A 115,343-nucleotide genomic window follows, 5' to 3' on the forward strand; every position below is an offset into this window, starting at 1 on the left:
GAAAATCACCATTTTGGTTTTTCTCCAAAATGGATGAGATACTATATCGCTATGCATTTGGGCTTAATTTTTATTTCAAATGCATAGATTGGGTTTAAGGCAAGATTGGATGACAATTAAGCACTCTTGTCGTTGACAAAAAGAGGGCTTCTTTTTCTTTATTAAAAATCTTTTGTCATCTTTACGCTTCGTAATAAAAATATGAATCAACGATCAGCCATAGAAACGCATTATTTGAAATTATTAGGGGTAACCTTAGTATTTTCAGCTGCGTGTATTGGTAATAGTTCACAAAAGGATAATTCATCGTTTGCCATTAACGAGGTAAGGGAGATTATTCTAGATCAGATTCAGCATTTGGGGGTTAGTAATTATTCCGATGTCATTGATTGGGAGCTAGCGCTCGGTGATGTGCCATCGGTTGATGTTAACTGCCAAAGTTTTGGCTTGACTACCTCAGTTATAGATGTTGTTCAAGTTTCAAACGCTAAAATAAAGCAGCTCTATAGCTTATTAGAAGAACCGATTCATTTGCATCATTCCTTGAAAGAAAATGCGTCGGGTATTCAGTTTAATAGTGTCTGTTATTTAGATAGTTATTCTTCATTATCTAATCCTTCACGTGCAGGTCCTTCTGCTTGTTTTATTTAAAACAATAAGTAATTACTTATTGTACATTTTTCGATTAAAGCTCTCATCGCGGAGCAAAGTTTACACAGTATATAAAAAGACTACATATTATGGCATTAGCTAAGTTTTTCTCTAAAATTATAGGGAATAAATCTGACAGGGATATGAAGGAGGTACAACCTTTGGTAAATAAAATCAAAGAGGCTTATCCATCTATCGAGAAATTAAGTAACGATGAATTACGTCAGAAAACACTTGATCTTAAGGATCAAATAAAGGGATCTATTAAGTCTGATGAAGAGCGAATCGCATCTTTAAAGGCACAGATTGAAGAAGGCAAAGTTGCAGTTGCGGATCGCGAAAAGATATATGACGAGATTGATAAAATTGAAAAGGACATTGTTGGTAAACTTGAAGCGGCTTTAACCAAAGCATTACCAGAAGCTTTCTCGATTGTAAAAGATACGGCTCGACGATTCACTGAGAATGACACCATTGAAGTGCTGGCATCCGAAAGTGATAGAGATTTATCTGCCTCGAAAGATTTTGTTGCTATTGAGGGTGATAAAGCGATTTATCAAACATCATGGTTGGCTGGCGGTACTGAGGTTTCGTGGGATATGATTCACTACGATGTTCAGCTATTTGGTGGTGTTGTACTGCATAACGGTAAAATTGCTGAGATGGCAACTGGTGAGGGTAAAACACTTGTTGCAACCTTGCCTGTATTCCTAAATGCTCTTGCAGGCAAAGGAGTTCATGTGGTTACCGTTAATGATTACCTGGCCAAGCGTGACTCGGAGTGGATGGGGCCAATCTACCAATTCCATGGTCTGTCAGTAGACTGTATTGATAAGCATCAGCCAAACTCTACGGAAAGACGAGCCGCATATCAGGCAGACATTACATTTGGTACCAATAACGAATTTGGTTTTGATTATCTGCGCGATAACATGGCCATCTCACCAGACGACTTGGTGCAACGTGTACATAACTATGCCATCGTCGATGAAGTCGATTCGGTTTTAATTGATGATGCTCGTACGCCTTTAATTATTTCTGGTCCGGTACCTAAGGGTGATGATCAGTTATTCTCGGAGTTGAAGCCGAAAATTGAAAAGGTAGTTGATGCTCAAAAGAGTTTGGTTACAAAAGTATTGGCCGAGGCCAAGCAAAAGCTGAAGTCAAGTGATAAAAAGGAGCAAGAAGAAGGTTCTTTGTTATTGTTACGTGCTTTTAAAGGTTTGCCTAAGAATAAAGCGATCATTAAGTTTTTGAGTGAGGTTGGTGTTAAAGCCGGCATGCTTAAAACGGAGAATTTCTACATGCAGGAGAATAGTAAGAATATGCATGTGGTGACTGATCCTTTGTTTTTTGTGATCGATGAAAAAAACAATTCCATTGAATTAACCGAAAAAGGTTTGGATTTAATTACTGGTTCAGGTGATGATCCAGAATTCTTTATTTTACCTGATGTTGGTTCAGATATTGCAATCCTTGAGAAATCAGACTTACCTGAGGCAGAAAAGCTGAAGAAAAAGGATGAGTTTTTACAGAATTTCTCCATTAAGTCGGAACGTGTTCATACCATTAACCAGTTATTGAAGGCATATACCTTGTTCGAAAAGGATGTGGAGTATGTGTTGATGGATAACAAGGTTAAGATTGTAGATGAGCAGACTGGTCGTATCATGGAAGGTCGTCGTTATTCGGATGGCTTACACCAGGCGATTGAGGCTAAGGAGAAAGTGACCGTTGAAGCGGCTACTCAAACATACGCTACCATTACCTTGCAGAATTATTTCCGTATGTACCACAAGTTATCTGGAATGACTGGTACTGCCGAAACAGAAGCAGGTGAATTATGGGATATCTACGAATTGGATGTGGTGGTTATTCCTACCAATCGTCCGATTGTTCGTAAGGACATGGAAGATATCGTGTATAAAACCAAGCGTGAAAAATACAATGCCGTAGGCGAGGAGATCATCCGTTTGGTTGAGGCAGGTCGTCCGGTGTTGGTAGGTACTACTTCGGTTGAAGTGTCGGAGTTGCTAAGTCGTACACTAAAGATACGTGGTATTAAACACAATGTACTGAATGCGAAGTTGCACCAGCGTGAAGCTGATATTGTAGCTGACGCAGGTACAGCTGGTGTTGTTACTATTGCAACCAATATGGCTGGTCGTGGTACCGATATTAAATTATCGAAAGAAGTAAAAGATGCAGGTGGTTTAGCCATTGTAGGTACCGAGCGTCACGAGTCACGTCGTGTTGATAGACAGTTACGTGGTCGTGCAGGTCGTCAGGGAGATCCGGGTTCGTCTCAGTTCTTCGTGTCCTTGGAAGATGATTTAATGCGTTTGTTTGGATCTGATCGTATTGTGAAATACATGGATCGTCTTGGATTAGAAGATGGCGAGATGATTCAGCACAGCATGATTACCAAATCCATTGAGCGTGCTCAGAAGAAAGTGGAAGAGAATAACTTCGGTATTCGTAAGCGTTTGCTTGAATATGATGATGTTATGAACTCGCAACGAGAGGTGATTTATACCAAACGTCGCCATGCCTTATACGGTGAGCGTATTCAGCTTGATATTTCGAACATGGTGGCTGATACCTGTGCTGACATTGTTGGAGAGTATCAAGAAAGCGGAGATTACGAAGGCTTTAAGTTAGAATTGATTCGTGTATTCTCATCTGAATCACCATTTGAAGAGGAAGAATTCTTGAAAGGCCGTGCTGATGATCTTTCAGAGCAGTTATTTGCGAAAATGTGGGATGCCTACCTGCGTAAAGGTGAGATAATTGCCAAACAAGCCAATCCTGTTATTAAGGATGTATACGAAACAAAAGCTGAGCTTTATAAGAACATTGTGGTGCCTATTAGTGATGGACAAAAGGTTTATCAGATTACTACAAATCTTAAAAAAGCTTACGATAGTGAATCAGTTGAATTGGTTCGTTCATTTGAGAAGAGTGCGATGTTGATTACCATTGATGATGCCTGGAAGGAGCATTTACGTGAATTGGATGATTTGCGTCAAGCGGTTCAGAATGCTTCGTACGAGCAAAAAGATCCATTATTGATTTATAAATTTGAGTCATTTGGCTTGTTTAAAACAATGATTGGCTTAAATAATAAATCGGTGGTTTCATTGCTGGCCAAAGGCCATATTCCTATTCAGAATGCGGATGGTGTGCAAGAGGCGCAGGAGCGTAAACGACAAGATTATAGTCGTATGAAAGCTCGTAAGGATGAATTCTCGCGTGGTGGAGCTCCGGGAGCACCTGGTGAAGGGCCTAAAAAGCCAGAACGTATCGAGCCAGTTCGTGTAGAGAAGAAAGTTGGTAGAAACGAACCTTGTCCATGTGGTAGTGGTAAGAAATACAAACAATGCCACGGTAAAGAACTTTAATTTTAGATATAAGACATAAGTATCAAGACAAAAGATCGACTAGATGATTGTCTTGATACTTGATACTAAATTCTTGATACTATATTACTATGTTATTAAACTATATCAATTGGAATGTCGATCCTGAAATATTTAGTTTTGGATTTATATCAGTACGCTATTACGGCTTATTTTTTGCCATTGGTTTTATGTTGGGATATTACATCCTAGAAAAGATGTTTAAATCGGAAAACCTGCAGCAAGAGTGGTTGGATAAATTATTCATGTATGTGGTTATTTCTACAGTGGTTGGTGCTCGACTAGGGCATGTTATCTTTTATGGATGGGATTACTATTCGAAAAACCTAGGTGATATCATTAAGATTTGGGAAGGCGGTTTGGCTAGTCATGGAGGAGCCATTGGAATTATAACGGCCATCTATTTCTATTCGAAGTATGTTACTCGTAAAAACATGTTATGGACGCTTGATCGCTTAGCAGTTCCAGTTGCTTTAGCAGCTATGTTCATTCGCTTGGGTAATCTTATGAACTCGGAGATATACGGTCATGTAACAGATTTACCATGGGGTTTTATCTTTGAGCGTATGGGTGAGACAGAAGCCAAGCATCCAACACAGATATACGAAGCACTTTGTTACTTGCTTACCTTTGTTGTATTGTTTTTTAGTTATTGGAGAACCAAGGCTAAGGATATGCAAGGTTTGTTATTTGGAATTTACCTAATTGGTATTTTTGTGTCGCGCTTCTTCATTGAATTTGTTAAAGAAGATCAGGAAGCATGGGAAGCAACTATGACGCTTAATATGGGTCAGTGGTTGAGCATTCCATTTATTCTGGTGGGGGTATATTTGATTTTTAATGCGTTAAGGAAAAAAATATAACAAGACCTATTTGTAGTTTAAAGGCCGAAATCGTTATGACTTCGGCCTTTTGTTTATGGATTATTCTTCAGCCTTTTCGTTATAATAACCAATAGGCAGAATATAGAGAGGCTCTTCTTCTGTTGGAAGGTTTATGATGTTGCTAACTTCTTCATCATTAAAAGCCCCAATTGCGCAAGTCCCAAGTCCTAAACTTTGTACCTGCAAGTATACATTTTCGGCTGAGTGTCCCAGATCCATGCATACGTATCGTTCTCGGCCACGATCACCATATTTGGAGGTACACCTTTCAAAGATGGCTGAATATAAAAGAACTGCTGGTGCTTCTTGAATCATTAGTTGATCATATGAAGCAATACATAATTCGTGCCTTAAATCTGCTGAATTTAGTTTTAATAGTTTGTGTCCATTTGGAAGAAATTTATACAACCCCTTTTTTAATCCATCTACATTGCCAATTAGAACATATATATCTAACGGATATCTTGCACCAGCTGAAGGTGCTGTTTTTAAGCCGCCTCTAAGAAATTCAGGCTCTTCTATAGCTTGAGTTATGCCATATGCCGACCAAAGTACTTGAGATAATTGTTGGGCTGTTATGGCCTGAGAGCGATAATCGCGTTGAGATCTTCTGTTTAACATGCTTTCTTCCACTGAAATATTGCTTGTAAACTCTGGAGTTGGTAATTGATAAGTTTTATCATCGAGTTTTTCAAGCTTTTTGCTTGCTTGTGTATTCGTATTTGCACTAGCCTTGCTTTCGGCAATAACTTCAACCTGATTACTCGGAATGCGAAAAATTAGGATTATAATAACCGAAATTAAAAGTAGGTTCATTAATTCACTAAATCGAAGTTTCTTCATGATTGTATTATTTTTTACGTAATAGTTCTAGAGTAAATCCTGTTGGGCATAGATATTTGCACCATGGTTTATTTATGATTGTTGAAAATAAGAGAATGCAAACAAAGAAGAAGAGCATGATGGTTGAGGCAATGTTGAACCTAAAAGCAATAAAGGGTTCCGTTTTTGATAGATCAAGACTCCATCCTGTGAGTAGTGTACCCATTATTATTAGAAAATAAACCTTCCTTATTAATTTTAGAGTATTGCTACTTCGATTTCCAATATTCACTTTCTTATTCGGTAATTTGTAACACAATTCTTGTATGGAGCCCATAGGGCATATATGCTGACAATAAATGTTCTTATTAGTAATAATTGGAATTAAGATGCTTATAGCCAAAATGATAAGCCAAATTAACTGATTTTCAGTGTTTATTCCATTAATAAGTCCATTATACAAGGAGGTTTGGGTCAACATTGTACTTGACCAGAAACCAAAAACTATTACGTTTAATCCTAGTAATAATAACCTATATTTCCTGAATTTAAGAGGTGAAAAAAAGCTAAGCAAAGCGAGCACTAAAAGGCAAATCTGAATAATATATTGAAATAGATTCTTGCTTCGCCATTGATTACTTTGATGTGGTAAATCTAATTCTAACAATCTATTCATACCTTCAATCGTGTTGTGTAAGTTCTTTGATATGGCATCGGAGGTTTGTGTAGCACCGCTTATTGCATCAATATTGAACTTTGTAATCTCTAGAATTGAGATGTTGTTCCATGAGTCGAAAAAATTTCGTTTTCTTAATATTTCTACAAAATCACCCGTTTCTTTATTTGGTAGAACAATAATACCCTTGATAACAAATGAAGTATCCATTGCAACAATAATCGGAACTTTGCCATTGTAACCTCTTACGTAAGGCGAATAATAGGCAGAGTGCCCTAAGTAACCCAATGTCTGATCTTTATGGTTAGCAACATGAAATGCGCCATATGATTGAATGGAAGTAGTCTTGGGGAATACTTTTTTCGCTTGATCAATTGTAATATCGTAGCTTTCTTTTTGCTCAAAATCAAAAAATGTATTGCCAAATATTCGATTTTGGATTAAGGCAATTGCAAATAAGAACAAAAGAGGGAATAATAGAATATAGATTGTTTTAATGGGATGATACTTCATAGTAGTACTGTATCAGAATATTACATTGGCGCATACAAGATACTTAATTAAAAGGCTTTATGCAATTGCCTAATTAAAGTATACCGACCTATGGATTGGACGAGAACATCGTTTCTTCCTTAAATTAATTACTTTTGCAAGCTTAAATTACTTCATGCGAATATTCGATAACTTAAATAAAGCAGAGGCAAAAACCTTTCGTTTGCACCTTTTCTATAGTTTGATGGAAGGCATTGCTAATGGTGCTTTAATACTTAATGAGTTTATTTTCATTAAGTCATTGAAAGGTTCCAATGTGCAATTGGCTTTTCTATTTCAGTTTAGCATGGTGGTGTTTTTGTTTGCTATGCTGGCCAATGAAGTCATGCGTCGTTATACGAATCGAAAGCTCTTATTGCGTATTACAAGTATTGTTACGCGTTTGCCTTTGCTAGGATTTGCTTTCTTTCCAAATGTAACTGGAGAAGGAATAGAGCCCATTTATCATTACTTATTCCTTGGGGTCTTTCTTTTGTTCTATACCTCTAAAATTGCGGTCATACCTTCCATCAATCAATATTTAAAGGGAAATTATCGTCACGAGAATTTTGGACGCTTATTTGGGTACGCCACCACAGTGAATAAGATATGTATAATGACTTCCACTTTTGTTGTAGGCTTGTTATTAGATTTTAACCCAAATTCTTATAAATGGTTTTATCCATTAGTTGGTGTCTTGGGGATTATCTCGGTATTTCAGCTTACCAAAATGGATTTTGTTCAGAAAGCAGAACTTGTGACAACACCAATTTGGCATACACTAAGTTCTTCATTTAAAAGGATATTTGCTATCCTAAAAGAGAATAAACCCTTTCGTCATCTCGAGTATGGTTTTATGTTGTATGGTTTCGCCTGGATGAGTACGCATGCGGTGATTACCATTTTTTATAAGGAAGCATTGGATTTAAACTATTCTTCGGTAGCCTTTTATAACAATGCCTTTAACCTCGTTGCCATTGCCTTTCTGCCTCTTTTTGGTAAGTTAATTGGTAATCGCGACCCGCGCCGTTTTGGCATCATTACTTTTGGTGCCTTGTTGTTGTTTATCTTCTTTACTGGCGCTACGGAGTATTATCCTTATTTTACCGAAATATTGGGTATTAAGGTCTACTATGTATTGTTAATTGCTATTTTCTTCAACGGTATTTTTATGGGCAGTATGCCTATTTTATGGGGCATTGGTAGTAGTTATTTCTGTAAGTCAAACGAGGCTGCCGATTACCAATCAGTCCATATGTTTTTAACGGGTGTTAGAGCTATGTTTGCCCCAATTATTGGTATTCAACTTTACGAGATGTATGGCTTTAGTATGACTTATCTAATTGGCATTGCATTGTTGGTAATAGCCATTGCGCTAATGATTTATTCAGAGAAGTTCTTTCCAAAGAAGTGAGCTTATTTGAATGTTGGTAATGGGGAATTGATGATAGAAAATACCTCTGCAATAAGCATACTGATTCGCTGAGTTTTATAATCAAACGCAGAATGACTTTGTGCTCTTTGTGAAAAAGCTCTTTGTGTCCCTTTGTGGTAAAAATAACCACTAAGAACACAAAGGTTCTCACTAAGGCGCACAAAGAAAAGCATTATTTTAAGTATGATTGTAAAAGCTTATATTTAAACGTTCATTGTTAAACCATAAATATTCGATTGATGAGATTTTTAACTATAGCACTTGTACTCTTTCTGTTTGTAGCTTGTCAGGTGGAAAAGAAAACAGAAAACAAACCGTCTTACCAATTCTATTTGGGTACCTACACCGATGGTGATGCACAGGGTATTTATAAGTGCAGTATGACATCGGATGGTGTGATTAAGGAGATTAGAGTAGTAGCCAAAAGTAATAACCCTTCATTTTTGGCCTTTGATGCGGATAAGAAACATCTGCTTGCTGTCAACGAAGTTAGTCAGAATGGTGTGGGTACGGTGGAAGCTTATCGGATAAAGAAAGATACGCTGGAGTATATAAGTAAATCGAGTAGTGGAGGAGCTCACCCTTGTCATATATCGCTTAGTAAAGATGGAATAGTAGCTGTTTCGAATTACAGCGGCGGAAATATTGGCTGGTTGCGCATTGGACAAGATGGCAAATTGTCTGAATTATTACATCTTAGCCAGCATAATAATGCGGATGATACAAGTGTGTTATCACATGCGCATTCAGCCTGGTTTTTGGAAGGAAGTCAAGAGGTGATGGCCGTAGATTTGGGAACGGATGAGCTTTGGCAATACAGTTTTGCATTAAATGACGATTCGTTAAATGTTACCTTGCTAAATAAACATAGTTTGGCGAAAGGAGCAGGGCCACGCCATATGGCAGAGCACCCTAATGGAAAATATTTGTATGTGATAAATGAATTGAGCAATTCGATAACAACACTTAATAAGAATGAACGGGGAGAATGGCAAATAGGTGCTTCTATATCAACCTTACCTGCCGATTTTGACGGAGAGAGTTATTGTGCCGATGTTCGCATTAGTGCTGATGGGCGCTTTCTTTACGGCTCAAATCGTGGACATAATAGTATAGTGATATTTAGCATCGCTAATGATGGTAGCTTGAAGTTGCTTGCACATGAATCTGTTCGCGGCGATCACCCTCGTAATTTTTCACTCACACCCGATGGAGAGCTCTTGTTAGTTGCCAATAAAAACACGAATAATATCGTGTCATTTAAGCGAGATAAAACATCCGGTTTGCTTGAACTTGCTAGTGAAATCAAAACACCATCTCCGGTATGTATACTGTTTGAGTAATTTTTACTCGTGAATGAAAAGTACCTACTCGGGAGTCGTAAGTACATGCTCTTGTATCGTAAGTACGCACTCGAAAGCCTCAAGTACATGCTTTTGGGTGTTGAGTACGCAGTCTGGAGTTAAAAGTGCGTACTCGAGAGTTGTAAGTACTTACTTCGGTGCCATAAGTACAGACTTGCTAGGGTAAGTACCCCGGGGCGCGACTTTTAGCAAGCTGCCAGTAGTCGCACTCCGGGTATAGAATATAGAGTCGTTTCATTAAAAATTACTTAACCTAAACCTTATAAATAGAATGTTACAGTTATTTAAGCATCAATTAAGAGAACAGATGCGTTCTGCTTTATGGCAGAAAAGCTTGGTGATAAATATATTCCTTGCCATACTTGCAGTCTACTTTTGTTTAAACTTTATTGCTATTGGCTTATTTGCCGATAAATATATTCTTGAGTTTTACCCCAAAGGTGATGTTGTCGAGGTTTTTACCCGCATGTTATTTTATTATTTCACGTTAGATTTGATATTCAGATTCCTGTTTCAGCCAATTCCAAAATTAGCGATTCAGCCCTACCTAACATTACCCATTAAGAAAGCTAAGCTCTTGCGATATCCCATATTAAAGAGCAGTTTTAGTTTTTTTAATATAATGGCGCTGTTAATGTTTTTGCCATTTTACTTTAAAACGGTACTGAGTGCCAATAGTCCTGGTTTTAGTTTCATTTGGATAGTTACTGTATTGGTGTTGGTAGCTACCAATAATTACCTTAATTTTTCGCTCAAAAAGTATTTTTCAAAGAAACCTCTGCTAATATTTCTTTTTCTCTTATTAATTGTAGTATTACTTTATCTCGATTATTTGAAAGTGCTTTCCTTGTCCGATTACTTTTTATACGCGTTTTACTTTGTGTGCAATTCACCAATTCTTGTTGTTATACCACTTGCCATTATGTTGCTAAGTTATTTTGGGGCGTATCTGATGCTGAAAAAAAATGCATACATCGAGGATGTTGGAGTTAATAAATCAAGAGCGACAAATAGCTTTTCTTTCTTAGATAAATATGGAGAAATAGGGCAGTTATTGCGATTAGAGATTAAATTAATCTTCCGTAATAAGCGACCAAAATCACTTTTTTATACAAGTTGTTTCTTTTTATTGTATGGTTTTATGTTTTATGCTAACGATACCTGGGAAGGCTCATTTATGTACAGTCTCTGTGCTATTTTCCTAACTTCAAATTTGGCGCTATTTCATGGTCAATATATGTATATGTGGGACAGTTCTTTTTTTGATGTGTATTTGGCAAATAATGTGTCCACATACAATTATATTAAGGCAAAGTATCTTTTGCTGAGCATCGGATGTGTAATATGTTTTGTACTGACCTTGCCTTACATATTCTTCGATTACCAAATTGCCTACTTACACCTTGCATTTGTTTTGTACAATGTGGGTGTGTCAACTGTTCTGATGTTGTATATAGGTACTTATAATAAGTCATTTATCGATTTAGGTAAAGGACAGTTTATGAATTACGAAGGAACTGGTGCAGCTCAATTCTTGTTAATGCTGCCTATAATGGGCTTTCCCTTTGTTATATATCAGTTTCTTAAGTTGATTGATCTACTCGATTTTTATTACCTGATAATAGGAGCAATTGGGGTTCTAGCAATTGTATTTCATAATCAGCTCTTGCAATTGGTGCTTAATCAATTTGAAAAAAGAAAGAGTATAATGGCAGTTGAATTTAGAAAAAAATAAAACCATGATAGAATTATTTGATCTACAAAAAGTATATGGCGAAAAGATTGCCTTGTCGGTTGATGCTTTAAAAATTAATAGTAATGAGTGCGTTGGTTTGGTGGGTAATAACGGAGCCGGAAAAACAACGATGCTGAGTTTGGTACTTGATTTAATAAAGGCCGACAAGGGATATGTCACATCAAAGTCGGTGAAAGTGTCGGGTAGTGATACATGGAAGACTTATACTGGTTCATTTTTAGATGAGCGATTTTTGATTCCATTTTTATCGCCCCAGGAGTATTTAGAATTTATAGCCAGCTTGCATGGCAGAAATAAGTCGGATGTAGAAGTCTTTTTGCAGGAAAATGAACGCTTCTTTAATCATGAAGATTTCACGGGGAAGTATATTCGTGAATTATCTGCAGGAAATAAAAACAAAGTTGGGATTTTAGCAGCCATTTTATTTAAACCGGAAATCCTGATTCTTGATGAGCCATTTTCAAACCTGGATCCAAGTTCCCAAGCCTGGTTAAAAATAAAACTTAAAGGATTGCAGGAGGCGGGAACTACTTTGTTAATTTCAAGCCATGACTTAAACCATGTAACAGAAGTTTGTAATCGAATTATTCTTTTGGAAGAGGGAGGCGTTAAAAAAGATATTTATACAAAAGCCGAAACACTTCCTGAGCTAGAGGCTTATTTTAACGTGTAAGTTATGGAGCGGCTCTATTACCTTCCGGGGTGCGATTTTTTACAAGCTGTGAGTAGTCGCACTCCGGGTAATGCACTATGGAGTGGCTCTCTTTTATAAACTGCCAATTAAAAGCCGCCCCTTTCGGACTCCGGACTTCCAGTAAGATACATTAAGGTAAGACTCTGCGTTGCGCCCGGAATTACCAGTATTCTTGTTGCTTTTCCCTAAAGGCTTTCGTAACTTCTTGGATTTAATGATCCAAATCCCTAATGATGCACTTCGAAACAGGCCATTTATATCATGTTTACAACCAAGGTAATAATAGACAGGCTATTTTCTATAAAGCTGACAATTATCTGTATTTTCTAAATAAAATACGCTCTCACATTATACCGTATTGTGATATTCTGGCCTGGTGTTTAATGCCAAATCATTTTCATTTGATGGTAAGGGTGAATAAGTTGGAAGCAGAGATTCAAAGTCCGAGTACGACACGTAGTCGCACCCGGACTGAAAACGCAAGAATTGATTTGCTGCAAAAATCAAACTCATCGGATGACTTTTTGCAAGATGTAAATAGTCATCCGATGAGTAAGGGAAGAGCCATAAATCAATCCATTGCCATATTACTACGTTCTTACACCCGAGCTATAAACAAACAGGAAGGATTAAGTGGTTCGTTGTTTCGCCAAAAAACTAAGGCTGAATGTTTAACTTATGCCGATGGTATTCAACCGTCATTTTATGATAGCCATGCAGGAACAATTATTAATGTTGAACAAGCCGAAAAACAGTACCCTCAACTTTGCTATTCGTATATATTGAATAATCCTGTAAAAGCTGGTTTGGTAGCTAAAACTGAAGATTGGGAATATTCATCGGCTAAGGATGTAAAGAGTGTGCGTAATGGTAGTTTAATTAATAGGGAGGTGATTATGGAGTTTGGGCTGACTTTTTGACTAGTCCGAGCGGGACTAAAAGTCGCATCGGGAATGACTGAAACTCATCCGATGACTTTTACAAGCTGCCAATAGTCATCGGATGAGTATACTTTGCCGAGCAGCTCTTTCAGTCTCCGGACTTTCTCCTTCGGACTTATATTTAACTTCTTCCTTAAAAAACTATCTTTGCCCTCTTAAATTTTATAGCAATGAGTGCAGAACAAATGTTTTATCTGATTATAGGAATTATTAGTGTGCAGTTTGTTTTTGAGCAATGGCTCGATTATTTGAATAAAGGCCGCTGGCAAAGTCCTATTCCATCGGAATTAGAAGGTGTTTACGATGACGATAAATATAAAAAGCAACAAGCCTATCAAAAGGCCAATTTTGGCTTTGGTATGCTTAGCGAGTTTTTCAGTTTCGCTCTGATGATGGCGGTATTATTCGGCGGTGGTTTCGCCATTGTTAATGGCTGGGTAATGCAATGGAGCGATTCTGTAATTGTACAGTCCATCTTGTTTTTTGCCGTTATCGGAGGTATTTCAACCGTTCTTAATTTGCCCTTTAGTATTTATGGTACTTTTGTTATCGAAGAGCGTTTTGGTTTTAATAAAACCACGGTTAAAACATTTGTTTTAGATGCCATTAAGTCCATGCTACTAACAGCTCTTATTGGTGGACCCTTATTGGCTTTAATAATTTGGCTTTATGCCTCGGCAGGTTCATTGTTTTGGTTCTATGCCTGGTTGGTGAGCAGTGCTTTTATGATTTTTATGACCATGTTTTACACAACTCTCATTCTTCCACTTTTTAACAAGCAAACGCCTTTGGAGGCTGGAGAATTACGTGAAGCGATTGAGTCTTTTTCAGCGAAAGCAGGTTTTAAGCTTGATAATGTGTTTGTGATGGATGGTTCAAAGCGCAGCACCAAGGCCAATGCTTTTTTTAGTGGTTTGGGAAGCCGCAAGCGCATTGTGTTGTATGATACTTTGATCAATGATCTATCGACTGAAGAGATTGTGGCTGTATTGGCGCATGAAGTAGGGCATTATAAGTTGAAACATACCCTGTGGGGCACAATAAATGGCGTGTTGCAAACGGGTGTCATGTTGTTTCTTTTTGGTTTAGTGGTTAATTCACCATTGTTGTCGCAGGCTTTGGGTGTGAACCAACCAAATTTCCACATTGGTCTATTAGTTTTTGGCATTTTGTATTCGCCAGTATCCTTTCTTACTGGTATGTTCATGTCGCTTTTCTCACGAAAAAATGAATATGCTGCCGATGCTTATGCGGCCAGTTTTGGTTTAGGCGATGCATTAATTAGTGGTTTAAAAACCATTTCAGGTAATGCCTTGAGTAATTTAACGCCGCATCCAACATACGTATTTTTTCATTATTCACACCCGCCGCTTTTACAGCGAATTAAAGCGATAAAGGCTAAATAGCTTAAAGGAACGGTTCTTTATAACCATATTACCAATAGAGAACCGTTCCCTAGAACTAACCACTCTGGACTTCGGACAGCGGACTTATCTCAATCGGACTTCAGACTAATTGCAAAAAAAATGAAACTCGAAATAATAACCATAGGTAACGAATTACTGATTGGTCAGGTGGTTGATACCAACTCGGCTTGGATGGGGCAGACCCTCAATAATGAGGGCTTTGAAGTGGGGCGCATAACCTCCATTGAAGATGCCGCAAATGATATAAAATCTAGTTTAGATGAAGCTTTTTCAAGAGTAGATGTGGTTTTGATGACGGGCGGTTTAGGGCCAACTAAAGATGATATAACCAAACAAACCCTGGCTGATTATTTTGGTTCTAAATTGGTTTTTAATCAAACTGTTTACGACGATGTTTGTCGTTTTCTAAAGGGGCGTGTTGATTCAATTAATGACTTAAATAGGGGGCAGGCATTTGTTCCTGTAAATTGTGAAGCTATAAGTAATCCGGTGGGTACCGCGCCAATCATGTGGTTCAATCATAATGGCAAGGTGTTGGTTAGTATGCCTGGTGTGCCTGGTGAGATGAAGCAGGCCATGACCAGTGCAATTATACCAAGATTAAAGCAGCGTTATGAGACGGGCCATATCATTCATCGCACGGTTTTAGTTTTTAACGTACCAGAGGCTGTTTTGGCTGAGCAATTGGCAGATTGGGAAGAATCTATCCCCAATTATATTTCATTGGCTTATTTGCCTTCTCCGGGGCGTATTCGCTTGCGTTTAACGGCTAAAAGCACAAATGAAATACAAGCTAACGCCGATTTGGATAATTTAATGAGTAATCTAAGATCCATTATTGGAGATAGTATTTATGGTGAGGAAGATGTGGCTGTCGAAAATCTATTAGGAACTAAGCTTTTGCAAGTAAATAAAAGCCTAGCTGTGGCCGAAAGCTGTACAGGTGGGCACATGGGCCACCTGATAACCAGTATTTCTGGTAGTTCGGCTTACTTCAAGGGAGGTGTAATTGCCTACGAAAATTCAGTGAAAGAAAGCTTGTTGGGTGTTAGTATTCAAGATTTGGAAAAGTTTGGGGCTGTGAGTCGAGAGGTTGTTGAGCAAATGGCAATAGGGGTAAAAAAGGCCTTAAAGTCTGATTTTTCGCTAGCTACTTCAGGAATTGCAGGGCCAGGTGGTGGAACAGAGGATAAACCAGTTGGTACAGTGTGGGTTGCAGTGGCTGGAGACTTTGGTGTCATAAGTAAATGTTTCCGTTTTGGAAAAGTACGAGAACGTAACATTCAGCGAGCTGCGGAAACAGCAATGGTTATGTTGCTTAAGAAAATAGAAAAGAAGTAAGTGTAATTATATAATAAATTGTAATTTAGGTATTTTATGGAGATTATTGTATGTTTTAGTTTAATGATGAAATTAAATTTTAGGCAATCAATAATCTTAAATTTTATAAAAAATAAAACATTTGTAGTTGTACTATTTGTGTAATTGAATAAAAATGCCTTATTTTGCGCTCTGTTTGAAAAATGTATCCGAAAAACTGTTGAGAGATGTCAAGAGTATGTCAAATAACTGGTAAATCATTCATGGTGGGAAATAATGTTTCTCACTCGAAAAGAAGAACCAAGAGAAGATTCGATATTAATCTTTTCAAGAAAAAGTTTTTTTTACCTGAGGAAGATCGTTGGGTAAACCTTAGAGTATCCGCAGCTGGTTTGCGTATGATCAACAAAGTTGGTTTGTCAGCAGCCCTTAAAGGAGCTAAGGATAAAGGTTTTATTGCTAACTATTAATAAGGCGTAAAAAATGGCTAAAAAATCAAAAGGTAACCGCGTTCAGGTTATTTTGGAGTGCACAGAGCACAAAGAAAGCGGACAGCCGGGAACAAGCCGGTATATCACCGTAAAGAACAGGAAGAATACTCCTGATCGTATGGAAATTAAGAAGTATAATCCGATATTGAAGCGTGTTACTGTACACCGCGAAATCAAATAAAACTGATTAATCATGGCTAAGAAAGCAGTTGCATCGTTACAAAAAGGCGAAGGTAAAGGTCACACAAAAGTGATCAAGATGGTTAAATCTCCAAAAACTGGCGCGTATACGTTCCGTGAAGAGATTGTACCTAATGAAATGACAAAAGAGTATTTCAAGAAATAAGGTTCATTGAACCGCTCAACTTAAAAGCTTCCTTATATGAGGGAGCTTTTTTGTATTAATACTTTATTGATGGCAAATCAATGCTTATATTCGTCCATTAAATAATTGATTTATGGGTATTTTCGGAAGTTTCTCCAAGGCTAAGAAAGAAAGCCTGGATAAAGGACTCGCCAAAACAAAGGAAAGTGTACTTAAAAAGCTAACCCGTGCTGTGGTTGGTAAAACCAAGGTTGATGATTCAGTATTGGATGATCTGGAAGAGATTTTGATTACTTCCGATGTTGGTGTGGATACTACTTTAAAAATTATTGAACGCATCGAAAGTCGCGTTGCTCAAGATAAATTCTTAAGTACTTCAGAGTTGAACAATATTCTTCGCGAGGAGATTGTTGAATTATTATCCGAAAATACCAGCGAAAGGGCGATTGATTTTGAATTGCCAGAGAGTGACGATCCTTATGTGATTATGGTAGTTGGTGTTAATGGTGTTGGTAAAACCACTACCATTGGTAAATTGGCTAGTAAGTTCAAAAAAGCTGGTAAAAAAGTAGTGCTTGGAGCTGCTGATACCTTTCGAGCTGCTGCCATTGATCAATTGGTGGTGTGGGCCGAACGAGTTGATGTGCCAATTATAAAACAAAAAATGGGGTCCGATCCAGCTTCTGTTGCTTTCGATTCTTTATCTGCAGCTAAGAGTCAGGGGGCTGATGTAGTTATAATTGATACCGCTGGGCGTTTGCACAATAAGATTAATCTTATGAGTGAGCTAACTAAGGTAAAGCGTGTGATGCAAAAGGTAGTAACTGATGCGCCTCATGAAGTACTATTGGTATTAGATGGTTCAACAGGACAGAATGCTTTTGAACAAGCTAAGCAGTTTACTAAAGCTACTGAAGTATCTGCACTAGCTATTACTAAGCTTGATGGGACAGCTAAAGGTGGTGTTGTAATTGGTGTATCTGATCAATTCAGCATCCCGGTGAAGTACATTGGTATTGGCGAAGGCATTGATGATTTGCAGGTCTTCGATCGAAACGAATTTGTTGATTCCTTATTTAAATAAGAATATTAGCTGTTTTTGTATGAACAATTTGTAATACAAAAGCTTATAGTTAAAATATTACGGATGCCATCTTTATATGCATTATGCTGATAAAGATGGCATCCTTATAAAATTAAAGCGATGGCGAAAAGTAAAAAGGTGGATGTGGTAACGATGGGCTGCTCCAAAAATTTGGTAGATAGTGAGTTTTTGATTCGTCAGTTTAAAGCCAATAACATTCAAGTGGCACACGATCCAGAAACACCGGATAGTGAGGTGGCCATTGTTAATACCTGTGGATTTATTGGCGATGCCAAGGAAGAATCCATTGATACCATATTGGAATTTGTTGAAGCTAAGAAGCGTGGAGATATCAAACAACTCTATGTTATGGGTTGTTTGTCGGAGCGCTATCCAGGGCAGTTAAAGAAGGAATTGCCCGAGGTGGATAAGTTCTTTGGTAAATTCGATTGGAAAAACATTATTTCTGAGGTGGGTGCCACTTATCGTCGTGATTTGATGAACGAACGCTCGTTGACAACACCTGCTCATTATGCCTATTTAAAGGTTTCTGAGGGATGTAACCGAACTTGTAGTTATTGTGCCATTCCATTGATTACTGGTAAGCATCAGAGCCGTAAAATGGAGGATTTGCTGGATGAAGCAAAGCGCTTGAGAGATACTGGTGTAAAAGAATTGCAAGTGATTGCTCAGGATTTATCGTTTTACGGTTACGATTTATATAAAGATTACAAGCTGCCTCAGTTGGTTGATGGTTTAGCAAAGATTGATGGCATTGAATGGATTCGTTTGCATTATGCTTACCCAGCTGGTTTTCCTTTGGATGTACTAAAGGTGATGCACGATAAACCTAAGGTGTGTAATTATCTGGATATTGCTTTACAGCATATCAGTGATAACATGTTGGAGCTAATGCGTCGTAATGTGCGTAAGAGCCAGACCTATCGTTTGATTGAAGAAATGCGTAAGCAAGTGCCGAATATTCACCTTCGTACCACATTTATCACAGGACATCCTGGTGAGACAGTGCAGGATTTTGCTGAGATGGAGCAATTCGTTAAAGATGTTCGTTTTGAGCGCTTGGGTGTTTTTCCATATTCTCATGAGGATGATACCTATGCTTTTAAGAAATATCAGGATGATGTGCCGGAAGAAGTGAAGCAAGAACGTGCCGATCGCATTATGGAGATTCAAAATGGAATTGCGGCGGAGCAAAACAGAGAGAAGATTGGAAAATCTTTAAAAGTGATTATTGACCGTGAGGAAGGCGATTACTACATTGGTCGTACCGAGTATGATTCGCCTGAGGTTGATCAGGAAGTTTTATTGCATAAAGAAGATAATAAGGAGCTAGTACCAGGCGAGTTTTACGATGTGGAGATTACCGACTCGGAAGACTATGATCTATTTGGTATCGCGAAATAAATAATATAAGGATCGCATCTTAGTATGTCATACACACATAAAGATGCGATCCTTATATTGACTTATTTCTCTTTCAATTGAAATTCCATAAATACCTTTCCTTCTTTCGATAAAAGCAGTTTATTGCCAATTATGCGATAGTCTACATCTCCTTCGAGTAATTTAAAAAACTCAGTTTCAGGTACGCCATCACAGTACATTTTAGTGCTCATAAACATGCCAAATGTGATGCTTGATTCGCCTACCTTGGCGTTGCCACCAAAGGAATTACACCCACTGTTTCCGCCTATGCTGCCCTTTTCTTTGTTAATTGTAATATGCGGTGTTGTATTAACGAAACCAGCTTCTTTGGCTGCTTTGCCATTAAAAGTAAGTAGCTCCCATTGATTATTTTCAATCAGCATTATAGAAGCTTTTTCCACTTGCGTATTTGCTTTTTTCTGTGAGTTGGTTTCTTTTGTTGAAGCACAACTAATTAGAAGGCTGATGCTCAATATGGCGAAAAAATAATTCTTCATGTTCTTCATTTTTATTATTGTTTAAGTAAATTAGTCATAAAAATCATGCCAAACTATTTCACAAGTTAAACAATACTTACTATGGATACAATAGATATTAAAATAGGTACAAGAGTTGAGCATCCAAGATACGGAGAAGGGATAATTGCGCATATTAATTTGGGTGCTTATGTGGTGTTTTTTGAGGATGGAGGTAAAATGGAGATTGCCAAGACAAGCACAAACTTAACAATTCTTGAAAGTCCGGATGAAGGAAGGATAGAGGCTGTGACAGCTCGTGAGTTGCGCCAGGCAGTAGCATCTGTGTTGGATGAATATGGAAGTTTACCAGCCGAAGTTGAGTTGGGCGAGAAATGGATTGGTGGTAAGGTGATGTTGCATCCTTCCAATGATTCGCTTCAGCCTAAAGAAATACCAATGGATGTGTTTTTTAAGAAAATAGTAATGGTTCGTGATCGCTTACGTGTATTGGAGCAGAATATCAACTCTTCTGCGTCGCTTAACGATGAGGAAAAAGTGCACATTCAGCAATACATAACTCGTGCCTATGGTAGCTTAACTACTTTTAATGTCTTGTTTTCCGAAAAGGAAGATTACTTTAAGGGAAGTGGTAAAAAATAAAGCTAAAAGCTATTAGCCGATAGCTATTAGCTTTTTTCCATTTGTTAATAACTTCTTATTAGCGTCATTGCTCAAAGTTTTCAGAAATGATATATTTGTGCTGCTATAAGAATCAATTGTTTTAATAGTTTTTAAGGCTGTAAATCACTACTGCCTTCTGGCTAACGACTAACAAGCTATAGAATGGAATATATTGTTTCGGCGAGGAAATACAGACCTGCAACATTCAAATCAGTTGTAGGACAAGGTAATATTACCACTACACTTAAAAATGCCATTAAGAGTGATCATTTGGCGCACGCCTACCTCTTTTGTGGTTCGCGTGGTGTTGGTAAAACGACCTGTGCTCGTATTTTCGCTAAAACCATTAACTGTTCTAATGTAAGCGAAGATTTTGAGGCTTGTAATGAATGTGAGTCGTGCTTGTCGTTTAATGATAATCGCTCGTATAACATTCATGAGTTAGATGCAGCCAGTAATAACTCGGTCGATGATATTCGTAGTCTGATTGATAAGGTACGTGTTCCTCCTCAATTGGGATCTTATTCGGTGTATATTATCGACGAGGTTCATATGTTATCTCAAGCGGCATTTAATGCATTTCTTAAGACATTAGAGGAACCGCCTAGGCATGCCATTTTTGTTTTGGCAACCACCGAAAAGCACAAGATTCTTCCGACCATCTTATCGCGTTGTCAAATTTTTGATTTCAACCGAATTACCATTGGTGATGCTGTTGGTCATCTTAAATATGTGGCTGAAAGTGAAGGTGTAAAAGTGGAAGAGGAAGGTTTGGCTGTGGTGGCTCAAAAAGCTGATGGTGCCATGCGCGATGCCTTGTCAATCTTCGATCAGATTGTTGCTTTCTCAGGAAAAGATATTTCATATAAGCAAGTGATTGAGAATCTTAATGTTCTCGATTACGACTATTACTTTAAGTTGACTGATGCCTTCTTAAAGGAGGATTACAAGCAAGCTTTGTTAGTACTTAACGATGTGTTGTTAAAGGGTTTCGATGCCCAACATTTCATGGCTGGCTTAAATAGTCATATGCGCGATTTGTTAATGTGTCGTGATGTATCCACAGCAGGTTTGCTGGAAGTGGGACAGAGTACCAAAGAAAAATACTTGGCTCAGGCACAGAATTGTTCGGTCGATTTTCTCTATGAAGCCTTAAAGATTATCAACGATAGCGAACAGCAGTATCGCGCAGCTAAGAATAAGCGTTTACACATCGAATTTGCACTAATTCGCTTGTCACGTATTGTGACTCAAAAAAAAAACTAGAGTCGTCTGATGAGCTTATTCCGATCATAACTGTTGGAAAAGCAAAACCAAAGGCAAAGGTTTCAAAGCCGGCAAAGCCAAGTGCTGAATCACAAATTAAGATCCCGGCTTCTCCGCAGGCAAATAAGTCAGTTAATACCAGACCAGGATTAAAATCTTTCTCGCTTAAAAGTTTATCTCAAAAGGTGCAAGCACCTGCTACTTCAACTAAAAGTGTAAAAGAAGAAGTAAAAGAGGAGATACCTGTTGACATGTCGTGGAACGATGTGGTTACACAGGAAAAGCTCGATGATTCGTGGCGCAAGTACAGTAAGAATTATCAGAATACTAACCCCCGACTATATAGTATTTTAGATAATCATACACCAACTCTGGTTGGTGAAAAGCAACTAAAAATTCTTTTAAGGAACAAGACGCAAGAAAATGAACTGTTGAAAGAGAAATCGGTAATAACTGGTTTTTTAAAGCGAAGTTTGAAAAATGCGCACCTTACTTTGGATTTTGAGATTGCAAGCAGTGATAATGCTGGACCTAAGAAAGCCTTTACTGTTGCTGATAAATTTAAATTAATGGCTGAAAAAAATCCGGCATTAATGGGTTTTAAAAAGGAATTTGGTCTGGATTTGGAATAAGGAATAATAACTAACCAGTTACAATTTTAACAAATAAATTACTTTTATTGCATTTTATCTATAAGTAAATAAGGAACTTGTGCTTATTAGAGAAAAAAATACGTAATAAAAACAAATGTCATGTTGTAAATTCAATTATTCGTTTAGATTTGATCCGTCATATTTAAATGGCAAAATTTAAACAATAATTCTAATTGCTCTAAACACATGGTGCTGATTAAATGTTTATTAAGTCATGCATTCATAATTGAAAAGTTGAACTAAAATGGGAACACAAAATTCGAAAATCATTTACACCAAAACGGACGAAGCGCCGGCTTTGGCAACGTATTCTTTACTGCCTATAGTTGAGGCTTTTACCAAGTCAGCAGGTGTTGTGGTTGAAACCCGAGATATTTCTTTAGCGGGTCGTATCATTGCTCATTTTCCGGAGTATTTGAAAAAAGAACAGCAAATTGCGGATGCTTTAGCTGAGCTAGGAGAATTGGCAAAAACACCAGAAGCTAATATTATTAAACTACCTAACATTAGTGCATCAATTCCACAGTTGCAAGCTGCCATTAAGGAATTACAGGCAAAGGGTTACAACCTTCCTGAGTATCCTGAAGAGCCTAAAACAGATGAAGAGAAGGCTGTACGCGCACAATACGATAAGATTAAAGGTAGTGCTGTAAATCCAGTATTGCGCGAAGGTAATTCGGATCGTCGTGCTCCAAAGGCTGTTAAGAACTATGCCAAGAAAAATCCACATTCGATGGGAGCTTGGTCGGCCGACTCAAAATCGCACATTGCAAGCATGAGTGAGGGTGATTTCTTTGGAAGCGAGAAGTCGCTAACTATGAAAGAAGCCGATAAAGTTAGCATTGAATTTGTTGCAGCTGATGGTGCTAAAAAAGTATTGAAACCTGAGGTAGCTCTTCAGGCGGGTGAAATCATTGATGCTGCTGTTTTGAGTAAAAATGCTTTACGTGCTTTCTTAAGCAAAGAGATAGAAGCTGCTAAGCAGGAGGATGTTTTGCTCTCAGTGCATCTTAAAGCAACCATGATGAAGGTTTCTGACCCAATTATTTTTGGTCTGGTGGTTGAAGTATTCTTCGAAGATGTATTTGCTAAATACGGTCAGTTGTTCGAAGAATTAGGTATAACTGCTAACAATGGTTTGGGTGATGTTTATACTAAAATCGTTAACCTTCCTGAAGCACAGCGCACAGAAATAGAAACCGCCATTCAAGATGTTTATAAAAAACGTCCTGAGTTGGCCATGGTAAATTCTGATAAGGGAATTACTAACTTGCACGTTCCAAGTGATGTTATCATCGATGCTTCGATGCCAGCAGCTATTCGTACTTCAGGTCAGATGTGGGGGCCTGATGGGCAATTAAAAGATACAAAGGCCATTATTCCGGATCGTTCGTACGCTGCCGTTTATCAGGCTACCATTGATTTCTGTAAGAAGAATGGTGCGTTTGATCCTTCTACAATGGGAAGTGTGTCCAATGTTGGTTTGATGGCTAAAAAAGCCGAGGAATATGGTTCGCACGATAAGACTTTCCAAATGTCGGCTGCCGGTACGGTAAATGTTGTTAACTCAAAAGGTGAGGTGCTAATTTCACAATCGGTTGACGAAGGTGATATTTTCAGAATGTGTCAGGTGAAAGATGCTCCAATTCAGGATTGGGTTAAGTTGGCTGTGAACCGTGCTAAGGCAACAGGTGTACCTGCTGTTTTCTGGTTGAATAGTGAACGAGCACACGATGCACAATTAATTGAAAAGGTGAATGCTTATTTGCCAAATCATGATACTACTGGTCTGGAAATCTTAATTATGTCACCTGAGAAAGCGACTAACTTCTCATTGGATCGTATTAAAGAAGGACTTGATACAATTTCGGTAACTGGTAATGTGTTAAGAGATTACCTAACTGATTTGTTCCCAATATTAGAGGTTGGCACAAGTGCTAAAATGCTGTCTATTGTTCCGTTGATGAATGGCGGTGGTTTATTCGAAACTGGCGCAGGTGGTTCCGCTCCTAAGCATGTTCAACAATTTGAGCAAGAAGGTCATTTACGTTGGGACTCATTGGGTGAATTCCTGGCATTGGCTGTTTCATTGGAGCATTTAAGTAATGCGAACGGAAATGCTAAGGCCCAGATTATTGCTGAAACTTTAGATGAAGCTACTGGTAAGGTGTTGGACGAGAGAAAGTCGCCATCACGTAAGGTGAATGAGTTGGATAATAGAGGTAGTCATTTTTACCTGGCGCTTTATTGGGCTGAGGCTTTGGCTAAGCAAACCAAAGATGTTGATTTGAAAGCTGTATTCGCTAACGTTTACAACGAGCTTGCTGCTAACGAAGCAACGATTGTTGATGAGTTGAACGCTGCTCAAGGTAAGGCTGTGGATGTTGGTGGTTACTTCCAACCAGTAAACGAACTGGCATCGAAAGCTATGCGCCCAAGTGCAACTTTTAATGCAATACTTGATAAATTAGCTTAATAATTATTGAGCTTAAACTAACATAGAAAGGCCTGCTTAAGATTTATTAAGCAGGCCTTTTGTTTTAAATTTTTTCTTAAGGTTTAATTTAAACCTTAATTTCCAGGATAATAACCAATGAGGTTATTTTCGGCATATAATTCAATTTGGTTTTTAGTTCCTTCTTGAACTTGAAATTTGAAACCAGGATTTCTTTTAGCTATAAATTGATGTAAGCGCTTTATTAATTGCGATGTTTTATACTGTTTACGGCTCGACAAATAGTTGTCAAGCGCTAACAAAAAGGAAATCTGGCTCTTCTTCGCTACTGGTGTTATGTATAAATTCATAAGCTTCCTTTTAAGTGATTACTGTTAATATATTTCCTTATACTGACTTATTTTAAATAAGTTATAAATTTTATAAACAATTTTCATTCCAAACTAAGAAAAAGCATAAAATAAATGTTAAATAATATCAATAATGTATTTAAACATATCCTTCTAATTATTAATAATCAAATGTTTGTACTCTTAAATGTATTTTTGTAATATTGATAGAGTAAGTTCAATAAAAAATATTTCTATGCGTTCTTTTTCATTTAAAATGCTGGTTTTGGTGCTAATAAGTATGGCATTTCTTTCTGCAGTGGCCCAAGAAAGAGAGATACAAATAGCAAGGTTGTTTAAAGGTGTAGATGGCTGTTTTTTGATTACTAAAGTAGATAATACGGAGCAATACTATTACAATAAGCCGCAGTGCCTACAAGTGTATTCGCCTTGTTCTACATTTAAAATTGCAAACTCCCTAATTGCCTTACAAACGGGTGTTGCCACAGGTGCTGATTTTGTTATAAAATGGGATAGTATCCGTAATCCCAAAGAACCTTGGATGGCAGAAAAGCTTCCATTTAAATATTGGATGCAGGATCATACGCTCGAAACAGCCTTTAAAAACTCGGTGGTGTGGTACTATCAGGAATTGGCCCGTCGTATTGGTGAAACGAAAATGGAGGAGCTAATTAATAGAATTGCCTATGGAAATAATGATATATCCAGTGGCATTGACAAGTTTTGGTTATGTGGTTCTATGAAAGTATCTGCAAAAGAGCAGGTGCGGTTTTTACGTCAGTTCTATAATAATAAAATAACAGGTATCGAAGAGAAGCATATTCAGACGGTTAAGGGCATCATGCTTTATGAAACGGGAGATAATTATAAATTATATGGAAAAACTGGAGGAGGCCGTTGTTCTGAAGAAGGTGTTATTGGCTGGTATATAGGGTTTATCGAATGCGAAAAAGGAGCCTATGCGTTTGCTATGAATATGAAAGCTAAAAGTTTTGCTGCTTTCGATAATAATAGGAGGATTGAAGTAACAAAGGAAATACTAAAAGAGCTAGGTTGTATAAAACTTGAAGAAACACTCAACTAAAGCAAGCTTATTTTGTTGTTAATTAGGAGTATTCGTTAAAAAAATTAATGATATGAAGAAAATAGCCGTAGAGATTAAATGGGGAATAGTATTTTTTGCTGTAATAATATTGTGGACAGTTTTTGAAAAACTAATGGGCTGGCACGATGTCAATATAGAACAGCATCGTATTTACTCGAGTTTCTTTGCATTGCCTGCAATTGCTATCTACGTATTGGCCTTGATCGATAAAAGAAAGCGTGATTATGGCAACAAAATGACATGGGTACAAGGGTTTATGACTGGTTTAATTATTGCTGTAATTGTAGCAATCTTAAGTCCACTAGGGCAATTACTTACGCACGAGTACCTTTCTCCTGAATACTTTTCAAATGTAATTGCCTATGTTGTTAAAACTGGTGAAATGAACCAAGTTGATGCCGAGGCCTATTTCAATCTGAAGAGTTACATTATAATGAGTATTAAAGGAGCTATAATGATGGGTGTTTTAACATCAGCAGTAGTAGCCTTATTTGTTCGTAAGAAATAGGTTTACTTTTTATCAATAAAAACAAAATTCTCTTCATCAATGGCTTGATTAAACTCGTGGCGATAAGCTGCGAGTTTACCACCATTGGCAACACAGGCATCAACACAACATATGTTTTTTGCCGGGATTAGTTTTTCCATTCCTGCGCAATAATGACCAATAAATACTGTTTTGGCATTCTCCGGATATACCTTATAATTAGAGATGATTTCGGAAGGAATGGTGTAATTAGGCAATGAAAACTTATTGCCATAACTTAAACTTCTGAATGTTTGTCCATGGGGCGCTAACCACCATTTTACCCGGAAGTTACGGCGCGTTATATTATTGGAATCCTTAATTATTAAATCATCAGGCAGATTAAATTCAATGCCTTTAATGGTTTCCATAAAAGGGCGATACAATAAAGTGTCTTTTTTAACAGCTTCCTTCAAATGTTTTTTTCGTAATCGGCCACCCTCATACAATTGATGTAACTGAGTTATGTGCTGATCATTCCAATAGGCATGCACAACACGTATGTCGTCCAGATTTAAATAGAGGGGAAGTGTTCTCATCCATTTAATATCATGCATGAGACTTTCCAAATCCTTACCATATTCAAATGCAAATCTATCAAGTAACTTACGATTGCCGTTGCTTGGCATTTTAATAGGTCTGCCATCACTTCTTTTCGTGAAATAAGTAATGGCATTTATTTCATGGTTACCCAATATGGCACGTGCAGCACCATTTTCGACCATTTCGCGAATGCAACTGATAACTTCTCTACTATTGGAGCCGCGATTGATGAAATCACCAATAAATACAGCAATTCTATTTTCTTTGTGCGACCAGTAGCCATTCTCACTTGAGTAGCCGAGCTTTTGCAACATTAATTTCAATTCGCCATAATAGCCATGGATATCTCCAATAATATCGTATCCTATTTTTGTAATGTCAGCATTCATGGGTTTGGTAAGCTTTGTTGATCAATTTTCTGTACATTTGATTTCAGGCATTAAAAATAGATATTCTTACAAGAGTGCAAAAGAAGCATCAAAGATTTATCTTGATGATATGCGAAATACTTTGTAATTTAACTTTACTCAAAATAAAAACAGATGGGCTCACGACGTAACTTTATAAAAAAGGCTGGTTTGGCTTCCTTGGCTTTAGTCTCTGTAAATCAATCAAAGGCATCCATGGCTAAAGGTTTAAGAGATGGAGCTAAGAGCTCACGTTTTCCTTTGGTTATTTCAACCTGGAATAATGGAATAGATGCCAATGTAAAAGCTTGGGAAGTTTTAAAAGCTGGAGGGAGAGCTGTCGATGCCGTGGAGCAAGGTGTCCGCGTTGTGGAAGCAAATCCTGATGACATGAGTGTTGGTTATGGTGGACGTCCTGATCGTGATGGTGTTGTAACGCTCGATGCCTGCATTATGGATGAACATGGTAATGCTGGTTCTGTTTGTGCCTTACAAAATATTATACATCCCATTTCTGTTGCGCGAAAAGTGATGGATGAAACTCCACACGTGATGTTGGCAGGAGATGGTGCCTTGCAATATGCCAGAGAATGTGGTTTTAAAGAGGAGGATTTACTTACCGAGAAGGCTAAAAAGGAATGGATAGAATGGCGTAAAACATCGGAATATAAACCATTAATTAATATTGAAAACCACGACACCATTGGCATGTTAGCGCTGGATGAACAAGGAAATGTTTCAGGTGCATGCACAACCAGTGGTTTAGCGTATAAAATGCATGGTCGGGTTGGCGACAGCCCGATCATTGGTGCTGGCATGTATTGCGATAACGAGGTTGGCGGTGCAGTGGCCACTGGCATGGGCGAGTTAGTCATGAAAACCTTGGGCTCATTTTTAGTGGTTGAACTCATGAATCAGGGTTATAGCCCGCAAGATGCTGTTGAAGAAGCGATCGCCAGAATAGTGAAAAAAATACCAGGCTATCAGGATTTTCAAATTGGGTATCTGGCCATTAATAAAAAGGGTGAGGTGGGAGCTTATAGTTTGCATAAGGGCTTTAATTACGCACTTTATGCAGACGATAAAAACCAACTAATCGATTCGAATTATTACTTGAAGTAGTTGAAAGATGATAAAACAAGTTAAGTGGGGAATAATAGGTTGTGGTAACGTAACGGAAAAGAAGAGTGGTCCAGCCTTTAATCAGGTTGAAGGAAGTAGTTTGCAGGCAGTTATGCGACGTGATTTGAATCTTGTTCAGGATTATGCCGAGCGGCATCATGTACCACAATGGACCAATAATGCCGATTCGTTAATACACAACGATGAAGTAAATGCTATATACATAGCTACTCCTCCTGGTTTGCATGCCGAATATGCCATTAAAGCTATGAAAACTGGCAAACCGGTATATGTTGAAAAACCAATGGCTGCTACTTATGAGCAGTGTGAGGAGATGCTGCGGGTAAGTAAGGAAACAGGAATGCTAATATTTGTGGCATACTACAGGCGTTCCTTACCAGGTTTCTTGAAAGTAAAGGAGTTAATTGAAGATGATATAATAGGGCGTGTATTATATGTAAATATGCGTTTAACACGACCAGCTACCAAAGACGAAGTTTCGGGAAATCCCTGGCGCTTAAAGAAGGACTTGGCCGGCGGTGGTATATTTTACGATTTAGCTTCGCATCAGTTGGATTATTTGGATTTCCTTTTTGGCCCCGTAGTTGAAGCCAATGGAATAGTAAGCAACCGTAGTGGATTGTATGATGTTGAAGATACCATTAGCGCATCGTTACGATATGAGAATGGTGTTATAGCCAATGGTCTATGGTCTTTTGTAACATCAATTGATGCCAAAGAGGATGTGATGGAAGTAATTGGTAGTAAAGGAAAAATTGTGTTTTCAGCTTTTGCCCATACGCCTATTTATTTACACATTAACGGTGAAGTAATTGAATTTCCATATTTAAACCCTGACCATATTCAATATAATTTGATTAATCAGCTTGTAAATACTATTATGGGAAAGGGAACTTGTATAAGTACTGGTGAATCAGCAGCACGTACCAATAAAGTGATGGAACAGATCGTTTATAAAAAATAATTTCAAAAAGATAAGAATATAATGAAGGTAATAGCTATAAATGGAAGTCCGCGAAAGAAAGGAAATACTTATCAGGCACTAAAGATGGTAACGGATGTATTGGAGCAAGAAGGGATTGAGGTTGAAATTTTACAATTAGGAGCACAAGAAATAAAAGGCTGTACTGGTTGTAATGCATGTTTTAAAAGTAGAAATGAGCAATGCATTATCAAAGATGATTCAGTGGATGAATTCATACAGAAGATGAAAGAGGCAGATGGCATATTACTTGGTTCACCTGTGTATTGGGCGGCCATTAATGGTACCATGAAAAGTTTTTTAGATCGTGTGTTTTATGTGGCAGGTGCTAATGGTGGACTGTTTCGTCATAAAGTTGGGGCGGCAGTTGTTTCGGTTAGACGTACGGGAGGAATACCTGCTTTTCAGACTTTAAATCAATACTTGCAATACAGCGAAATGTTTATGCCAGCATCTAACTATTGGAATGTATTACATGGTAACAAACCTGGCGAAGTGCAGGATGACGTGGAAGGCCAGCAAATAGCACGTATACTTGGTAAAAACATGGCTTTTCTTTTAAAGGCTGTTGAGCAGAGTAAAGATTTGTTGCCAGCACCTGAGAATAAAGAATGGACGAGTTTTATTAGATAAAAATTTGTAGAAATATAATATGAGCAAAGTTTGTGTCACTATAGTTTTAATGACTTTACTTTTACCTTTTACTATCATTGGGCAGCATGCGGATTCCATAGAACAAGATTCCATCGCGAAAATTGACACTTTGTATGGAAAGCAAGTTTACAATATTGTTGAAGATATGCCTGAATTTCCGGGAGGTGAAAGTGAGTTAAGAAAGTATTTAGCATCGAATATTAGCTTTGATACAAGTAAGGAAAATATTAATAGTCGTGTGTATGTGACTTTTATTATTGATACTAATGGAACAGTTGTCAATGCAAGTATTGTTCAACAAAAGAATCCAGACAAATTAACAGCTCTTGAAGAAAGCTTACTAGATATTGTAAAGTCTATGCCCGATTGGATACCTGGTGAGCACTTTGGTGAGAAAGTATCGGTTAGATATACGATTCCATTAAATATCCATCTTCAATAATTAATCTTGGGCAAAGAAAACTATTTGAGCTTGTACACTATATTTTAAAACGATTCAGATAAACTAAAATAAACATTGGCACTGTTTCTTCCAAAAGCAACATCAAGTGCCAGGTTTATTTTAAATTTCTGGAAAAAGCGATAGCGTATACCTGCACCAATGGAGTAGAGACCTAAGTTTTCTTTAATTTGATTTGGTTGATCAAATAACCATCCATATCCTAGAAAACCAACTGTACCCCAACGATCGCTAAACATCCATCGGTATTCAGATTGCAAACTAATAATAGATGAGTTTAAATAATGCCCAGTAATATAACCTCTTAGTATTGGGGAGGCTCCCGGGGAGGCCATTTCGTGTAAAGGTAAATCACCAATACCCAATTGAGTATACAATCGGCTTGCAATTATTTTATCTCCATTACCATCAAGTTTTTGATAGGTAGATATACCCGCAGTTATCTTATTAAAATCATAGGAGTATGATTTAGATGGAAGAAGACTCTCGAAAGAAAGTGTGCTAAACCAACCTTCGATAGGATAAAAAATATCGTCTCGACTGTCGTGCGAAAGTTTAATACCTGGTGTGTGATACCAGTGATATTCATTCTGATAAGGCTGTGAAACTCCTACTTCTTCCTGTTTTAAGTAGTTGCTACTGAAGATGGGACCAATGTAAAAATGGCGACGTGCTAATACCAGAAATGACAAATTAGAAACAAAACCTTCAAATTTTATTTCTCGATAATCATCCTTGGATGCGGTAATGTTATTGTACAATTTAAAGTTCATTGATGCATAAGCAGCAAAGGCATCAATCCAAAAGCGATTACGATTAAGGTATAAGGTTTGTTTAAGACCAGCCAACCATCTGCCAGTAAAATTAAAGTAAATGATGCCTTGAGAAGTTGAAGGTTTCGTTTCGGGGTGGAAGCCTTTGGGGCGATAGATAAATACAGGTAAAACAGCAATACCGGCACCAAAAGCAGGATTAAATACAGGAGCTGGAATTATTCCAACATCTTTTTCCAAGGAAGTTGTTACCAGTGAATCGATGGAGTCCATGGTTTTTTTTATGGGCACCTGCGCAGCGGATGGTAAGGAAAAGCAAAAAGCAAATGCCCAAATAGTAAGGGTTCCCCCAAAATTTAGTAGTCTCTTGTTACTTAATGCTTTTAATATCATCCTCAATATTCCCATTCTTTAATTCGATGTGTTTTAGTATTAACATTAAAAAACCAGCAATAAAACAAATGGAGCTTAATAAATTGCTTATACTTAATACGGTTTCTAAATAATAACCCTCTCGTAATTTATCAAGAAAGCTCCAATTATATGGCAAAATAAATAAATGCATCATTAAAATACAAAGGCTTAAACCGGAGCCAATGCTTAATAGCAAGGCATCAAAGCTTTTAACTTTGAAATAATAATACAAACAGCAAATGAAGATGATAAGTTGCGGAAGAAGGAATTTAAAATTCCCTAAGAAATCGAGTTGTGATGCATCCATATGAAAATTTTATGACTTATGCTTAGTTTTTTTGTGGTATAGTAATCGTAAATAAACTTCCTACATTTATTTCGCTCTCAACCTTTATGGAACCACCATTTCGTTCAATAAATTCTTTACACAGTACCAGTCCTAAACCAGTCCCTTTGTCTTTGGCCGGACCAATTGCCCTGGTATTTATATCTATGCGGAATAGTTTATTTATGTCGGTTGCGGAAATGCCAATACCACTGTCTTTTACACATATGCTTATTGCTTCAGTTCCCGAATTAACCTCTAAGCTAATTGCTCCATCATTGGGTGTAAATTTAATGGCATTGTTAATCAGGTTTCTTAGTACTGTTGCAATCATCTCTCGATCGGCATTAATTCTAATGTCCTCTTCTGCATTGTGTTCGAGTTTAATGTTTTTGTGCCTGGCATCGTTACTATTGAGGTTAAAAATGGTGTTTACCAGCTCATATAAACTAAAATCAATGGGATTGCACTCAATCATTCCACGTTGCGATCTCGACCAGGTCAATAAATTATCGAGCAAACTATAAATATGTTGCGATGAATCGTGAATACGTGTTACAATGTCTTGTTTATCCTCTTCATCTAGCGTTTTATAATCATTATGAATGATGGCACTTAAAGAATGCACAGTAGTAAAAGGATTTTTTAAATCGTGCGCCATTATTGAGAAAAATTTATCCTTGGTTGCATTTAATTTTTCCAATTCGTTTTTCTGTTTCTCAATTTCAATATTTGCCTTTTTCAAGGAGGTAATATCCGAATCGATGGCAATCATTTTCACGACATAGCCTGTATTATCTAAAACCGGTGTTAAAGTTGTTTGGGCATATTTTGCCTCGCCTTCTTTTGATTTAAGAATTGAGTTATAGGCCACAGTTTCTCGATGCGAGCAACATTTATCAATAACTATCCGAATATCTGCAAATGTGCTTAAATCGGTCAAGTTATATCCAAAATTAGCTTTGATCTCTTCAAGTGTGTAGCCATACATGCGTTCAAAGGCTGTGTTTACCCATTCCAGCTTTCCACTGCCATCCATAATAATCACAGCGTTGTCAGTTTTTTGAGCAACCATCGATAATTTTTCCAGCTCTTGATTTTGCTGTTCTATTTCTAGCTTTGATGCTTTTAGTTTGTCACGCATTTCAATGAGCGAACGCCCCAGAACATCTTCCTCACTTAATAATTGATAGGAAGTATTGAGTTCTCCTTCACCAATTTCATGGGCAAAACGCGTGGTTCGTATCAAACCATCTTGTAGTATGTTAGCTGATTTAGCCATGTGTTCCAGTTCATCCTTTGTATTGACTTTTATCAAAGGACTTTTGCTAATTTCGCCTTTTGCTAAACTATTTAAAAGCTGGGTAGTTGATTCGATTGGTCGCGTAACGCTGCGCGAAAACCAAGCTATTAGTATGGTTAAAACCAATAAACCCATAATACCAGCAGCTATTGAAATATAAAAGTCTTTTTCAGCCTCAGCTAATATTACCTTTTCGGGTATCCCTATTCCAAGCGCCCATGGTTGGTTAGTATTTCCCATAGGTATGGGAGCCATCACAAACAACATTTTACCCTTGTCATCGGTATTTGTGGTATACGAAAAGGAACGGCCATTTTTAATGTCGGCAAAATGTTCATGCTGCATATCCCCAAGTAATTGGCAATCGGTGAGTGGTTTTGCAAGGAACTCAACGTTAGGGTGCGCCACAAAATTACCATTGTTGGCTACCACAAATGCAAAGCTGTTTTTGAAAGGCGAGATCTCCTTCACCAAATCCATGAAGTGATTAAGAGGTATATCCACACCCGTAAGGGCTTTGAATTCATTGTTTTCAATGATAGGAATAATAATGGTAGTTTCCAGAATGGCATCAGGTTGGGTAGGATAATCGGCTGGCATCTCCTTCACATTATCGTAGGAGTAGAAATAGGGATTAATGATAAATTCCTGATGACTTTCTCTAACAATGTAATAGGGATTGCTGGGATCGTATGAGTCAATATCCACTCTTCCTTTGATGGTGTCAATTGGGCTTTCCGCAAATAAGCCTGGCAATGATTGGTTTTGAATTACGGGGTATTGGCGATAACTTAAAAAGCGCCTTCTGCCATGAGGTTTCGTATAATTGGCTTCAACATCACTTAGTTCCCATTGTAAAAATGAGGCGATATAATTTGGATTACTCTTTAGTATATTGGTGAGGATGGTGAATTGTAGTTGTTCCTTTTCCTTGGCTGTGCTTCTTTCGCAAGCCAGCAGAGATTGCGCCATGCTTCGGGATATGGCAAAATCGTGATCCATTCTTGCCTTAATCAAAGCAGCCTTTTCAGAGGCCACTGCTTGAATGAGTTTTACTGCATCCTGTTTTGCCTTTTCTTTATATCGAATGCTAATGTAACCAATTCCCAATGAGTATATTACCGCTACCGTTGAAATGATTATAAGTAATAATCGATTGCGTAAGGGTAAACGATACTTCATAGCTTAGGTTTTAGTGGTTTCGAATACATGTTTTGAACCCAATTTAACTGGGTGTTGTGTAAATGTACTAAAGCCTGATTAAAAATGCTAGAATTCAATCTTTCAATTGATTGAAGGGTATGCTTGTTATTTAATAGTTATACCAATTGTATTCCAAAATGATTGATAAATCATTTTGCTAATTATCGGGGTCGTTTTGGTTTGTAAACGGTATTAGCGTTCCATATCCCAAGCTTCAATACCTCCTGTTAAATTCGTTAAATTGTTATAATCGTGTTGTTTCAGGTATTGAATCACGTGTCTACTGCGAATACCCGAATGGCAATAGATTACCACTGGTTTGTTCTTGGGAATTTTATTTACTTGCTGGGGTATGTCATTCATTGCAATATGAAGACTTCCATCAATAAAACCTTCTCTTAACTCTTCCGTTTCGCGCACATCAATAATGAGAGGAGGCTTAGCACTGTTGATTAAGGCCTTCAGTTCACGTGCACTTATATTTTCGTTTATACTGCTTGATGCATTAAAGGTAGTTCCACAAAAGGCATCGTAATCCATAAGTTCGGTGATGCTGGGCTTGTTTCCACAGCACGGACAGTCTTCATCCTTGGCAAAACGAATGTTGTCAAATTTCATCGATAGTGCATCATATTGCAATAGGCGTCCAATAAGTGCTTCGCCAATGTTGCAGATTAACTTAATCACCTCCGTGGCCTGAATGGTGCCAATTACGCCAGGAAGAACGCCCATAACACCAGCTTCAGCGCAGCTTGGAACAGTTCCTGGCTCGGGAGGTTCAGGAAATAAACAGCGGTAACAAGGGCCGTCTGTGGTGCCAAAAATACTTACCTGCCCTTCGAACTGACGAATTGAGCCAAATACGTTTGTTTTACCGGCAATAACACAAGCATCGTTAACCAGGTAGCGTGTCTGGAAATTATCCGTTCCATCACAAACGATGTCGTAGTTTTCGATAATTGAAAGCGCGTTATCCGATGTAAGGGCTTCGTTGTAGGTATTGATTTTTACAAAAGGATTTATGTATAGAAGCATCTCTCTGGCCGAATCAACTTTAGGCATATCAATATTACCAGTCTTGTGAATGATTTGACGTTGCAGATTGCTCGAATCAACCACATCAAAGTCCACTATGCCGATTTTACCTATTCCCGAAGCGGCCAAATACATTAATATGGGAGAGCCAAGTCCTCCGGTACCAACAACTAATACCGATGCTTTTTTAAGTTTTTCCTGACCCTCACGGCCAATAAGGGGTAATATGGTGTGTCGCTTATAGCGTTCGAGTTCTTCTGTTGTTAACATGATGTTAAAAGGCTAAATATGGGCAACGAAGATACAAATTGTTTGTTAATTATAATGATTTTAAATAGTCTGTATTGTATAGTATTGTTTGAAAGTATAAGGTTTTGATTAATAAATAAATATGGAAATTCGATCTTTTTTTGATAATAAATGTTCAATTAGAGCGACGGATTTTTATTTACATCGCGTCTTAAGTGAAGATGTTTAGATATAGAAGAATGATGATGAGAAAGTTGTTGGTGTTAGTAGCCATGTGGGTGCCTTTTTTAGTTTTTGCAAATAGTAATGTGAATATTCCTGAGAAAGAGGGAATTGTTAAGGGGAAAATATATGATCAGAAGTCGAAGAATCCTGTTGAATATGCAACAGTAGCAGTTTATCGAAGCGAAGATAACTCAGTTGTTACCGGAACCATTACAGATAATGATGGCCAATTTAAGATAAAAGGATTACAGCCTGGCTCGTTCTACATTGTGGTTTCATTTCTGGGCTATGATGATATGCGTTACGACGATGTGCTTATTGAAAAAGGGCGTGATTTAATAGATTTGGGAGATATAAATTTAGGCGCAGCTTCCACCTCTTTGGCAGAAGTTGAAGTGGTTTCAGAACGCCAGACGGTGGAATACCACATTGATAAGAAAGTAGTTTCGGTTGGTAAACAAATGACCTCTGCTTCCTTGTCGGCCATTGAAGTATTGGAGAACGTACCATCTATTCGTGTTGATATAGAAGGTAATGTAGCCTTACGTGGAAGTACTGGTTTTACTGTTTTGATTGATGGAAAACCAACCGTATTGGACCCAAGTGATGTGTTGCGACAAACACCGGCTTCAACTATTCAAAACATTGAAATAATCACCAATCCATCGGCCAAATACCAACCTGATGGTACAGGCGGTATTATTAATATCATTACTAAAAAGAACAGAATGCAAGGCTTGCAGGGACTTTTTAACCTAAAAGCTGGTTCGTTCGGAATGCATGGCGGTGACTTCATGTTAAACTATCGTAAAAAAAATATCAATATAAATTTTGGAGCCGATTACAATGATCGCCCTTTTCCGGGCACAAGTTACAACGAGCGTCATACCACAAGTAACGATATTAAAACCGTAATAAAGGCGGATGGAGACAGTGAGAGAGCTTATGTTGGTGGATCTTTACGGGGTGGAATAGATTGGGATATCACCGATCGCGATGCTTTTACCTTTGGCTTTCGTGTTGGAGATTTCAATATGAATAGTAATTCTCAATTGGATTATTTTACAACAAAAATTCCTGATGATGGTACGGGCATCATTCGTGAATTTAGTTTAAATGAATCGGGAAGAGGTGGTCAATACTATTCATTGACCAGTAATTATACACATAAATTCGCAGCAAAGGGGCACGAGTTGGCAGCTCAGTTAAACTACCGTTTTCGTGATGGGGATGAGCATTCGATGAATGTGCTGAAAGATGCTTCTCAGCTTGTAAACGATGGTACTAAAACAACTGAAAAAGGACCTTCAGGGCGTTGGGAGTTGCGTTTGGATTATGTGAAACCTGTTGGAGAGGAAGATCGTTTTGAAGCTGGATTTCAAGGGCGACGCAGTCAGAGTGAAGATGCTACTGAGTTCTTTATTTGGGATACAAATACCGAAGATTTTATTAATCAACCCGATTTTTCAAACAATACGGATTACATACGTAATATAATGGGCTTGTACAGTTTGTACAATGGTAAAGTTGATCAGTTTGGTTATCAGCTTGGACTGCGTGGCGAATATACTTTTCGTGAAATTACTACTGTTCGTGATAATGAACGTTTTGAGATAGATCGCTGGGATCTTTTTCCAACCGTACACCTTTCGTATCAATTACCAAAGGAAAATCAGGTGATGGCAAGTTATTCGCGTCGGATTGATCGACCAAGAGGGCATTATCTTGAGCCTTTTATAACCTGGCAAGATATGTATAATGTCCGTCAGGGAAATCCGGATTTATTACCCGAATACATTGATGCGTTGGATATTGGTTATCTAAAACAATGGGAAAAATCGCAATTGTCGCTTGAAGGTTATTACCGTGTAACGCATAACAAAGTAGAACGCATACAAGGGGTATACGATGATGGAATATTGCTGCATACCTACGATAATGTTGGAACTGATTATTCCTTAGGAGCTGAGGCCATGTATAATTTGCCTTTGTTTAAATGGTGGGAAATGAATTTGATGGGTAATGTATACGATTATCGAATTAAAGGTGTAAAGTACGATGAACCCTTTGAACGTTCATCGTTTAATTGGAGTAGTCGAGTGAACAATACTTTCCGTATTAAAAAGAACATGCAAATTCAATTGGATAGTAGTTACGATAGTCCTACTGTAACAACTCAAGGTGAAACCAAAGGTTATTATGCCTTTAATGCAGCCTATCGGGTTGATTTATTCGATCGTAAATTTTCGGCCGTACTTCAAGCACGTGATGTTTTCTCAACAACTAAACGGGTGCGCATTTCTGAGGATGTTGGATTTTATAACTATAACGAAGGACGTCGCAATTCACCTGTCTTATCTTTTACGCTTACTTATCGCTTAAATAACTTTAAGGTCAAGCGAGGCAATCGTAATGGTGGTGGCGAAGGCATGGATGATGAATTATAGCATCTAATATTACTATCGTAGATTAAAAAGAGTTTTAAAAGCATTCTTATAAAGAAGGTTTTTAAAACTCTTTTTTTATTGATTTTCTTGAAGGGCAGAACATTCTTGGTAGATGCTGGTTATTAATTTCGGACGTTTAAATTTTTACTTTATATTGCCATTGAGTTTATCGCCAAATCAAAATTAAAAGCTAGCCCTCATAATGGGAAAAATTGATACAGAATCACACCTATTGCTCGAACGCTTAAATAAGTTGGAAGCAGAAAACAACGCACTAAAATTACAGCTTCAATTGAATACTGCTGGCTCGATGAATTCGTGTAGTAATAAACTATCTGCCTTTAAAGTAATTGCAGACCATATACCGGGTTATGTTGCCTACGTAAATGCTTCTGATCTAAACTATCAATTTGTTAACGCCGCTTTTTGCGAAGCTTTTGCACATACACGAGATGAAATCATTGGCAAAAGTATTGAATCCATTATTGGCACAGAGAATTTTCAAGTGGCCTTGCCTTTTCTAAATGAAGTGAGAAGTGGCAAGACAGTATCGTTTGAGAATATATACGATACCTATAAAGGGAAGCGATGGATAAAAGTGAATTATTCTCCCATATTTGATGCGAATGGTAAGGTAGAGACAATCATTGTGTTGACCTACGATATTAATGAAAAGAAAAAGGCTGAAATTAAACTTAAGGAAAACGAAGAGAAATACCGTATTTTAATTGATGACTCGAGCGATCCTATTTTTTCTTTTACACCCGATGGCCGATATACCTATGTAAATAAGGTGTTTGCTGATTCGGTTCAAAAGGATCAGGATTATGTAATAGGTAATACTATTTGGGATGTATTCGAAAAAGAGGAAGCTGATACGCGATTCAGTGTCTTAAGTAGGGCATTTGATACAGGTAAAGTGCAAGTGTTGGAGGTGCGTGTTCCAAATCCTTCAGGTGATTTGTATTTCATTACAACCGTGACACCTATTAAAAATGAAAACGGTGAAATAGCCAGTGCAATTTGTATTGCCAAGAACATTACTTCTCGAAAAAGAGCAGAGCTTGAGTTGCAGAGGTCTGAGAAATACTTACGTATTGCCAACGCTACCAAAGACAAGTTTTTTTCGATTATAGCCCACGATTTAAAGAATCCATTTCATAGTATACTAGGACTTTCGGAAGTGCTGGAGCAGCAATTAAATCAAAATGGAGATATTGATGCTGCTCAATACGCCAGTGTAATTCATTCCTCAAGCCAGAACGCCTTTAAATTACTCGAGAATTTATTAGAATGGTCGAGGGTACAGACAGGGAATATGGATTTTTCGCCAGAGCCATTTAATTTAAATGCTTTAATTGAGGAAGTAATCGCTTTATATAAAAACGCAGCTCAGTCGAAAAATATTACGCTTAATAAGCAAACAGATGGTAGTGATGAGCTTGCTGCTGATAAGAACATGTGTTTTACAATACTTCGAAATTTGCTCTCAAATGCCATTAAATTTACACCTTCTGGTGGAGTTGTAAATATTATAGCTCAGGAGCTCGACGATAAACACCAAATATCTATTGCAGATACAGGAATTGGAATGGAAGAGGAAATTCGTTCTAATCGATGAAAAAGTAACCATGCTTGATACCGAAAATAAGTGTGGTACAGGTCTGGGATTAATTCTTTGTAATGAGTTTGTTGAAAAGCATAATGGAACACTTAGCGTAGAGAGCGAAGTTGATAGTGGCAGTGTATTTACAGTAAGTTTGCCCAAGGATTTATTGTAAGAAACGGTTCTCTTTAGTAAAGATGTTTATTGAGAACCGTTCCCTTTTGGTATGTAAGCGGTATTATTTTTTATTTAATGGCAATTCAACACCGTAAGCTCGTTTTTTATCTTCTACCTTTAATAGAATAGCGAATAATAGTCCTAATAGACTAACGCCAGCAAACATTAATACGGTTGGTGTGTAATTGGCTACTTCAGGATTACCAGGGTTCGTATAATCAAGAATAGCACCAGCTAATAAAGGAAATGCAAACAAACCAAGGTTTTGGATTGAATACATTAATCCATAGGCTGTACCAATTTGTCGTTCATCAACTAGCTTTACCATACTAGGCCACATGGCTGCCGGAACCAAAGAAAAGGCGATACCTAATAAAATAGTAGGAACAGCGGGAGTGAGGTAGGTAAATGCAAAAGTCAGATGTACAATTAATAAGGTAATGGCACCAAAGATCATTGCTGTAGCACTACGGCCTTTACGATCAATCAACCAACCAAAAAATGGTGTAAAAAATAAGGTGCCAAGTGGGAGCAATGATGTTAGTTTTCCACTTTCAATTGAGCTCATACCAAATTTATCTGAAAAGAAATCGGGCACGTAGGCCAAAAATGGAAATACAGCAGAATAGAAGGTAACGCACAATAAGGCAATGTATAAATAAGCTCTATTACCCAATAATTTACCTATATCACTTATCGAAAATGGTTTCTCTTTTTCTTCGATGGCATCTGGATTCTTATTGGCTTCTAACTGTTTGTCAAGCTTTGTGTCAATAAGCATATAAACAATAAAAGCTAGTAGACCAGTACAAACTAAAATGGCTGCCAACCAGATAGCACCACTTAGGTTTGAGCCGTCTTCTTTGGCAATAATTGGTGATAAATTTAATGCTGCAAAAGTACCCAAACGACCAAAGCCAACTTTTAAGCCAAAGGCCAAAGCCAGGTTTTTACCTTTAAACCACTTCACCAAGATCTTACTTACGACTACAATACTCGTTTCAGCACCTAATCCAAAAAAGAAGCGTCCAACCAGCATCATCTTTAATTGGGCTGAATACTGTGGTAGAAATGAATTGAATGCATCGTAACCAAAACCACCATTGCTATAGTAATCAGAAGCGCCATATGCCGTTAAAACAGCTCCTAAAGCCATGAAAAAGATAAAACCAAAACCCGTTCGTCTTATACCAAATTTATCGAGAATAATACCGCCTAAAACGGCCATTAATAAAAAGGTATTGGGTATGGAATAAAAGGAAATAAACAGACCGTATTGACTATTGGTAAAGTCAAACTCGGCTCTTAATAAGTCCTTTAATGTTGAAAAGGCATCATAGAAATAATAATTGACCGATAATACAAAACCTACTAATATTAATACGCCCCAACGCATGGCTGCGTTTTCGTTCATTGCTTTTTTAAACTGTTCCATTTTAACTTTTTTATTTAACGTGCTAATATAGAAAAATATTAAAGCTTAGAATCAAATATTTATCAGTCTAATAGGGAAATTACCGTATAAAATAACAATTAATAGTACTTTCATTTTAAGCACAGATGTCGTCAGTTAAATAATATTAAGTTCCGCTAAGCGAATCATTAGTGTCAATTCGAGTAATTCGTGGTTTGTTTTTTAGTTTTTAAGGCAAGTTTTCTGAGGAACGCAGCATACTGAGTAGTTCATATTGCCATTATGGTATACTGTATCACCCAAGTATATAGTTCGGTATGAATTTAATATGTCTTTCAGGCATGAAAAAAACTATTGACCACGAATTTGCCGAATTACACGAATTTAAGTTCCGCTATACGGAACAAGTGGTGATTATTGCTTTTTTTTGGTTCTTATTCCTTGATCAACCCATAAAAAAAGTCAGCCTATTGATAAAAATAGGCAGACTAAAATGGTACATGTCTTAAGGTTATTCTTTCGTTACTTGTTGATAAATAGCATCTAATAAGCCATTTTCAGGTGCGTCGCTTGGCAATTGCCAAAACATAATGCCACCTAAGTTTTTGTCTTTGGCATATTGTGTTTTTAATTTTACCGACTCCTGATCGTCGTAAGTAATAAAGATAGAATCTGTTTCACTGTATAAATAAGGAGCATGCGCAATTGAGTCCCAGTGACGAACATAGCCATTTTTATTGATGTATTTGGCTTGTAGGTCGGCAAAGGAAGCACCTTGCCAGCCTTCTGTTGTGGGCTGATACAAACCATTGTTTTCCGGTCCAACACCAGTCCAACCGCGACCGTAAAAGGCTGCACCAATCACAATTTGCTCAGACTTAACACCCTTGCTAATACAGAAATCAATAATTGCCTCGGCTGAAAGTGGCTTAATAGGGCTGCTCATCGTATCTATAGAAGCCTTTGCCGGTGTGCCTTGCAGATCTTTTAAGCTAATTGCGCCAAGGTTGGTATGATGCGCAGTGAAAGGATCATGACCACCCACGTTATCGTAAGTCATTACATTCATGTAATTCACATATTTCATCACCTCATTCAACTCAACGAAATTGTAGTATTTTTCCCATCCAGCCGATGCAAAGGTAAGTAAGTACTTTTTACCTGTCGCATCCATAGCTTCACGTAAACCCTTTACAAGAGCCGTGAAATTTTCCTTGTCTTCATCGCGATGTGTATTGCCAATGCCAGGTAAACCTGGGTATTCCCAATCAAGGTCAAGCCCATCTAATTGGTGTTCTTCTAAAAAACGAATGGCGCTTTCTATAAATTGCGCTCTTGTTTCAGGATTTAATGCCATATCGGAAAAACCGCCAGAGCCACCCCAACCGCCACAGGCAATCATCACTTTTAAATGGGGGTGTTTTTCTTTTTGGGCCACCAATTGATTTAATTTAGCACTTTCCGATGGATCAGAAAATTGCATTTGATTGTCAATCACTTTGGTAAAGGAATAAATGATATGACTCATTTTTTCCAAGGGAAGGTTCTCGGGTTGATAGTCATCTGGCGCCATAAAGTAGGCCATTACAACCATTTCGTCTTTAGGCTCATTACATTGGCATGCGCCCAAAAGAGCCACAATAGCCAGTAAAAGGCTTGTTTGTAATAGTTTCATAATTTTATCTCTCTAATGATATGCTTTAAAGTTAAACAAGCCATTCGTTATTTTTGTACTTTCTTCTTACTTTTAACAGTAAATAACGAAAAAGAACCATGAAACTACCTTACGCGTTAACTACCCTTTTAATTTGTTTAAGTTTTACCCCAATCCATTCGAAGGGGAAATTTACTTTTAATCAAGGTAATATCAATAAGGAACAATATTATGAAACCATTCCATTTGAATGGCTAATGGATAAAGTAATTATTGAGGCAGAGATTGACGGACAGCTTGGTCGATATATTTTAGACACAGGTGCCATGTGCATTCTTTTTAAGGACAGTACTAAACAGCAAGACTATTCCGAGCTTAAAATAATGAAAATTAGCGATGCGAATAAAAAAGTAAAAACAACGAAGGTGGTTAAGGTGCCCAAAATTAAAATCGGTGAACTCATTTATTCTGATATACCAGCTTTATACATTGAACCCTTTGAAGGTGCTTTAAAGTGTTTCGAAGTAGATGGGCTTATTGGTAGTAATTTATTACGCTTTGGAGCTTTTAAAATTGATGTTGAAGCTCGTCAGTTAATTCTTGCAGATAGTTTTCAGGATTTTGATTTGGAACTTACAGACGGCATTAAAATGAAACTGGATAAGACGCAAAATTCACCGCGTATCAGTTTGAAAATGAATGGGCAAAAGCAAAAAAATACATTGGTAGATACAGGAAGTGGTGGTATTTATGCCTTTAGCCATAAAGTAGCTCAAAAACTTCAACGAAAAGGAAAGCTGGATGAACCTAAATACGTTTCATCGGGTACAAATTCGCAGGGGGCATGGGGGGTAGATGGCTCAGAAAAGAAAACAAATATTTGGCAGGTTGATAAATTGGAGATTGCTGGTAATCAATTTAAAAATAGTTTACTAAGGAGTGATAAATCATCGGCTCGAATTGGTATGCAGCTCTTAGCTAATGGGCCATTTGTTTTGGATTACCCACAAGAGCGCTTTTTCTTTTTGTCTAATAAAGAAAAAGTTGAACCATTGTCGGTTGCTAGCTTCGGTATCGACTTTGTATCCATTAATGATACCATAAAAGTGAATGGTATTTGGCAAAATTCACTGGCTGCTCAGTCGGAAGTACAAAAGGGTGATGTTTTGGTTGACGTGCTTGGATTTGAATTGAGAGAAACTTCGATGTGCAAAATGTTTTCTGCCTTAAAAACCAAAGGGAAAGACTATGATAAGCTGGAGTTTGTATTTCGAAAAAGAGACAGTGCGCAAGAGTATAGTCTAGTACTTGATCGTTTGAAATAAATTTTACCCGGGGTGCGACTATATAAAGCTTGCTAATAGTCGCGCCCTGGGTAGGTGTTTTTTTTACCAAATTGAGGCTCTGTTTTCAGGAGCAATATACATCGGGCTTTTTTCTTCGATGTTAAAGGCTGCGTAGAACTCTTCCATATTAGGTAATGGTCCGTTAACGCGATTATCACCTAGAGAATGTACATCAACCTTGGTTAAGCGTGCAATTTCCTTATCTCTAACATTTTGAGCCCAAACGCGTGAATAGGCCAGGAAGAAACGTTGATAATCGCTAAAACCATCAATTTTAGTCGTGTTTTCTTTGCCATTTAAAGAATTCTGGTAGGCTTGATATGAAATACATAAGCCACCTAAATCCGCAATGTTTTCACCAAGCGATAATTCACCATCGGCAAACTGACCAGGTAATACTTCAAAGGCATTATACTGATTTACCAATATCTGAGTGCGTTCATTGAATTTCTTAACATCCTCTTCAGTCCACCAGTTATTTAGGTTACCATCTTTGGCATACAAGCGACCTTTGTCATCAAAACCATGTGTCATTTCATGACCAATTACCACCCCAATAGCGCCATAATTAACGGCATCATCACCATCTAAATAAAAGAAAGGCGGTTGTAGTATAGCAGCTGGAAATACTATTTCGTTGGCAACCGGATTGTAATAAGCATTAACCGTTTGAGGTGTCATGTGCCATTCTTCCTGATCAACAGCTTGACCTATTTTTGCCATGTTAAAGGCAAAGTCGAAACGATTACTGCTTAATATATTAGCTAAATACGACTCATTCGAAATCTCAAGACCTAAATAGTCGCGCCATTTGCTTGGGTAACCAATTTTCACTCGAATAGCTGCTAATTTCTCATGTGCTGCTTTTTTTGTTTCATCACTCATCCACTCCAATTGGTCGATGCGCATGCCAAAACCAACACGAAGATTTTCAACCAAGTCGTCCATCCGTTTTTTAGCTGCAGGTGGGAAGTATTCAGCAACAAAAAGTTGACCAACAGCCTCTCCAAGGGCTCCGTTTGTATTGTCCAAAACAGTTTTCCAACGTGGTTCCTGCTCTTTTTTGCCCGACATGGCTTCACCATAAAAGGCGAAGTTTGCATTCACAAAATCTTCACTCAAGGCAGATGCCGTTTTGCGCAAAACAACCGAGTTTAAGAAACTTTTCCAAGTCGATAATTCTTCCTTGGCATACATATCGGCCACAGCCGCAATAAATTGAGGTTGACTCACATTTATTTCAGCAGGTGTATTTATCTCCAATCCACCAATGTAGTTCGACCATTGGAATTCGGGTGCTATTTCACTTAAGCCAGCTAAACCCATCTTATTATAAGTCTTGTGCGGATCACGATTATCTAAACGAGAATTGGAGGCTTCGGCCAATTTTGTTTCAAAAGCAAAAACTTCCTCTGCCAATTCTGAAGCGGTTTGCGCATCGTTCCCAACCAAGGTAAATAAGGTAGTTAAGTACGTTTTATATGCCTGTCTTAATTTCTCCGAAGCTTCATTGTCCTCTAAATAATAGTCACGATCAGGCATTCCCAATCCACTCTGGTAGATACCTGCAATGGTCATCTTACTGTTTTTTTGATCAGCAGTTGAATAAAAATGGAACAGAGGTGTCAACTGATTCTTTTGCAAGTAGGCTATAAGCTGAGTTAGTTCATCGCGGTTACTAATGCCGTTAATTTTATCCAGAAGCGGTTGAATGGGAGTAAAGCCTGCCTGGTTTATTTTTTCCAAATCCATACCAGCGGCATAGAAATCACCTATTTTCTGATTAATACTTCCTTTCTCACCTTTTTCGGCAGCCGCATTTTCAATAATGCTTCTAACCATTTTCTTATTGTCTTCGGCTAGTAAGTCAAAACTACCAAAGCGACTCTTGTCGTCGGGAAGTGGATGTTGTTTACGCCAACCGCCATTGGCATATTCGTAAAAATCAGAGCCAGGATCAACGCTAAGATCCATGTCGTTTTCAGTAAATTCTGGTTTAATCAATGTCTTAGTTTCTTTATTTGTTACCTGACAAGCGCCAAGCGTAAGGCAGGCAGCAATAACAGATAATCCAATGTGATACAATTTCATGTGTTAAAAATTTATTTGATGGGTGAATGCCTCTTCTCAATCAACAGATTTAATATTAAGAAGAGTCGCAAATAAACCTAAAAAGATGGAATTGCACAAAAAAACATAATTCACTAAAAACTTGTCTTTTATTGTTGGCCTTTACTTTCATATTTCACCCTATCCTTGAGTTTTAATTCGAATTTATTGCAATACTATTTTCGGCATTTTTAAGGAGAATAAATAAGTGAAGTCATGCTATTTAAATCAGATTACTTGATCTGAATTATACTATTTCCAAAACCTTTATTTGAAATGATTGTTAAAAATGCAGAGCAATATTAATTACAAATATGCTCAAATATATGGTAGACAAATGCTTGATTACTGAATGGTATTTAGATTTGGTATAAATAAAGTCAAAAAGTATATTTGCGCTGTTTTTATTTAGAATAAATAAACTTAATAATATGTCAACATTTGAGATTTTGATGCCTAAAATGGGCGAGAGTGTCGAAGAAGCAACCATTACAAAATGGTTCGTTTCAGAAGGGGACACTGTTCAGGAAGACGATGTACTATTGGAAATTGCAACCGATAAGGTTGATTCTGAAATACCATCGCCTGTAGCTGGAACCATTAAATCAATAAAATACGAAGTAGATGATGTGGTAGCAGTGGGTTTACCTGTTGCCGTTATTTTATTAGACGGTGCTGAAGATACAGCAGATGAAGCTGTGGAAGCACCAAAAACTAATACTGAATCTTCAGGTAGTAGTCCTGTAATTGAAACACCCCTTGCTGTAATTAGCGAAGATGTTAATAAGGAATCTGATCGTTTCTATTCACCTTTGGTTCGCAGTATGGCTAAGGCCGAAGGACTTAGCTTTGATGAGTTGGAAGGTATAGCAGGTTCAGGGAAAGATGGTAGAGTCACTAAAAATGATATGCTTGCTTTCTTGTCGAACCGCGGTTCTGCTGCAACGCCAGCTAAGGCGGCTCCGGCTCCAAAGGTGGAAGTTGCTGCACCTGCCACACCCGCTCCTAAACCTGCACCAAAGGTACAAGTTTCTGTTTCAGCCAATGATGAAATTGTAGAAATGGATCGCATGCGTAAGCTGATTGCTGAGCATATGGTGATGTCGAAACAAGTGTCGCCGCACGTTACCTCGGTTGTTGAAGCTGATGTAACTAATATTGTACTTTGGCGCACTAAGGTGAAGGATGCATTCCTCAAGAAATATGGCGAGAAAATAACCTATATGCCAATTTTTACCGAAGCAGTAGCCCGTGCATTACGTGATTTTCCAGGTGTTAACGCATCGGTTGATGGCGATAAAATTATTCTACGAAAGAATGTAAATATTGGTATGGCCGTGTCATTACCAAGTGGTAACCTGATCGTTCCTGTGATTAAAAATGCCGACCAGAAGAATTTGGTAGGTTTAACAGGTGATATTAATGGATTAGCAGTTTCTGCACGTGACAATAAGTTGTCACCGGATGATATTCAGGGTGGTACATTTACCATTTCTAATTTTGGATCATTCCGAAATATTATCGGAACCCCAATTATTAATCAGCCTCAGGTGGCCATTTTAGCCATTGGTTCCATTGAGAAAAAACCGGCTGTTATTGAAACGCCAGCGGGCGATACCATTGGTATCCGACAAAAAATGTTCCTTTCATTATCGTACGATCACCGTATTGTAGATGGTGCTTTGGGTGGTGGTTTCCTACGTCGAATTGCCGATTATTTAGAAGCCTTTGATTTGGATCGAGAAATATAGAATATTAGAATATAAATAGTTTAAGATGAGTAGTATTCCAAAAATACATTCCATCAATAAAACGGATAAAGAATCACTTTTGAAGTGGTACCGTTTGTTGTTTTTAGGCCGTACTTTAGATGAGAAAGCTCCCAATTACCTGAAGCAGGCAATTGGATGGTCGTATCATGCGCCGGCTGCTGGTCACGATGGAATTCAGTTGGCCATTGGCCAGGTTTTTGATAAAGAAAAAGATCATTTATTCCCTTATTACCGTGATTTAATTACCACTTTATCAGCAGGTTTAACTTCCGAAGAGATTATCTATAATGGAATTTCGAAGGATGCTGATGTTGCCGGAGGTGGACGACATATGTCGAATCATTTTGCCAAACCGGAGTGGAACATTCATAATGTTTCATCGTGTACAGGTAATCATACCTTACATGCCGTAGGTGTGGCACGTGCCATCAAAACCTACGAGGCAAAGGGTGTAGCCTTTAGTTCGCAAGGTGAATCATCAGTATCAGAAGGTTATGTTTATGAAGCTGTAAATGGAGCTTCTAAGGAACAACTTCCGGTGGTATTTGTCTTTCAGGATAATGGTTACGGTATATCGGTACCCAAGAAAGATCAGACAGCTAATCGTAAGGTAGCACGTAACTTCGAGGGCTTGAAGAACTTACGTATTATGTATTGTAATGGTAAGGATGTTTTTGATTCTTTAAACACCATGCTTGAAGCCAAAAAGTGGGCTGAGGAAAATCAGAAGCCAGTGATTGTTCATGCCAACTGTGTGCGTATTCATTCACACAGTAATTCCGATCGTCATGATTTGTATCGCGATGATAATGAGTTGGCTTACGTAAAGGAGTATGATCCTTTGGCAAAGTTCCGTCGCCTGTTAATCCGTTATGACCGAGCTACCGAAGAGGAAGTTTTGGCCATTGAAGCAGATGTGGCGGCAGAAGTGAAAGTTTCACACCGTAAAGGTTTAACGGCTCCACATCCTTCACCGGAATCGATTCATGATTTTGTAATTCCGGAACCTCTTGTATCGGAGAAATATCCGGAAGGCGTTCATAACTTTGATGGTGAGCCACAAAAACTGATTCAAGGTTTAAATGAGACTTTAAAAGCAGAGTTTCGTCATAACCCTGATACTTATATTTGGGGACAAGATATTGCCAACAAAGACAAAGGCGGTATCTTCAATGTTTCCAAGGGTTTGCAACAGGAGTTTGGTAAGAAACGTGTATTCAATGCACCAATCGCCGAAGACTTTATTATGGGGACCGCCAATGGTATGGTACGTTATAATAAGGACATTCGTGTGGTTGTTGAAGGGGCTGAATTTGCCGATTATTTCTGGCCAGCCATGGAGCAGTTTGTTGAAACAACTCATGAATATTGGCGTACCAAGGGGCAGTTTTCACCAAATATTACAGTTCGATTAGCTTCGGGAGGTTACATTGGTGGTGGACTATACCATTCACAAAATATTGAGGGTGCCTTAACAACCTTCCCTGGTGTACGAGTGGTTTACCCATCGTATGCCGATGATGCGGCTGGTTTATTACGAACATCAATTCGCTCAGAAGGCATGACTGTTTTTATGGAGCCAAAGGCCTTGTACAATGCACCAAAGGCTGCCACTCCAATTCCTGATGATTTTGAAGTGCCCTTTGGTAAAGCCCGTGTGCGTCGCGAAGGAACTGACTTGAGTATCTTCACCTATGGTAACACAACGCATATGTGTGTTGAAGTAGCTGATCTTTTGGCCAAGGAAGATGGTGTTAACATCGAAGTAGTTGACTTACGTTCGCTCTTGCCATTGGATAATGAATCCATCATTAATTCGGTTAAGAAAACATCGCGCGCATTGGTTGTGCATGAGGATAAAGTTTTTGGTGGGTTTGGTGGCGAAGTTGTTGCTTTGATTAATTCAGAGGCTTTCGAACACTTGGATGCACCCGTTAAGCGAGTGGGTTCAACCTTCACTCCTGTAGGCTTTAACCGTACTTTGGAAGCAGCTGTATTGCCCGATACTAAACGAATAATGGATGCAGCTAAAGACTTATTAGCGTATTAATTTCTAAGCAACTTAATTATGAAAGATACAGGTATATTTTATAGTTTTCGTTCGGTAAAGACCGGACAGCAAGTGAAAAAGATCACCAAGTTGTTAGGAGCTGATAATGTTGAGGCGGTGGATGTCGATATTGCAACAGGAGATGATTTTATGAAATTCACGAATTATATTTTGGCAGTGCCAACATGGTTTGATGGAGAGTTACCAAATTACTGGGATGAGTTTTTACCATCGCTTGAAGAAGCCGACTTGAAAGGCAAATCATTTGCCATCTTTGGAGGAGGCGATCAAAAAGGCTATGCTGAAAATTTTGTAGATGGTGTTGGCCTAATGGCTGAGTTTGTTGAAGAACATGGTGGTAGCGTTGTTGGTTTCACTTCAACCGAAGGTTATACTTTTGAAGGTAGTCGTGCACAACGAGGTGATCAATTTGTTGGTTTAGCCCTGGATATTGAAAATCAAGCAGCTTTAAGTAATGAACGCATCGAAGCTTGGGTGACTCAACTAAAAAAAGAGTTTAGGTAAATAGATATAATAGTTTTAGTTTGAAAACAGAGGGGTATCATTGTGATACCCCTTTGTTGTTTATAGCATATGGTCAATCAATACCTTAATACCAATTCCAATCAGTAATATGCCACCCAATATTTCAACCTTATTGCGAAAGCGGCTGCCAATACGCCAACCAATACCAATGCCAGCTAAAGAAAATAAAAAAGTGACTATACCAATAATAATAGCAGGTAGAATAATATCAACATTTAAAAGAGAAAAAGAAATACCGACAGCCAAGGCATCAATGCTAGTGGCTATAGCCAGTGTGGTAATGGTTTTTATACAATCAGTATTTATATAAGCTTTTTCTGATTCATTGTGAGCAAACATTGCCTCATATATCATTTTCCCACCAATAAAACTTAATAGGCCAAAAGCAAGCCAATGATCGTAGGCACTGATTATATCAGCAAAAGAATGTCCCAACCACCAACCTATAACAGGCATGATTCCTTGAAAGCAAGCAAAAAAACAACAAATTCTTGCAACAGAAGTAAGCCGGAATTTTTTAAGTGATAAACCAAGGGTAATGGAGACGGCAAATGAATCCATGGCCAAGGCAATAGCTATTACTATAATCGTGACTATTTCCATAAATCTATATATTCGGCAAAAATAGAATTTTTGTGCATATCATCAAGTTAAGTCTGTAGATTTTCTTTTAACACATTTTTAGAATATATGGCACAGAGATTGACTAATAGTTAACAATAATTAAAGCAATCAGAATCCAATATACAAATGAAGCTTTACTGTTGTAGATTATAGCTAAATTTTGTTTTGAAGAGCAAATAGGAAGCTTATACTAATAAGGTGAGAATCTAATTTTGGAGGATTGAATTATTGATTTATGATTTTTGAAATTAAATAGGAGAGAGGCGTTCGTATAAAAAAGAGAATTTGTTACAAACGTGAACTATCTTTCAAGGTCAAACCACCACGATTAGACATTCTTTATTACACGACTCATTACAAATGTAATTTACAAATCTACACTATTTGATCCACTGATAGCAATTATAAATAAGTGTTAAATTTTGATATAAGAATCATAAATTCAGTCATTTATACAATTTACTTGTATTAAATAGTTAAAATAGATTAACACATCTGTAATAAATATAGCAGATCGCCCCATTAAACACTGTGGTTGTACTAATAAAAGCTTTAAAAACCAGCTATTTATAGTATTTATATAAAGTATATATTAACATAGGTGTTGCTTCCTTGTTTTATAGACACTTACAGAAGCCTTTGTATATAATTTAGTCTGATACTTTCTATCGTACAGCCGTATTTAATATAGATGTAAAAATTTGTTAATAGTCATTGTTTGAATTAATTAACAAAGTAGACCTATAGTAATTATTAACAAATATTGATTTTGAATACGTAGATATTAAATTAGGTACAGTGTTAAGTTACAATATTAACCACACCAAGTTACAAATGGTTATTAATGTAATCAGGATTTGTTTGGTATAATTGTAATTTATGTGTTACATTTGTATGAATATTGTTTTCAACCCTTTGTTTACAATTAGCAACCATCATGAAAGAGCGTTTAGAAGCCATTATTAAACATGAGAAAATAACACCATCGCGATTAGCCGATCTGATTGGTGTGCAACGATCAGGTGTTTCACACATTATGTCGGGGCGTAATAAACCTGGTTTGGACTTTTTAAATAAACTTTTAAATCAGTTTCCACACATCAGTGGCGATTGGTTAATTACCGGACAAGGTGAAATGTTAAAAAACAAAGCAACTAAGCCAGTTGTCGAACAATTAAGCATTGAGTCACCATCACTTCCTAAAAAGTCGTTTAAAACACCCTTAAATACTGCTAAAGAAGAAAGTCAGGTAACATACGAAACGAAACCGGTTGTTGATACTACCAAAAGTGAAAAGGTGGTTGAACGAATGGTTGTATTTTATACCGATAAGACCTTTGCCGAGTATAAACCTGAATAATCGTCTCCTGCATTCGCAATATTTCTGAATTTAATTCGTCAATTTTTTCTATCTTTGCAGCGATTTTAAACTGTTTACAAAAGTAAATTACATTTGTAGGTACAGGTTTATTAATGCAACGATTTAAATAGTAGTAACGCGTATGAAAAAATACGTTGACGATTTTAAAGTCATCAAAAATGAGCGCTTAAACCACGAATATGTGGTCTTAACTCTCCAGCATCCGGGGAAATTACCTCCCATGTTACCAGGTCAATTTGTAGAAGTAAGGGTTGATAATGGCCCTAATACCTTCCTTAGAAGGCCAATTTCCATCCACGACATCGATGAAGAAAACAATACCATGCTTTTGCTGGTACAGGAAATTGGTGAGGGTACTCAGTTAATGTGTGCTCTAAAGGAAGGTGATACTTGTAATATGGTTTACCCCTTGGGCAATAGTTTTGCCATGCCTGATAAACCACGTGTTCTGCTTGTTGGTGGTGGATGCGGCATTGCGCCTTTGTTGTTCATGGGACGACGTTTAAAAGCCAATGGTATTGAGCCACAGTTTTTACTAGGTGCCAGAACAGCTGAAGGTTTGATTGCCTTAGATGCCTTTAAACAATTGGGAACCGTGCATACAACAACCGAAGATGGATCAGTAGGAACCAAAGGTTTTGTTATTCATCATCCGGTAATGCGTACACAAACGCCTGATATTGATCAGATATACACCTGCGGACCTGAAGCGATGATGAAGGTGGTGGCGAAGTATGCGGGCAATCACAATATTAAGTGTCAGGTTTCGCTCGAAAACCATATGGCATGCGGCTTTGGGGCATGTTTATGCTGTGTTGCCGAAACTTTAGATGGTAATAAATGTACGTGTACAGATGGTCCAGTATTTGATTCAACTTATTTAAAATGGTAGATTTATCGATAGATTTAAACGGATTAGACCTTAAAAATCCGGTGATGACGGCCTCTGGTACCTTTGGTTACGGAGAGGAATTTATGGATTTCTTTGATGTATCTCGCTTGGGTGGTATAATGGTCAAGGGAACAACGCTTAAACACCGAGAGGGTAATCCCTATCCCCGCATGGCAGAAACACCTCAGGGCATGTTAAATGCGGTTGGTTTGCAGAATAAAGGGGTGCATTACTTTGCCGATACCATCTATCCACGCATTAAGCATTACGATACACATCTTTTTGTGAATGTATCGGGTTCAACCATTGAAGAGTATGTTGAAACGGCTGAAGTGGTTAATGCCTTGGATCATATTCCTGGTATTGAACTAAACATCTCTTGTCCCAATGTGAAGGAAGGCGGAATGGCGTTTGGTACGAGTTGCCCATCAGCTGTTGCGGTTGTTGAAGCGGTACGTAAGGTGTATAAGAAGCACTTGATGGTAAAGCTGTCTCCTAATGTAACCAATATTGCTGAGATTGCTAAGGCTGTAGAGGATGCTGGAGCTGATTCGGTTTCCTTAATTAATACCTTACTTGGTATGGCCATCGATGTTAAGACTCGTAAGCCAATTTTATCGACCATTACAGGTGGTTTATCGGGGCCGGCCGTAAAACCTATTGCAGTACGCATGGTTTGGCAGGTTGCCCAGGTTGTTAATATTCCAATTGTAGGTATGGGCGGCATAATGAATGCCAATGATGCCATAGAGTTCATGTTGGCTGGTGCATCGGCCATACAAGTGGGGACTGCTAATTTTATTGATCCTGCCGTAACGCTTAAGATAATAGATGGAATAGAGGCCTATTGTAAAGAACATGGATTTGCCAAAGCAAGTGATTTAGTAGGTGCAATGCAAGCGTAGTAGCTGTATATAAACCTATTTCAATAGATTACTACCCGGGTAACATTTGTTATTCGGGTATTTTTTTATCCAGTTCTTTCGTATTACAAATGTAACAATTGCTTAAATTACATTTGTAATACAGCTTCGTAAGCTTCTAGTGATTGTAATTATTTAATGATGTATCTGGTAAGAAGTTTACTGTGCTATTTTTCAATAAAATACTGATCAACCTTTTGGAATATATGGTAGAATATACGCACCTTTCTAGTTCCTGATCCTTGGGATGACAGTCTTGCTATATGATAGCCACTATTGCGCTCTATTAAGGCAGCACAGATCCACTTATGTACCTAATTGACTGTTGTTGGAATGGTAGGTGTAGTCATAGTTACGCTTTCTTATACCTGGTGTTAATGACGGCATTTTGAAGTGATTTCTTACTGCTTTCCATTTTTCAGGAAGAACAAATAATCTGTGAAAATAGGTGGTCTTATAAATTAGAAGAAGCATCTGATCCATTCTGTTTTAAACAAAGCATTCTAACTGCAATTCTGATTTATGGTATACGAGTATACCTATTGCTTGCTCGCACTTATGCGCCTGGATCAGACGAATCACCTTTTTGAAATGCACTTGATGCGTTTTATTCGATACCCTATTTTATGTGAGATATGAACTGAATCCTGATCCTTAAAAGAAGGCAATTCACGAATCCTTATAAATGAAAAAAAGCAACCTATAAATAGATTGCTTTTTTGGTGGTGACTCAGCAGGGATTCGAACCCTGGACCCACGCCTTAAAAGGGCGTTGCTCTACCAGCTGAGCTACTAAGTCATCCTGTTTTTGCGGTTGCAAATATAGGTGAATACACCATTGTCACCAAATATCAGAACAAAAAAAATGCATTTTTTTTCAATAAAAAATGCAAACTATTTAAGATGTGGCGCTTAAATATGTTGTGTTTTTTTCTTTTAGATTCATAATGGGCTTAAATTGGTGTCGAATGCAATTCCAACGGTCGGGATATTGCGAAAATAATTGCAAAATACGTGCTCGATTCTTTTTTAATGCGTCACTAATAGCTGGTGCACTAATTGCCTTTTCCATGTTTTGCCCCACCTGAGCACTTGTAAGGTTTTGTCCTGCATTAAGTGTGCTTTGAGCTGATTGTTCCAGACGATCGAGTAATAGCATTGTTTTTGATAGGCGATTTTGGGGTGTGTTGCTACTTTCTGGCCTTGGCGTTTCAATTTCTGAGAATTGTAGATATGCTAATTCTAGTTCTATGGTGTCCCCAGCTGTAAATTCAAATAGTTCACAAATGTAAACTAAGCTTTTTTCTATGCTTTGTTTTAATTGGCGTATCGTTTTACAGTGCTGTATAAGCGATTCCTTGCACGATTCTTGAATAACATAATTAAAGCCGTTTCTTTCGCCTAATTCGAATAAGTAATGCTCTATCCAATCATTTTTCCATTGTTTGATTTCATGCATTTGAGCTTTTTGCTGCTCATGCATTGATTTTAAAACAGATTGTGTTTGTTTTTTGAACTGTCTAAATGTATTTTTCTGTTTTTGATATAGACTTAGATTTGTATTGGCAAATTGAAATGCCAGGCGTCCTATAATGGCCTTTTCCGATGTGCTAAACGCTTCTTGGGCACCATTGATACCAAAATTACTTTTGTCGTTTCTAAAAAATAAATAATATAAATCGCCTAAGGTATTTTGTTCAAGCTTAATTCGTATCAATAGAACCAGGTATTGCGCTTCGCTGAATAGATCCAGTTGTCCGATAGATGTTTTGCTAGAGGATTGAAAAGGAAGTGTTTCCGCATTCAACCATTGAAAGCCACCTGCTGCTTCTCTTGTGACTTGTAAAGTTTTACTTAAATCAGAGCTCGTTTCAAAACTAGTACTTTGTTGACTTAAACTGTTTCGTAACCATTCCATGCCTTGTAGTTTCTGGCTTTTATCGTCACTCCAAAAACCAACAATACGATCAATGCCTTCCATAAATACAGGCCATTGCTGCATCATATGAATCGCGGCATTCGATTGCATGTGTTTTTGATTTGAGTTCATGGAAAATTCAGTCAATACATAATTAAGTAAAAGTAATAAATTAAGCTAAAATTTAAGTAAATAATTTAAGCTTTATTTTGAGTTAAGTCAAGTTTTAAGTTTGATATTTTACTTAAATATTTTGTATACTACTTATAATCAGTAGTAAATTGCGATAGTTTTTAGTTCCGACTAGAATATTCTCATTCTCAAAGTTCAGTAATAACCCAAAATAATTAAGTTGTGGAAAATAATCTTAATAAAGTTTTAGAAAGCTTAGCCGAATGGTTTATGCAATTGTTTTTTGATCCCATGTATTTTTTAAAGCCTTCCGTTGCAGAAGTACAAACCTTGGTTGATGATTCAAGTTTGAGTTACGAGGAAGAAGATGTTAATCCACTTAATAGGTATGTGCAAAAAATAGTGTCAAGGTCCGTATTTAAGCCTTCAAATAGAAAGATGTTTGGTAGCTTCAATGTAGCTATCGAAAGGAATGTGAATCGTTTTGAATGGCTTTTTAAAGACGGCGCTGCTGATCTGAATGAAGGTATAAGAATATTGCTCTTATATTACATGAAAAGCATCTCCAGTACTTAACCAAAGATGCTCTTAATGCTTTTAAAGGCCAAACAATTCCATTTTATCCACGTAAATGGACTTATTATTCTGGTATAATGCCGAAGTTAAAATGACTGGTTTTGCCAAATAAAATGCAGAAAAACCAGTTTCATTATTCAATCGAAGTGTATACTATTGGGCGCTTTTTAATTTATTTTTCAAGTCTACCATTTTAATGGCAGTTATTGCTCCTTCATCTCCTTTATTACCGTGTTTGCCGCCACATCGGTCAAGAGCTTGTTGTTGATCAAGAGTGGTCAGTAATCCAAAAATGAATGGAATGGGATATTGTATGTTCAAATGTGTCATGCCTTGCGTTACGCCTTGGCAAACAAAATCGAAATGTGGCGTATCTCCTTGAATAACGCAGCCCAAGCAAATAACAGCATCTACATCTGTTAGTTCGGCCATGTATTTTGCTCCTGCGGTTAATTCAAAACTACCCGGAACATATTTCTTAAGGATATTATCTTCCTTAGCGCCATGTTTAATTAAAGTGTTGTAGGCACCCTGATAAAGAGCTTCTGTTATTTCTGTATTCCACTCCGAAACAACAATGCCAAACTTCATTTCACTGGCAGATGGTACAGCTTCAATATTATAATCCGATAGGTTTTTTAAACTTGTTGCCATAATGCTTTATTTTTCACAAAAATAAAAGAGGTTGTCCATACAATCAAGACAACCTCTTTAAAAATCTTAACGATAATCTTATTTACCTTGCTTCAATTGAGCACGTGTTAAATACTTGTCGATCTGACGTGCTTCGCTTGAGCTTTTGTATTTTTCTTTAATGACGGTATAACTGGCTACTGCTTCAGCATAATTACCAGCTGTTTCGTGCATTAAAGCTAATTTCATTAAATACACAGGAGCAGTTAATTCATTGTCAATGCTAGCTGCTTTTTTGTATTGGCTCATGGCCTTATCAGTTTCACCCAATTCAGCATAAGCATCTCCTAATGCTCCAGTTGCTGTTGCATTGATGTTAATCTCCGATGAAGAGAACCCCTTTAGGTAAGAAACTGCTTCTTCAAAATCTCCCATCTGCAAATGAGCAATACCTGCATAATAGCCAGATAATTTACCTGCTTTGGTTGAACCAAATTCATCCATAATCTCTTCGAAACCTGGATTGATTCCATCACCATTAAGGGCTAATTTAAAACTATCCTGCTCAAAATATTGCTGCGCATAGAAAACCTGAGCCTGAGCTTCGTTTTCTAAAGGTAAAAAGTAGAACTTTTTTAATCCCCAGTAACCACCAACTATAACAATAATCGCTAAGGCGATAATGCTTAGTTTATTTTGGTTTTCTTCAATAAAATGCTCTGTTTTACTTAATGCACTTTCTACATTTTCGAAATTATCTTCTGCAGGCGTACCTTTTTGTTGCTTTGACATATTCTCGTTTATTTATTCGAAAGGCAAATGTAATCGTTTTAACAAAAATACAAAAGCGTGTTTCCCTTATTTTAGAGCCTTGTTGAAAAAAATATTATGAAGTGAGCATATTTATGCTGACAGTTGGGTTTGGATGACTATTTTTGTGCCAAAATCATCCACATGCACATTAAGCATCTTAACCTTGTAAATTTTAAAAATATCGACCAGGCCGAGATTGAGTTTTCTCAGGGAATCAATTGTCTGGTTGGGCATAATGGAGCTGGAAAAACCAATGTGTTGGATGCCTTGTACTATTTATCCTTCTGCAAAAGTTATTTTAACTCGGTAGATAGTCAAAACATCAGGCACGATGAGGAGTTTTTTGTGGTACAAGGTCAATATTTGCGTAACGATGAGAACGAACAAATCTATTGTGGACTTAAACGATCTCAGAAAAAACATTTTAAGCGCAATAAAAAAGAATACGGTAAGTTGGCTGAGCACATTGGTTTTTTACCCTTGGTGATGATTACACCGTCGGATGAACAATTGATAAACGATGGCAGTGAACTGCGCCGTAAATACATGGACGGTGTTATTTCGCAATACGACCGTGCCTACCTCGATGATTTATTACGCTATAACCGTGCTTTGGTACAGCGCAACGCAACATTAAAGCAAATGCGTGAATCAGGCAAGCGCGATACCAGCATGTTAAGCCTGTGGGATGAGCAATTATCGAAACTGGCACATAGTATTTATGAAAAAAGAGCGGCTTTTTTGAAGGAGTTGGTTCCGGTGTTTCAAAAATACTATGCCTACATATCAGAGGGCAAGGAAGAAATAGCCATTGAGTATCGTTCGCATCTACATGATGGCACTTTGGTCGATCAGTTAAAGGAAGTTTGGCAGAAGGATGTGATAGTTGGTTATACCTCTAAGGGTATCCATAAGGATGACCTGGAAATGCAGTTAAGTGGTTTTCCTATAAAAAAAATGGCATCGCAAGGGCAGAAGAAGACCTTTCTAATAGCTCTTAAACTGGCTCAGTACGAATTTATCCACCGCCATAATGGTTTGAAACCCATTTTGTTGTTAGATGATATTTTTGATAAGTTGGATGATGCGCGTAGCAATCAATTACTAAAGCTGGTATCAGAAGATTTATTCAATCAGATATTTATTACTCATACCAAGGAATCGTATGTGCTAGATATTGTAAAGCAAACTGGTAAGGCTTATAAAATAATTGGTGTTGAAGGCGGACAAGTGAAAGATTTGGAGGAAGTTAAATGAAAAAGAAGTCAGCGCTACCCATAAAGGATATTATTAAGGAATGCTTAAAAGAGCAAAACTTAAACCAGCGCCTATTGGAAAACCGTGCGGTTACCTATTGGGAAAGGGTACTTGGTCCAGCGGTTGCTAAAGCAACTAGTCGAATATACATACATCAAGGAACCTTATATGTAGAGCTGACTTCCAGCGTATTGCGCAATGAGTTATTGATGTGGAAAGACCGGATAATAGTTAACCTCAATCAAGCCATTGGTGAGGACATTGTGCAAAATATTGTTTTAAAATAAAACAGCCCGAATAAATCGGACTGTTCCTGTGTGTAATCGTTTAAATTTACAATAGATTGGTGCAGATTTGAATACAGTCTAGTCGTCAATTATCTAACAATCTTCTGATCTATTAATTCTAACTACAACCTCCTTTTACGCGACTTACTTTTTTAACAACTGGCTTATCCAGATTAGCCACTGCTTTGGCTATTTCAGTAAGCTTAGTAGCTGCATCAACCCTAAAGTTATAAGTATTCATTTCATCTTTAGTGGCAGGTGCATTTTGCTCAGCTATTTGAAAGAACTGCACATTAAAATCGTTTGCGCTAGCACTTAATGCAGCATTTTCTGCTTTACCGTAGTATTTTGAAATCAGTAAGGCGCGCTTGGCATTATCCACATCATCCCCATAAAATACATTGGTTTTAATATTTTGCTGCAGCAAATACCGATTTTCCTGTTTGTTTAATTCATTCAAAGGCACGTTTATGGCCGTCGGGATATGGAATTTCTCAAATGCCTCTTTGGAGCGCACATCAATCACATTGTACTGATAATATTGGTGCATTAGTTCGTAAGCTAACTTGTCGGCATCCATTGTTTTTATATCGGCTGCATTCGACACAAGACTTTCTTCAATACGTTGATGCATTAATTCGCCACGTGTTGGAGTAATCATTGTAAGCACGATGACAACAATAGCTAGTCCCACTGCCACTGAATATTTTTTGACATCAGATTTTAACCATGGCACTTTTTTACCATTCACACGGTTTTCTATTTTTTGAACCAAAATAAAAATGACTGTGGCTCCAATCACCATGATGAGTCCAAATACTTCACGTGATAAGCCCATCATTTCAAAGACCAATAAATCGCCCCAATTCTCAGCGTAATACATATCCTTAATCAAAGGGAATGATTCGCCAAAGGCAAATACGCCAAGTATGGCCCCAAACACAAAGGCCATGCCATCAACCTTACCGGTAGCAGCCGCGCACACACTTGTGCCTGGACAAAAACCGCCAATAATGAAACCACCTCCCATAATGCCACCGCCAATTAGAGCGGCCCATAAGAATGTTGGGTTTATGTAGATGATGCTTACATCAAGTAACTCCATGTGATTGAGTAAGATGACACCAACCATTGCCGTTACGCCGGCAGTCATAAATACTTTTAATACAGTGAAATCGTAGCCGTAGAAAAGGCCAACCAGTTTTTTTGTTGAACCAAAACCAGCTTGTTCAAGCGCGAAACCAAAACCTATACCAATAATGATGGCAAGGATGAAGTTAAATTCGTTGCTTATAATATGAGGTACTAATGGTGCCATTGTTAATTTGCTTTATTTATCCAAAGTTTTCTAAAAAAGAAGGCCAATGCGTAAGCCATCCCAAAAATTGATAACATGGTGATGATGCCGCCAAAGGACATGACTGCCATTCCACTTAAGGCTGAACCACTGGTGCAGCCCCGCGCTATTTGACTACCAAAACCAAAGAGTGCACCACCAAATATGGCAGCTGCAATTCGTGTTGAGTTTTTCACACCAACGCCTTTTTCAAGTTTAAGCGATACTCTGTTAGAGATAACGGCTGATAAAAAGGCACCAATGATAACACCAATGACTTCGAAGAACAACCAGGATTTCAACGGTCCATCAGGATGTTGATCGGCATATTTTTTATAATAATCTACCGATTCAGCATGACTTGGAGTTACGCTTTGAACCGTTTGCATTACTACACTTTTTAAGGCACCACTGGCGCCAAGCCCTCGACCACTAATGTAGATAGTAGCCAATAGAACAAACCCTAGAAAGAAACCAGCAAGGTAAGGGTTCATGTATTTTTTAGGAGTTTCTATCATTTCTCTTTTTCCTTAGTAGGTTCAACTTCGCTGTTTGAGGTGCTCTTATCCTCTTTATCTAATATTTCCCAACCAGTTAACATGGCTTTAATATTAGTGGTTAATGTATGCCCTGTTGTGGTCATGTATACATGAATAACAATAAACGACAGCAATAAAAAGGCACCTATGGTGTGAGCCCAGGCAATGTATTCTAAAGGAATATCACTGATGATGATAATATCATTGGCATCATAGGTTTTAAAATACATGTACAGTAAGCCAGATAGGATAACGATGGGTGCCATCACCAATTTAAAACCCAAATAAACCATGGCCTGTAGAGGGTTTAGCTTTTTACGAGCCGATTTAATGGTTGGGTGAGGATCGTTGCGAAACATCCCAATGGTATAATATTGAATCTGCGCTTTTAGCTTTGATATAGTTGGTATATATTGCTTCCATTCGCCAGTGGTGAAGTGCCAAAAAATTGAAAGTCCAATCAGACCTAATAATAAATAAGAAGCAATACGGTGATAGGCGACCGCTATCTCAAACCCTAACAACTGGAATGAATCGTGTATTTCAAAACCTGTGAGTGCTAAGAAAAAGATAAGTGCAGCCTGGCTCCAATGCCAAAAGCGTTCGAATTTTTTATAGATATATACTTTTTCCATTTTAATCGTATTTTATGTCTTCTGATTCAACTTCGTTTTTTGATAGGGCTTTAAAAAAGCGAGCTAGTGCATGAATAAAAACACCCGCAACTGATGCCCATAATAAGATATTTCCCAATAATTCAATCCAGTCATTGCTATCGCGTCCTGGTAGATAAAAACCGTCTAAATTGGCCAATCGACCATTGTTACTAGTGTGGCATTCTTCGCACGATAAGGCTTGTTCCTTGGGCGATACCATGTGGTTGATAGGCCAGTACATTTCTGTTTCTACAAATTCATAATGACCACTGTAGGGCAAACCCACTTCCTTCATGCCTGCTGTAGCGGATAATTGCCAATCAAAATCCATCCAATAAGCACTGTCACCTTTTGATTCGGAATACAAACGTGGTTGAATTAATAGTTTTGTTTCAGGATCGTAAATCTGATCTCCTCGATGCACTTTAACCGGGTATATCTTTGCTTTGCTATCATGAGCATCGCCTAGTAAGCGATTGACTTGAATAGGAAATTCAGAAACGGTATCGCCCAGGGCATAATGAGTAGCTTGACCGTTGAACCAATAGTACTCAGGTTCAACATTCTTTTCCCATACAAACTCACCTTTAATAGATAAGTAGGAGTGGTTGCCCATGGAATCTTCTTCATGAAAAGCATTACCATTTTCATCCAAACGTCCTGCTTCCGACCATTTCCAGGCCATCTTGGTGGCATTCTCTTTAGCGTAAGTTGGAATGTGACAAGTTTGACAACTTACTTTTGAAAAATGTCGATTAAGTAATTCGTCGTGGTGTGGTTTAGCACCGTGGCAATCATCACAATTCAGGCGGTTTACATCTGTTGAGGATACCGAATACAACTTTCCTTTTATTTGATGTTTATCTGCTGTATGGCAATCGACACACGACATGTTTATGCCATTGCTGGCCATGTGCACATCGGTATTTCGATCGCAGGAAAGCAGTGCTTCTTCCAAATCGCCGTGTTTTACGTTATTTCCACCACCGCTGTAAAAGTGACAAGCACCACAATTGATTTTATTTGGTCGCCCTACACTTTGTGCTACATTATTTAAATTAACACTACGATCGGGATAACCCGCCATGGCCGAACCTTTAATATATTCTTCGCTACCATCATGGCATACCATGCAATCCACATTACGTGCATTTTCAAAGTCAAAAGTATTGTTACCCATTCCAAAGCCAATGTGGCATTTGGCGCAGCTTTGTTCGTTGCTACTAGCACCAATACAAAAGTTATTGAGCACATTTTTCTTACCAACACTGGTAATACCTTTACCTTCCTCGTAAGCTAATCGCTCCCAATTCCAATGGCTGGATTGTATAATCTCTTTGTGGCGTTCGTTGTGACAAGTTAAACAGGCCTCAGTAACTTCCTGAGGTGTGTCAAACTGCTCTTGCAAAATGGTAAATTTTGAATGATCAACAGATGAAGATGGTTGAACAGCATACTTCTGTTTTAACTCGTATTGAGCTAAATTCAAAGGCTTCTCCTTATGAAATAAGTTAAGCGCTAATAGAATTAAAACTGTGCCAAGCACAGTAAATGTAATGATCTTGTTCATTATTTAGGTATTGAATAATCGAAATGCAAATATATCTAGATAAATAGATATAAAAAGTGCAGATAGTCACCTGTGACTAATTTAAATTCAGTCTTGTTAAAAATTAGACTGATTGATATGATTATTCAAAACCTTAATTGTTATGAACTAATAGGATAGAAGAGGTGCTATTATAAATTGGCGCCTCTGGAAATAATTGTAAGCAATGTAAAACTTAGCTAATTTTAATTCTTTGCGGTTTATTTTTATCATTGAGCGAAGCGAAAGTAAACACGCCGCTGATCACTTTTTCGCGACCGGTGTCATACATGGGTTCACAATAGATATCGACAGCAACATCAATTGTAACGGCTTGAACTTTTGATATTTTACCAACAACTTCAACGATGGTATTTTCTCCAACGGCTTTATGAAATTTAATTTCACCTGTTTTAATAGTGAACATGCGTTGTCTTGTAAATCTGGTAGCGGTAATGTAAGCTACTTCATCCATCCATTTTAGGGCTAAGCCACCAAACAAAGTTTCGTTCGCATTATATGTGGTTGGAAACACTGCTTTAAATTGTCGGGTCTCGCTATTCTTTATTTTTTCTTCCATCAACAAAAATTTTACACAAAAATACAATAAGATAATGAACATATGTTCAAATAAATTATATTTTTGCACTGTGATTATCACTTTTATTACCATACAAAGATATGCCACGAAAAAAAAGAAGTCGTAAAATACTGCACCCGCCTATAATGGAAGGGTTTAAACCCTTTGGGATACCAATGACCGAACTTGAGCCCGTTATTTTGCTTTATGAAGAATATGAAGCCATACGCTTAACAGATTACGAAGGCCTAATACAAGTTGCTGCGGCGGATGAAATGAATGTGTCGCGACCAACGTTTACGCGAATTTATGAAAAGGCAAGACAAAGTATTGCGAAAGCTTTTGTTGAAGGTAAGGCCATTTTTATTGAAGGTGGTGATTACCATACCGATGATCACTGGTATAAGTGCGAGGCATGTATGAAACTTAACATTGAAAATGAACCAGTAAGTGCTTGTCAATACTGCCAATCAGATAATTTACGAAAACTGAATAATACGGATGAATAAGGCGACTGAAACAAACGGATATTGTATATGTGTGCATTGCAATGAGCGTATTCCACATATTAAAGGGCAGCCGTGCCGCGAAGTAAAATGTGATAAGTGTGGACGGGCTATGATGCGAGAAGGAAATTATCACCACCAACTATATTTAAAAAAGAAAGGAGAACCAAAACATGAAAATTGCAGTTCCAACGAAAGGAAATGTCGTTGATGACCACTTTGGTCATTGCGATGAGTATACTGTGTTTACAGTGGTAGAAAAGCAAATTACAGAAACGGAGAAACTACCATCGCCCAAGGGCTGTGGCTGTAAAAGTAACATTGCATCCATTTTGCAGAATAAAGGCGTGAGTGTTATGCTTGCTGGAAATATGGGTAATGGAGCATTAAATAAGTTGAACAACTTCGGTATTGATGTTATTCGCGGATGCCAAGGTGATGTTAGTAAACTTGCGGAATCATTTATTGCAGGTACTTTAAATGACTCTGGTGTAGCTTGTCAAGCGCATGGGCACGCAGAAGAGGGGCATCAATGTCAACATTAACATGTGCTTATAACACAAAAAAGAGGGTATCCAAATGGATACCCTCTCTCTCGGTATTGTAAATATATTGTAAGTTATACAACTTTTACGTTTACTGCATTTAAGCCTTTTTTACCTTCTTGAAGATCGAATTCAACTTCATCACCTTCGCGAATTTCGTCGATTAATCCTGTTACGTGTACAAAATGCTCTTTTCCGTTATCTTCAGAAATGAAACCAAAACCTTTAGCGTCATTGAAGAATTTTACTGTTCCTTTACTCATTTTACTTGTATTGAAATTGTTATAATAATGATGTAAAGATAAATTATTAATTGGAATAAATCCAATTAAATGGTTTTATCTAACAAATTGATTACTTTTTTTTTGATTGAGGCTTTATTGATAAAGCTAAAACGCTTCAAAAGCCCCATTTATAAAAGAAAAGAGGGTGTCCAAACGGATACCCTCTTTCTTGGTATTGTAAAATATATTGTAAGTTATACAACTTTTACGTTTACTGCATTTAAGCCTTTTCTACCTTCTTGAAGATCGAATTCAACTTCATCACCTTCGCGAATTTCGTCGATCAATCCTGTTACGTGTACAAAATGCTCTTTTCCGTTATCTTCAGAAATGAAACCAAAACCTTTAGCGTCGTTGAAGAATTTTACTGTTCCTTTACTCATTTTACTTGTATTGAAATTGTTATAATAATGGCGCAAATATAAATGAATAATTGGAATATTTGAAGTTAATTTAGCTTAAGCACTATAAAGTTGATGATTTTTAGGTTTATTAGCTTTTGATATCGCAATTACATGCGCCTATATACGCTTAAATTCAGGTTATTGGGGAGATTATTTTCTTTGTAAAGAAATGGAAAATTAATTGCTTATTTTTAGTTAATTTCTAAATATAAGGCGAAAATTCTGTATTTAAAGGGCACAATTCATCCTTATTTATTCATTTGAAACACCATTTAATCCTAATTCTTTGGCTACTGTTTTCATCCCTTCGATGGTTTCCAATATTAATTCATCCAAATCCATATTTAAACGTTGTGCTCCATCTGTAATAATACTGCGGTCAACTTTAGCAGCAAAACGTTTATCCTTCCATCGCTTTTTCATGGATTTAAGTTTTAAGGAGTGGATACTCTTATCGGGACGAACCAACGCAGCGGTTGTAACTAGTCCTGTCAGTTCATCGGTGGCATACAGGATTTTCTCCATTAAATGAACGGGCTCAACATCGGTACATATGTCATAGGCATGAGATAGAATGGCTCTAATGTAGTCTTCGGGCCATTGTTCCTTTTCTAAAATCTCTTTTGCTTTTATACAGTGTTCTTCCGGAAATTGTTCGTAATCCACATCGTGCATTAAACCAATGATTCCCCACTTTTCCTCATCTTCATTGTATTTATTGGCAAAGTGGCGCATTACCGCTTCTACCGATAGAGCATGTTTATAAAGACTTTCGCTTTGATTGTATTGCTTAAAAAGGGCTAGCGCTTGCTGACGAGTTGGTACCATATATTAAGTTTTACACAAATATAAAAAATTTCATCGTCTAGGCTGGCGCTTTTACCTAATCATTAAAGCGAAACCCTCGGTAAAAACACTATCTTTCGACACCTTAAACAAAGTATTACATAATGGATTTAATTACACTAAACAAAGAATACGGATGCAATGATAATATTCGCTTTATTGATGAATACCATACCATTATTGCTGAAATTAAGAATAAATATGCAACAGTAAAAGTATCGCTTTATGGTGCACAGGTACTGAGTTTTAAACCCCATGATCAGGACGAGATTCTTTTTATGAGTAGTCAAAGTTACTTCGAAGATGGCAAGGCCATTAGAGGTGGCATTCCGGTTTGTTGGCCCTGGTTTGGTTCACACCCAAACAATGAAGAATTGCCATCGCATGGTTTTGCTCGTATTTCTACCTGGAAAGTCGTATCGTGCTTAAGCACAAATGATGCAGTAACGCTAAAATTGGGCTTGACAAGTAATGCATCAACATTGAAATTGTGGCCATTTGTTTTTAATGCAGAACTGGTGGTTAAATTGGGCAAAGAATTATCAGTATCATTAATTACCACCAATAAAAACGATGTACCGTTTGAAATTAGTTCAGCTTTGCATTCGTATTTTAAGCTGTCTGATTTTTCTGACACATCGCTTAAGGGCTTAAAAGATACTGCCTTTCTGGATGATGTGTCAGAAAAGGAAGGTTTGCAAAAGGAAGAATTACTTAGGTTTTCAGATAGAATAGATTGCAGGTATAGAAGAACAGAATCGCCATGCCTTATTAATGATAAGGATAGACAAATAAAGGTAGAAAAACGAGGTAGTGAAATTACTGTGGTATGGAACCCCGGGAAACAATTGTCTGCAGAAATGAAAGATTTGGGTGATCAGGATTATAAACACATGCTTTGTGTGGAAGCAGCTAATAGCTTGGAAGATACCATTACAGTTCAAGCCGGAAAAAAACATACTTTGGAAACAATTATTTCAATTGTTTAGATAGTTGCTTAATCCTTTTGCAAAGTTGATTGTTAAAAGAAATAAGATGTCTGATTCTTGATTTAGGAATCAGACATTTATTTTTGGATTAAACTTTACACACATATAATAATGCCAAAAACTTGCTACCACTGTGGAAGCCCTTCTCAAACTTGGGTAAAGCACGATGATAAAGACTTTTGTTGTGAAGGATGCGTAATGGTGTACGATATCTTGAAAAGCAACGATATGGGTACTTATTACGATATTAACAATGCGCCTGGCATTCGAAAAAAATCAACAACTTCAGAATATTACGATTACCTCGATCAGGATGAGATTAAGGCATCGGTATTAGATTTTCATGATGGAGATACCTGCCGCATTAAATTATATATTCCGTCTATTCACTGTAGTTCATGCATTTGGCTAATCGAGAATTTACAACACCTGCACAAAGGGGTCATTACTTCAACGGTTAATTTTAATAAGCGAGAAGCAAGCATAACTTATAACGAAGCACAGATAAAATTAAGCGAATTGATGAATTTGCTTTCGTCAATTAATTACAAACCTCACATTAAAACGGAGGAACAAAAGAAGTCGAGCAAAAAAAGCCGTCAGCTTTTGGTAAAACTGGGGATAGCAGGCTTTGTTTTTGGCAATGTAATGTTATTGAGTTTTCCAGAGTATTTATCGGACGATGTGGCGTTGAATCCTGAATTAATTGAGGCTTTTAAATGGATTAGCTGGCTCTTAGCTCTACCTGTGATGTTATATTCAGGAAACGACTATTTTATCACCGCCTGGAAGAACCTGAAACGCAAAATCATTTCAATTGATTTGCCTATTGTATTAGGTATTATAGCTATTTTTTTGCGCAGTACGTATGAGATAGCGACATCAAGCGGACCCGGTTATTTGGATTCTTTAACTGGATTGATCTTTTTCCTGTTAATCGGTAAATGGTATCAGGCCAAAACCTATGAGGCACTTAGTTTCGACAATGATTATTCATCTTATTTTCCTTTGGGCATTACTCGTATAAAGAATAATGAAGAAGAAATTATACCAATCAATCAATTAGAATCTGGTGATTTGATTTCGGTACGAAATGGTGAAATTATTCCTGCTGATGCTAGCTTAGAATCCATTGGTGCATCCATCGACTATAGTTTTATAACAGGCGAATCGGTGCCGGTGCGTAAGCAAAAGGGTGATACTATTTATGCTGGAGGAAGAGTTATTGGTAGCGCATTATTATTAAAGGTTGAGAAAAAAGTTGAAACGGGATACTTAGCAGAGTTGTGGAAAGAGCGAACCGATAAGAAATCGTCGGAATCGATGCTTTCGTTGACGCTAAATATGGTGAGTAAATATTTTACCATTGCAATACTTATTATTAGCTCCTTAACAGCGCTTTATTGGTTGTGGTTCGACAGTTCAAAGGCACTATTGGCCTTTACTTCGGTATTGATTATTGCTTGCCCATGTGCCTTGGCTTTGTCTGTTCCATTTGCCTTTGGGCATGCCAGCCGAATTCTTGGTAAAAACCATTTTTATCTCAAATTAAGTTCCATTATTGAAGGCTTAACTAAAACCGATCAGGTGGTTTTTGATAAAACAGGAACATTGACCGACCCTGACACTTTTAAGGTAAGTTATGAAGGTGAGGAACTAGATCATTTTAATCGCTCCATCATTAAATCATTGGCGCATCAATCACGCCACCCATTAAGTAGAGCTTTGTATCAGCACTTAAGCGATGCCGATGAATTTGAAGTGTTGGATTTTAAAGAATTGGAAGGTGCAGGGGTAGAAGCCATGATAATGAATCACAACATTAAAATTGGTTCAGCATCATATATTGGAATTGAAAGTAAAATAAAACAAGAGTCTGCGCGGGTGTATGTATCCATTGACGATAAAGCTATTGGGCATTTTGTGATAACTAATTATTATCGTCCCGAATGGAAAGAAATGTTACGAGTGGTGCAGAAAAAAGCAGTGGTTCATTTACTGTCGGGTGATAATGATGCAGAACGTGAGATATTGGAGCGTGAGATTGCCAATGCTGATAATTTACACTTTTACCAATCGCCTAAGGACAAGCAAGCTTACGTGCAGAAATTAAAAGACAACAACAAGTTTGTAACAATGGTTGGAGATGGGATGAATGATGTTGGCGCACTTAAGGAAGCACATGTTGGAATAGCCGTTGCCGATGATGTTTATCAGTTTTCACCATCAAGCGATGCCATCATTAGTGCTAAGGAATTAATTAAATTACCCGTATTTATCAATTTTGCCAAGTCAGCTTTACGCATCGTTTACTTAGCAATAGGCATTTCGTTTCTTTATAATGTAGTTGGTTTGTATTTTGCCGTTACCGGACAGTTAAATCCTTTATTTGCAGCTATATTAATGCCCTTGAGTAGTGCTTCTGTTGTAGTATTTACAAGTTTAAGTGTTATGTGGTCGGCAAAAAAAAGACGATTACTTTAAAATAATGGAAACAAATGTAATATTCAGATTGTAATTATAGGCGGAAAAAGTAAGCTGAGATTACGCATTTAAGAGCTTTAAATCTTAAATATTGTTTATATTTGACCGAAATTTTAACCGATATAAGGGAACGAACTTTATAAGATAGTATGGAGATAATAATTGTTTTAGTGATTGCCAGCCTGTTAGTAGCCCTATTATTTTTATGGCTATTTATTTGGGCGGTAAAATCAGGACAATACGAAGACGATTATTCACCTTCTGTGCGTATATTGTTCGATAATCACGATAATAAAGAGCTTAAGTCTAATACAAAATCCAAAATCACCGATGAAGCAAGAGACGTTTTATTACGACAATAAAATTGTCAAGTATTTTATGTTCGCCACCATAATATGGGGCTTAGTTGGTATGTTGGCTGGGGTGCTTGCAGCACTTCAAATGGCAATGCCAGTTTTTAATTTTGAATCTGAATACACCACCTTTGGACGCGTTCGTCCAATCCATACTAATGCGGCAATTTTTGCCTTTGTTGGTAATGGTATTTTTATGGGGGTTTACTATTCTATGCAGCGTTTGTTAAAAACACGCATGTTTAGCGATGTACTAAGTTGGGTACATTTCTGGGTTTGGCAATTTATCATTGTGCTGGCAGCGCTTTCTTTAGCGCTTGGTTTCACAACTGGTAAAGAGTATGCTGAGCTAGAATGGCCTATTGATATCCTGATTGCCGTCTGTTGGTTAGTATTCGGATGGAATATGTTTGGAACCATTGTAAAACGCCGTGTGAAGCATTTATATGTTGCCATTTGGTTTTACATAGCCACTTTCATAACGGTAACTGTTTTACATGTTGTAAACTCAGTAGAACTACCAGTCACTTTATTTAAAAGTTATTCTTGGTATGCTGGTGTACAAGATGCCTTGGTACAATGGTGGTATGGTCACAACGCTGTGGCATTCTTCTTAACCACTCCTTATTTAGGTTTGATGTATTACTTCGTACCTAAAGCTTCGAATCGTCCGGTTTACTCGTATCGATTATCCATCGTTCACTTCTGGACCTTCTTATTTATTTATATTTGGGCAGGGCCACATCACTTATTATATACTGCATTACCCGATTGGGCACAATCATTAGGTACGGTCTTTTCTATCATGCTAATCGCTCCATCTTGGGGTGGTATGTTAAATGGACTACTAACACTTCGAGGTGCCTGGGATAAGGTTCGCGAGAGTGCAACTCTTAAATTTATGGTTGTAGCTGTTACGGCTTATGGTATGGCAACGCTTGAAGGCCCATTATTATCATTAAAAAATATTAATGCCATCAGTCACTTTACAGATTGGACTGTAGCACACGTGCACGTTGGTACATTAGGGTGGAATGGGTTCTTAACCTTTGGTGTACTGTACTGGTTAGTTCCTAAAATATTTAATGTAAAGCTATATTCTGAGAAATTGGCCAATGCGCACTTCTGGATTGGAACTTTAGGTATTTTATTCTATGCCATACCGATGTATTGGGCTGGTTTAGCGCAAAGCCTTATGTGGAAAGAATTTACTTCAGAAGGTTTATTAGCTTATCCTAGTTTCTTAGAAACAGTGACGCAAATACGTCCGATGTATTACATGCGTGCCTTTGGTGGTGTGATATATTTATCGGGTGCTATTTTAATGACTTACAACCTGTTTAAAACAGTTGGTAAAGGTAATATGGCAGCTAATGAAGAAACAACCGCTGTTGTTGAGAATCTTACCGCTAAAAAACCTGGTGAGAAGTTACACGCTGTATTGGAGCGTAAACCTTTCCAGTTTATGATATTATCATTAATAGTTGTGTTAATCGGAACTTTCGTAGAACTGATTCCTACTTTCTTGATTAAATCAAATGTGCCAACTATCTCTAGTGTAAAGCCTTATACACCACTTGAATTAGAAGGTCGTGATATTTACATCCGCGAAGGTTGTTATAACTGTCACTCTCAAATGGTTCGACCATTCCGATCAGAAACAGAACGTTATGGCGAGTATTCCAAAGCTGGTGAGTTTGTTTATGATCATCCATTCCAATGGGGATCGAAACGTACTGGACCAGATTTAGCTCGTGAAGGGGTGATGACTGGTAAAATTTACAAACCAGACGCCTGGCACTTTAATCACATGTTGGATCCTCAAAAATTGAATGCCAATTCAATCATGCCGAAATATCCATGGTTGATTAGTGACGATGCGGATATTGAAAGGATACCGGCTAAAATTAGAGCCATGCAAACTCTTGGTGTTCCTTATGCCGAAGGTTATGATGAGCTTGCCATTGAAGATTATATGGCACAAGCCGATAAAATAACTAATGGACTGAAAGCAGCTGGAATAGAAACAAAAAGTGAAAAGGAAATCATTGCTTTAATTGCTTATTTGCAGCGTTTAGGTACGGATATTTACAAAGTACAACCTGAGGCGGAATTGGCCGAATAAATAGGATAATATGAAACGACCATTTGGGGAGTTCAATCCCGATAGCTATCGGGAGGCAATTGAAATAAAAATTTTAAACAGATGAAATTAGTAAGACACTATTTAGAAGACATTGCTGGGATTGAAATTTATCCGATCATTTCATTTTTACTGTTCTTTGCCTTATTCATATTCGTATTATGGTACGTTATAAAAATGGATAAAGCACATGTAATTGAAGTTTCGAACTATGCAACGGATAAGGCAGACGAAGTACCAACTGCCGACGAGAGTTAATAAGTTGATTAGAAAAAACGAGAGCTGTAATGCAGCTTTCGTTCATATAATATTTATTTCATATCTATGGAAGAGATCAAAAAAGACCACAAAAATCTACCGGAAATTGACCCTTTAACGAATGATAAGTTCGTTCCGGAGCATGAATTTGATGGCATACGAGAATTAGCAAATAATCCACCGTGGTGGTTAACATTTATCTTGTTGGGCAGTATATTGTTTGCATACATTTATATTGCACGCTACCATTTCTTTAACGATGGTGATTTGCAAGTTGCAGAATATGAGCAGCAAATGTTGGATGCTATCCCTGAAGAAGTTGAAGAAGCAGCCACTACAGGTGAGGGAGGTATAACTATTGAAACTGTAAAAGTAGATTATACCATTCCTTTAGATGATAAGGCTGACTTAGCAAAAGGTGCAAAGGTATTTGCTACCAACTGTGCTGTATGTCACCTGGCTGAAGGTCAGGGATTGGTTGGGCCTAACTTAACCGATGAATATTGGATTCATGGGGGAAGTTTTGAAGATATTATGCACATTATTAATACTGGTGTTATCGAAAAAGGAATGATTGCCTGGAAAGGTCAATTATCGTCTAAACAGATACATCAGGTGGCAAGTTACATTACTACTTTAGTGGGTACTAATCCGCCTAATCCTAAAGCTCCTGAAGGAGAAAAGTACGTAGCGCCTGCTGAATAAAAGATAGATCAGAATTAAAATAACTCGGGCAATGTTTATCACTTTGCCCGATTTTATTTAAAGATGTTTTATATTTTTACAAGTGAATGAATAAACCTCACACCAATGACAAATGAACCCAAAGAATCTTTTCGCGATCGGATAGTCACGATGAATGAGAAAGGTGGAAGAAATTGGATTTATGCCAATAAACCTTCTGGCAAATATTATAAGGCCCGTAATATTGTGGGCATTATTTTGTTGGCTTTTCTATTTATAACACCATACATTAAGGTGGATGGTGAGCCGCTTTTGTTGTTTGATATTATTCATCGCAAGTTTGTCTTGTTTGGAGTTGTTTTCTGGCCGCAGGATTTTCATTTATTTGTGATAGGGTTAATTTCTATTATAGTGGCCATCATTACTTTTACGGTGGTTTATGGCCGTGTTTGGTGTGGATGGACTTGTCCTCAAACCATCTTCATGGAAATCATTTTTCGTCGTATCGAGTATTGGATCGAAGGAAGTGGTGATCAGCAACGCATTCGAAATAATGGAGAAGATAGTTTTGATAAATTGTGGCGTAAGACTCTAAAGCATTTCATTTTCATCTTAATATCATTCTTCATAACGCATACAATGCTCTCGTACATTGTGGGGGTGGAGATGGTGAAACAATACATTACTGGTTCACCTACTGAGAATTTTAGCGTGTTTGTTGCCATTATGATTTTTACGGCAGCCTTTTATGTGGTGTTTGCTTATTTTAGAGAGCAAGTCTGTTCTTTAATTTGTCCATATGGTCGCCTACAAGGCGCTTTACTGGACAATAATACCTTAATGGTCACCTACGATTATAAACGGGGTGAATCAAGAGGGCCAATGCGTAAAGAGGAGGATAGAGCAGAGGCTGGTAAAGGCGATTGTGTTAATTGCCATAAGTGTACAACTGTTTGCCCTACAGGTATTGATATTCGTGATGGTATTCAGTTGGAGTGTATAAACTGTACTGCTTGTATCGATGCATGTGATGGGGTAATGGAACGCTATAAATTACCTAAGGGATTGATTAGAATTACTTCGTTGAATAACGTTGAGAAAGGAGAGAAATTTAAATGGACGCCTCGTATAATTGCCTATACAACTTTAATGGTAGCGTTGACAGGTGTGTTAATAGTACTGTTTAATTTACGAAGCGATTTTGAAACAACAATTCTTCGCGTTCAGGGTTCTTTATATCAAAAGGTGGATGATCAGCATCTAAGTAATATTTATAATTACAAGGTGGTTAACAAAACCAATCGTGAGGCTGAATTAAGTATTAAATTGATTTCTCCCGAAGGTGAAGTTCAACTGGCTGGAAGTTTGATGAAGATTGAGAAACAAAAGAAAATGCAAGGTGCTTTCTTAATAAAGTTATCAACCGAACAATTAACTGGATCGAATACTGAAATAAAAATTGGTATTTACGAAGGTGAAGAATTAATTGAGGTTATTAGTACCAGTTTTGTCGGGCCATAATTTTTGGTTCTTAAATTGGTTTTAGAAAACGAATTGTCTTGAAATAAAAAGTATAGAATGAAATTTAATTGGGGACACGGAATATTTCTGGCTATTGTATTAGGCGCTTCTGGATTGGCAACTTTGGTATTTATTACGACCAGAGAACGCATTGATATGGTGACAGAAGAATATTATCCAAAAGAATTAAAATATCAGGATCAGATATCTAAGATTATTAATTATCAGGCCTTGGCTAAAAAGGTTGAAGTAAGTAGTGATAATGATTTAGTGATTAGTTTTCCTGAAATTACTGGTTCTGCGGATGGCATCGAAGGTGAGGTTCACATTTATCGTCCGTCGAATAAAGCATTGGACATTGAACGCACTGTTGCTTTGGACTCCGCTTTTAGCATGAGTATAGCGAAAAAGCATTTTAAAGCTGGCAAATATGAGTTAATGATTGAATGGCAAGCCAATGAGGTAGCATATTTCACAAAATTACCTTTATACATCGATTAAAAATGGGAATACTTGAAGGATTCGTAATTGGCTTTTTTGGCAGTTTGCATTGTGTTGGCATGTGTGGCCCTTTGGCCCTTGCTCTTCCTTTACCAACCAACTCGGTTTCTCAAAAGGTAATTGGTGCTTTATTATATAACCTTGGCCGGGCACTAACCTATAGTCTTTTAGGTTTAATATTTGGTTTTGTTGGAGCAGGGTTGAAGCATTCGGGCATTCAAGAAATAGTATCAATTTTATGTGGTGCTATTATGATTCTTTCAGTTATTTTACCAGGTATAATCAAATTACCTAAGGGAAGTAATAAGGTCTCAAATTCGATTTATTCTACTCTTAAAAAGAAGATTGGTGATTCCTTGAATCGCAGAAGTGTTGGCAACCTTTTTATTATAGGTATACTTAATGGCTTTTTACCATGTGGCTTGGTCTATGTTGCCATCTCAAAAGCTGTATTATCATTAACCATTCAAGAAAGTGTATTGTCCATGTTTTTCTTTGGCTTGGGTACTTTACCAATGATGTTTGCAGTGGCATTTTTCTCCGATATAATAAGAAGTCGATACCTTCATAAGTTGAAGGCTTTCATTCCTGTTTTTATTGTGATTTTAGGTGTAATATTTATTCTTCGCGGACTAAATCTGGGAATCCCATATATTAGTCCGGATATGAGTAAGGCAGCCTGTTGTCATTAATTGCTTTATTCCTTTTTTATCGGGTTAATCACCTATAAATGCTATTAGAGTATAAATTAGTGTTTTAAGCACTTTATTTTGCATAGTTTTTTTAGTAAATTACAGTTTGGCACTTTTTAGAACTTACTTGCTAAGCTTTATTTACTTACATCTAAAACTAAGTTGAAATGAAGATTAAATCATTGAATAACATTGGTATTGGCAGAAGATTAAACTTGGTACTAGGATCGGTAGTAGTGATAATCATAACGGGATTAGGTACTTACACGCTGATATCTCAAACCAATACATTTAATAATTTATTAGGTAGTTTCTCTTACGAACAAACAGCTGATTTAAAGCGCTTAGTTAATCTTCAGATAGAGATTAAACAAGATGTTGTAAACTCGGGCATTAATGTTGCCAACAAATTTTTCTACCAAAGTAGTGTAGAACTTAATTCAGATAATTTATTAAGCGTTAAGGCTAAAAATCAAATAACAGGTGAAATCCTGGAGCTTGATATTCCAGAGTTTTTACATGCTAATACACGTGTTCATGAGAATTATGCTTTTGTAGATGAAATAGGTACTATGCTTAATGGTACCGCTACCATCTTTCAGCGCATTCCTCAGGGGTTTTTACGCATTTCCACCAATGTTTATAATAAGCAGGGGCAACGCGGAGTTAACACCTTTATTCCAAACGATTCTCCGGTTATACAAGCCATTCTCGCTAAAGAGACCTTTAAAGGTAGAGCTTTTGTTGTTGATGATTGGTATCTAACGGCTTACGAACCAATCATTATCGAAGGAGTTGTGCAAGGTATTTTGTATGTAGGGTTTAAAGAAAAAGACATGTCGAGCATCAAGGATGTGTTTGCTAGTAAGGTTTACCTCGATTCAGGATTTCCTTTTTTAATTGCTAAAGATGGTACAGTATTGGTACATCCCGTTGGCGAAGGTACCAATAAATCAGATGAAGCGTTTTTTCAAGAGATGCTTAATTCGGGGCAGGAGAAGGGCCGAATCGATTACACTTATGAGGGAATAGGTAAGATTTTATATTACGAATACATTCCGCGCATTGAGGCTTTTGTCGCTGTATCCTATCTTAAGTCAGAATACAATCGTGGCATTTACGAGAAACTGGTTGTTCTAATTATTGTGCTTCTGCTTAGTGTTGGCATATTTGTAATTGCCATTCGATTAATTACCAATTCCATCACTAAACCTCTTAACAGGAGTGTTGAATTAGCGCATAAAGTGGCGCAAGGCGATTTGTCTTCAAGTATACATCTTGATCAAGAAGATGAAGTTGGGCGTTTAGCTCAATCTTTGGAGAACATGATTACAAAATTGAAACAAGTGGTGGCTGAAATATCTCAAGGATCGGAGAACATAGTATCTGCGAGCGATCAGGTTAAGTCAACATCCATGCAGTTGTCCGAAGGAGCCACTCAACAAGCAGCTTCCGTAGAAGAGGTATCATCGACAATGGAAGAGATGGTAAGTAATATTGAACAGAATGCTCACAACGCTCAAAATACGGAACAGAAATCAAACAAAGTGCATGAGGATATCCAAATTGTAAATGAAAAAATAACAAAGCTTGTGGCTTTTACAAATGACATATCCCAAAAGATTAATATCATAAACGAAATTGCGAATCAAACCAATATATTGTCTCTTAATGCAGCCGTTGAAGCAGCACGAGCGGGAGCCGAAGGCAAAGGGTTTGCTGTGGTTGCCAATGAAGTTAAAAAATTGGCTGAACTAAGTAAAAATGCTGCCAATGAAATAGTTAATTTAACTCAACTGGGATTGGAAATGGCTGAAGTATCGAGCTCAACCATGCTTGGTGTTGTACCCGAAGTTGATAAAACCACTGAATTGGTCAAAGAAATATCTGTATCTAGCGCGGAGCAATTAGAAGGGGCTGGGCAAGTTAATTCGGTTGTACAAGGATTAAATAACCTGACCCAACTTAATGCCTCATCTAGTGAGCAGTTAGCGGCTAGTGCCGAACAATTATCATCACAAGCCAATGACCTAAAAGAGATGATTGCCTTTTTTTCAATTAAGGATGAGAAATAGATATTAAGACAAAAGTGTATTTTATTTCAATTAAAAAAGGGTAATATATTTTTTGAGAATAAAAATTCATATACATTTGCGCTCAAATTGGTTCAAGAGGTAAAATCATTACCTGGCGATAAAAGGGAATGCCGTGAAAGTCGGCAACAGTTTCCGCTGCTGTAAGTCTTGATTCCGAGAAAACGGAATAGCATGCTACAACCAACAATGCCACTGTTAATAGATACAACGGGAAGGCGGTTAGTAGTCAAGACAAGTCAGAAGACCTACCAATATAAACTTAATTGTTCAAAGCATTCGGATAAAGTGCAAGGCAATGTTATACAAGATGTATTCATCGTAGCTTTCGTTTGTAGAACAGTTTTTATTTGACCGATTAAGAGGTGATGAAAAAAGAGCTGTTGATAATTGTATTTTTTGTGTGCGTTGCATTTGCAAACGGACAAATTATAGATACAGTGAATGTGGAAGAAGTTGTTGTTACTGGAACCAGTATTAGCCGTTTCCAGGCAGGTTCAAAGATTGAAAAGGTCCCAGAACAACAGTTTGAATTAATGCAAGGTGGAAATCTTGATCAGTTAATTTTGCGGTTTACACCCTTTGCCATAAAAAGTACAGCTGGTTCTTTAGCCACAATTCGGGTCAGAGGTACATCACCAGATCACACAAGTATCAACTTTGGTGGAATTAATATTAATTCAATGACGCTGGGAAGTTCCAACCTAAGCAATGTACCCTTGTATTTATTTGATGAAATTGGTCTTCAGTACGGAAGCGCTTCGGTGGTTAACGGATCGGGGAGTATTGGTGGCGCTATTCATTTAGGGATGAATAATTACTGGGTGAATGGTTTTAAAGCTGAAGCAAGGATTGATTTTGGGTCGTTTGATGAAGAATTATATGGCACTAAGTTGTTTTATGGCAACGGTAAGTTGGAAGGCGTTACAAGAGTTTATTATTATAAGAAAAAAAATAATTTTCCTTTTTTTAATACCACGCATGATTTTGAGAAAAACGGTGCATTTGGAGAGGATGTTCAACGAAATGCATCAGTTGAGAATAAAGGCGTGATTCAAGAGTTTAATTACAAACTTAATACTAATGAGACCTTTACTTTAAAAGCATGGATTGAGAGTGATTGGCATGAGATACAACAAAACATGCAAACCAATGCGTTTCAACCAAATATGCGTAAAACTTTAAGTGATGATCATGTTCGATTGTGGACAGAATATAAAAATGAAAAAAAGAAACTGCATTATAAGTTAGGTGGCGGATATGTTTACGACAATTCAGTTCATAATCATTCTACTAATAAAATATCAACGCAGCGTTTAATATTCAATGGGGATGGAGAATATAAAATAACCAATAGCAGTAGTTTTAAAGGTGGGGTTAATTTTAAATCAATTTTTCCAAAAGTATACGCTTATAATACCGACTTAAAACGAGAAGATTGGACCGATATACACCTTTCGTATTATCAAAATTTCTTTAATAAATTAACCGTATCTGTTAATTTGCGCCAAGCCTTTGTAACTGATTTTGATGTGCCTTTTACACCTGCTGTCGGGTTTTCTTATAATGCGCTTGCCAAAGAAAAATACGTACTTAGTTTTACTGGTAATGTATCTAAAAGCTACCGTGTCCCAACTTTCAATGATCGCTATTGGGTGCCAGGTGGCAATCCAAATCTTAAACCTGAAGATGGCATAAATTACGAGCTTGGATCAAAGTTTAGTTACTGTATTGATGGTCTTTCTGGCACAATCAAAGTAAATGCTTTTTATTTAGATGTTGACAATTGGTTACTATGGATAAATGGCAGTAATGGCTGGGAGGCGGATAATGTTCAGCGCGTCGTAAGTAAGGGAATTGAGGCTCAATCAAATTGGGATATTCATGTTCAAAAGTATACGATTAACACAGGTCTTAATTATTCTTATAACCCTGTTGAACGTGCAGAGGTTGTTGGTTCAAGTTCGGGACAGAATAAGGCAATTGGACGGCAATTGGAGTACGTTCCTTTACATAGGGGAGTCTTTTATCTTAGTGGTATTTATAAGGATTTATCGGCTGGTTTTGATTTTAATTACACGCATAAACAATATACCTCTCAGGAGCAAAATACGATTCCAGCGTACACCTTAGTAAATCTTCAATCGAGTTATAAGTACAAAGTAAATGATGACCATGTATTTCGTTTTGCGGCATCATTAAATAATATTCTAAATAAAGACTATCAATCCTCTGAGGGTTATCCAATGCCTCGAATCAATGGTAGATTAAGTGTAACATATAAATTTAAATAAACATAACTATAAATTAACTTCTTATGAAAAAGAATTTTTTTAGCTTAATTTTTCTTCTTACAACATTAAGCCTTGGTTTTACATCATGTAGCGAAGATGAAACAATTCCTGTTTTAAGTGCTGGATTTACTACTTCCGCCAATGTTGTTGAAGCTGGTGAAGCAATTGAATTTACAAACTCATCTACATCGGCAACTGAGTATGCTTGGGATTTCGGAGATGATGTTACCTCAAAAGATCAGAATCCGGAACACACATATGCAGCTGATGGGAAATATACAGTTACTTTAGTGGCAACAAATGGTGAAAAAACTGAGCAATTTCAAACCAAGGTTTATGTTGGTGAATATGCGTATGTACTGAATTATGGTGGCTATAACGGTACTAAAAGTTCCATTACTTTATATGATAAGAAAACAGCGTCGGTGCCTGTTTTTGACTATTATAATTTAAGGAATAATACCATAATGACATCAAATGCACAAAGTGCTTATCAATATGGTAATAAGATTTATTTTATGGGCAACAATGTTGACCGCATTACATATGTTGATGCTGCAACATTCATTCAGTCGAATAACGGTATTACTGATCAAGTAATTAAACCGCGAAATTGTATTGCACACGATGATATTTTATATGTTTCTTGCTGGGGTGGTGAAGTTTGGAATGATGCTTCAATATCGTACATTCTTAAAATTGATACTAAAACCGATGCCGTTATCGGTAAAATAATGCTTGCCGGTGGCCCGGAAGATTTAGAAATTGCTAATGGTAAATTATATGCAGCTTTGAATTACGATAAAAAAGTGGCTGTTATTGACATGGCATCTGAAGCTATTACCTACATTGATATGCCTGGTGTATGTTCTTATATTACTAAAGATCCATCAGAAAATATTTTCGTATCGGTAGTTAGCTCTTTCAGCACACCAGCTGACCAAGATGGATTGGCGCATATCAATACTCAGAATGACACCTACACGATGTATCCTTTATCGGGGATTAGCGCAGCTTATGTTAATGTTATGGCAGCTAATACTGATTTTAGTAAATTATATGTAATGACTTCAGCGTACGATTCTAGTTGGAAGCTTACTGGAGCTGTTGCCGTTTTTGATGTTGCTTCAAAGGCATTTGAAAGCTCTAATATTGTAGAAGGTTTGTTTGGTATTAACGGTATTGGAGTTAATAATTTAAACGACGACCTTAACGTATTTATTTCACCTAGTACAACCGAGTCTGGTCAAATTAAAGTTTATTCTAAGGATGGAGTAGAGAAAAAGAGCATTGGAGTTGGTATAGCACCAATGATGTTGTTTGATATTGAATAAATATAAATAGATTATAGAGAAGAGGGAAATGATGCATTTGATGCTTTATTTCCCTTTTTTCTTTTTGTGAAATGATATTATTTAAATAGAATAAAGTAATAATTAAGAAAGGAATAATATCTTTGATACCGTTTTTGACATGACTAAATGTTGAATATATTTAAATTAAAATATTGAATACGAATATGAATAAGTTATTCCTAACACTATCCATCAGTTTATTATTATTTACTGCATGTAAAGATATCAATACATTCACTTTAAATGATAGTCAAGGTACTTTCGTTTTGAATCAAGGAGATTCTGAAACCAGTACTTTAAGTCGCTATGATTATGAGCAGAAAATAGTCACTAACAATTTGTTTAAATCAAAAAACAATGGAAATGAGTTAGGGGCTAACGTATCAGTTTTTAAAGTCAAAAAAACCGATAAGTATACAAGTGGTTTGGGCTTCTTTGTTTTTCCTGAACGTGATGAAGTTGAAGCGATGAGTATGAGTACCTATGGTATTATTGGTAATGTTGATGAACTTTCACATCCTAACGATATACTTATAGCTAATAGCAATTGGGCATATGTAAGTTGTGGAGATGGAATTTCCGAAGGTGATGATGATAATGTTGTTACTAAGGTTGATATTGAAAGTTTTGAAGTGACAGATACAAGAATTAAAGTGGGTGCTGGTCCTGATAAATTAGTGAGTGCTGGAAAATACTTATATGTGGCAAATAAGATGGACGGCACGGTTAGCATCATTGATATGACTAATGATGTGTTAGTAGAAACCATTGAAGTAGGCGGATACCCTTTTGATATGGCCGTTGATATTGATTTAAATATTTGGGTGTATTGTGATGGTGATGCAGCAGGTTCGAATCAAAGTTTATACGTAATTAGTCGCGTTACGGGTGGTGACGTATTGACTCATAGCGTCGAAGAACGAGTTACTTTTTTAAATCAGGAAGATCACGGTAAGAATGCGATAATTACATCGCTTGACGGAAGACATCTTTATTTTGTTCATGGTAAAACTCACCGTATGAGTGTGTACGAATCGGATTATCGTGGGGCGATGCATGACGATAGTAAATACAAAGATGCGACCTTATATTCTATCGCATTTGAATCACGCACCGGAAAACTACAGGGTTTATATAAAGTAGATGGAAGTAATGGAAAACTACTTGTTTTTGACACCAAAGAAGATGATCATTATTTGGGTCAAGAATATACAGTAGGTATTAACCCAATTCAGATAGAGTACAATTACTAATAATAGTAATAGCTATAAATTTTAAGCCTCGTGTAATACGGGGCTTTTTTATATCATAAACTTGGTGAACAGAATCAAAAACTGTATACTTGTTCAAAACAGTACAAAATGAAAAATAATTTAAAACATACATATTGGTGGCGCTACTTAAATAGTATTTAAGTGGATCAGCTAACAAATAAATTTATATAGCCATAGGTTCCACCTGTGGCTTTTCTTTTATAATTAAATCACTAAAAATGAATCAGAATTCAGACAAAGCAGAATTAAGCACTGCGGTAATGCCTGATGAAAATGGGTTCTTTGGCGAATTTGGCGGCCGATTTGTGCCACCTATGCTCGAACCTATTATGCAGGAAATTACTGAGGCTTATCAGAAGATTAAGGATGATCCAGTTTTTAAGGAGGAATTATTTCAACTTCAAAAACATTATACCGGACGACCATCGCCAGTGTTTCATGCACAAAACTTATCTAAACGGCTAGGTGGCGCCCAAATTTACCTCAAGCGAGAAGACTTAAATCACACAGGAGCTCATAAAATTAATCATTGCCTTGGCGAAGCCTTGTTGGCCAAGAAAATGGGTAAGAAGAAATTAATAGCCGAAACTGGTGCCGGGCAACACGGCGTTGCTTTAGCTACAGCTGCGGCTTTGGTTGGCTTAGAGTGTGATATTTACATGGGTGAAGTAGATATTTACAAAGAGCATCCCAATGTGGTTAGAATGAAAATTCTTGGTGCTCGGGTTATTCCTGCAACACATGGATTAAAGACATTAAAAGAAGCGGTTGATTCAGCTTTTGAAGCCTATATGGGCGACCCTGTTAATCAACTGTATGCCATTGGATCGGTGGTTGGCCCTCATCCGTTCCCAATGATGGTACGCGATTTTCAAGCGGTTGTTGGTCGCGAAGCCAAGGAACAGTTCAATGAAATTAATGGAAAGCTACCTGACAACTTAGTTGCTTGCGTTGGCGGAGGATCAAACGCAATTGGATTATTTTCGGCTTTCTTAAACGATGAAAGCGTTAATATTTATGGTGTTGAACCAGCAGGAACAAGTTTCAAGACCGGCGAACATGCTGCAACACTCACACATGGTAAACCAGGAATGATTCATGGTTACAAGTGTTATTTATTACAGGATGAAAAAGGTGAACCGGCTGCAGTTAATACGGTGGCAAGTGGTTTGGATTATCCTGGTGTTGGGCCTCAGCATTCTTACTTAAAAGATCTTAAGCGCGTTAATTACGAAAGTATTAATGATAAAGAGGCTATTGATGCTTTTATGCAATTAGCTCGTGAAGAAGGTATTATTCCTGCCTTAGAAAGTGCCCATGCGGTTGCTTATGCCATGAAATTAGCACCTACCTTATCAGCCGATCAAACAATTCTTGTGAATCTATCAGGAAGAGGAGATAAGGATATCGATTATGTGGTTGAGAAGTTTGGCGAGCAGTATGGTATTAAAGCATAATTATTAATCATAAAAAAACCGGAAGTTCACGCTTCCGGTTTTTTTATATCATAATTTGAAAATTATTTCTTCTCAAATAAAGTTGGCTTAAAGGTTAACTGAACCCAAGCCCAGTGGTTTCCTGTACTATTCTTCTCAACACCTTTTATTGCATATAAGGCATCTTGAGCAAACATGTGAGAGTAACCAAAATCGAGTTGAACCTGACCTTTGTGTGAATATGCACACCATAAATCAACTTCAGTACCTAAACCTTTGCTGTGATCACTAATTTCGCCATCTGCACTAAAAAAGTGAACTGCAGCATTAAATTTAACCTTACCAGGTTTGATATGACCTTTTACGTAAATGTCGTTCAATCCAACACTAGTTCCTCCATGGTTACCTACATAGAAATAATCCATAAATCCATTAAACTTATGGTTGGTACCATATAATGGAGCAAATGTATTATTTTTCTCGTTTTCACTTTGGTCGGTACCTGATAGTAACTCATAACCTGCACCAATAGACGCTTTATCACCCAATGGCATGTTTGCATCAATTGAAAAGTTAAGCGCTGAAATATCTTTACCACCAGCGTCTTCACCAAATTGATAGTATAAATTACCTACCAATTTTACATCCGAAATTTTGCTTTTAATGTGGGTACCTAAGGTCTTACTGTATCTAATACCTTGTTTAATCATTTCACCAGTATTAGGGTCTGTTTCTTTCGCATAAGGTTTACCATTATTCAAGAATAGAACACTACCTGAATAACTATCCGTTTTATGGTTTAACCAAAGATATTGCATGGCTTTGTATGCATCAGGTCCCAAGTAAAAGTTATCGTGCATATTTGAGTTGTTATATGCTAGGCCTAAATGCGCATTGAAAGTTCCTTTGTATTTAAAAATAGCAACATCGTGCGAACGCGCTTGCTGTGCCCAGCCAACACTACCTAATATACGGTGATCATCGTAAACCAGTTGCTGACGACCGGCTTTTAAAGCAAACTTATCACTCATAAACCACTCGGCCCAAGCTTGGTGGATGTAAGTAACATTATTTCCATTAGTTGTTAACTGAGCTTCTTGCCCCCAAAGGCGAACATCCTGAAAAACAACTCCAACAGCAAATACTTCGTTCTTAAAATCAAGGTTTAAACGCGTACGTTGGCTGGTCAGAATAGATGCTTCTTGTCCGTCGGAAGCTGGTTGTTTAACACCTTGGTTTAATTCCGTACGTGGACGTAATTCAGCCGATATTTTAACCTGTGCAAAACTGCCAATGCTTAACATTAGGGCACAGATGCTTAGAAATATTAATTTTTTATTCATAGTTGTAATTGTAGATTAATAAAAAGGCAGAACTAAAGAAGTGCAATACTCCCAATATTCTGCCTTTATTTCTTATCGATTATTAGTTCAATGAAGTTTCGTAAGTAGCTTCACGTTTATCTTTTTCTGCTTCCCACTTAGGAACTATAGTTTTCAAGAACTCATTCTTTTCCTCTTGCAACTTTTCAACAGGTAAACCAATGAATGCCTGAGCTTTTGCTTTAGTAGTAATATCTGGGTAAGGTATTTCTTTGTTATGTCCCATTGAAGCTAACAAGCGACTTAACTTAAGTCTTCCTTCCTGAGCAACAACAATACCAGTTGAGATTACACGACTCGTTTCAACAGGCGAGTGGAATGAACCACCGTGGCTGGCCGCAGCATAATCCCAACGCCATTGTGCATGACGAATGTCAGTTAAGATATCTTTCATTTGCTCTTCAGTGGCACCATTGTCCCAAGCAAACTTAGCTTCCACATGCATGCGAACGATTAGCTCTTCTAATTTATCACGATTTTCTATGATACGATCCTGACGTTCGTAAACATCTTCAATTAAACTAGCGGTCTCTTCGCGGTGACATACTTGACACGAGTTAGCTACGTTGTTCAATGGACTCTGAATGTGGTGATCCGTAAATTTTTGTCCACCTTCACTCTTATAAGGCATGTGACAATCGGCACAAGAAACACCGCGCTTAGCATGAACACCCGTTAAATAAACTTCGTAACCTGGGTGCTGTGCTTTTAGCATAGGTGCTTTACTTAATTTATGAGTCCAATCAGCAAAACCAATTTCATCGTAATATTCTTCCATTGCTTCAACCGACATACCTTTGTCCCATGGGAAAGTTAGGTATGGTGAACCTGGATTAGATTTTTTATTGAAATAGTATTCAACGTGACACTGAGCACAAACCAATGAACGCATTTCCTGATGAGACGCTTCATCGATATCTTTACCCATACGTTCGAATGCTTCGACTAAGGCTGGACGAGTAATTTTAAGGTTCATGGTTTCCGAATCGTGACAATCGGCACAACCAATGTTATTCATTACTTCGTGTCCTTTTTCATCCCACTTACCTTTATAAAATTCGGCAGGTCCCATTTCTTTCATTAAGCGCGGCACATCCGGGCTTTTACAAGTCCAGCATGTATTTGGCATCGGGCTTCTTTTTTCTTCAGTTGGCCCGCCGGTACGTAATGATACCTGAATATCTTCAACAGCATACATATGTCCACGGCCTTGATTATAATCCTTAGCAAAACCATAACCAGCCCAAAGCACAACTAAACGTGGATCTACTTCGAGCATATCAATCATAGCTGCACCGTTGTATTTACTGGCAAATACCGTGTCTTTAGTATTCATGTACGACTGGTACTGCTTCGGGAAATTCTGTCCCCATACTTCGTTACGAGGCTCCGTAGGCGCATGTTTTACTTTTGGCGTATAAGCAAATACAGCTTCTGCACGGCGTTCAATCACCGACGAAGCAAGTAAGCCTAATAAAAACACTACAACGATGGTTATTAAGAACATGGCCCAACCTAACCAAGGTTTATTTTTAATCTGTTCGCGAATAGGTTTCATATATTTAGATTTTAGTTATTCATTATTTAATTCTTTTATCCATTCTGGCAGCGGACTTTCGGGTACCGGCACACGTGCATGAGGCACACTGGATAAACTGTTAACTCGGCCATGTGGCGTTTCACGGTGACACTCCCAACAAAAGCGATCTTGAATGTTCATATGAACATCAGGAACCTTCGCCAAGGTTTTGTCATCGGTAATAAGATGAGAGTGACAGCGTACACAATTCTGTTGTACTACATGCTGACCTTCCTCTTTAATAAAAATAACCTGTGGTTCGCCTCGCATAGTAAATACTGACGCATGACGCAGACCATCCTTTGCCTTGAAGTAATATGTATTCAACACATTGTCCTGCGGCACATGGCAGTCGTTACAAGTTGCCACCTCGCGATGAGCACTGTGGTTCCATGTGGCGTACTGCGGAGCCATAATGTGGCAATTAACACAGGTTTTAGGATCATCCGATAAATAGGAGTGAGCCCTGGCGACATAAAACAAGTAAAAGCCCAAGCCAAAAAATATGCCTAAGGCAAGAATGACAGGGACCTTCCAGTGTTCGGGTGGTTTAAGAAAATCAAAAAATTTCTTTTTCATAAACACATTTGATTTAGTTAATAGGTAATTAAATACTACTTAATAAAAATAAAAAAAATTACCCACACATAGTAATCTATGTGCAGGTAATCAATAGTTTATATTAAATCTTAATAGTATGCATTATGTAGACTTAAGCAATCCAACTTTTTATATCTTCTTCAACGGTAGATATTCCACCAATTCCGAAGTTTTCAACCAATATATTTACCACATTAGGTGATAAGAATGCTGGCAATGTAGGCCCTAAGTTGATGTTTTTAACTCCTAGTGAAAGAAGAGCTAACAATACGATTACAGCCTTTTGCTCATACCATGCAATGTTGTACACGATTGGTAGATCGTTAATATCGTCCAGTCCGAATACCTCTTGTAACTTAAGTGCTGTAACAGCTAAACTGTATGAATCGTTACATTGACCTGCATCTAATACACGAGGAATGCCACCGATATCACCTAAAGGTAATTTGTTGTAGCGGTATTTGGCACAACCAGCAGTTAGGATAACAGTATCTTTTGGTAATTCATTTGCAAAGTCAGTGTAGTAGTTACGGTCGGTCATACGTCCATCACAACCTGCCATCACAACAAATTTCTTAATGGCACCACCTTTTACTGCTTCAACAACTTTATCAGCTAATTGTAATACTTGATTGTGAGCAAATCCACCAACAATCTCGCCAGTTTCAATTTCTGTTGGAGCAGCACATTTTTTAGCGTGCTCAATAATTGCAGAGAAATCTTTAGGCGCATTGTTCACGCGATCAGCAAAGTGAACACATCCATCGAAACCAGAAGCACCAGTTGTATAAACACGCTCTTTGTAAGAATCCTTTGGAGGAACTATACAGTTAGTTGTAAATAAGATAGGGCCGTTGAATTGTTCGAATTCAGTTGTTTGCTGCCACCAAGCGCTTCCGTAGTTACCTACAAAGTTGTCGTACTGTTTAAATTTAGGATAGTAATGTGCAGGTAACATTTCACTGTGCGTATACACATCAACACCTGTTCCTTTGGTTTGATCCAAAAGATCTTCCAAGTCGCGTAAATCGTGACCACTAACCAGGATGGCTGGCTTAGTTCCAACACCAATGTTTACCTTGGTAATTTCTGGGTTACCGTATGTTTCAGTGTTAGCTTTGTCTAATAAAGCCATTACTTCAACGCCATATTTACCACACTCTAATACAAGAGGTAATAACTCATCAGCTCCAATTCCTTCGGTAATAGTAGCAACCAATGCTTTCTTCACGAATGTGTAAATATCGTTATTTTCATAACCCAGGTTCCAAGCATGCTCACCATAAGCAGCCATACCTTTCAATCCGTAGGTCAATAACTCTTTTAACGAACGGATATCTTCATTCTCAGTCGAAAGAATTCCGATCAACAAACTTTTAGATTCCATGTCGTTAACATCATTACCGCGGTACACAGCAGAATCGTGCAAGTCGGCAGGTGCGTCAACCTGAGCCTTTAACTCATCTTGAATGGCATAACCAGCTTTGATCTTTGCAACAATCTTATTACTATCAAAATTGGCATTTGTAATGGTAATAAATAATGAGTCGATAAGATACTTGTTCGCCTTAGCTGTATCGATACCTTTCTCATCAGCCAATTGGCTTAAAACAGCTACACCTTTTGCCGTATATACTAATAAATCTTGCAGGTTTGATACCTCTGGAGATTTACCACAAACTCCTTTAATAGAACAGCCTACGCCTTTTGATGCCTCTTGACACTGATAACAGAACATACTCATGATTTTCTTCTTTATTTTGGTTTAATTGTTGATTTTATTCTTAGTAATGACTAATCTTTTATCATTAGTCATTAAGCCTATAGTCTAAGATCTATTGATCTAGTCATCTAAATTTACACCCATTCTTCGCTTAATACTTCGCCTTCGATTGATACAATGGCCAGTTTTAAAGGAATTTTACGAGTTGCCATTTCAACAGCACGCTTAGCCATTGCTAGTAAGCCACCGCAGCAAGGTACTTGCATAATGGTAACCGTAAGCGTGTTTATTTTGGCATCATCAATCATCTGAACAAGCTTATTTACATAGGTATCTTGTCCATCATCTAATTTAGGACATGCTATACCAACAGCACGTCCTTTTAAATATTTGCTGTGGAAATTACCCATTGAGAAGGCAACACAATCTGCGGCTAATACCATATCAGCTTCTCTGAAATAAGGTGCCATTGGATTAACCAAGTGCATTTGAACTGGCCACTGGCGTAATTCAGATGGTGAATCACCGCTGGCTACCGGAGTAGCTACATCTGCTGGTCGCTCAATGGTTCTGGCTGCTGATCCTGGACATCCGCCTCCTGTTGGTCCTCCTTGTTGCATAACTGATACTTTTGGTTTATGTACCTGACGAATAACGTCATCTACTTTAAATGATAATTTATCTTCATTTTCTTTTAACCAGCCAATGGCTTGTTTCAAGAATCCTGTTTCATTATGATCTTTTAAATGTTTAAGGTGAGCTACAACTGTATTAATCCCTTTCTCAACCATCAACTCCATTACTTTAATTTCGTCATAAGGCTCAGCTTCTCGCTTTTCAATTTCCATCGCACCCTCAGGGCAGTGGTTCAAACATGCCCCTAATCCATCACACATTAAATCACTAATCAACCGTGCTTTACCATCGATAATTTGCAAAGCTCCTTCGTGACACTCTGGAATGCAAACACCACATCCGTTACACTTATCTTCATCTATTTTTACAACTTCTCTTAGCATGGCTTGTATTTTTATTGTGAATGCTTCTTGTTATTTTTATACTGCAAATGTAGGGTGTGTTATGAGTTGATGCTGTAACATATGTTACAAAGTGGAAATTAATTCATATTTTGGCACCAAAATACTCGAATATGGAAATACTTAGCAAGTGTCCTTTATTCAAAGGCATTAATAACGAAGAACTTAGTTTTTTATTAAAGGATATTCATTATCAAATTAAGAAATACCAAAAAGGGCAAATGATTGCTCAAGCAGGTGATGAATGTAATTCGTTAATGATAATGTTAAAAGGTAGTGTGAAAGGTGAAATGATGGATCCATCAGGCAAGTCAATAAAGATTGAAGACATTGAGCCTCCCAAACCTTTAGCTATTGCTTTTATATTCGGTCAAAACAACCATTGTCCTGTGAATATTGTGGCCAACAATGATGTGGAGATTTTTAAGTTGCCAAAAGCATCGATGATCATGCTTCTGCAAAAGAGTGCAGTATTTCTGAAAAACTTTATGGATATAATTTCAAATCGTGCTCAATTCTTATCTGATAAAATTAGGTTTTTATCGTTTCAAACCATTCGTGGCAAATTGGCACATTATCTACTTCAATTAATAGGTCCAGTCGATGGCGAAATTATACTTCCCAAAAGTCAGGAAGAATTGGCTAATATGTTTGGTGTAACTCGTCCTTCACTAGGTAGAGCAATTAGGGATATGCATAACGATGGTTTGATTGAAGCCAAAGGAAAAAGCATTCGTATTTTGGATCGAAAACTTTTGGTTCAACAGCTTAAAAAGGGGTAATTAATTATTCAATTTGAAGATGTGTCAATTATTTATTAGTTGTTTATGAAGCCTTCAAAAAAAATTATTTTAAGCTGTGAACATGGTGGCAATGTGGTTCCTGAAGAGTATGAATATTTATTTAAATCTGCTCAGAAAACTCTAAAAACCCATCGTGGATATGACATTGGAGCTGCAGATCTCTATGAATCCTTTAAAAACAATGAAGTCTCATATTGCCAGGTTGCTACGACTAGTCGTTTACTTGTTGATATCAACCGTTCGCTATATCGAAGAACACTTTTTTCAGAATTCTCAAAAAACTTAGGTCCTATTGAAAAGGAACAAGTTCTTAAGGAATATTACCATGCATATCGAGATAAATTCGAAGCAGAACTTAGGCGATTATGGCTTCTTAGAACAACAGTATTACATGTATCAGTTCATTCTTTCACACCTGAATTAAATGGCGATATTAGACATACAGACTGTGGTATTTTATATCATCCTGGTAGGAGCAATGAAAAGACATTTGCTAAACAATGGAAACATGAAATAAACAAACTAATGCCGGATTTTAGAGTTCGTTTCAATTACCCTTATAGAGGTAAACCAGATGGGCATGTTCGTTATTATCGTGATAGAGAAGAGGACTTGTATTTGGGAATTGAGTTTGAATTAAATCAAAAGCATGCCTATGATTCAGAAGTTCGGAAAAAACTTGCTGAAAGCTTCAAAGCAGCTTGCGAAACATGGCTTTTATCATCATTTTAAATATTTTTTACCTAAATAATTTGACATTTAAATTGTATTTCTCACCTTTGAAGCTCTTTAGTCGTCCTAATTTATTGCTTGAACCCGTGAGCCCTTAAAGCTTAAACATAACCAAACCAAGCATGCGAATTATTGAAAAATTTGAAGTAATTAAAAGAGCTTCAGCATTAATTGACAAAGAAACTACAGGACCAGCAGAGCAGTTTGCCAAACGTATTGGCACGTCTCGAACATGTATTTTCCAACTTCTCGAGGAAATAAAAGAATTAGGTGTTCCCATAACATATGATCATCGCAAAAAGAGCTATTGCTACTCAAGTGATAAAAAGTTAGTGGTAAACAACCCTATAGAGGTGGTAAATGATATTTAAAGGTATTAAATTCATATTTATTCTGGGAATACTTGATGTCCGTTCATTTTTCTGAACACTTGAGCATTTATCTTTGTACTAACAAGAGTAGACTTTTTGTTTAAGATAAACACAACTATACCTTTGGTTTAGTTTGAGGTTAAACCATTAATTATTTATGGTTTAACCTCTTTTTTTGCACCTCAAATATGATTCTTGTCATAAAATCATAATAGTTCATTTTTCTGTACTGCTTCACCACTATATTCGCAACGTTTTTATTAATAAATAGGACGATTTTTAAAAACTTATCCCCAATTGGTTTAACGAAACCAATTGGGGATTTTTTAAAAGAATTCATTATTGATAAATGTTCATAATGTACTAACAGTGAGTTAAATATTTTCTTAAGTAAAATTAATAAGTGATAAGTGACTAAATCCATTCGTCAAAATGCAATAATCGTATAACTTTGTAATAATTCTAATTAGGTTTTTTCACTGTATTCCATGAAAGATTTAAAAGTAACAAACGCACTTTTATTGATAATAGTAGTGCCACTCGTTTTTTATTTGCTCAAAATACTTTCTTTTATTTTTATTCCATTGATTATGTCAATGTTTATTGCCTTGTTGTTTTTGCCAATGATGCGTTGGTTAAAAAGTAAACATGTGCCCAAATGGATAGGTATTCTCATTGTCATATTAATTATAGTTGGTGGTTTAAAGATTGGGGGAGAGTTGATTCAAATATCCAGTAATGAAATATTAGCAGCTAAAGATTCCTTTTTAAATAAAGCTGAGAACAAAGTACTAGGGTTAATAACCAGTCTTGAAGCATTTTTTGGTATTGAACGATTGGAAGGAGAGAGTGTCATTCAACATTATATGAAGGGAGATGGAAACCTTGCCAATTTCGGATCAACTTTTGGGTTTATCCGAAGTACCATTTCTATGACCTTGATGACTGCTTTTTTTGTTATTCTGCTTTTATCTGAATCTATCAATTTTCAACAACTACTTAATAATACAGTACTTAAACGTCGATATTCCTCGGTTAAAACCTTTATGAAGATTGAGAAAGACATCTTAAAATTTGTGCTAGTTAAGTTTGTTATAAGTTTATTCACTGGTGTTGGTTTTAGTATAGCTTGTCTGTTATTCGATGTAAGTTTTCCAGTTTTTTGGGGACTTTTTGCCTTCATTATTAACTTCGTGCAGATGGTTGGTTCAGTTGTTTCCGTGGCGCTGTTATCTCTTTTTGCATTTGTTGAGTTAGACCCTACCGGTACCTTATTGTTTTTTATTATTGTAATAACCGGTGTGCAAGTAATAATGGGAGGGGTTCTTGAGCCTATTTTTATGGGAAAAACATTTTCCTTAAACGTGGTCACTGTACTTGTTATGTTGATGTTATGGGGATACATATGGGGTATACCTGGATTGGTAATGTCTATCCCGATGACCGTTTTTCTGAAGATAATATTAGAACAATTTCCTAACACGAGAGTGATAGCAGCGCTCATGTCAGGCTCGGGCACAGCAATACAATATCAGAAAAAAGAATCTAATTTGTAATTAACCTGGTTTAATAAATGACAAAGCAATTTGTGTGGGGAACTGAGAAGCGCTATAACGATTACAGCACCTATATTAAACGCACTTTTGGAGAACGTGTTCAGAAAATATCTGTTAATGCAGGTTTTACTTGTCCTAACAGGGATGGAAGCAAAGGAGTAGGAGGCTGTGCATTTTGTAATAATAGTACATTTAACCCTGCTTATTGCGATACCGCTTTTACCATTGAAGTGCAAATAGAGAAGGGAATTTCCTTTTTTCAGCCCAAATATCAAGCACAGAATTACCTGGCCTATTTTCAGGCCTATAGTAATACCTATGGCGATACCAAGGATTTAATCAATAAGTATGAACAGGCCTTGGCCAATCCTAAGGTTATAGGTTTAATTTTAGGAACACGTCCCGATTGTATTTCAGATGATTTATTGGCTTACTTGAAAAATCTTCAAAAGAAATACTACGTGGCTATTGAATTGGGTGCCGAATCAACCAATGAAGAGACTTTAAAAGTAATCAATCGCGGTCATTCGCATGAAGAGACCATTGATGCCTGTCATAGGATTAATGAGCTTGATATTCCAATCGGCTTGCACATGATATTGGGTTTACCTGGTGAGTCACGTTCGCAAATATTACACCATGCTTCAGAAGTGTCAAAATTACCAATCAGTTTTCTCAAACTGCATCAATTGCAAATTGTAAAAGGAAGCTTATTTGCCAATCAATATATTAAGGATGCTAATTATTTTTCTTTGTACACGGCTGATGAATTTGTGGAGCTAGTCATTGATTTTATTGAATTATTGGATCCGCGTATCGTTGTTGAACGTTTTATTAGTCAAGCCCCAGCTGATTTATTAATTGCACCAGCGTGGGGTATAAAAAACTTTGAATTTGTAGCTAAAGTAGAGAAACGCCTTAAAGTCAGAGATACTTGGCAGGGAAAGGCCTTATAGATTGATCACCTTGGCCGCTTCGCTTTGAAGGGTTATAATATCCATCATGGTTCCCTTAACACCAGCCGCCATATTATCCGTTATTTGATAATAGTCCAAACAGGTTTTACAAGCCAATAATTTCACACCCTGCTTCTCCGCTTCTTGCATAAGACTAATGACAGGACTACCTGCAGCTAATAATTTCACGCCTTCATTGTAAAACGTAATGATGGATGGTAAACGTTTGTCTTCAATTAAAATTTTAAAATAAGAAGCTACAAGCTTTATAGCTAATTCGGCATCGCCATGACCCATGCCATAGCGTGTTATTTGCAATAGATGATTTTCTTGCATTATTTTAAAAGTTAGGTTATACATGGTTATGAAGCTAATCTAGCTTCCGAAAACTCTTTCCAGGATATCATTGACACGCGCCATTGGATCCTGTCTGATATTTTGCTCTTCTTGAGCAATTTTTATGAAGAGGCCATCTAGTGCTTTTTCAGTTAAATAATGATCTAGATCTGTATTTACACCTTCCAAACCAGCGAATTTACCAATGGTTGAATTAGCAATGCCATTCCATTTACCAGTTAATGATTCCCATGACTCATTGGTTGACACACCGGCTACTATTTCTTTATCAAGTGAGTTTTGAATCTTTGGATTATATAACTTAAACAACTCATCATAAGTACTTTTTCTCAGATATTGAGTGGCAGCATCGTTGTTTCCGTTTAAGATATTGAAGGCATCGGCAATAGTCATTTTTTGAACTGCTCCCCAAAATACTGGTCCAGCTTCTTTAGCGGCATCCTCAGCAGCACGATTAATACGTACTACAACGTCCTCAACCAATTTATCACCACCTGGTATTCGTGAAATATTATCCACAATAATATCAGCTTCTTCTGGAAGTACGATCTTTACCAATTCATCTCCGTAATATCCATCGAGGGCTCCCAAATGTGCCGAGGCCGAGTCTGTCCCAACTCTTAATGCTTCTTTTAAACCATTAGCGACTTCTGCTTCGGTCAGTGGTAAATTAACTGGATAGGATTCCATGATCGTGGTTAACTCTGCACAGGCTGTTAATGCAAGTGTCAAAATGGCGATGTAGATTTTTTTCATGCGTCTATATTTTATTTTTCAATGGCTACATGGAACTCGCTCTTGAGTCATTCCCACTTTGTGAGAGAACTTTTCTCATGGCTCGTTTCATAGTACGTTATCTATAGTTTTTCTTTGATTTGTTCTTCTTGTTTTTATTATGTGGCTTTTTCTTTTTTCCTGTTTTAGGCATATTTTCTTGCTCCTTAATTGGAAAAAGCTTTTTAATAATGTCAAAGCGACTTAATTTTTTGAGTCTATCCTCAATTTGTTGACGGTATTCCTTTTTATACCAGAATAAATACATACGCTGCTGTAATTTCTCTTTTTTCGAGACTGGCGTATACATTTTTTCTAATGTGTAAGGATGATAGCCTGAGTGATAAATTACGGTAGCAACCGTCATTGGAGTAGGCGTGAAATCCTGAACCTGTTCCAGTTTAAAGTCCATATCGTGCGTCTCACAAGCTAAGTTTGCCATATCCAGTTCTTCACTTCCCGGATGACTCGATATGAAATAAGGAATGATCTGTTGATTGAGTTTTTTAGCCTTATTTATACGATCAAAATCAAGTTTGAATTTATGAAATAACTTAAAACTTGGCTTACGCATCACACTAAGCACCTGATCAGATGTGTGCTCTGGTGCCACTTTTAAGCGACCACTTACATGATTTCCTACTAGTTGCTCCATGTATAACTTATGGCTTTCTTTATCTTCGGTCGAAGCCATGTTATTATAGAGCATATCATAACGCACACCGCTACCGATGAAAGCTTTTTTTATGCTTTTCATGCCATCCACAGTTTTGTAGATGTCGGTCATGGCGCTGTGGTTAGTATTTAGGTTTGTGCAAATATTTGGATGGATACATGAAGGGCGCGTACAACGTTGGCAGATTTTTAAGTCTTTCCCTTCCATCTTATACATATTAGCACTCGGGCCGCCTAAATCAGAAAGGTAACCTTTAAAATCTGGCATTTGGGTGATTTCATCCACTTCTTTTAGGATACTTTCCTTTGATCGAGAAGCTATAAATTTACCCTGGTGTGCTGATATTGTACAAAAACTACAACCTCCAAAACAGCCCCGGTGCATATTCACCGAGAATTTAATCATCTCAAAGGCGGGAATAGGACCTTTAGCAATGTATCGTGGGTGTGGCAGACGTGTATATGGTAAATCAAAAGAAGCATCCAATTCACCTGTTGTCATTGGGGGATAGGGAGGGTTAATAATCACTTTCTTATCTCCAATATCCTGACTTAAGCGAGCTGCATTCCATCTATTTGACTCTTCTTCAACATAACGGAAATTGCGGGCGTATTTTAATTTATCCTGCAAACATTCGTCGTGAGAAGCTAACTCAATATCTTTCCAATTCTTGTTTTTAGGTAAATCATCATTTTTATCCTGAATAAATGCTGTTTGAGCAACGGTTCTGAGAGTTTCTAAAGGAACTCCGCGTTCAATTAATCTGATAATTTCAAGTAAGGGTTGTTCGCCCATACCATACACCATAAGATCCGCTTTTGATTCAGCTAAAATACTTGGTTTAAGCTTGTCTGACCAATAATCATAATGGGTTACTCGACGCAAAGAGGCTTCAATACCTCCTAATAACACCGGTACATCAGGATATAATTCTTTTAAGATATTACAATAAACGCTTGACGCGTAATCAGGTCTTTGTCCTGAACGACCATCTGGAGTATACGCATCATTGGATCTTAAGCGACGATTAGCAGTGTAATGGTTCACCATCGAATCCATCGCACCTGCTGTAACACCAAAGAAATAATTAGGCCGCCCCAACTTTTTAAAATCACGTAAATCATCGCGCCAATTGGGTTGTGGTATAATGGCAACACGTAGTCCATTTGCTTCCAGCATACGACCTACCACAGCCGCTCCAAAAGCAGGATGATCCACGTAAGCATCTCCAGTAAAGAGAATAACATCCAAACTGTCCCAGCCTCTTTTTTCCACTTCCTTGGCTGATGTTGGCAGCCAATCTTCCATTTTATAACGCGTATCCAATTTCATATCTTTAGCAAAAGTAGGTGAATTTTGCATAAAACAGGGTATACCTGATTACGGATAAACTGATAAATGCAAAATTCAGTGTATAACATGATTAGTTATATAACTACAAAAAGAGTTAAAGGTTTTTTTTTATATTATAAAACCAATGTTAACTTTGTAAGGAAAAGTTTGGTTAAATGACAGATCCAAATAGCGATATAATTGTTGAATTAAAAGATAAAGTGAACAAGCTTGTTGGGCAGTTTAAGGGCTTGAAGGCGGAAGTTGCGTTGTTGGAAGAGGAGAAAAAGCGATTAAGCGAACAACTGGAGGTAGCTAATAGTGAATTTAGTAACCTGGAACATCGATTCAATAATTTGAAACTAACGAAAGAATTAGTGTCGGGAAGCTCAGAAGCTGGTGATACTAAGAAAAGGATCAACCAAATTGTGCGGGAAATTGATAAGTGTATGGCGCTGTTAAACCGTTAAGCTGATTAAATGGACGAAAAACTCTCAATACGAGTAAATGTAGCAGATAGGTATTATCCCTTACGAATTGATCGTAATGATGAGGAGCGCATTCGTTTAGCAGCAAAATTAATTAACGACAAGGTTTTACAATATAAACAACGTTATTCTGATAAGGATGTACAGGACTTTCTGGCAATGGCCACTTTGCAGTATGTTATTAAATTATTAGAATTAGAAAACCAACATGATGTGAATCCAATAGTTGAAGCTGTTCGTGATTTAAATGAACAATTGGATGATATATTAGCTGATAAATCAGATAAGGTTTTTTAGAGAAACACATTTAAGATTACAATATACCCGCATTGTATTTCACTTTTCAAAAAATGTTTTGAAACGGTGATATGGTGCGGTTTTTTTATATATATAAAACAAGTTAGACATGGGTATTCAAATAGCAATAGGTATTGTTTCCCTTCTTGTTGGTGGATTAGTGGCATGGTTGCTAATTACTAAGGCACTTAAATCAAGGAGTGAGAAAATAATACGAGAGGCTGAGGCGGAAGCCGAGGTAATAAAAAAAGATAAAATTCTTCAGGCAAAAGAAAAGTTCCTTCAGTTGCGCTCAGAGCATGAAAAGGAAATTAATAATCGAAATGGAAAGATTGTTACTGCCGAAAATAGAATTAAACAAAAAGAATCATCGCTTTCTCAAAAATTAGAGGAACAAGCACGTAAGCGTAAAGAAGTTGACGCAATTCGTGATAATTTAATGGCTCAAGTTGAGTTGGTTGATAAACGTGAAGAGGATGTACAGCAAATGCATCGTCAACAAGTGGAGCAGTTGGAAGCAATCTCAGGCATGTCAGGTGATGAGGCCAAAGAGATGTTAATTGAAAGTTTAAAAGCTGAAGCTAAAACTGAAGCAATGTCGTATGTTAACGACATAATGGACGATGCAAAAATCAATGCTACGAAAGAAGCCAAGCGTATTGTATTACAAACTGTTCAGCGTGTGGCTACTGAAACAGCAATTGAAAATTCAGTGACCATTTTCCACATCGATTCTGATGAGATGAAAGGGCGAATTATTGGTCGTGAAGGTCGTAATATCCGTGCTTTAGAAGCTGCTACAGGCGTTGAAATTATTGTGGATGACACACCTGAAGCAATTGTACTTTCAGCGTTTGATCCAATGCGTCGTGAAATTGCTCGATTGGCTTTACACCAGTTAGTAACAGACGGACGTATTCACCCAGCTCGTATTGAGGAAGTTGTTAATAAAGTGCGTAAGCAGGTTGAAGAAGAAATTCTAGAAACAGGTAAACGTACGGCTATTGATCTTGGTGTACATGGTTTACACTCTGAGTTGATTAAGTTGGTAGGAAAAATGAAGTATCGTTCTTCATATGGTCAAAACTTGTTGCAGCACTCTCGCGAAACGGCTAACCTTTGTGCTGTAATGGCATCGGAACTAGGTTTAAATGTGAAGCGCGCTAAAAGAGCTGGTTTATTGCACGATATTGGTAAAGTTTCTGATGAAGATCCGGAATTACCACATGCTATTTTAGGAATGAAATTGGCTGAGAAATACAAAGAGAAACCAGATATCTGTAATGCAATTGGTGCTCACCACGATGAAGTGGAAATGACAACAATGATTGCACCGATTATTCAGGTTTGTGATGCCATTTCTGGTGCTCGTCCTGGTGCTCGTCGTGAGATTGTAGAGGCTTACATTAAGCGTCTTAAAGATCTTGAGTCAATGGCTTTAGCTTATCCAGGTGTAATGAAAACTTATGCTATTCAAGCAGGACGTGAGTTGCGTGTGATTGTTGGCGCTGAAAAAACATCGGATAAAGAAGCTGAAGAGTTATCATACGACATTGCTCGTAAGATTCAAACGGAGATGACTTATCCTGGTCAGGTGAAAATTACAGTTATTCGTGAAACAAGAGCGATTAGCTACGCCAAATAAATAGTTAATTGATATGATATAAAAATAGCGGCTAAAGGCCGCTATTTTTGTTCGTTCATCATTGAAATGGTGTATTTGGTAAAACAATCAATCCATTGAGTTCGCTGCTTTAATCAAGAATGGTATTTTTAGGCTGAAAAATTAAAATCAACGTGAGAAAACTTGAAAACAAGTCGGTTTTGGTAACAGGTGGAGCTGGATTTATTGGCTCTAATCTTATTGAAACCTTACTAGGTCAAAATAATAAAGTAATTTGTCTTGATAATTTTGCCACAGGCAAACGTAAAAATATCGACCCCTTTAATGCGAATCCAAATTTCACGCTAATAGAAGGTGATATTCGGAATCTTGATGATTGTATAAAAGCTACCAATGGTGTAGATGTTGTACTTCATCAGGCAGCCTTGGGTTCTGTACCTCGATCAATTAATGACCCCATCACTTCGAACGATGTGAATGTTTCCGGCTTTATTAATATGTTGGTTGCTGCTCGTGATTCAGGGGTAAAACGCTTTGTTTACGCGGCTAGCTCATCAACTTATGGCGATAGTAAGAACTTGCCTAAGGTGGAACATATAATTGGTAAACCCTTGTCTCCATATGCCATTACAAAGTATGTGAATGAATTATATGCTGATGTGTTTGCGAACTTGTATAACATGCAAATTATCGGTTTACGTTATTTCAATGTATTTGGTCGTCGTCAAGATCCTGATGGAGCATATGCTGCAGTGATTCCTAAGTTTGTGAAGTCTTTGATAGATAAAGAATCACCAATTATTAATGGAGATGGCACTTTTTCTCGTGACTTTACTTACATCGACAATGTTGTACAAGCTAACCAATTAGCTGCAACAGTTGAAGCGGAAAAAGCCATTAACACTGTGTATAATGTTGCCTTTGGCGAACGAACTACCTTAAATGAATTAACAACTTGGTTAAAGGAATTTTTAGCGGAGTTTGATTCTGATATTGCTAATGTTGAAATTAAACATCATGAAGAAAGAAGTGGAGATATTCCTCATAGTTTAGCATCCATTGAAAAAGCGAAAGAATTACTAAATTATAACCCTAAATACAGTATCAAAGAAGGTCTTAAAGAGGCAATTAAGTGGTACTGGGAAAATTTAAAATAGATACTAGAGATATGTCAAAAGTTGCATTAATCACCGGAGTTACTGGACAAGATGGAGCATACTTGTCTGAATTTTTATTGAAAAAAGGTTATATCGTTCATGGTATTAAACGCCGTTCAAGTTTGTTTAATACAGATCGTATCGACCACTTATACCAAGATCCTCATGTTGAGAATCGAAATTTCACATTACATTACGGTGATCTAACTGACTCAACCAATTTAATACGAATTATCCAGGAAACTCAACCAGACGAGATTTATAACCTTGCGGCAATGTCGCACGTTGGTGTTAGTTTTGATACACCTGAATATACAGCTAATGCCGATGGTATTGGTACTTTACGTATGTTGGAGGCTATTCGCCTGCTAAACATGACTAAGAAAACAAAGTTATATCAAGCGTCTACAAGTGAATTATATGGATTAGTTCAGGAGGTTCCTCAAAGTGAGAAGACACCTTTCTATCCACGCTCACCATATGCAGTTGCTAAAATGTATGCCTATTGGATTACGGTAAATTATCGTGAAGCTTATGACATTTTTGCTTGTAATGGTATTTTATTTAATCACGAAAGCCCACTTAGAGGTGAAACATTTGTAACAAGAAAGATTACACGTGCAGTAGCAAAAATCGGTTTAGGCATGCAAGATTGTCTATTCTTAGGGAATATGGATGCTAAGCGCGATTGGGGACATGCCAAAGATTATATAAAGGCAATGTGGTTAATTCTTCAGCAAGAAAAGGCTGAGGATTACGTAATTGCAACAGGTGTAACAACTACAGTTCGTGATTTTGTTAAAATGTCATTTGCTGAAGTTGGTATCGAAATTGAGTTTTCAGGAACAGCTGAGCAAGAAGTAGGTAGAATTAAAGCTTGTAACAATCCTGATTACCAAGTAGAAATTGGTACTGAAGTTGTTAAAGTAGATCCACGTTATTACCGTCCAACCGAAGTTGAATTATTGATTGGCGACCCAACAAAATCGAAAACAAAATTAGGTTGGGAACCTGAATACGACTTGGAAGGTTTAGTGAAGGACATGATGCAGTCGGACGTTAAATTGATGAAGAAAGATCGATATTTGAAAGAAGGTGGTTACGAAACACTTAATTATTTCGAATAATGCACAAAGGGAGTAAAATATATGTAGCCGGCCACGCAGGATTGGTCGGCTCTGCTATTGTTAGAAATTTAAGTAAACTAGGTTTTACGAATTTGCTTTTTCGTACTAGAAAAGAGCTTGATTTATTAAACCATAATACTGTTACTGACTTCTTTGAAACAGAAAAGCCTGAATATGTAATATTAGCCGCAGCCAAAGTAGGTGGTATAATGGCTAATAATACTTATCGTGCAGATTTTATTTACGAAAACTTACAAATTCAGAATAATGTCATTCATGCTGCCTACAAGGTAGGGGTGAAGAAGTTATTGTTTCTGGGCAGCTCATGTATTTACCCTAAAAATGCACCCCAACCATTAAAGGAAAACTATTTATTAAGCGAAGAATTGGAATTCACCAACGAACCTTATGCCATTGCAAAAATTGCAGGTATAAAAATGTGTGAGTCCTATAACCTACAGTACGGTACTAATTTCATATCTGTTATGCCTACTAATCTGTATGGGCCTAATGATAATTACAACCTTGAAACGAGTCATGTTTTACCAGCATTGATTCGAAAAATGCATCTTGGTAAATTACTAATGACAGGTGATTGGGATGGTATTAGAAAAGATTTTTCGCTTCGACCAGTTGAAAACGTTGATGGAGATTCAACTAAAGAACTTATTGTTGAAATCTTGAATAAATATGGTATTTCACTGGTTGATAATGTTGTAAACATAGAGTTATGGGGTTCAGGTTTACCTAAACGAGAGTTTTTACATGCCGACGACATGGCAGCCGCTTGCTTATACATTATTGATCAAATTGACTTTGACGATGTTTCAAAAGAATTAGACGAAGTCAGGAATACACACATTAATATTGGGTGTGGTGAAGATCTTACCATTGAAGAACTGGCTCAAACGATTAAGAAAATTGTTGGGTTTAATGGTAACCTTAAATGGGATTCATCAAAACCAGATGGTACCATGCGTAAATTGATGGATGTTTCTAAACTGTCCAAATTAGGTTGGAAAGCAAGCATTACTCTCGAAAAAGGAATAAGTGATGTTTATAATCAATATTCACATCACTAATATTCTTTTTGATTCGTTTAAAAATATATATTTGTAGCAAATCAATGAGAAACCTAACTTTTTATCAAAAGTTACTAAAACCAAAAGAATGAATAAGTTTTTTAAAATTATTTTCCCAATAGCCATTATTTTATTAGGCTTAACTGTTAGTTGTGGTGGTAGTGATGATCCTGCTCCAACGCCTCCTGATACTGAAAAACCAACTGTTACATTTACAAAGCCAAATGCTAGTGGTTCGACTTCTTATACAAAAGGTGCTGCATTAGATATTGATGCCACTTTTGCTGACAATGATGGATTAGCAGAATGTAAAATTACAATTACATATAATGAAGCAACACCAAGTGCTGGATTAAAGGGTATTACAGATCCATGGAAAAAAGCAACCAACGGAAGTGATCCTGGCGAACATGTAGTAACTTTCAATGGAGAAAAATCAAAAAAAGTAGAAATTTCTCAATTGTTTAATGAGAATATAGAAACTGAATGTAAAGGTGGAAGTTATACCTTAACTTTTGATTTTAAAGATAAAAGTGGAAACGAAGCAATTGAAAAAGTTGATGTTACTATAGAAGGTTAATTCCTTAAAAATATTTATTTTTGAAAAAGGGCTTATGCCCTTTTTTTTATACCATAACCATAATAAAAGACCACAATGTACGATTTTAATAAAATAATTGATCGCACTGGAACTAATACCTATAAGCTCGATTTAAGAGAGAAAAATTTTGGTGAAGCTGATGTTGTACCGCTATGGGTGGCTGATATGGATTTCGCTGCTCCGCCGGAGGTGCAATCCGAAATACAAAAACGTGCTGCTCACCAAATATATGGCTATACCATTCGAAAAGATGAATTTGCTAATTCCATTGTTGATTGGTGTGCATATAAACATAATTGGGAAATTCAGGCCAACTGGATTGAATATTCTCCAGGTGTTTGTCCAGCCTTAGCTTTTTCAATAATTGCCTTAAGCAACGAGGGAGATGGCATTATTATAAATACGCCAGTTTATCCTCCTTTTCACTCTGTAGTGAAAGATAATAATCGAGTACTTCTAAAGAGCTCCTTAATAGAAGAGAATGGGCGGTTTACTTTTGATTTCGACGATTTTGAAAAGAAAGCTGCCTTAGAAACAACCAAGCTTTTTATTTTATGCAATCCGCATAACCCGGTTGGAAGAGCTTGGTCTAGAAATGAGTTAGAAAGAATTAATGACATCTGCCTAAAACACAAGGTCATTGTATTGGCTGATGAAATACATTCTGATTTAATTTTATGGGATAAACAACACATTGCGTTTGCATCTTTAAATGATGAAGCTGCAGCAAATTGCATAAGCTATATGGCACCTTCTAAAACTTTCAATATCGCAGGGTTTAATACTTCATATGTTATTGCTTCAAACCCTGTTTTGTTATCTGCCTATAGAAAAACACAAGTTAGACTTCAATTAAACCTTGGTCATGTAATGAGCAGTATTGCTCTTACTTCGGCTTATAATTTAGGACGACCATGGTTAAAAGAGCTGGTTCGTTATATTGAAGGTAATATTACATTTATGGATGAATTTCTTAGGGCAAATATGCCTGAAATCACATTCCATAAGCCTGAAGCGACATATTTGACATGGTTGAATTTCAAGGCATGGGGATTATCACAAAAAGATCTTAAGAAATTGATTTACTCACAAGCGAAGGTAGGTTTGAATGATGGTAGTTCATTTGGTGCAGAAGGAGAAGGTTATATGCGTTTAAATGTAGCTAGTCCACGTGCAACGATTGAAAAAGGTTTAAAACAATTATTAGAATGTCGTCCTAACATGTAATGAAGGAATTAAAATACATATGCTTACTAGTTCTTGTTGTTATATTTTGTGCATGCGGCATACAAATAAAGAATCATACGGCAGATACTAATGGAGTTTTAGTATTTGAATATGGTGATTCTATTGCTTTTAAATTGAAAAAAGATAAGGTAATAATTGATTCGGTTTATGAGGCGTCAACAAAGCGGTACATTACTGTGGATGCCCAGTCATACTATTACAATTTGAGCGGTCTTCAAGGAGGCTTGAACCAAATAGATTTAGTTTTTTATTTATCGAACGGTAAAACCAAACGTATTGAACGATCGTTTCAAATCATATCTGATATAGCGCCTGAAATTCTCAAGATAAGTGAATATACCTTGATAGATCATGATACGAGCCTTTTTACCCAAGGGCTCGTTTATGATAGTGGTTATTTATTCGAATCGGCTGGATTATACGGACATTCTACTATAAATAAAATAAATGCTTCCAATGGAAAAATAATACAGCAAAGCAGCTTAGATTCGATGTATTTTGCCGAAGGGCTTTGTTTGTTTGATAATGAATTAAACATGCTAACATGGAAAGAGGGTAAACTCTTTCGTTTCACAAAAGAGCTTGGGTTTATAAGCGGACATCGATACAGGCACGAGGGGTGGGGTCTAACAAATACAGATTCTGTTTTGATTTGTTCGGATGGCACTTCAAATTTGCGTTTTATTTCTCCACGAGATTTAAAATTAATTAAACAAGTAACTGTTATTGATAAGGTCGGGGAAGTTCGTTACATCAATGAAATGGAGTTTATAAATAATCAGATTTGGGCCAATAAATTGGGTCAACCGGATATCTTAATCATCGATATTGATACAGGAAGGGTATTAAGGATATTGGATTTCTCTGATTTAATAGAAGAGCATGCTTTGGATAGCTTTGGTTCATTTAACGGGATCGCTTTTAACAAAAAAGCAAATCTGCTTTATGTTACTGGTAAAAATTGGCCGTATTATATAGTTTGCGATATACCTAACTTTTAAACTGAATCTCAATGAAAAATGTTTTTATTTGTTGCGATTCTTATAAGGGAACGCTTAGTTCAAAGCAAGTAAACGATATTATCTATCAGGAATTATCTACAGAAGGAGATTACTCATTCATTACGAAGGAGCTTGCAGATGGAGGAGAAGGCTCTCTGTCAATAATTAAGCAAGTAACTAGCAAAGTTGAAGAAATACATGTTCCGGCTTATAATCCAGTTGGAAATATTATACAGGCTTCTTACCTACGTAATGAAAGGATAGCTTATATTGAGGTTGCTGTTGCAACTGGTATTAGCCTATTGTCCAAATCGGAGAAGGATCCTTTAAAACTTAATAGTTATGGAACCGGACAGCAAATTTTACACGCCATTAAGAATGGCTGTACAGAGATTCACCTTTTTTTAGGTGGTAGTGCCACTGTTGACGGCGGTACGGGAATATTATCTGCTTTGTCTGAAATTCCTTTCTCGAATACTAATCAACTTCTTGACTTTTCTGTCTTTGACCTAAATAATGTGACATCCCTTTTAAGGCATGTTCAATTTCAATTGATCTGTGATGTAAAAAATACACCTACAGGAAACAATGGGGCAGTTAGGGTATTTGGACCACAGAAAGGTGCTAATAAGGTAGCTATTGAATTACTTGAATCACAAATGATCAAATGGATTAATCATCTGACTTCTTCTAGTGGCATAAAGTTGTCTGAGCATGAAGGATTGGGAGCTGCAGGTGCAATTGGCTTGCCTATTGTTGCCCTGGCTGATACCAAAATAAAGACTGGTTTTTCTTATTTTAATGAGCTCATGCACTATCAAAATAATATTGAATGGTGCGATGTCTTAATCACTGGGGAAGGTTGTATTGATGAACAAACAATAATGGGTAAAGGACCTGGCAAGCTAGCTAAATTGGCTTATAAAAGGAATAAAAAGGTTATTGGAATAGGAGGCATTGTCAAATGCAAACCAGCTTATTTTGACGTGGTATTCTCAACCATTGGTACGAACAACACCACTCATGATCTACTGAATAATGCTGAAAAAAGACTCGTAAATGTACTACCACACATAAAAGATTACATAAATAAAATCATTCCTTAGATTTTGTTTTTGAATGTGTTAATAAGGGATGTAAAAATACAGCTAACAGAATAACGGCCGTACCAATGTAAAATCCAGCCGACATTAGTTCACTTTGACCAAAAATAACCCAAGCAAGCAGAATCCCGTAGATAGGCTCCATATTAATAGCTAATACCACTGTATAAGCTGAAAGTACTTTCATGACATCAACAGCAACAACAAAGGCATATGCCGTGCAGACCAGACCCAAAATTAACACATATACAATATCCATATTGGTTGGCATGAGTAGATTACCATCAAATGTGCCTGAGAAAGCTAAGAAGATAGTAATGGCTCCAAATCCACTTAACATTTCATAGAAACTAATGGTTACGGGGTGATGTTTGTCAATAAAGAACTTATTTAGCACAGTGAATAAACCAGCGAGAAAAGCCGAAATTAATGCTGTAATAATACCTTGCCAATAACTCAACTCGAATTGAAATATCAGATATAAACCAGATATAATCAATAAGCCAATGAAAACTTCAAGCCACTTTATTTTTTTACGAAAAATAATTGGTTCCAAGAAACTGGCAAAAAGGGTAGTTGAAGCCATGCAGCCCAATGTTACCGATACGTTCGATATTTTAACTGCGTGAAAGAAAGTGATCCAATGAAATGCCACAACAATACCAACAGCCGTAATTTGCAGAATGTTTTTCCATCCAATATTAAAAGATAGTTTTTTATAATAGATAATGAGTCCCAATACAGCAGCTGCTATGAACATGCGATACCAAACTAACTGAGGTGAGGGCAAACTTATGAGTTTACCCAATATGGCGGTAAATCCGTATAAAAGAACGACAAAGTGAAGTTGTAAATGATTCTTTAAGAGCTTATTCATTTCTATATCTTAATTATTGTTCGCAAATTAAGCATTACTTTGGGTTTTACACATTATTTTTGTCATAGGCATATCAATTTTAGATATACTTTGTTATAGATAAAGAACAAACAGAATAAATATAAAAATCATGAAAAATTGGCCTTTAGCTTTAAGCATTGTTTTAATAGTAACACTTCTAACATCATGTGCTACTGTACCTATTACTGGGCGTAAACAACTTAATTTAGTGTCTGATTCGGAAGTTATGTCGATGAGTTTTTCTCAATACGATCAGTTTTTGAAAGAAAATAAACTATCGACCAATAAGGAACAGACAGCAATGGTAAAAAAAGTAGGTAAGGAAATAGCTGCTGCTGTTGAGAAATACATGGCTGACAATGGCTATTCGAACCACATAGCAGGTTTTGATTGGGAATTTAATTTAGTTGACGATGAAACACCAAACGCGTGGTGTATGCCTGGAGGAAAGGTGGTATTTTACACGGGCATATTGCCATATACAAAGGATGAAGCTGGTTTAGCTGTTGTAATGGGACACGAAATTGCCCATGCGGTAGCAAAGCATGGTAACGAGCGTATGAGTAACCAGATGGCTGTTCAAACCGGAGGAACTGCACTTTCAGTTGCCATTGATGAAAAGCCTGAAGAGACAAAGGCTATTTATATGGCCGCATTCGGCTTAGGATCACAATATGGATTTATGCTTCCTTATTCAAGAACACATGAAACCGAAGCGGATAAAATGGGACTCATTTTTATGGCAATGGCTGGTTATAATCCACAAGCAGCAGTACCGTTTTGGGAACGTATGGCAGCTGGTGGTGGACAAAAACCACCTGAATTCATGAGCACACACCCAGCTGACGATACGCGAATTAAAGATTTACAAGCATATATGCCGGAGGCTTTAAAGTATTATAAGAAATAAGAGAATATGACTTATTTAGAAAAAGGAGGGAACAAAACCCCCCTTTTTCTGTTTGAATAAACGGTTAATTAATACATTATAGTTATATTTTTTATATACCCTTAAAATTACATTCTATTGTTTGCATATTGTAATTTCTGCGAAAACTCAAAAGATAGCTGGAAGATTGATGATGAATCGGTTAGATACTTTGTAAGCGATAAGCATGGTGGAAGCTCTCGTTCTCCTTATGAAGAATTAAACATGGGAATGAATGTAGGTGATTGCGTAGATGATGTGTTATACAATCGATTGCTTATTGCCCGCCATAGTGGCTTACCTTTGAACCGATATGTGTATGCCAGTCAGGTTCATGGTAATAATATTACAACAGTTTCAGAATCTGATTTAAGTGAAGACTCTTATTCAGTAATAAAAGCAACAGATGGGCTTATTACCCGAGATAAATATATCGCTCTAATAGTTTTAGCTGCCGATTGCGTTCCAGTTATTATTTACGATGAAAACATTGGTGCAGCTGGAGTTTTCCATGCTGGATGGAGGGGTGTTGCCAATTCGATTGTTCCTTTGGGTATTGAACAGATGCACAAAGAGTTTGGGAGCCAAATTGAATCCCTTAAAGTATTTATTGGTCCTTCCATCGGAGCTTGTTGTTATGAAGTAAAAGGTAAGGTAATCGACCAGATTCAATCGGCAGTTCCTAACTCTGATAAGGTGGTATTACGTAAGGATGGTAAAACATTCATTAATTTGAAAACCGGAATTGAACAACAGTTGCTAAAGTTAGGATTAACAAACTCGCAAATAACAACTTCTTCGGATTGTACCAAATGTAAATCCGACCAATACTATTCGTATCGACACAGTTCTGAGACAGGACGTTTTTGTGCGGGAATATACCTTACTTAAACAGTTTCTTTGTTTCTCTTGTACAAATCTATTGCTTTATTAAGCTCACTAATTAAAAGATTAACAAGGGGATTATTTACTTTTAATTGGTGATTATCCAATTGTTTTATGGGCAATATACGTGGTGTTGTTCCTGTTATAAAAGCTGCGTCAACAGTATCAATATCAGCTTTTTTTAGCAATTTATAAACGATATCTTTGTTTAATTTACCAGCTAATTCAATTACTTTTTTTCGAATTATTCCCGGAAGCACTACTTCTTCAGGAGCAGTTATTATTTCATCATTTATAATAAAAAATAAATTAGACCGACTGCCTTCCGTTATTTGATCTTGCTCATTTACCAGAAGCGTTTCATAAATAAGCTCATCTTTCAAAATAGCATTCGCTTTTCCACGCACTTCGAGGTTATAAATTTTTGCTGTAGGGTGATGACGTTCCGCTTTTTGGAAGCAAGTGACAATACCGTCATTTATTTGATCCGCATTTGGGTAAATACTTGGTAAAAAATGAGCTTGAAACTGCCTGTCACCATTATTAAAAAAACGAAAATCCAGCTTTATATTACCATTTACAATGGTATTCGCTGAAATTAAGGTTTTAATAGCATTAAGTAACTGATTATGCTTTTTCCAATTTACCTTATTTGCTACTTTTAGGCTATGTTCAAGCCTTAACAAATGATCTTCAATAAATAAAGGACGGGAGTCTTCAATTCGAAAAACCTCATAAATGCTCATATCCTTGTCATCATATTCACCATTAAAAAAGTCGACAGACTTTAATGTACGATCTTGATAAAAATATTCTCCTTTAATGTTAAAGCGCATTTATAAATTTGCTGAATTATTTAAGAGTGAAAAGATAACAAAAAAATAGAAACCTACGACCTATTTTATTCAAAGCTTAGCTGTTTATTATTGGTTTTGATATAAGTCCTTAAGTAGTTTCTTCGCACGATTCACAACCCCTTTGCTACCATATGGAATTAGATTTTCAAGAACAATAATTAATTCCTGTTTCAGATCAGGGTAAGCCTTACATAACTTGAACAGAATTAACATGCAGTGCGCTTTTACAGCTATCGGAATTTCTTCGCTTTGCAGCCAGGTAAAACAGGCATCAATTAAATGTCCATCAGCTAATTCACTCAGGTCATATTGAGTTAGTATACGTGCATAATGCCGCTTTATACTATGGTTTGATTCATTGGGTAGTTTCTTTATTATTGTTGGAATATATTCTTTAAGTAAAGCATTGTCCAAATCATGAATCATATCGATAATATAAGCCGAACGCCAGGCAATTTTTGCATCGGGATGGTTATTTAAATCGAACATGATACGAATATCAGTGGGAGAGTGGCATATATCGGAAGCTAGTTCATTGAAACCACCAGATAACCACCTATCCACTAATATATCTTGTAATTGTTGACTGCGTTTAGTTGTATTCATATCGCTTCATACAAAAATATAAAAACATAAATATAAGTAGCTCTATGATTTCTCTTTTTCAACAAAAGGTCAATTTTTAATGAAATCATGAACCAAAATGTTTCTGTGTCGTGGTGCATTCCGAAGCTTTAATTATATTCGTTAAATTTTTTTAATATGAAGCGCGTACTATTTCTTATATCTATCATATTTTTTTCATCCAATACATTTGCAGCCAAGCAATTATCGCAGGAAGCAAAGATATCTCTATTGACCTGTTCGCCGGGAAAAGGGGAGGTTTATACAATTTATGGGCATAGTGCCATTCGGGTTAAAGATGATTTATATAATATTGACTCAGTGTTTAACTATGGAACTTTTGATTTTAACACGCCTAATTTTTACCTAAAATTCGCCAATGGAAATTTAAACTATTTCCTGTCAGTAAGAAGCTTCAAAGGTTTTTTGCAAAGTTATTTTCATAACGAACAAAGTGTTTGGGAACAGGAGTTAAACCTAAGTCAGGAGGAGAAACAAAAGTTGTTTAATGCGCTGGTTTTAAATACGCAACCCGAAAATAGATTTTATCGTTACGATTTCTTTTTTGATAATTGTGCCACCAGAATCAGGGATATTGTTCTGGATAATATTGATGGAACAGTGAGTTATAGAGACACCACTGAGAAGGTAAGTTCTTTTCGATCATATATACATGAATATGAGGCTAAAATGCCCTGGGTTCTGCAAGGTTTGGATATTCTATTGGGATTAAAAACGGATGATCCTGCCTACCTGCATGATCAAATGTTTTTGCCCGATTACCTTATGTTGTATTTCTCAAAAGCTTTAAAACACAATGGGGAAGAGAAAGTAGGTTTGGTAAAAGAAATGCAGCCACTTCTTAAGTTTGAAAATAATGAAGATCAGAATAAAGCAATTTCTCCAACTCTGGTTTTCTGGCTCTTACTATTAGTAAGTCTTTTAATATTAGTATATGAGTTACGTCTGCGCAAAAAGCCACTAATGATTTTTAATCGTATCATATTTTTCGTTACAGGCCTTGTGGGTGTATTGATTTTATTTTTAATGTTTATCTCACATCATGCCGTTACTGGCGAGAATTTCAACATTATGTGGGCTTTACCTACTTTTTTAATCTTAGCAGTTTTACCACTTAATCGATACCGTAC

Annotated in this window: 108 protein-coding genes, 1 tRNA gene and 1 riboswitch (1 of these 110 running past the window's edge); of the genes, 73 read left to right on the forward strand and 36 right to left on the reverse strand. The window is 37.1% G+C overall.

Annotated elements, in window-relative coordinates; genetic code table 11:
* Nucleotides 1–201 precede the first annotated feature (201 nt).
* The 3 genes from ACRD7B_RS00005 to lgt all read left to right on the forward strand — a co-directional run bounded on the left by ACRD7B_RS00005 (nucleotide 202) and on the right by lgt (nucleotide 4,933).
* Nucleotides 202–651: a hypothetical protein gene (locus ACRD7B_RS00005; protein ID WP_430822370.1), complete on the forward strand. Its 450-nt coding sequence runs from the start codon at nucleotides 202–204 to the stop codon at nucleotides 649–651.
* A gap of 143 nt (nucleotides 652–794) precedes the next feature.
* Nucleotides 795–4,052, forward strand: a complete 3,258-nt coding sequence (secA, locus tag ACRD7B_RS00010) for a preprotein translocase subunit SecA (RefSeq protein WP_430822371.1) — start codon at nucleotides 795–797, stop codon at nucleotides 4,050–4,052.
* An 89-nt stretch (nucleotides 4,053–4,141) separates the two neighbouring features.
* Nucleotides 4,142–4,933, forward strand: a complete 792-nt coding sequence (gene lgt, locus ACRD7B_RS00015) for a prolipoprotein diacylglyceryl transferase (RefSeq protein WP_430822372.1) — start codon at nucleotides 4,142–4,144, stop codon at nucleotides 4,931–4,933.
* A gap of 60 nt (nucleotides 4,934–4,993) precedes the next feature.
* On the opposite strand, the gene ACRD7B_RS00020 is transcribed toward lgt, so the two are convergent.
* Nucleotides 4,994–5,797, reverse strand: coding sequence for a SagB/ThcOx family dehydrogenase (locus ACRD7B_RS00020; RefSeq protein ID WP_430822373.1), 804 nt, complete (start codon nucleotides 5,795–5,797; stop codon nucleotides 4,994–4,996).
* Between the two features lie 7 nt (nucleotides 5,798–5,804).
* Nucleotides 5,805–6,965, reverse strand: coding sequence for an FMN-binding protein (locus tag ACRD7B_RS00025; RefSeq protein ID WP_430822374.1), 1,161 nt, complete (start codon nucleotides 6,963–6,965; stop codon nucleotides 5,805–5,807).
* Nucleotides 6,966–7,119: 154 nt separating this feature from the next.
* Between ACRD7B_RS00025 and ACRD7B_RS00030 the strand changes: the two genes are divergently transcribed.
* The 12 genes from ACRD7B_RS00030 (at nucleotide 7,120) to rimO (ending at nucleotide 19,245) form a co-directional block, all read left to right on the forward strand.
* Nucleotides 7,120–8,397 carry an MFS transporter gene (locus ACRD7B_RS00030; protein ID WP_430822375.1) on the forward strand — a complete coding sequence of 426 codons (1,278 nt, stop codon included), beginning with the start codon at nucleotides 7,120–7,122 and terminating at the stop codon, nucleotides 8,395–8,397.
* A gap of 260 nt (nucleotides 8,398–8,657) precedes the next feature.
* Nucleotides 8,658–9,761, forward strand: coding sequence for a lactonase family protein (locus ACRD7B_RS00035; protein WP_430822376.1), 1,104 nt, complete (start codon nucleotides 8,658–8,660; stop codon nucleotides 9,759–9,761).
* A 292-nt stretch (nucleotides 9,762–10,053) separates the two neighbouring features.
* On the forward strand, nucleotides 10,054–11,517 hold the full coding sequence (locus ACRD7B_RS00040; protein WP_430822377.1) for a DUF5687 family protein: 1,464 nt from the start codon (nucleotides 10,054–10,056) through the stop codon (nucleotides 11,515–11,517).
* A gap of 4 nt (nucleotides 11,518–11,521) precedes the next feature.
* Complete coding sequence (locus ACRD7B_RS00045) at nucleotides 11,522–12,211, forward strand: ATP-binding cassette domain-containing protein (RefSeq protein ID WP_430822378.1); 690 nt, start codon at nucleotides 11,522–11,524, stop codon at nucleotides 12,209–12,211.
* Nucleotides 12,212–12,462: 251 nt separating this feature from the next.
* Nucleotides 12,463–13,152, forward strand: coding sequence for a transposase (locus ACRD7B_RS00050; protein WP_430822379.1), 690 nt, complete (start codon nucleotides 12,463–12,465; stop codon nucleotides 13,150–13,152).
* A 191-nt stretch (nucleotides 13,153–13,343) separates the two neighbouring features.
* Complete coding sequence (locus ACRD7B_RS00055) at nucleotides 13,344–14,579, forward strand: M48 family metallopeptidase (RefSeq protein WP_430822380.1); 1,236 nt, start codon at nucleotides 13,344–13,346, stop codon at nucleotides 14,577–14,579.
* Nucleotides 14,580–14,699: 120 nt separating this feature from the next.
* Nucleotides 14,700–15,941, forward strand: coding sequence for a competence/damage-inducible protein A (locus ACRD7B_RS00060; RefSeq protein ID WP_430822381.1), 1,242 nt, complete (start codon nucleotides 14,700–14,702; stop codon nucleotides 15,939–15,941).
* 206 nt (nucleotides 15,942–16,147) lie between these two features.
* Nucleotides 16,148–16,390: a 50S ribosomal protein L28 gene (gene rpmB, locus ACRD7B_RS00065; RefSeq protein ID WP_430822382.1), complete on the forward strand. Its 243-nt coding sequence runs from the start codon at nucleotides 16,148–16,150 to the stop codon at nucleotides 16,388–16,390.
* Nucleotides 16,391–16,403: 13 nt separating this feature from the next.
* Complete coding sequence (rpmG, locus tag ACRD7B_RS00070) at nucleotides 16,404–16,592, forward strand: 50S ribosomal protein L33 (protein WP_430822383.1); 189 nt, start codon at nucleotides 16,404–16,406, stop codon at nucleotides 16,590–16,592.
* Nucleotides 16,593–16,604: 12 nt separating this feature from the next.
* Nucleotides 16,605–16,757, forward strand: coding sequence for a DUF4295 domain-containing protein (locus ACRD7B_RS00075; protein WP_430822384.1), 153 nt, complete (start codon nucleotides 16,605–16,607; stop codon nucleotides 16,755–16,757).
* Nucleotides 16,758–16,869: 112 nt separating this feature from the next.
* Nucleotides 16,870–17,820, forward strand: a complete 951-nt coding sequence (gene ftsY / locus ACRD7B_RS00080; RefSeq protein ID WP_430822385.1) for a signal recognition particle-docking protein FtsY — start codon at nucleotides 16,870–16,872, stop codon at nucleotides 17,818–17,820.
* Between the two features lie 120 nt (nucleotides 17,821–17,940).
* The gene (gene rimO / locus ACRD7B_RS00085) at nucleotides 17,941–19,245 is read left to right on the forward strand and encodes a 30S ribosomal protein S12 methylthiotransferase RimO (RefSeq protein ID WP_430822386.1); all 1,305 of its coding nucleotides are present in this window, start codon (nucleotides 17,941–17,943) and stop codon (nucleotides 19,243–19,245) included.
* 62 nt (nucleotides 19,246–19,307) lie between these two features.
* On the opposite strand, the gene ACRD7B_RS00090 is transcribed toward rimO, so the two are convergent.
* Entirely contained in the window at nucleotides 19,308–19,763 is a 456-nt protein-coding gene (locus ACRD7B_RS00090; protein WP_430822387.1) for an META domain-containing protein, read from the reverse strand.
* A gap of 81 nt (nucleotides 19,764–19,844) precedes the next feature.
* Between ACRD7B_RS00090 and ACRD7B_RS00095 the strand changes: the two genes are divergently transcribed.
* From ACRD7B_RS00095 to ACRD7B_RS00110, 4 genes are all read left to right on the forward strand, one after another.
* On the forward strand, nucleotides 19,845–20,384 hold the full coding sequence (locus ACRD7B_RS00095; protein ID WP_430822388.1) for a DUF8685 domain-containing protein: 540 nt from the start codon (nucleotides 19,845–19,847) through the stop codon (nucleotides 20,382–20,384).
* A 183-nt stretch (nucleotides 20,385–20,567) separates the two neighbouring features.
* Complete coding sequence (locus ACRD7B_RS00100; protein WP_430822389.1) at nucleotides 20,568–21,671, forward strand: DNA polymerase III subunit gamma/tau; 1,104 nt, start codon at nucleotides 20,568–20,570, stop codon at nucleotides 21,669–21,671.
* A 185-nt stretch (nucleotides 21,672–21,856) separates the two neighbouring features.
* Complete coding sequence (locus tag ACRD7B_RS00105; protein WP_430822390.1) at nucleotides 21,857–22,303, forward strand: DUF8493 domain-containing protein; 447 nt, start codon at nucleotides 21,857–21,859, stop codon at nucleotides 22,301–22,303.
* Between the two features lie 265 nt (nucleotides 22,304–22,568).
* A complete protein-coding gene (locus ACRD7B_RS00110) occupies nucleotides 22,569–24,800 on the forward strand; it encodes an NADP-dependent isocitrate dehydrogenase (protein ID WP_430822391.1) in 2,232 nt (743 codons plus the stop codon).
* A gap of 95 nt (nucleotides 24,801–24,895) precedes the next feature.
* On the opposite strand, the gene ACRD7B_RS00115 is transcribed toward ACRD7B_RS00110, so the two are convergent.
* On the reverse strand, nucleotides 24,896–25,129 hold the full coding sequence (locus ACRD7B_RS00115; protein WP_430822392.1) for a hypothetical protein: 234 nt from the start codon (nucleotides 25,127–25,129) through the stop codon (nucleotides 24,896–24,898).
* A 235-nt stretch (nucleotides 25,130–25,364) separates the two neighbouring features.
* Here ACRD7B_RS00115 and ACRD7B_RS00120 point away from each other — a divergent pair, with 235 nt between their 5' ends.
* Nucleotides 25,365–26,213 (forward strand): penicillin-binding transpeptidase domain-containing protein, encoded by an 849-nt coding sequence (locus ACRD7B_RS00120; protein ID WP_430822393.1) that lies wholly within the window; start codon nucleotides 25,365–25,367, stop codon nucleotides 26,211–26,213.
* A 52-nt stretch (nucleotides 26,214–26,265) separates the two neighbouring features.
* Nucleotides 26,266–26,742: a DUF4199 domain-containing protein gene (locus ACRD7B_RS00125; protein ID WP_430822394.1), complete on the forward strand. Its 477-nt coding sequence runs from the start codon at nucleotides 26,266–26,268 to the stop codon at nucleotides 26,740–26,742.
* A gap of 2 nt (nucleotides 26,743–26,744) precedes the next feature.
* Here ACRD7B_RS00125 and ACRD7B_RS00130 read toward each other — a convergent pair whose 3' ends face one another.
* A complete protein-coding gene (locus tag ACRD7B_RS00130; RefSeq protein WP_430822395.1) occupies nucleotides 26,745–27,692 on the reverse strand; it encodes a metallophosphoesterase in 948 nt (315 codons plus the stop codon).
* A 153-nt stretch (nucleotides 27,693–27,845) separates the two neighbouring features.
* On the opposite strand from ACRD7B_RS00130, the gene ACRD7B_RS00135 reads away from it, so the two are divergent.
* Genes ACRD7B_RS00135 through ACRD7B_RS00150 form a run of 4 tightly spaced genes read left to right on the forward strand, consistent with a single transcriptional unit; the run spans nucleotide 27,846 to nucleotide 30,931 of the window.
* Entirely contained in the window at nucleotides 27,846–28,832 is a 987-nt protein-coding gene (locus tag ACRD7B_RS00135; RefSeq protein ID WP_430822396.1) for a glycosylasparaginase, read from the forward strand.
* A gap of 7 nt (nucleotides 28,833–28,839) precedes the next feature.
* Nucleotides 28,840–29,817: a Gfo/Idh/MocA family protein gene (locus ACRD7B_RS00140; protein ID WP_430822397.1), complete on the forward strand. Its 978-nt coding sequence runs from the start codon at nucleotides 28,840–28,842 to the stop codon at nucleotides 29,815–29,817.
* A 21-nt stretch (nucleotides 29,818–29,838) separates the two neighbouring features.
* Nucleotides 29,839–30,468 (forward strand): flavodoxin family protein, encoded by a 630-nt coding sequence (locus ACRD7B_RS00145; RefSeq protein ID WP_430822398.1) that lies wholly within the window; start codon nucleotides 29,839–29,841, stop codon nucleotides 30,466–30,468.
* 49 nt (nucleotides 30,469–30,517) lie between these two features.
* Nucleotides 30,518–30,931 (forward strand): energy transducer TonB, encoded by a 414-nt coding sequence (locus ACRD7B_RS00150; protein ID WP_430822399.1) that lies wholly within the window; start codon nucleotides 30,518–30,520, stop codon nucleotides 30,929–30,931.
* A 44-nt stretch (nucleotides 30,932–30,975) separates the two neighbouring features.
* Here ACRD7B_RS00150 and ACRD7B_RS00155 read toward each other — a convergent pair whose 3' ends face one another.
* From ACRD7B_RS00155 to moeB, 4 genes are all read right to left on the reverse strand, one after another.
* Complete coding sequence (locus ACRD7B_RS00155) at nucleotides 30,976–31,995, reverse strand: BamA/TamA family outer membrane protein (RefSeq protein ID WP_430822400.1); 1,020 nt, start codon at nucleotides 31,993–31,995, stop codon at nucleotides 30,976–30,978.
* Nucleotides 31,996–32,092: 97 nt separating this feature from the next.
* Nucleotides 32,093–32,443: a hypothetical protein gene (locus ACRD7B_RS00160; protein ID WP_430822401.1), complete on the reverse strand. Its 351-nt coding sequence runs from the start codon at nucleotides 32,441–32,443 to the stop codon at nucleotides 32,093–32,095.
* 22 nt (nucleotides 32,444–32,465) lie between these two features.
* Entirely contained in the window at nucleotides 32,466–34,946 is a 2,481-nt protein-coding gene (locus tag ACRD7B_RS00165; RefSeq protein ID WP_430822402.1) for an ATP-binding protein, read from the reverse strand.
* Between the two features lie 213 nt (nucleotides 34,947–35,159).
* Nucleotides 35,160–36,272 carry a molybdopterin-synthase adenylyltransferase MoeB gene (gene moeB / locus ACRD7B_RS00170; protein WP_430822403.1) on the reverse strand — a complete coding sequence of 371 codons (1,113 nt, stop codon included), beginning with the start codon at nucleotides 36,270–36,272 and terminating at the stop codon, nucleotides 35,160–35,162.
* Between the two features lie 218 nt (nucleotides 36,273–36,490).
* Between moeB and ACRD7B_RS00175 the strand changes: the two genes are divergently transcribed.
* The 3 genes from ACRD7B_RS00175 to ACRD7B_RS00185 all read left to right on the forward strand — a co-directional run bounded on the left by ACRD7B_RS00175 (nucleotide 36,491) and on the right by ACRD7B_RS00185 (nucleotide 40,704).
* On the forward strand, nucleotides 36,491–38,923 hold the full coding sequence (locus ACRD7B_RS00175; protein WP_430822404.1) for a TonB-dependent receptor: 2,433 nt from the start codon (nucleotides 36,491–36,493) through the stop codon (nucleotides 38,921–38,923).
* Between the two features lie 202 nt (nucleotides 38,924–39,125).
* Entirely contained in the window at nucleotides 39,126–40,544 is a 1,419-nt protein-coding gene (locus tag ACRD7B_RS00180; protein WP_430822405.1) for a PAS domain-containing protein, read from the forward strand.
* 10 nt (nucleotides 40,545–40,554) lie between these two features.
* Nucleotides 40,555–40,704 carry an ATP-binding protein gene (locus tag ACRD7B_RS00185; protein WP_430822406.1) on the forward strand — a complete coding sequence of 50 codons (150 nt, stop codon included), beginning with the start codon at nucleotides 40,555–40,557 and terminating at the stop codon, nucleotides 40,702–40,704.
* A gap of 63 nt (nucleotides 40,705–40,767) precedes the next feature.
* On the opposite strand, the gene ACRD7B_RS00190 is transcribed toward ACRD7B_RS00185, so the two are convergent.
* A complete protein-coding gene (locus ACRD7B_RS00190; protein WP_430822407.1) occupies nucleotides 40,768–42,141 on the reverse strand; it encodes an MFS transporter in 1,374 nt (457 codons plus the stop codon).
* A 320-nt stretch (nucleotides 42,142–42,461) separates the two neighbouring features.
* Between ACRD7B_RS00190 and ACRD7B_RS00195 the strand changes: the two genes are divergently transcribed.
* Complete coding sequence (locus tag ACRD7B_RS00195) at nucleotides 42,462–42,629, forward strand: hypothetical protein (protein WP_430822408.1); 168 nt, start codon at nucleotides 42,462–42,464, stop codon at nucleotides 42,627–42,629.
* Nucleotides 42,630–42,631: 2 nt separating this feature from the next.
* On the opposite strand, the gene ACRD7B_RS00200 is transcribed toward ACRD7B_RS00195, so the two are convergent.
* Entirely contained in the window at nucleotides 42,632–43,795 is a 1,164-nt protein-coding gene (locus ACRD7B_RS00200) for a glycoside hydrolase family 18 protein (RefSeq protein ID WP_430822409.1), read from the reverse strand.
* 98 nt (nucleotides 43,796–43,893) lie between these two features.
* Between ACRD7B_RS00200 and ACRD7B_RS00205 the strand changes: the two genes are divergently transcribed.
* Nucleotides 43,894–45,099: an aspartyl protease family protein gene (locus tag ACRD7B_RS00205; protein ID WP_430822410.1), complete on the forward strand. Its 1,206-nt coding sequence runs from the start codon at nucleotides 43,894–43,896 to the stop codon at nucleotides 45,097–45,099.
* Between the two features lie 63 nt (nucleotides 45,100–45,162).
* On the opposite strand, the gene ACRD7B_RS00210 is transcribed toward ACRD7B_RS00205, so the two are convergent.
* Nucleotides 45,163–47,211 carry a M13 family metallopeptidase gene (locus ACRD7B_RS00210; RefSeq protein ID WP_430822411.1) on the reverse strand — a complete coding sequence of 683 codons (2,049 nt, stop codon included), beginning with the start codon at nucleotides 47,209–47,211 and terminating at the stop codon, nucleotides 45,163–45,165.
* Between the two features lie 449 nt (nucleotides 47,212–47,660).
* On the opposite strand from ACRD7B_RS00210, the gene ACRD7B_RS00215 reads away from it, so the two are divergent.
* From ACRD7B_RS00215 to ACRD7B_RS00225, 3 genes are read left to right on the forward strand one after another with little or no spacing between them, the layout of a single operon-like run.
* Nucleotides 47,661–48,980 (forward strand): dihydrolipoamide acetyltransferase family protein, encoded by a 1,320-nt coding sequence (locus ACRD7B_RS00215; RefSeq protein WP_430822413.1) that lies wholly within the window; start codon nucleotides 47,661–47,663, stop codon nucleotides 48,978–48,980.
* A gap of 25 nt (nucleotides 48,981–49,005) precedes the next feature.
* A complete protein-coding gene (locus tag ACRD7B_RS00220) occupies nucleotides 49,006–51,051 on the forward strand; it encodes an alpha-ketoacid dehydrogenase subunit alpha/beta (RefSeq protein ID WP_430822414.1) in 2,046 nt (681 codons plus the stop codon).
* Between the two features lie 18 nt (nucleotides 51,052–51,069).
* A complete protein-coding gene (locus tag ACRD7B_RS00225) occupies nucleotides 51,070–51,576 on the forward strand; it encodes a flavodoxin (RefSeq protein ID WP_430822415.1) in 507 nt (168 codons plus the stop codon).
* A gap of 60 nt (nucleotides 51,577–51,636) precedes the next feature.
* On the opposite strand, the gene ACRD7B_RS00230 is transcribed toward ACRD7B_RS00225, so the two are convergent.
* The gene (locus ACRD7B_RS00230) at nucleotides 51,637–52,200 is read right to left on the reverse strand and encodes a manganese efflux pump MntP (protein ID WP_430822417.1); all 564 of its coding nucleotides are present in this window, start codon (nucleotides 52,198–52,200) and stop codon (nucleotides 51,637–51,639) included.
* A gap of 958 nt (nucleotides 52,201–53,158) precedes the next feature.
* Between ACRD7B_RS00230 and ACRD7B_RS00235 the strand changes: the two genes are divergently transcribed.
* From ACRD7B_RS00235 to ACRD7B_RS00245, 3 genes are all read left to right on the forward strand, one after another.
* Nucleotides 53,159–53,581, forward strand: a complete 423-nt coding sequence (locus ACRD7B_RS00235) for a helix-turn-helix domain-containing protein (protein WP_430822418.1) — start codon at nucleotides 53,159–53,161, stop codon at nucleotides 53,579–53,581.
* A 142-nt stretch (nucleotides 53,582–53,723) separates the two neighbouring features.
* Nucleotides 53,724–54,494 (forward strand): dihydroorotate dehydrogenase electron transfer subunit, encoded by a 771-nt coding sequence (locus ACRD7B_RS00240; protein WP_430822420.1) that lies wholly within the window; start codon nucleotides 53,724–53,726, stop codon nucleotides 54,492–54,494.
* On the forward strand, nucleotides 54,488–55,399 hold the full coding sequence (locus ACRD7B_RS00245) for a dihydroorotate dehydrogenase (RefSeq protein ID WP_430822421.1): 912 nt from the start codon (nucleotides 54,488–54,490) through the stop codon (nucleotides 55,397–55,399). Before ACRD7B_RS00240 ends, ACRD7B_RS00245 begins: the two co-directional genes overlap by 7 nt.
* Nucleotides 55,400–56,140: 741 nt before the next feature.
* Here ACRD7B_RS00245 and ACRD7B_RS00250 read toward each other — a convergent pair.
* Nucleotides 56,141–56,216 (reverse strand) — tRNA-Lys (locus tag ACRD7B_RS00250).
* 99 nt (nucleotides 56,217–56,315) lie between these two features.
* Complete coding sequence (locus ACRD7B_RS00255; RefSeq protein WP_430822422.1) at nucleotides 56,316–57,467, reverse strand: hypothetical protein; 1,152 nt, start codon at nucleotides 57,465–57,467, stop codon at nucleotides 56,316–56,318.
* A gap of 222 nt (nucleotides 57,468–57,689) precedes the next feature.
* Between ACRD7B_RS00255 and ACRD7B_RS00260 the strand changes: the two genes are divergently transcribed.
* On the forward strand, nucleotides 57,690–58,043 hold the full coding sequence (locus ACRD7B_RS00260; RefSeq protein WP_430822423.1) for a hypothetical protein: 354 nt from the start codon (nucleotides 57,690–57,692) through the stop codon (nucleotides 58,041–58,043).
* Between the two features lie 153 nt (nucleotides 58,044–58,196).
* Here the strand turns inward: ACRD7B_RS00260 and ribH are convergent, their stop codons facing one another.
* Nucleotides 58,197–58,697, reverse strand: coding sequence for a 6,7-dimethyl-8-ribityllumazine synthase (gene ribH / locus ACRD7B_RS00265; RefSeq protein WP_430822424.1), 501 nt, complete (start codon nucleotides 58,695–58,697; stop codon nucleotides 58,197–58,199).
* 78 nt (nucleotides 58,698–58,775) lie between these two features.
* Nucleotides 58,776–59,468: a tetratricopeptide repeat protein gene (locus ACRD7B_RS00270; RefSeq protein WP_430822425.1), complete on the reverse strand. Its 693-nt coding sequence runs from the start codon at nucleotides 59,466–59,468 to the stop codon at nucleotides 58,776–58,778.
* A gap of 162 nt (nucleotides 59,469–59,630) precedes the next feature.
* Between ACRD7B_RS00270 and recF the strand changes: the two genes are divergently transcribed.
* Nucleotides 59,631–60,746, forward strand: a complete 1,116-nt coding sequence (recF, locus tag ACRD7B_RS00275) for a DNA replication/repair protein RecF (RefSeq protein WP_430822426.1) — start codon at nucleotides 59,631–59,633, stop codon at nucleotides 60,744–60,746.
* Complete coding sequence (locus tag ACRD7B_RS00280) at nucleotides 60,743–61,033, forward strand: DciA family protein (protein WP_430822427.1); 291 nt, start codon at nucleotides 60,743–60,745, stop codon at nucleotides 61,031–61,033. Before recF ends, ACRD7B_RS00280 begins: the two co-directional genes overlap by 4 nt.
* Before the next feature lie 118 nt (nucleotides 61,034–61,151).
* Here the strand turns inward: ACRD7B_RS00280 and ACRD7B_RS00285 are convergent, their stop codons facing one another.
* The 5 genes from ACRD7B_RS00285 to ACRD7B_RS00305 form a co-directional block, all read right to left on the reverse strand.
* Nucleotides 61,152–62,351: a YeeE/YedE thiosulfate transporter family protein gene (locus ACRD7B_RS00285; protein WP_430822428.1), complete on the reverse strand. Its 1,200-nt coding sequence runs from the start codon at nucleotides 62,349–62,351 to the stop codon at nucleotides 61,152–61,154.
* 2 nt (nucleotides 62,352–62,353) lie between these two features.
* Nucleotides 62,354–62,887 (reverse strand): YeeE/YedE thiosulfate transporter family protein, encoded by a 534-nt coding sequence (locus ACRD7B_RS00290; RefSeq protein WP_430822429.1) that lies wholly within the window; start codon nucleotides 62,885–62,887, stop codon nucleotides 62,354–62,356.
* Nucleotides 62,884–63,543, reverse strand: coding sequence for a cytochrome b/b6 domain-containing protein (locus ACRD7B_RS00295; protein ID WP_430822430.1), 660 nt, complete (start codon nucleotides 63,541–63,543; stop codon nucleotides 62,884–62,886). The genes ACRD7B_RS00290 and ACRD7B_RS00295 overlap by 4 nt, the downstream gene beginning before the upstream one ends.
* A 1-nt stretch (nucleotide 63,544) precedes the next feature.
* Nucleotides 63,545–65,134, reverse strand: coding sequence for a tetrathionate reductase family octaheme c-type cytochrome (locus ACRD7B_RS00300; RefSeq protein ID WP_430822431.1), 1,590 nt, complete (start codon nucleotides 65,132–65,134; stop codon nucleotides 63,545–63,547).
* Between the two features lie 214 nt (nucleotides 65,135–65,348).
* Complete coding sequence (locus ACRD7B_RS00305; protein WP_430822432.1) at nucleotides 65,349–65,732, reverse strand: acyl-CoA thioesterase; 384 nt, start codon at nucleotides 65,730–65,732, stop codon at nucleotides 65,349–65,351.
* A gap of 101 nt (nucleotides 65,733–65,833) precedes the next feature.
* Between ACRD7B_RS00305 and ACRD7B_RS00310 the strand changes: the two genes are divergently transcribed.
* On the forward strand, nucleotides 65,834–66,241 hold the full coding sequence (locus ACRD7B_RS00310) for a DUF134 domain-containing protein (protein WP_430822433.1): 408 nt from the start codon (nucleotides 65,834–65,836) through the stop codon (nucleotides 66,239–66,241).
* Nucleotides 66,242–66,411: 170 nt separating this feature from the next.
* Nucleotides 66,412–66,783, forward strand: coding sequence for a NifB/NifX family molybdenum-iron cluster-binding protein (locus ACRD7B_RS00315; RefSeq protein ID WP_430822434.1), 372 nt, complete (start codon nucleotides 66,412–66,414; stop codon nucleotides 66,781–66,783).
* 74 nt (nucleotides 66,784–66,857) lie between these two features.
* Here the strand turns inward: ACRD7B_RS00315 and ACRD7B_RS00320 are convergent, their stop codons facing one another.
* The 3 genes from ACRD7B_RS00320 to ACRD7B_RS00330 all read right to left on the reverse strand — a co-directional run bounded on the left by ACRD7B_RS00320 (nucleotide 66,858) and on the right by ACRD7B_RS00330 (nucleotide 68,299).
* Nucleotides 66,858–67,046: a cold-shock protein gene (locus tag ACRD7B_RS00320; protein WP_430822435.1), complete on the reverse strand. Its 189-nt coding sequence runs from the start codon at nucleotides 67,044–67,046 to the stop codon at nucleotides 66,858–66,860.
* Nucleotides 67,047–67,261: 215 nt separating this feature from the next.
* On the reverse strand, nucleotides 67,262–67,450 hold the full coding sequence (locus tag ACRD7B_RS00325) for a cold-shock protein (protein WP_430822436.1): 189 nt from the start codon (nucleotides 67,448–67,450) through the stop codon (nucleotides 67,262–67,264).
* Between the two features lie 273 nt (nucleotides 67,451–67,723).
* Nucleotides 67,724–68,299 carry an HD domain-containing protein gene (locus ACRD7B_RS00330; protein ID WP_430822437.1) on the reverse strand — a complete coding sequence of 192 codons (576 nt, stop codon included), beginning with the start codon at nucleotides 68,297–68,299 and terminating at the stop codon, nucleotides 67,724–67,726.
* A 122-nt stretch (nucleotides 68,300–68,421) separates the two neighbouring features.
* Here ACRD7B_RS00330 and ACRD7B_RS00335 point away from each other — a divergent pair, with 122 nt between their 5' ends.
* The 14 genes from ACRD7B_RS00335 to trpB all read left to right on the forward strand — a co-directional run bounded on the left by ACRD7B_RS00335 (nucleotide 68,422) and on the right by trpB (nucleotide 86,415).
* Entirely contained in the window at nucleotides 68,422–69,306 is an 885-nt protein-coding gene (locus tag ACRD7B_RS00335; RefSeq protein ID WP_430822438.1) for a D-hexose-6-phosphate mutarotase, read from the forward strand.
* Between the two features lie 111 nt (nucleotides 69,307–69,417).
* Nucleotides 69,418–71,790, forward strand: coding sequence for a heavy metal translocating P-type ATPase (locus tag ACRD7B_RS00340; protein WP_430822439.1), 2,373 nt, complete (start codon nucleotides 69,418–69,420; stop codon nucleotides 71,788–71,790).
* 149 nt (nucleotides 71,791–71,939) lie between these two features.
* The gene (gene ccoS, locus ACRD7B_RS00345; protein WP_430822440.1) at nucleotides 71,940–72,152 is read left to right on the forward strand and encodes a cbb3-type cytochrome oxidase assembly protein CcoS; all 213 of its coding nucleotides are present in this window, start codon (nucleotides 71,940–71,942) and stop codon (nucleotides 72,150–72,152) included.
* Nucleotides 72,121–74,268 (forward strand): cytochrome-c oxidase, cbb3-type subunit I, encoded by a 2,148-nt coding sequence (gene ccoN / locus ACRD7B_RS00350; RefSeq protein ID WP_430822441.1) that lies wholly within the window; start codon nucleotides 72,121–72,123, stop codon nucleotides 74,266–74,268. The genes ccoS and ccoN overlap by 32 nt, the downstream gene beginning before the upstream one ends.
* Nucleotides 74,269–74,349: 81 nt before the next feature.
* Nucleotides 74,350–74,544 (forward strand): hypothetical protein, encoded by a 195-nt coding sequence (locus tag ACRD7B_RS00355; RefSeq protein WP_430822442.1) that lies wholly within the window; start codon nucleotides 74,350–74,352, stop codon nucleotides 74,542–74,544.
* A 66-nt stretch (nucleotides 74,545–74,610) separates the two neighbouring features.
* Nucleotides 74,611–75,249, forward strand: coding sequence for a c-type cytochrome (locus ACRD7B_RS00360; protein ID WP_430822443.1), 639 nt, complete (start codon nucleotides 74,611–74,613; stop codon nucleotides 75,247–75,249).
* Nucleotides 75,250–75,354: 105 nt separating this feature from the next.
* Nucleotides 75,355–76,749 (forward strand): cytochrome c oxidase accessory protein CcoG, encoded by a 1,395-nt coding sequence (ccoG, locus tag ACRD7B_RS00365; protein ID WP_430822444.1) that lies wholly within the window; start codon nucleotides 75,355–75,357, stop codon nucleotides 76,747–76,749.
* A gap of 57 nt (nucleotides 76,750–76,806) precedes the next feature.
* A complete protein-coding gene (locus ACRD7B_RS00370) occupies nucleotides 76,807–77,250 on the forward strand; it encodes a FixH family protein (protein ID WP_430822445.1) in 444 nt (147 codons plus the stop codon).
* A gap of 2 nt (nucleotides 77,251–77,252) precedes the next feature.
* Nucleotides 77,253–77,942, forward strand: a complete 690-nt coding sequence (locus ACRD7B_RS00375; protein ID WP_430822446.1) for a sulfite exporter TauE/SafE family protein — start codon at nucleotides 77,253–77,255, stop codon at nucleotides 77,940–77,942.
* Nucleotides 77,943–78,109: 167 nt separating this feature from the next.
* Entirely contained in the window at nucleotides 78,110–80,017 is a 1,908-nt protein-coding gene (locus ACRD7B_RS00380) for a methyl-accepting chemotaxis protein (RefSeq protein WP_430822447.1), read from the forward strand.
* Nucleotides 80,018–80,088: 71 nt separating this feature from the next.
* Nucleotides 80,089–80,305: riboswitch (cobalamin riboswitch) on the forward strand.
* A 98-nt stretch (nucleotides 80,306–80,403) separates the two neighbouring features.
* Complete coding sequence (locus ACRD7B_RS00385; protein WP_430822448.1) at nucleotides 80,404–82,329, forward strand: TonB-dependent receptor; 1,926 nt, start codon at nucleotides 80,404–80,406, stop codon at nucleotides 82,327–82,329.
* A gap of 23 nt (nucleotides 82,330–82,352) precedes the next feature.
* Nucleotides 82,353–83,663, forward strand: a complete 1,311-nt coding sequence (locus tag ACRD7B_RS00390; protein WP_430822449.1) for a PKD domain-containing protein — start codon at nucleotides 82,353–82,355, stop codon at nucleotides 83,661–83,663.
* Between the two features lie 185 nt (nucleotides 83,664–83,848).
* A complete protein-coding gene (locus ACRD7B_RS00395; RefSeq protein ID WP_430822450.1) occupies nucleotides 83,849–84,937 on the forward strand; it encodes a YncE family protein in 1,089 nt (362 codons plus the stop codon).
* A gap of 239 nt (nucleotides 84,938–85,176) precedes the next feature.
* Nucleotides 85,177–86,415, forward strand: coding sequence for a tryptophan synthase subunit beta (gene trpB / locus ACRD7B_RS00400; protein WP_430822451.1), 1,239 nt, complete (start codon nucleotides 85,177–85,179; stop codon nucleotides 86,413–86,415).
* Between the two features lie 62 nt (nucleotides 86,416–86,477).
* Here trpB and ACRD7B_RS00405 read toward each other — a convergent pair whose 3' ends face one another.
* The 5 genes from ACRD7B_RS00405 to ACRD7B_RS00425 all read right to left on the reverse strand — a co-directional run bounded on the left by ACRD7B_RS00405 (nucleotide 86,478) and on the right by ACRD7B_RS00425 (nucleotide 92,697).
* Entirely contained in the window at nucleotides 86,478–87,737 is a 1,260-nt protein-coding gene (locus tag ACRD7B_RS00405) for an alginate export family protein (protein ID WP_430822452.1), read from the reverse strand.
* A gap of 82 nt (nucleotides 87,738–87,819) precedes the next feature.
* Nucleotides 87,820–89,334, reverse strand: coding sequence for an ammonia-forming cytochrome c nitrite reductase (nrfA, locus tag ACRD7B_RS00410; RefSeq protein WP_430822453.1), 1,515 nt, complete (start codon nucleotides 89,332–89,334; stop codon nucleotides 87,820–87,822).
* A 15-nt stretch (nucleotides 89,335–89,349) separates the two neighbouring features.
* A complete protein-coding gene (gene nrfH / locus ACRD7B_RS00415; RefSeq protein WP_430822454.1) occupies nucleotides 89,350–89,934 on the reverse strand; it encodes a cytochrome c nitrite reductase small subunit in 585 nt (194 codons plus the stop codon).
* Nucleotides 89,935–90,067: 133 nt separating this feature from the next.
* On the reverse strand, nucleotides 90,068–91,699 hold the full coding sequence (gene hcp / locus ACRD7B_RS00420) for a hydroxylamine reductase (protein ID WP_430822455.1): 1,632 nt from the start codon (nucleotides 91,697–91,699) through the stop codon (nucleotides 90,068–90,070).
* A 113-nt stretch (nucleotides 91,700–91,812) separates the two neighbouring features.
* Entirely contained in the window at nucleotides 91,813–92,697 is an 885-nt protein-coding gene (locus ACRD7B_RS00425) for an ATP-binding protein (protein ID WP_430822457.1), read from the reverse strand.
* Between the two features lie 131 nt (nucleotides 92,698–92,828).
* Here ACRD7B_RS00425 and ACRD7B_RS00430 point away from each other — a divergent pair, with 131 nt between their 5' ends.
* The 5 genes from ACRD7B_RS00430 (at nucleotide 92,829) to mnmL (ending at nucleotide 97,133) form a co-directional block, all read left to right on the forward strand.
* A complete protein-coding gene (locus tag ACRD7B_RS00430) occupies nucleotides 92,829–93,497 on the forward strand; it encodes a Crp/Fnr family transcriptional regulator (RefSeq protein ID WP_430822458.1) in 669 nt (222 codons plus the stop codon).
* Between the two features lie 45 nt (nucleotides 93,498–93,542).
* Entirely contained in the window at nucleotides 93,543–94,250 is a 708-nt protein-coding gene (locus tag ACRD7B_RS00435) for an N-formylglutamate amidohydrolase (RefSeq protein WP_430822459.1), read from the forward strand.
* Between the two features lie 122 nt (nucleotides 94,251–94,372).
* On the forward strand, nucleotides 94,373–94,621 hold the full coding sequence (locus ACRD7B_RS00440) for a hypothetical protein (RefSeq protein WP_430822460.1): 249 nt from the start codon (nucleotides 94,373–94,375) through the stop codon (nucleotides 94,619–94,621).
* 488 nt (nucleotides 94,622–95,109) lie between these two features.
* Nucleotides 95,110–96,177, forward strand: coding sequence for an AI-2E family transporter (locus tag ACRD7B_RS00445; protein WP_430822461.1), 1,068 nt, complete (start codon nucleotides 95,110–95,112; stop codon nucleotides 96,175–96,177).
* Nucleotides 96,178–96,194: 17 nt separating this feature from the next.
* The gene (gene mnmL, locus ACRD7B_RS00450) at nucleotides 96,195–97,133 is read left to right on the forward strand and encodes a tRNA modification radical SAM protein MnmL/YtqA (protein WP_430822462.1); all 939 of its coding nucleotides are present in this window, start codon (nucleotides 96,195–96,197) and stop codon (nucleotides 97,131–97,133) included.
* Here the strand turns inward: mnmL and ACRD7B_RS00455 are convergent.
* The 3 genes from ACRD7B_RS00455 to ACRD7B_RS00465 all read right to left on the reverse strand — a co-directional run bounded on the left by ACRD7B_RS00455 (nucleotide 97,128) and on the right by ACRD7B_RS00465 (nucleotide 100,302).
* Nucleotides 97,128–97,469 (reverse strand): DsrE family protein, encoded by a 342-nt coding sequence (locus tag ACRD7B_RS00455; RefSeq protein WP_430822463.1) that lies wholly within the window; start codon nucleotides 97,467–97,469, stop codon nucleotides 97,128–97,130. The genes mnmL and ACRD7B_RS00455 overlap by 6 nt on opposite strands.
* A 39-nt stretch (nucleotides 97,470–97,508) precedes the next feature.
* The gene (locus tag ACRD7B_RS00460) at nucleotides 97,509–98,246 is read right to left on the reverse strand and encodes a DUF4197 domain-containing protein (RefSeq protein ID WP_430822464.1); all 738 of its coding nucleotides are present in this window, start codon (nucleotides 98,244–98,246) and stop codon (nucleotides 97,509–97,511) included.
* A gap of 97 nt (nucleotides 98,247–98,343) precedes the next feature.
* Nucleotides 98,344–100,302: a YgiQ family radical SAM protein gene (locus ACRD7B_RS00465; RefSeq protein WP_430822465.1), complete on the reverse strand. Its 1,959-nt coding sequence runs from the start codon at nucleotides 100,300–100,302 to the stop codon at nucleotides 98,344–98,346.
* A gap of 146 nt (nucleotides 100,303–100,448) precedes the next feature.
* On the opposite strand from ACRD7B_RS00465, the gene ACRD7B_RS00470 reads away from it, so the two are divergent.
* From ACRD7B_RS00470 to ACRD7B_RS00515, 10 genes are all read left to right on the forward strand, one after another.
* The gene (locus tag ACRD7B_RS00470; RefSeq protein ID WP_430822466.1) at nucleotides 100,449–100,742 is read left to right on the forward strand and encodes a hypothetical protein; all 294 of its coding nucleotides are present in this window, start codon (nucleotides 100,449–100,451) and stop codon (nucleotides 100,740–100,742) included.
* Between the two features lie 9 nt (nucleotides 100,743–100,751).
* Nucleotides 100,752–101,057 (forward strand): cell division protein ZapA, encoded by a 306-nt coding sequence (locus ACRD7B_RS00475; protein WP_430822467.1) that lies wholly within the window; start codon nucleotides 100,752–100,754, stop codon nucleotides 101,055–101,057.
* A gap of 109 nt (nucleotides 101,058–101,166) precedes the next feature.
* Nucleotides 101,167–102,702 (forward strand): ribonuclease Y, encoded by a 1,536-nt coding sequence (rny, locus tag ACRD7B_RS00480; RefSeq protein ID WP_430822468.1) that lies wholly within the window; start codon nucleotides 101,167–101,169, stop codon nucleotides 102,700–102,702.
* A gap of 152 nt (nucleotides 102,703–102,854) precedes the next feature.
* Nucleotides 102,855–103,838 carry an SDR family oxidoreductase gene (locus ACRD7B_RS00485; RefSeq protein ID WP_430822469.1) on the forward strand — a complete coding sequence of 328 codons (984 nt, stop codon included), beginning with the start codon at nucleotides 102,855–102,857 and terminating at the stop codon, nucleotides 103,836–103,838.
* A gap of 11 nt (nucleotides 103,839–103,849) precedes the next feature.
* Nucleotides 103,850–104,965 carry a GDP-mannose 4,6-dehydratase gene (gene gmd, locus ACRD7B_RS00490; RefSeq protein ID WP_430822470.1) on the forward strand — a complete coding sequence of 372 codons (1,116 nt, stop codon included), beginning with the start codon at nucleotides 103,850–103,852 and terminating at the stop codon, nucleotides 104,963–104,965.
* Nucleotides 104,965–106,047: a GDP-L-fucose synthase family protein gene (locus tag ACRD7B_RS00495; protein ID WP_430822471.1), complete on the forward strand. Its 1,083-nt coding sequence runs from the start codon at nucleotides 104,965–104,967 to the stop codon at nucleotides 106,045–106,047. The genes gmd and ACRD7B_RS00495 overlap by 1 nt, the downstream gene beginning before the upstream one ends.
* A gap of 88 nt (nucleotides 106,048–106,135) precedes the next feature.
* Nucleotides 106,136–106,627, forward strand: a complete 492-nt coding sequence (locus tag ACRD7B_RS00500; RefSeq protein WP_430822472.1) for a DUF4625 domain-containing protein — start codon at nucleotides 106,136–106,138, stop codon at nucleotides 106,625–106,627.
* 75 nt (nucleotides 106,628–106,702) lie between these two features.
* Nucleotides 106,703–107,875 (forward strand): MalY/PatB family protein, encoded by a 1,173-nt coding sequence (locus tag ACRD7B_RS00505; RefSeq protein WP_430822473.1) that lies wholly within the window; start codon nucleotides 106,703–106,705, stop codon nucleotides 107,873–107,875.
* Nucleotides 107,875–108,897, forward strand: coding sequence for a glutaminyl-peptide cyclotransferase (locus ACRD7B_RS00510; protein ID WP_430822474.1), 1,023 nt, complete (start codon nucleotides 107,875–107,877; stop codon nucleotides 108,895–108,897). The genes ACRD7B_RS00505 and ACRD7B_RS00510 overlap by 1 nt, the downstream gene beginning before the upstream one ends.
* 11 nt (nucleotides 108,898–108,908) lie before the next feature.
* Nucleotides 108,909–110,003 carry a glycerate kinase gene (locus ACRD7B_RS00515; protein WP_430822475.1) on the forward strand — a complete coding sequence of 365 codons (1,095 nt, stop codon included), beginning with the start codon at nucleotides 108,909–108,911 and terminating at the stop codon, nucleotides 110,001–110,003.
* Here ACRD7B_RS00515 and ACRD7B_RS00520 read toward each other — a convergent pair.
* On the reverse strand, nucleotides 109,993–110,877 hold the full coding sequence (locus tag ACRD7B_RS00520) for a DMT family transporter (RefSeq protein ID WP_430822476.1): 885 nt from the start codon (nucleotides 110,875–110,877) through the stop codon (nucleotides 109,993–109,995). The genes ACRD7B_RS00515 and ACRD7B_RS00520 overlap by 11 nt on opposite strands.
* 130 nt (nucleotides 110,878–111,007) lie before the next feature.
* Between ACRD7B_RS00520 and ACRD7B_RS00525 the strand changes: the two genes are divergently transcribed.
* Together ACRD7B_RS00525 and pgeF are read left to right on the forward strand one after the other, a co-directional pair.
* On the forward strand, nucleotides 111,008–111,808 hold the full coding sequence (locus tag ACRD7B_RS00525) for a M48 family metallopeptidase (protein WP_430822477.1): 801 nt from the start codon (nucleotides 111,008–111,010) through the stop codon (nucleotides 111,806–111,808).
* Nucleotides 111,809–111,925: 117 nt separating this feature from the next.
* Complete coding sequence (gene pgeF, locus ACRD7B_RS00530; RefSeq protein ID WP_430822478.1) at nucleotides 111,926–112,717, forward strand: peptidoglycan editing factor PgeF; 792 nt, start codon at nucleotides 111,926–111,928, stop codon at nucleotides 112,715–112,717.
* On the opposite strand, the gene ACRD7B_RS00535 is transcribed toward pgeF, so the two are convergent.
* Together ACRD7B_RS00535 and ACRD7B_RS00540 are read right to left on the reverse strand one after the other, a co-directional pair.
* The gene (locus ACRD7B_RS00535; RefSeq protein ID WP_430822479.1) at nucleotides 112,714–113,547 is read right to left on the reverse strand and encodes an aminotransferase class IV; all 834 of its coding nucleotides are present in this window, start codon (nucleotides 113,545–113,547) and stop codon (nucleotides 112,714–112,716) included. The genes pgeF and ACRD7B_RS00535 overlap by 4 nt on opposite strands.
* An 87-nt stretch (nucleotides 113,548–113,634) precedes the next feature.
* Nucleotides 113,635–114,174, reverse strand: a complete 540-nt coding sequence (locus tag ACRD7B_RS00540; protein ID WP_430822480.1) for a hypothetical protein — start codon at nucleotides 114,172–114,174, stop codon at nucleotides 113,635–113,637.
* A 156-nt stretch (nucleotides 114,175–114,330) separates the two neighbouring features.
* Between ACRD7B_RS00540 and ACRD7B_RS00545 the strand changes: the two genes are divergently transcribed.
* A protein-coding gene (locus tag ACRD7B_RS00545; protein WP_430822481.1) for a lipoprotein N-acyltransferase Lnb domain-containing protein crosses the window boundary here: on the forward strand, nucleotides 114,331–115,343 show its 5' portion. 166 nt of this gene lie beyond the right edge of the window; only the first 1,013 of its 1,179 coding nucleotides appear in the window; it begins with the start codon at nucleotides 114,331–114,333; the stop codon falls past the right edge of the window.

Source organism: Carboxylicivirga fragile (assembly GCF_050589805.1).
Classification (GTDB): Bacteria; Bacteroidota; Bacteroidia; order Bacteroidales; family Marinilabiliaceae; genus Carboxylicivirga; species Carboxylicivirga fragile.

Excerpts from the sequence above, each read along its gene's own strand:
- ACRD7B_RS00140 (WP_430822397.1), top strand. The coding sequence starts at position 28,840 with ATGATAAAACAAGTTAAGTGGGGAATAATAGGTTGTGGTAACGTAACG.
- ACRD7B_RS00125 (WP_430822394.1), top strand. The coding sequence starts at position 26,266 with ATGAAGAAAATAGCCGTAGAGATTAAATGGGGAATAGTATTTTTTGCT.
- hcp (WP_430822455.1), bottom strand. The coding sequence starts at position 91,699 with ATGAGTATGTTCTGTTATCAGTGTCAAGAGGCATCAAAAGGCGTAGGC.
- ACRD7B_RS00395 (WP_430822450.1), top strand. The coding sequence starts at position 83,849 with ATGAATAAGTTATTCCTAACACTATCCATCAGTTTATTATTATTTACT.
- ACRD7B_RS00280 (WP_430822427.1), top strand. The coding sequence starts at position 60,743 with ATGAAAAAGAAGTCAGCGCTACCCATAAAGGATATTATTAAGGAATGC.
- ACRD7B_RS00220 (WP_430822414.1), top strand. The coding sequence starts at position 49,006 with ATGAGTAGTATTCCAAAAATACATTCCATCAATAAAACGGATAAAGAA.
- ACRD7B_RS00515 (WP_430822475.1), top strand. The coding sequence starts at position 108,909 with ATGAAAAATGTTTTTATTTGTTGCGATTCTTATAAGGGAACGCTTAGT.
- gmd (WP_430822470.1), top strand. The coding sequence starts at position 103,850 with ATGTCAAAAGTTGCATTAATCACCGGAGTTACTGGACAAGATGGAGCA.
- ACRD7B_RS00255 (WP_430822422.1), bottom strand. The coding sequence starts at position 57,467 with ATGAACTCAAATCAAAAACACATGCAATCGAATGCCGCGATTCATATG.
- ACRD7B_RS00270 (WP_430822425.1), bottom strand. The coding sequence starts at position 59,468 with ATGTCAAAGCAACAAAAAGGTACGCCTGCAGAAGATAATTTCGAAAAT.
- ACRD7B_RS00120 (WP_430822393.1), top strand. The coding sequence starts at position 25,365 with ATGCGTTCTTTTTCATTTAAAATGCTGGTTTTGGTGCTAATAAGTATG.
- ACRD7B_RS00240 (WP_430822420.1), top strand. The coding sequence starts at position 53,724 with ATGAAAAAATACGTTGACGATTTTAAAGTCATCAAAAATGAGCGCTTA.
- ACRD7B_RS00340 (WP_430822439.1), top strand. The coding sequence starts at position 69,418 with ATGCCAAAAACTTGCTACCACTGTGGAAGCCCTTCTCAAACTTGGGTA.
- ribH (WP_430822424.1), bottom strand. The coding sequence starts at position 58,697 with ATGGCAACAAGTTTAAAAAACCTATCGGATTATAATATTGAAGCTGTA.
- ccoN (WP_430822441.1), top strand. The coding sequence starts at position 72,121 with ATGAAGCAAGAGACGTTTTATTACGACAATAAAATTGTCAAGTATTTT.
- ACRD7B_RS00470 (WP_430822466.1), top strand. The coding sequence starts at position 100,449 with ATGACAGATCCAAATAGCGATATAATTGTTGAATTAAAAGATAAAGTG.
- ACRD7B_RS00225 (WP_430822415.1), top strand. The coding sequence starts at position 51,070 with ATGAAAGATACAGGTATATTTTATAGTTTTCGTTCGGTAAAGACCGGA.
- ACRD7B_RS00525 (WP_430822477.1), top strand. The coding sequence starts at position 111,008 with ATGAAAAATTGGCCTTTAGCTTTAAGCATTGTTTTAATAGTAACACTT.
- ACRD7B_RS00200 (WP_430822409.1), bottom strand. The coding sequence starts at position 43,795 with ATGAAACTATTACAAACAAGCCTTTTACTGGCTATTGTGGCTCTTTTG.
- ACRD7B_RS00425 (WP_430822457.1), bottom strand. The coding sequence starts at position 92,697 with ATGCTAAGAGAAGTTGTAAAAATAGATGAAGATAAGTGTAACGGATGT.
- rimO (WP_430822386.1), top strand. The coding sequence starts at position 17,941 with ATGGCGAAAAGTAAAAAGGTGGATGTGGTAACGATGGGCTGCTCCAAA.
- ACRD7B_RS00335 (WP_430822438.1), top strand. The coding sequence starts at position 68,422 with ATGGATTTAATTACACTAAACAAAGAATACGGATGCAATGATAATATT.
- mnmL (WP_430822462.1), top strand. The coding sequence starts at position 96,195 with ATGACAAAGCAATTTGTGTGGGGAACTGAGAAGCGCTATAACGATTAC.
- ACRD7B_RS00370 (WP_430822445.1), top strand. The coding sequence starts at position 76,807 with ATGAAATTTAATTGGGGACACGGAATATTTCTGGCTATTGTATTAGGC.
- ACRD7B_RS00405 (WP_430822452.1), bottom strand. The coding sequence starts at position 87,737 with ATGAATAAAAAATTAATATTTCTAAGCATCTGTGCCCTAATGTTAAGC.
- ACRD7B_RS00320 (WP_430822435.1), bottom strand. The coding sequence starts at position 67,046 with ATGAGTAAAGGAACAGTAAAATTCTTCAATGACGCTAAAGGTTTTGGT.
- ACRD7B_RS00110 (WP_430822391.1), top strand. The coding sequence starts at position 22,569 with ATGGGAACACAAAATTCGAAAATCATTTACACCAAAACGGACGAAGCG.
- ACRD7B_RS00495 (WP_430822471.1), top strand. The coding sequence starts at position 104,965 with ATGCACAAAGGGAGTAAAATATATGTAGCCGGCCACGCAGGATTGGTC.
- ACRD7B_RS00030 (WP_430822375.1), top strand. The coding sequence starts at position 7,120 with ATGCGAATATTCGATAACTTAAATAAAGCAGAGGCAAAAACCTTTCGT.
- ftsY (WP_430822385.1), top strand. The coding sequence starts at position 16,870 with ATGGGTATTTTCGGAAGTTTCTCCAAGGCTAAGAAAGAAAGCCTGGAT.
- ACRD7B_RS00215 (WP_430822413.1), top strand. The coding sequence starts at position 47,661 with ATGTCAACATTTGAGATTTTGATGCCTAAAATGGGCGAGAGTGTCGAA.
- ACRD7B_RS00380 (WP_430822447.1), top strand. The coding sequence starts at position 78,110 with ATGAAGATTAAATCATTGAATAACATTGGTATTGGCAGAAGATTAAAC.
- ACRD7B_RS00060 (WP_430822381.1), top strand. The coding sequence starts at position 14,700 with ATGAAACTCGAAATAATAACCATAGGTAACGAATTACTGATTGGTCAG.
- rpmB (WP_430822382.1), top strand. The coding sequence starts at position 16,148 with ATGTCAAGAGTATGTCAAATAACTGGTAAATCATTCATGGTGGGAAAT.
- ACRD7B_RS00020 (WP_430822373.1), bottom strand. The coding sequence starts at position 5,797 with ATGAAGAAACTTCGATTTAGTGAATTAATGAACCTACTTTTAATTTCG.
- ACRD7B_RS00245 (WP_430822421.1), top strand. The coding sequence starts at position 54,488 with ATGGTAGATTTATCGATAGATTTAAACGGATTAGACCTTAAAAATCCG.
- ACRD7B_RS00180 (WP_430822405.1), top strand. The coding sequence starts at position 39,126 with ATGGGAAAAATTGATACAGAATCACACCTATTGCTCGAACGCTTAAAT.
- ACRD7B_RS00165 (WP_430822402.1), bottom strand. The coding sequence starts at position 34,946 with ATGAAGTATCGTTTACCCTTACGCAATCGATTATTACTTATAATCATT.
- ACRD7B_RS00305 (WP_430822432.1), bottom strand. The coding sequence starts at position 65,732 with ATGGAAGAAAAAATAAAGAATAGCGAGACCCGACAATTTAAAGCAGTG.
- moeB (WP_430822403.1), bottom strand. The coding sequence starts at position 36,272 with ATGTTAACAACAGAAGAACTCGAACGCTATAAGCGACACACCATATTA.
- ccoG (WP_430822444.1), top strand. The coding sequence starts at position 75,355 with ATGACAAATGAACCCAAAGAATCTTTTCGCGATCGGATAGTCACGATG.
- ACRD7B_RS00440 (WP_430822460.1), top strand. The coding sequence starts at position 94,373 with ATGCGAATTATTGAAAAATTTGAAGTAATTAAAAGAGCTTCAGCATTA.
- ACRD7B_RS00285 (WP_430822428.1), bottom strand. The coding sequence starts at position 62,351 with ATGGCACCATTAGTACCTCATATTATAAGCAACGAATTTAACTTCATC.
- ACRD7B_RS00150 (WP_430822399.1), top strand. The coding sequence starts at position 30,518 with ATGACTTTACTTTTACCTTTTACTATCATTGGGCAGCATGCGGATTCC.
- ccoS (WP_430822440.1), top strand. The coding sequence starts at position 71,940 with ATGGAGATAATAATTGTTTTAGTGATTGCCAGCCTGTTAGTAGCCCTA.
- ACRD7B_RS00075 (WP_430822384.1), top strand. The coding sequence starts at position 16,605 with ATGGCTAAGAAAGCAGTTGCATCGTTACAAAAAGGCGAAGGTAAAGGT.
- ACRD7B_RS00505 (WP_430822473.1), top strand. The coding sequence starts at position 106,703 with ATGTACGATTTTAATAAAATAATTGATCGCACTGGAACTAATACCTAT.
- ACRD7B_RS00465 (WP_430822465.1), bottom strand. The coding sequence starts at position 100,302 with ATGCAAAATTCACCTACTTTTGCTAAAGATATGAAATTGGATACGCGT.
- ACRD7B_RS00005 (WP_430822370.1), top strand. The coding sequence starts at position 202 with ATGAATCAACGATCAGCCATAGAAACGCATTATTTGAAATTATTAGGG.
- ACRD7B_RS00385 (WP_430822448.1), top strand. The coding sequence starts at position 80,404 with ATGAAAAAAGAGCTGTTGATAATTGTATTTTTTGTGTGCGTTGCATTT.
- ACRD7B_RS00390 (WP_430822449.1), top strand. The coding sequence starts at position 82,353 with ATGAAAAAGAATTTTTTTAGCTTAATTTTTCTTCTTACAACATTAAGC.
- ACRD7B_RS00475 (WP_430822467.1), top strand. The coding sequence starts at position 100,752 with ATGGACGAAAAACTCTCAATACGAGTAAATGTAGCAGATAGGTATTAT.
- ACRD7B_RS00235 (WP_430822418.1), top strand. The coding sequence starts at position 53,159 with ATGAAAGAGCGTTTAGAAGCCATTATTAAACATGAGAAAATAACACCA.
- ACRD7B_RS00520 (WP_430822476.1), bottom strand. The coding sequence starts at position 110,877 with ATGAATAAGCTCTTAAAGAATCATTTACAACTTCACTTTGTCGTTCTT.
- ACRD7B_RS00310 (WP_430822433.1), top strand. The coding sequence starts at position 65,834 with ATGCCACGAAAAAAAAGAAGTCGTAAAATACTGCACCCGCCTATAATG.
- ACRD7B_RS00325 (WP_430822436.1), bottom strand. The coding sequence starts at position 67,450 with ATGAGTAAAGGAACAGTAAAATTCTTCAACGACGCTAAAGGTTTTGGT.
- ACRD7B_RS00540 (WP_430822480.1), bottom strand. The coding sequence starts at position 114,174 with ATGAATACAACTAAACGCAGTCAACAATTACAAGATATATTAGTGGAT.
- ACRD7B_RS00100 (WP_430822389.1), top strand. The coding sequence starts at position 20,568 with ATGGAATATATTGTTTCGGCGAGGAAATACAGACCTGCAACATTCAAA.
- ACRD7B_RS00135 (WP_430822396.1), top strand. The coding sequence starts at position 27,846 with ATGGGCTCACGACGTAACTTTATAAAAAAGGCTGGTTTGGCTTCCTTG.
- secA (WP_430822371.1), top strand. The coding sequence starts at position 795 with ATGAAGGAGGTACAACCTTTGGTAAATAAAATCAAAGAGGCTTATCCA.
- ACRD7B_RS00090 (WP_430822387.1), bottom strand. The coding sequence starts at position 19,763 with ATGAAGAATTATTTTTTCGCCATATTGAGCATCAGCCTTCTAATTAGT.
- ACRD7B_RS00095 (WP_430822388.1), top strand. The coding sequence starts at position 19,845 with ATGGATACAATAGATATTAAAATAGGTACAAGAGTTGAGCATCCAAGA.
- recF (WP_430822426.1), top strand. The coding sequence starts at position 59,631 with ATGCACATTAAGCATCTTAACCTTGTAAATTTTAAAAATATCGACCAG.
- ACRD7B_RS00315 (WP_430822434.1), top strand. The coding sequence starts at position 66,412 with ATGAAAATTGCAGTTCCAACGAAAGGAAATGTCGTTGATGACCACTTT.
- ACRD7B_RS00205 (WP_430822410.1), top strand. The coding sequence starts at position 43,894 with ATGAAACTACCTTACGCGTTAACTACCCTTTTAATTTGTTTAAGTTTT.
- ACRD7B_RS00375 (WP_430822446.1), top strand. The coding sequence starts at position 77,253 with ATGGGAATACTTGAAGGATTCGTAATTGGCTTTTTTGGCAGTTTGCAT.
- ACRD7B_RS00040 (WP_430822377.1), top strand. The coding sequence starts at position 10,054 with ATGTTACAGTTATTTAAGCATCAATTAAGAGAACAGATGCGTTCTGCT.
- ACRD7B_RS00160 (WP_430822401.1), bottom strand. The coding sequence starts at position 32,443 with ATGGATGCATCACAACTCGATTTCTTAGGGAATTTTAAATTCCTTCTT.
- ACRD7B_RS00195 (WP_430822408.1), top strand. The coding sequence starts at position 42,462 with ATGAAAAAAACTATTGACCACGAATTTGCCGAATTACACGAATTTAAG.
- ACRD7B_RS00460 (WP_430822464.1), bottom strand. The coding sequence starts at position 98,246 with ATGAAAAAAATCTACATCGCCATTTTGACACTTGCATTAACAGCCTGT.
- nrfA (WP_430822453.1), bottom strand. The coding sequence starts at position 89,334 with ATGAAACCTATTCGCGAACAGATTAAAAATAAACCTTGGTTAGGTTGG.
- ACRD7B_RS00025 (WP_430822374.1), bottom strand. The coding sequence starts at position 6,965 with ATGAAGTATCATCCCATTAAAACAATCTATATTCTATTATTCCCTCTT.
- ACRD7B_RS00175 (WP_430822404.1), top strand. The coding sequence starts at position 36,491 with ATGATGATGAGAAAGTTGTTGGTGTTAGTAGCCATGTGGGTGCCTTTT.
- ACRD7B_RS00535 (WP_430822479.1), bottom strand. The coding sequence starts at position 113,547 with ATGCGCTTTAACATTAAAGGAGAATATTTTTATCAAGATCGTACATTA.
- ACRD7B_RS00445 (WP_430822461.1), top strand. The coding sequence starts at position 95,110 with ATGAAAGATTTAAAAGTAACAAACGCACTTTTATTGATAATAGTAGTG.
- ACRD7B_RS00185 (WP_430822406.1), top strand. The coding sequence starts at position 40,555 with ATGCTTGATACCGAAAATAAGTGTGGTACAGGTCTGGGATTAATTCTT.
- ACRD7B_RS00210 (WP_430822411.1), bottom strand. The coding sequence starts at position 47,211 with ATGAAATTGTATCACATTGGATTATCTGTTATTGCTGCCTGCCTTACG.
- ACRD7B_RS00360 (WP_430822443.1), top strand. The coding sequence starts at position 74,611 with ATGGAAGAGATCAAAAAAGACCACAAAAATCTACCGGAAATTGACCCT.
- ACRD7B_RS00430 (WP_430822458.1), top strand. The coding sequence starts at position 92,829 with ATGGAAATACTTAGCAAGTGTCCTTTATTCAAAGGCATTAATAACGAA.
- rpmG (WP_430822383.1), top strand. The coding sequence starts at position 16,404 with ATGGCTAAAAAATCAAAAGGTAACCGCGTTCAGGTTATTTTGGAGTGC.
- ACRD7B_RS00455 (WP_430822463.1), bottom strand. The coding sequence starts at position 97,469 with ATGCAAGAAAATCATCTATTGCAAATAACACGCTATGGCATGGGTCAT.
- ACRD7B_RS00300 (WP_430822431.1), bottom strand. The coding sequence starts at position 65,134 with ATGAACAAGATCATTACATTTACTGTGCTTGGCACAGTTTTAATTCTA.
- ACRD7B_RS00230 (WP_430822417.1), bottom strand. The coding sequence starts at position 52,200 with ATGGAAATAGTCACGATTATAGTAATAGCTATTGCCTTGGCCATGGAT.
- ACRD7B_RS00055 (WP_430822380.1), top strand. The coding sequence starts at position 13,344 with ATGAGTGCAGAACAAATGTTTTATCTGATTATAGGAATTATTAGTGTG.
- ACRD7B_RS00500 (WP_430822472.1), top strand. The coding sequence starts at position 106,136 with ATGAATAAGTTTTTTAAAATTATTTTCCCAATAGCCATTATTTTATTA.
- ACRD7B_RS00510 (WP_430822474.1), top strand. The coding sequence starts at position 107,875 with ATGAAGGAATTAAAATACATATGCTTACTAGTTCTTGTTGTTATATTT.
- ACRD7B_RS00355 (WP_430822442.1), top strand. The coding sequence starts at position 74,350 with ATGAAATTAGTAAGACACTATTTAGAAGACATTGCTGGGATTGAAATT.
- ACRD7B_RS00155 (WP_430822400.1), bottom strand. The coding sequence starts at position 31,995 with ATGGACTCCATCGATTCACTGGTAACAACTTCCTTGGAAAAAGATGTT.
- ACRD7B_RS00295 (WP_430822430.1), bottom strand. The coding sequence starts at position 63,543 with ATGGAAAAAGTATATATCTATAAAAAATTCGAACGCTTTTGGCATTGG.
- ACRD7B_RS00035 (WP_430822376.1), top strand. The coding sequence starts at position 8,658 with ATGAGATTTTTAACTATAGCACTTGTACTCTTTCTGTTTGTAGCTTGT.
- ACRD7B_RS00145 (WP_430822398.1), top strand. The coding sequence starts at position 29,839 with ATGAAGGTAATAGCTATAAATGGAAGTCCGCGAAAGAAAGGAAATACT.
- ACRD7B_RS00330 (WP_430822437.1), bottom strand. The coding sequence starts at position 68,299 with ATGGTACCAACTCGTCAGCAAGCGCTAGCCCTTTTTAAGCAATACAAT.
- ACRD7B_RS00045 (WP_430822378.1), top strand. The coding sequence starts at position 11,522 with ATGATAGAATTATTTGATCTACAAAAAGTATATGGCGAAAAGATTGCC.
- ACRD7B_RS00050 (WP_430822379.1), top strand. The coding sequence starts at position 12,463 with ATGATGCACTTCGAAACAGGCCATTTATATCATGTTTACAACCAAGGT.
- nrfH (WP_430822454.1), bottom strand. The coding sequence starts at position 89,934 with ATGAAAAAGAAATTTTTTGATTTTCTTAAACCACCCGAACACTGGAAG.
- ACRD7B_RS00290 (WP_430822429.1), bottom strand. The coding sequence starts at position 62,887 with ATGATAGAAACTCCTAAAAAATACATGAACCCTTACCTTGCTGGTTTC.
- ACRD7B_RS00435 (WP_430822459.1), top strand. The coding sequence starts at position 93,543 with ATGAAGCCTTCAAAAAAAATTATTTTAAGCTGTGAACATGGTGGCAAT.
- ACRD7B_RS00130 (WP_430822395.1), bottom strand. The coding sequence starts at position 27,692 with ATGAATGCTGACATTACAAAAATAGGATACGATATTATTGGAGATATC.
- ACRD7B_RS00115 (WP_430822392.1), bottom strand. The coding sequence starts at position 25,129 with ATGAATTTATACATAACACCAGTAGCGAAGAAGAGCCAGATTTCCTTT.
- ACRD7B_RS00190 (WP_430822407.1), bottom strand. The coding sequence starts at position 42,141 with ATGGAACAGTTTAAAAAAGCAATGAACGAAAACGCAGCCATGCGTTGG.
- lgt (WP_430822372.1), top strand. The coding sequence starts at position 4,142 with ATGTTATTAAACTATATCAATTGGAATGTCGATCCTGAAATATTTAGT.
- trpB (WP_430822451.1), top strand. The coding sequence starts at position 85,177 with ATGAATCAGAATTCAGACAAAGCAGAATTAAGCACTGCGGTAATGCCT.
- rny (WP_430822468.1), top strand. The coding sequence starts at position 101,167 with ATGGGTATTCAAATAGCAATAGGTATTGTTTCCCTTCTTGTTGGTGGA.